This window comes from Massilia sp. BHUDP2, from assembly GCF_046236355.1.
Taxonomy (GTDB): domain Bacteria; phylum Pseudomonadota; class Gammaproteobacteria; order Burkholderiales; family Burkholderiaceae_D; genus Telluria; species Telluria varians.
Genome location: NZ_JBJUVW010000002.1, coordinates 114302 through 228043, shown reverse-complemented (window position 1 = coordinate 228043; position 113742 = coordinate 114302). Strand labels below are relative to the sequence as shown.

Sequence of the window (113742 nt, the reverse complement as noted above, 5' to 3'; positions counted from 1 at the left end):
GGGCAGTTTTCTTTCCGTCGAGAGCGCTAACAAGGGGCCGGTGCGGGTGGCCAAGGTCCACCACTTCGCCCATGCCGACGGCACGCCTTTCTACCCCTTCGGCACCACCGTCTATGAATGGGCCTTCCAGCCGGAAGCGAAGAAGCTGCAAACCCTGGCCACCCTGCAGAAACACGCTTTCAACAAGGCGCGCATGCTGGCGGTGCCGCCCTACAAGCCGAACTACCTCAGCGGCCCGGGCAAGCTCACCGAGTTCCCGTTCGTGGGCAGTTCGCGCGCCGACTTCGACTTCTCGCGCTTCAACCCCGTGTACTTCCAGAATCTGGAGCGGGACGTGAAGCGGCTCTCGGATCTCGGCATCCAGGTCGACCTGATCCTGTTCCGGCCCTACGACAAGGGCCAGTGGGGCTTCGACACCACCAGCGACGCCGTCAACCAGCGCTTCGTGCGCTACATGGTGGCGCGCTTCGCGGCCTTCCAGAACATCTGGTGGAGCCTGGCCAACGAGAACAGCTACATCAAGCACCTGAGCGACGAGGACTTCGACCGCTACTTCCAGATCGTCCAGAAATACGACCCCTACGGCCACCTGCGTTCGATCCACAATGCCGACCGCATCTACGACTACAACAAGCCTTGGGTCACGCACGTGAGCCTGCAGTACTACAACGCGGTCAAGGTCTTCGGCGTCTCGCCGCTGCTGCGCGACATCTACCGCAAGCCCATCGTGCACGACGAGATCAACTACGAAGGCAATTCGGCCAGCCGCTGGGGTCAGCTCAGCGGCGAAGAACTGACGCGCCGCTTCTGGATTGCGCTGACCGGGGGCGCCTACGCCACGCACGGCGAGATCCTCGACAACGGCTGGATCGGCGGCGGCGGCTTCCTGGCCGGCACCAGCCCCGAGCGGATCGGCTTCCTGCGCAAGATCGTGGAAAGCGGTCCGCCGGAAGGACTCAAACCGATCGACCAGCTGTTCGTGATGAACGCGGCCGGCAAGGCGGGTGAATACTATTTATATTATTTTGGGGACGAGCGTCCGCGCGAATGGCCCTTCGTGCTGCCGGTCGGCGAACTCAAGAAAGGGATGCGCTTCAAGGTGGACCTGATCGACACCTGGAACATGACGGTCGATCCGGTGCCCGGCACCTTCGAAATCGGCGAGCTGACGCGCTACCGCGTCGCCGACAAGGACAAGCGCGTGCTCGCGCTGCCGGGCAAGCGCTACATGGCCTTGCGCATCCAGCGCGTCGGCGCCATGCCCACCGGTCCCGGCGCGCCGCTGCCCGGCGCCGGCGCCGACGATTGACACCCACCAGTAAAGCGAAGCACATGAACTTCAGTATCGATCGCAGCGCCAGGCTGCGCCATGCATTGGCGGGCCTGGCGCTGTGCCTGCCCGCGCTGGCGGCAGCGCAAGCGCCTGCGCACCCGTTGCACTTTCATTTCGGCAGCCAGCCGGCGCCTGGCGCCATCCAGGTCAAGTGGAGTGCGGATAGCGGCGCGCCCTTGTACGACGCCGCCCTGGGCTACGGTTTCGTCGACCGTACCGGGGCACTGCCCGCCCGCACCGTTCACACGAGCGGGATCCGTAGCGATGGCAAGGGCTTCGCAATCACCGAGCCGGCCTTCGAGATGGGGAAGGGCTTCGAGAAGGACCATTACAACAACTATGGCATGGCGTTTCGCATCAAGGCGCCCCCGGGCGCCTACGCGATCAGGGTCAACACCACCTCGCCGATCGAGGACACCATCGTCTCGGTGACCGGCATGCAGGCCAGCCGCCTGGCGCCCGGCGTGTTCTGGGATGCCGCCAGCCTGCTGCCGAACAGGACGGTGATCAGCGCACAAGGCAGGCAATGGTCCTATCGCTACGTCAACGGGCGCGGCTTCATCGACATCGAGATCGAGCCGAAGCGTACCGGTACGCCGGTCGGCGTCGAGGACATCGTGCTCACGCCGATCGCGCCCCAGGCGCGGGAGGCCGGCAGGCTGCCCACCATCTACACGCTGGGCGATTCGACCGTCAAATCCTATACCTTCGACGAGGCGCCGATGAGCGGCTGGGGGCAGGTCGTCGACAAGCTGTTCGACCCGCGCAAGATCAGGCTGCTGAATTATTCGATGGGCGGGCGGTCCTTTCGCAACGCCTATGCGGAAGGGCGGCTCAATGACCTCTTGATGGACGGCCGTGTCGGCGACATCGTGATGATCCAGTTCGGCCACAACGACGAAAGCCTGGACGAGGCGCGGCGCTTCGGGCGCGGATCGACCGAGGCGATGTACGAGACCTTCATTACCGAATTCTACCTGCCGGCGATCCGTGCGCGCGGCATGGTGCCGGTCTTCGTCACGCCGATGTCGCGCGTGAGCGGCAACGCGCGACCCGGCGACGCGTTCGTCGATTCCTTCAGCAAGCGCCGCTTCCCCGCGCTGATGAAAAGGCTGGGCGCGGCGCATGGGGTCACGGTGGTGGACCTGAACGCGCGCAGCGTCGACTACTACAACGAGGTGGGCGTCACGGGCATCATGCCGATGGTGATGGCGATCGAGGCCGGCGAGACGCCCGGCAAGACCAACGACGGCAGCTACGCCAACGGCCACCCCGCCAACAAGATCGACGGCACCCATTTCCGCGAGTCGCTGTCGAAACAGTATGCGCGCATGGTCGTCGGTGAACTGGCGCGGCTGGCCGGGCAGGGCGACAGTGTCGCTGCCGGCATCGTCGCCGGACTGCGCAGCGAAGTGCGGGCCGCGATCACCGCCGGCGACTGGTCGCCGATCCATCCTGAAACCGCACGCGACATCGTTGCCGGCGAGGGCGCGTATTACCGCGACCAGGTCGAGAAGCTGCTGCAACTGCGCGTCCTGAGCAAGGATGCGCAAGGCAATTTCAATCCGCAGCAGACCATGCAGACCCGCGAGTTCGCCGCGGCGCTCGCCAAGGCGATGCAGCTTCCTGCGGGCAGGCTGGCGCAGTACGCCGACGGCCCGCTCTCGCGCGAACTGATGGGCGTGATCCTGCTCGATGCCTACCGCGCCCGCTTCGCCGCCAGGCCGGCCTACATGACCGACTACAACGGCAAGACCGTGCTGCCGGGCGCGCCCGGCTACGACCCCAACCTCGACAGCGGCGCGCAGGGCGCCATGTACTACCCGCTGGTCGGCTGGGAGCGTTTGCTCGATCGCGGCGAGGTGTCGGCCGCGTATGTCGCCAGCTTGAAAGAGGCCTATGCACTCGGCCTGGTGCGCGCGGAGGCAGGGATCCAGCGCGGCCGCATGCTCAATGGCAGCCAGCTCGAACCGAAGGCGCTCGTCAGCCGCGCCAAGGCGGCGAAGGCGCTGTACTTCATGTGGGTGCTGGCGCAGCCGCCGAAAGCGGAGAACGATAATCCGGTTTGATATTGATGAATCTCAATAGATAGTGCATAATACGCGCACTCGGGAGGTTAGCTCAGGGGTAGAGCACTGCATTCACACTGCAGGGGTCGCAAGTTCGAAACTTGCACTTCCCACCAGGATAAGAAAGGCCCGCAACGTGAAAACGTTGCGGGCCTTTTTGCATTTCAAGGTCCGGGAGAACGGGCATGCTGCGCGCCCGCCCCCGAGTATCAAGTCCTGGGCGTCACTTGTCCTTCGCGCAGCCAGCTGAACAGCACCGCCATCATGAAGGGCCCCACGAACAGCCCGATCACACCCAGCGTCGACACGCCCCCCAGCAGGCCGAACAGCACCGCCAGGAAAGGCAGGTTGACGCGGTGGCCGATCAGTTTCGGGCGGATGAACTTGTCGACCATGAACAGCTCCACCGCGCCCCAGGTGAACAGCCCCAGCGCGGCGCCCGCGTTGCCCTGGCCGAGCAGCAGCAGCGAGACCATGGTGAAGGAGAGTGGCGCGCCGCCCGGGATCAGGGCCAGGTAGCCGGTGATCACGCCCAGCATCGCCGGGGCCGGCGCGCCTGCGACGTAGTAGGCAACCCCCAGCACGATCCCCTCCAGCAGCGCGATCGAGCACAGACCGAGTGCGGTGCCGCGCACGGACAGGGGCAGGATGCGGCGCAGGTTGCCGTAGTGGTCGGGCAGCAGGCGGCTGCCTGCGCCATCGACGTAGCGCACCACGGCGGGGCCGTGCAGGTAGAGGATGAACAGGGTGAGCAGGGTCAGGAACAGGTACAGGGCATTGGCGAGGATCACCGAGCCCCAGAAGCGCGCCGCGCCCGTCAGGTGCGGCATGACGCCGCCCAGGGTGGACTGGATCAGCGCGTTCAGGCCGCCCGGCACCGCAAGGTGCTCGTTCCACCATTCCAGGATACGCTCGGCCACCACCGGGATGCCGGCCAGCCAGGCTGGCGCCGGCACCCCGACTTCGTTGAGCTCGGCCAGCAGGCGCTGCAGGCCGACCAGCTCGTTGCCGAGCGCCTTGAACAGCAGCAGCGAGGGACCGACGAAGCACAGCACCAGCAATCCGAGCAGGATGCTGGCGCTGGCCATGCGCGGCAGCCCGCGCGCCTGCAGGCGTTCGTGCAGCGGCCAGGTAATGACCGCCAGCAGGCCGGCCCAGGCCAGCGAGCCGAGGAAGTGCTGCAGCAGCAGCGCCAGTGCGATTGTGAACAGCACCGGCAGCACGAGTGACGAGTAGCGCATCCTGGCCTGGACCCCTTGTTATGTTGTGTTAAGTGTTCAGGCGCGCTGGAGTGCAGCGATGCGCTCCTCGCACGACGGGTGGCTGCTGAACAGCGACATCACGCCGCCGCCGGCGATGCCCGACGCCGCCATGTTCTTCGGCAGCGCGCCGGCGCTGATGCCGCCCAGCCGTGCCAGCGCATCGATCATCGGACGCGGCGTGCCCATGATCTGCGCGGCGCCGCGGTCGGCACGGAATTCGCGCTGGCGCGAGAACCAGGCCACGATGATGCTGGCCAGGATACCGAACAGGATATCGCAGACGATGGCGGTGATGGTGTACGCGATGCCCGGCCCGCTGCTTTCCTCGTCCTTGCGCAGGAAGCTGTCGACCGCGTAGGCGACCACGCGCGCCAGGAAGATCACGAAGGTGTTCACCACGCCCTGGATCAGGGTCAGCGTCACCATGTCGCCATTGGCGATGTGCGCGACCTCGTGCGCCAGCACGGCCTCGACCTCGTCCTGCGTCATGGACGTCAGCAGGCCGGTCGACACCGCCACCAGCGACGCGTTCTTCGAGGCGCCGGTGGCGAAGGCATTCGGTTCGCCTTCGTACACGGCGACTTCCGGCATGGCGATGCCGGCGCGCTGGGCCTGGGCCGCCACGGTGGCCATCAGCCAGGCTTCGGTCGCGTTCGAGGGGTGGCCGATCACGCGCGCGCCGGTCGACCACTTGGCCATGGGTTTACTGATCAGGAGCGAGATGAAGGCGCCGCCGAAGCCCATCAGGCCGGCGAAGACGAGCAGGGCGCCGAGGTTCAGGCCGTTGGCGGTGAGGAAGCGGTTGACACCCAGCAGGCTGGCGGAAATGCCCAGCACCAGCATGATGGCAAGGTTGGTGGCGATAAGAAGTACGGTGCGTTTCATGGTTCCGGTATGCGTTGATCGATAGCGGCAGGACGGCCTGGGGGCCGGTCCTGCTCAGCCATAAGGATAACGCACCCGGCTGGTCTGGGAAAAGCGAAGAAATTCGAAGTTTTACTTCATAAATACAGAAGTGCTACCTCTGGGGCGCATGCCCGGCGCCCCGCGGGAGGGCTCAACCGTGCAGGTCTTCGTCCTTGAGGGTGCCGTTGACGTACAGGCGCAGCAGGATCGCGACCGGCGGCGGGATCACGACGCCGGTCTCGAAGCGGCTGCCGCTGGACTGGGTGACGCCGAAGCGGCTCCAGAATTTCTCCTGGCTTTCGCGCTTGCGGATGCGCAGCCGGCGCAGTTCGTGCGGCGCGGCGGGCCAGGGCGCGTTCTGGGACGCCGGTTCCGCTACCAGGTCTATTCCGACGGTGTCCACACCGAATTCCTCACCCATCTTGCCAGCCATTGGTAATCCCTTTCGTTCGCCCATGTCGATCTCACCTGCGACCGGATGGGCCGCACCAAAGACTTGATCGTAGCCGGAAAGAGATACCCCAAGGCTCACGAAAAATCACGACCATGCACTTTTTGTAAACTGAACTTTTGGCACAGGGGCCAACGGCGACGCAAACTCGGGTATGATCCGGAAGTTGCTTTTTGTCATCATATTGGAATGTCCACCCGCCCGGCGATGAATACCAAGACCGACCCCGCCAGCGCTGCTGCGAGCAGTTTCGCCACGCGCGCCGTCAACCTCGTCAACTCCGGCCTGATCGTGCTCGACGCCGACCAGGAAATCGTCCTGTGGAACGGCTGGATGGTGCCGCGCTCGGGCTACGCCGCCGCGCGGGTGCGCGAGCGTTCCTTGTTCGAGGTCTTCCCGGAACTGCGCGGCTCGCGGGTCGAGTCGGCGGTGCTGGCCGCCCTCACCGAGGAGACCGCGACCACCATCCCGGCCTCGAGCGGCCGCGCCCCGTTCCCGCTGCGCGAGGCGGACAGCTTCGATGGCGCGCGCATCGAGCAGGCGGTGAGCGTGACGCCCTTCAGCGAAGGCGGCGAGCGCTTCTGCCTGGTCGAGATCCGCGATGTCAGCTCTGCCTTCGACCGCGAGCGGCGCCTGCTCGACCACGCGGAATCGCTGCGCGCCCGTTCCTATGTGGACGGCCTGACCGGCATCGCCAACCGCCGCCATTTCGACGTCGCCCTCGACCGCGAGCTGCGCCGCGCACAGCGCAACGGCGGCGCGCTGGCGCTGCTCCTGATGGACATCGATTCCTTCAAGGCCTACAACGACCACTTCGGCCACCAGGAGGGCGACGCCTGCCTGAGCACCGTGGCGCAGGCGCTGGCCGCGATGTGCAAGCGTCCGGCCGATGTCGCCGCGCGCTACGGCGGCGAGGAGTTCGCGGCGATCCTGCCCGACACCACGATCGAGCAGGCGCGCGCCCATGCGAACGCGATCCGCGAACACGTGGCTTCGCTGGGTTTGCCGCATGCCCCGGCGGCGGTCCGTCCTTATGTGACCCTGAGTATCGGGGTGGCCGGCATCGAGCGCGGCCGCGCGATCGAACCGGCCCAGCTGATCGAGGCGGCCGACAAGGCCTTGTATGCCGCCAAGCGCGGCGGACGCGACCGGGTGGTGGTCGACGGCGACGTCGCGGCCGCGGCCGTCCTGTCCTGTCAGATTCGATAGCGCCAGGTCCGGCTGGCGTCGTGTACACTCGGATCGCCAGGCCTGCGCCGTGCCTGGTGCGGACATGAAGGGATTTGAATGGCTCCTATGCTGATCGGCCATTACCAACCAACGCTGGTGCTGCTCTCGATCCTGGTGGCGATCTTCGCCTCGTACACGGCCCTGAGCCTGTCGATGCGGGTCAAGCAGTCGCACGGCCATGCGCCGCATGCCTGGATGGCGGGCGGCGCCTTCGCCATGGGTAGCGGCATCTGGGCCATGCACTTCATCGGCATGCTGGCCTTCCGCCTGCCGATGCCGCTCGCCTACGATCCCCTGATCACCTTCGTGTCCTGGCTGCTGCCGGTGGTCGTGTCCGGGCTGGCCTTGTGGCAGCTGCGCCACCGCGAACTCTCCGTGCGCCACCTGGCCTGGGGCGCGGTCCTGATGGGCCTGGGCATCAATGCGATGCACTACACCGGCATGGCCGGCATGCGCATGGACCCTGCCATCCGCTACGATCCCTGGCTGTTCGCCGCCTCGGTGGCGATCGCCATCGGCGCCTCCGCCGGCGCGCTGTGGATCGGTTTCCGCCTCAACGAGAACGTCAGGCATCCGCGCCTGCTGCAGCTGGGCGCCGCCGTCGTCATGGGCGGCGCCATCGCGGGCATGCACTACACCGGCATGGCCGCGGCCCACTTCGATGCCGCCAGCGTCTGCCGCGCCGCCGACAACGGCGTCAACCAGGACCACCTGGCCATCCTGGTCGCCGTGGCCAGCTTCGCGGTGCTCGGCATCGCGCTGCTGGCGGCGGTGTTCGATACCCGCCTGGAGGCGCGCAACCGCACCCTGGCGGCCTCGCAGGAGGCGGCTGCCGAGCGCCAGGAACTCTACCTGCGCGAGCAGAAAGCGCGGGTCGAGGCCGAGCACCTGAGCCAGTTGAAGGACGAATTCCTGGCCACCCTGTCGCACGAATTGCGCACGCCGCTCAATGCCATGCTGGGCTGGTCGCAGCTGCTGCTGCAGGGCCATCGCGACGAGGCCATGCTGCGCCGCGGCCTGGAAACCATCGAGCGCAATGCGCGCGCCCAGTCGCAGCTGATCGAGGACATGCTCGACATGAGCCGTCTGATCGCCGGCAAGATACGCGTGGAAGCGAAAGCCGTGACGCCGGCCGAATTCGTCAACGCCGCACTCGAGACCGCGCGTCCGGCGGCGCTCGGCAAGCAGATCCAGCTGGTGGCCGAGGTCGACTACGACGCCGGGCCGGTGCTGGGCGACCTCGGGCGCATGCAGCAGGTCTTGTCGAACCTGGTGTCGAACGCGATCAAGTTCACCGAGCCGGGCGGCCGGGTCGCGGTGAGCGTGCGGCGCGAAGGCGACGCGGTGGCGATCGACGTCGCCGACTCCGGCATCGGCATCGATCCCGCATTCCTGCCCTATGTGTTCGACCGCTTCCGCCAGGCCGATTCCTCGTCCGCGCGGCGCCATGGCGGCCTCGGGCTGGGCCTGGCGATCGCGCGCCAACTGGTCGAGCTGCAGGGCGGCGCCATCACGGTGGCCAGCAGCGGGGTGGGGCGCGGCGCCACCTTCACCGTGCACCTGCCGATCCATCGGGGCATGGCCATGGCCGAACCTGCCGCGGCGGCGTCGCCCGGCCCGGTTGACGAGCCGGCCGGCCAGGCGGGCGGCAGCCTGGCCGGGCTGACGCTGCTGGTGGTGGACGACGAACCCGATTCGCTGGAACTGGTGCAGCAGGTGCTGGCCGAGAGCGGCGCCCGGATCGTGACCGCGACGGGCGCGGCGGATGCCCTGCGCATGCTCGAGCGCCACCGTCCCGACCTCCTGATCAGCGACATCGGCATGCCCCTGATGGACGGCTTCGAGCTGATCCGGCAGGTCCGGGCGGAGCGTGACAGGACCTTGGCCGGCGTGCCGGCGATCGCGCTCACCGCCTTTTCGCGCCGCGAAGACCAGCAGCGCGCCCTGGCGGCGGGCTTCGACGAATACCTGGCCAAGCCGCTGCGGCCGGCGGTGCTGTTGCAGACGATGGTGGGGATGGCGGGGCGCAGCGCCCTGAGCCGCTCGGCCTAAGCGGCCGGGTGTAACTGCAGGTCGGGCAGCACCAGGTGCAGCTGCAGCTGGCGCTCCAGGCCCGGGTTCGCGCCCGCGGCTTCCACGCCCTCGACGATGAAGGCCCGGTTGCGGCCCGCTTCCTTGCCCTTGTAGAGCGCGCGGTCCGCCAGCGCGATCGCCTGTTCCCAGCCAAAAGCTTCGCTCGAGCCGAGCGGTAGCGAGACTGCGCCGGCAGTCGCGCTCACCGAGAGAGCGGTGCCGTCTTCCAGCAGCACCGGCGTGCCGGCGATGGCGTTCAGGATGCGCTGCACCAGCAGCGGACGCCGGGCCTCGCTCACGCCCTGCGAATACACCAGGAATTCCTCGCCGCCCCAGCGCAGCACCATGTCCGTGTCGCGCACCACCCCGTTCAGGCGGCGTCCCACCTCGACCAGCACCGCGTCGCCGGCGGCATGGCCGTGCTGGTCGTTGATGCGCTTGAAGTGGTCGATGTCGAGCAGCGTGAAGCAGTCGTCGCTGGCCGCCTGCTGGGCGCGCATGCGGTCGACGAAGGAGCGGCGATTGTACAGGCCGGTGAGCGGGTCGTGCGCCGAGCGGTGCGCCAGCTCGGCGTTCAGTTCGGCCAGGCGCAAGCTGGTCGCCTGCGACTTCCGGTACAGCATGAACACGAAGGCGGACAGCAGCAGGGCGATGCCGGCGCCGAGCGAGGCCAGGGCCAGGCGCAGGTTGCGGTTGTCGATCTCGGCGTCCTTGACCGCGTTTTCCTGGCGCAGGCGGTCGATCTGGGCGGCGCGCTGTTTCGCATTGAACTGTTCCTGCAATGCGGCGAAGGCCTTGTCGCGGCGCTCCAGTTCCAGCGATTCCTGGATCTTCTCGCGCTCGCGCACCGTCTGCAGCGCCTGCTTGTGCAGGCCGGCCCGTTCCAGGGCTTCGCCCTTCTCGGCCAGGATGTTCGACACCGCCAGCATGGCGCCGGCCTTGCGCAGTTCCTGCGCGGTGCGGTCGATGTGGACCGTGCCTTCGGCCATCCGGCCCTGGCCGAACAGCGCGAAACCGAGGTTGGCATAGACCATCTGGATGATGCTCTGGTCGGTCACCGCCTCGGACAGCGCCACGGCAGCGCGGGCGGCGCGCTCGGCCTCGACCCAGCGCTGGGCCCGCAGGTAAGCGTCGGAGACGTTGCCCAGCACGCTCGCCTCGATCCAGCGCAGGTCGTGCTTGCGCGCCAATGCCAGCGCGTGCTCGAAGGCGGCGTGCGCCTGCGGCAGCTGGCGCAGGGTGACGTAGGCGCGGCCGTCGAGGAAGTACATCAGGGCTTCGACCCGCGGCGGGAGTTCCTCGCCGGCGCGCGCCTCGCGGTAGGCGCGCGTGGTGTCGAGGGCCTTGACCGGGTCGCCGCTGTTCACGTACAGGCGCGCCAGCGCCAGGCGCAGGTCGGCTTCGCGCGGACTCCACAGCTTCGGGCTGCGCTGCACCAGTTCGAGGGCGCGCAGGTAGTGCGCGAGGGCGCGGTCGTGCTGGCCGGTGGTGTTGTAGATCGCGCCATATGCCGTTTCGGCATTCGCAGCGAACTCGGTGCTGTGCAGCTCGCGGTACGCGGTGTTCAGGTTTTCCAGCAGGGCCATCGCGCCGGCCGGGTCGTTGTCGTTGAGCCGCTTGTGGACCCGCCCCAGGCTGGCCAGGGCCAGCTGCAGGGCGTCGCCCTCGCGCGTGGCGAGCCGGATGATGCGTTCGTCGACCGCATAGCTGTCCGCCAGCCGGCCGGCGTCGATATGGATGCGGCGCAGCAGGCGCAGGTAGGCGACGTGGAGGGCATAGGGTGCGCCCTCGGTGAACGCGGGCGCTTCCGCCAGCAGGCGCGCGCGCGCATCGGGATTGCTGCGCTCGGCCAGCTGGCCCAGCTCGCGCAGGCGCAGCTCCGCCGCGACCGGACCTGCAGCCACGGCCTGCGCGCCAGGGACCGCGGCGGCGCAGGCCAGCGCCAGCAGCAGGGCGGGCAGGGGCCGGCGCCAGGTGCGCATCGCCTGGTGCGATGCCTGTCGAGTCGTCATGGTGCGCAGCTGCAGCAAAAGATGGGGTACGTGGAGGCCGGAAGAGCCCGGCGCCGCCGGGCGCGGCGACAGAAAGATTATGTTCTGTTGACTTGTGGAAATCAAGCAGCGCCGCGCGGCCAGGACGAATACGCAACGGTCGTGGTTTTTTGATTGAAACAAAAGAATTATTCGGTTTTCATTACTTTACTTTGATTCCGACTAGCAATCTGGTGATAATGTCACGTCTGCGGCTTCGGGCAGGAGCGGAAGCGGCAAGAGGCGAGAGTCGGTTCACGGGTCGGGCATGCGGTCTAAGCGGCCGGATGGCGAGCACGCAAGGCATACGGTGCAGCGGCAAACACAAGACGCGGAACCATACTATTTTTTGATTGGAGAACCAGTAGTGAGTCTTTTCAGAACCAAAAATCTTGACACGATGGTCGCGGCGGCCCAGAAGCCGGGCGGCCTCAAGAAAGTGCTTGGCCCGCTCGACCTCGTCATGATGGGCATCGGCGCCATCATCGGCACCGGCATCTTCGTCCTGACCGGTACCGGCGCGGTCACCGCCGGCCCGGCCCTGACCCTCTCCTTCATCGTCGCCGCCTTCGCGTGTGGCTTCGCCGCGCTCTGCTATGCCGAATTCGCCTCGAGCGTGCCGGTAGCGGGCTCGATCTACACCTACAGCTACTTCACCCTGGGCGAGATCGTTGCCTGGATGATCGGCTGGGACCTGCTGCTCGAGTACGGCCTCGCCACCTCGACCGTCGCGGTCGGCTGGTCGGGCTACTTCCAGTCGCTGATGGGCGGCTTCGGCTTCGTGCTGCCGGAAGCGCTGCGCGCGGCGCCGGGCGCGCAGCCGGGCGTGGCTACCGTGTTCAACCTGCCGGCCTTCCTGATCATGATCTTCCTGACCTGGATCCTGTCGATGGGCGTACGCGAGTCGGCGCGCATGAACAACGTCATGGTGGTCATCAAGACTGGCGTGGTGATCCTGTTCATCGTGGTCGGTGTCGGCTACGTCAAGCCGGACAACTGGCAGCCCTTCATGCCCTTCGGCTTCGGCAGCGTGATGAGCGCCGCCGCGCTGGTGTTCTTCGCCTTCATCGGCTTCGACGCCGTCACCTCGGCCGCCGAGGAAGTCAAGAACCCGTCCAGGGACCTGCCGATCGGCATTCTCGGTTCGCTGGCGGTCTGCACCGTGCTGTACGTGATCGTCGCCGCCATCATGACCGGCATCGTGCCCTACATGAACTTCAAGGGCGTCGACCACCCGGTCTCGCTGGCCCTGCAGTACGCGGGCCAGAACTGGGTCGCCGGCTTCGTCGACCTCGCCGCGATCCTGGGCATGAGCACCGTGATGCTGGTGATGGCCTACGGCCAGACCCGCATCCTGTTCGCGATGTCCCGCGACGGCCTGCTGCCAGCCAAGCTGTCGGAAGTGCATCCGAAGTATGGCACCCCGTACTTCGCCACCTGGATGGTCGGCATCGTGTTCGGCCTGATCGCCGCCGTGGTGCCGCTGGGCGTCCTGGCGGAACTGGTCAACATCGGCACCCTGGCCGCGTTCTCGCTGGTGTCGGTGGCCGTGATCATCCTGCGCAAGAAGCGTCCGGACCTGCCGCGCGCCTTCCGCTGCCCGGGCGTGCCGGTGATCCCGGCGCTAGCCATCATCTTCTGCCTGACCCTGATGTCCTTCCTGAGCTGGCACACCTGGGTGGCCTTCGTCGTATGGATCGCCATCGGCCTGGCCGTGTACTTCCTGTATGCCCGCCAGCGCTCGCTGCTGAACAAGCAGTAAGCCTGCGCCAGCGACACCCTGAACGCCCGGTCCACGCAAGTGGCCGGGCGTTTTCCGTTCCGGCTCCCGTCCGTCCTCCGTGGTAAGCTTGGCCGCAGTTCCACTAACGGAGAATGCTTCCATGAGCGCCATCGTGCTCGGCAAGGGCGACGCCCTCCTGATCGTCGACCTGCAGAACGACTTCCTTCCCGGCGGCGCGCTGGCCGTGCCGCGCGGCGACCTCGTCATCGCCCCGATCAACGCGCTGATCGACCTGTACCACGAGCGTGGCCTGCCCATCTACGCCTCGCGCGACTGGCATCCCGAGGACCATTGCTCGTTCACGGCCCAGGGCGGACCCTGGCCGCCGCATTGCGTGGCGGCCACCGAGGGCGCCCTGTTCAGCGAAGCCGTGCAGCTGCCCGAGGAGGCGATCGTGATCTCCAAGGCCCTGACGGCGGCCGAGGATGCCTACTCCGCCTTCAACGGCACCGGCCTGGCGCGCAGCATGCTTGCCGACGGCATCACCCGGCTGGCGGTGTGCGGCCTGGCCACTGATTACTGCGTGCTCAATACGGTGCTGGACGGGATCGAGGCCGGCTTCGAGATGCTGCTGGTGCCGGAGGCGACCCGCGCCGTCGAAGTCAAGCCCGGCGACGGCGACCGCGCCATCGCGCGCATGCTGGCCAGGGGCGCGGTGCCGGTGCGGCTCTCCGCCGGCCAGCTGGTGGCCGACGTGGCGCTCGGCGCCCGGCTCTAGGTACGGCCTGGCCCGCTTGCCCTGCTATGCGCGCCAGCGCACGGTGCGGCCCCGCCAAAGGCCGTAGCCTGCCGGTTCCTGCCTGCCACCCGGCGGGCCCACCAGCAAGGGGAATCGAATGGCAACGGTCGGCGACTTCCTGCTCGAACGCCTGCGGCAATGGGGCGTGCGGCGCATCTTTGGCTATCCAGGCGACGGCATCAACGGCATCATGGCCGCCTTCGGGCGCCAGGACGCCCTCGAGTTCATCCAGACCCGGCACGAGGAAATGGCGGCCCTCATGGCCTGCGGCCACGCCAAGTTCACCGGCGAGGTCGGCGTCTGCCTGGCCACCTCGGGACCGGGCGCGATCCACCTGCTGAACGGCCTCTACGACGCCAAGCTCGACCACCAGCCGGTGGTGGCCATCGTCGGCCAGCAGAAGCGCGGCGCGCTCGGCGCCAGCTACCAGCAGGAAGTCGACCTCGTCAGCCTGTTCAAGGACGTCGCCGGCGAGTACGTGCAGATGGCAATCTCGAGCGAGCAGGTGCGCCACCTGGTCGACCGCGCGCTGCGCATCGCCCTCAGCGAGCGCTGCGTTACCTGCATCATCCTGCCCAACGACCTGCAGGAGGAAGACGCGGTACCGAACCCGCCGCGCGAGCACGGCTACACCTTCAGCGGGATCGGCGCCGGCAGCCGCGCCCTGGCGCCGCCTGATGAGGCGCTGCGGGCGGCGGCCGCGATCCTGAATGCCGGCAGCAAGGTGGCGATCCTGGCCGGGGCGGGCGCCCACGGGGCCCACGACGAACTCGCAGAGGTGGCCGAACTGCTGGGCGCCGGCGTGGCCAAGGCCCTGCTGGGCAAGGCCGTGCTGGCGGACGATCTGCCCTTTGTCACCGGATCGGTCGGCATCCTCGGCACCCGGGCCAGCAACGCCATGCTGCAGGATTGCGACACCCTCCTGATGGTGGGCTCGAGTTTTCCCTACGCCGAATTCCTGCCGCCCGAAGGGCAGGCGCGCGGCGTCCAGATCGACATCGACGGCCGCATGCTGGGCCTGCGCTATCCGATGGAGGCCAACCTGATGGGCGACGCCAGGGCCACGCTGCGCGCCATGATTCCCCATCTCGAACGCAAGGGTGAGCGTGCCTGGCGCCGGAAAATCGAAGCCGATATTGTGGACAGCCGGCGCCAGCTGGCGCAGAAGGCCCTGGAGCCGGCCAAGCCGGTCAATCCGCAGCGTGTGTTCACCGAACTGTCGCCGCGCCTGCCTGAGGGCGTGATCCTGGCGGGCGATTCCGGCTCGGTGGCGGCCTGGTATGCGCTGCACCTGCAGCTGCGTCCCGGCATGCTGGCCTCGCTGTCCGGCACGCTCGCGACCATGGGTTCGGCCGTGCCCTACGCGCTCGCGGCCAAGATGGCCCACCCGGACCGCCCGGTGATCGCGCTGGCCGGCGACGGCGCCATGCAGATGAACGGCATCAACGGCCTGGTCTCGGTCGCTTGGCACTGGCAGCATCGCCGCTGGGCGAACGCGGCCTTCGTCGTGCTGGTGCTGAACAACCGCGACCTGAACTTCGTCACCTGGGAGCAGCGCGGGATGCAGGGCGAACCGAAGTTCCAGCCGTCGCAGCTGCTGCCCGATTTCTCCTACGCCGAGTATGCGCGCATGCTCGGCCTGGCCGGCGAGCGCATCGAGGATCCGGAACAGCTGGGTGCGGCCTGGGAGCGGGCCTTGGGGAGCGACAAACCCTTTGTGCTGGAAGCGGTGGTGGACCCGAACATCCCGCCGCTGCCGCCGCAGACGGTCGAGAAGCAGCGCGAGCAGTACGAGGAGGCGATCGGGAAGGGTGACAGCGAGGCGGCGGAGCTGCGGCGCGGCGCCGATGCGCAGTCCGATTATTGACCATTTGGTAAGATTTTGGCTGACCCGTCTTTGTATTTTTGTAATCCCTTTCTTACATACTCACAGCGCCGCTACCGATTCTGTGTACATGGCCCAGGCCGGATAATGTTGCAATCGTCCCAAGAGACCAACAATGCCATCCGAGACCATGAATTCGATGCTGTTAGCAGAGACTACCGATGTCGCAGTAAGCCGCGTTCCCGCCACCCGGGAACGCGCGAAGCCGCTGTACTTTTCGCTGTACCAGAATCCGCAAGCGCATCTGGACGAGGCGCGTGCCTATGTTGCCGAACAGGTTGCCGCCGTGCAGGCGTTGCCGGCCGACCTGCCGTCGAACATCGCCGAGCTGCCGGCCTGGGTCGAGGAGCGCACCGATGCCGTCGGCGCCCAGTACCGCGAGTACCTGGCCGCGCGCAAGAACGGCGCGCCGCGCCGCTACTTTACCTGCCGCGCGCACGCCCTGTACTTCATCAAGGCGGTGGCCCCGACCAAGCTGGTCGACGGCGCCTGGCTCTACGGCCTGCTCAAGCACTGGGACAACCCGGCCTACCACGAGCTGATCAAGACCTACCTCGAAGAGCTGGGCGAGGGTGCGCCAAGCAAGAACCACGTCACCATCTACCGCAAGCTGCTGGCCACCCACGGCTGCGAGGGCTGGGAACACCTGGATGAGGATCACTTCGTGCAGGGCGCGATCCAGCTCGCGCTCGGCCACAACACCGAGCACTTCCTGCCCGAGGTCATCGGCTACAACCTCGGCTACGAGCAGTTGCCGCTGCACCTGCTCATCACCTCGTACGAGCTGAACGAATTCGGCATCGATCCGTATTACTTCACGCTGCACGTCACCGTCGACAATGCCGCCAGCGGCCATGCCCAGAAGGCGGTGCAGGCCCTGACGCAGCTGATGCCGCGCGTGGGCGACCGCGAAGCCTTCTATCGGCGCGTGCTGGACGGCTACCGCCTGAACGACATCGGCGCCAGCACTACTTCGTGCATCGCCGAGTTCGACCTGCAGGCCGAACTGGTGAACATCCTCGCAGCCAAGAGCGGCGTCGGCAAGAACATGCACTCGGACTACTGCCGCGTCGCCGGCCGCTCGGTCAACGACTGGCTGGCCACGTCATCGCAGATCCCCGACTTCCTGGCGGCGCTGGAAAAGGCCGGCTGGATCAAGCGCGGCGAAGAGGTCGAGCACAGCCGCTTCTGGCGCCTGGTGCACGGCGAGAAGGCCGAGATGTTCGGCGTCTTCAACGCCTATGAACAGCAGGTGCTGCGCGACTGGATCCAGTCGGCCCCCGGCGGCGAGCGCGCCGAGGGACCGCGCCTGCTCACCTGGCGCGCACGCCAGCGCACCCTGGACAACCTCGGCGAGCACGCGGACCGCAGCGCGCATTTCCCGGAACGGGGCCTGATCCGCCGCCATCCGCGCCTGGAAGCGCCGGACAATGAACTGCGCCTGCTCGAGGAGAAGGTGGCCGGGGCTGCCGGCAAGCAGGAAGCGATGGAGCTGCTGGGCGCCCTGATGTCGCCCGAGGTGCACCACACGGCGGCCGGCCTGATGGCCACCCGCATGTACACGCGGCTGTTCGACGCTTGAGGCCGCCGCCACCGGAATTCCCGCGCGCCGGCCACATCCGGCGCGCTCAATAATTATTACAAGGATCTATTCGTGCAAATCCTGGAACAGCGCTTCCTGCGTGGACCCAACGTCCACGCCGACTCTCCCTGCCTGCTGAGCGTGATCGACCTGCAGGACCTGTATGGCATCTCCTCGAAAGACATCCCAGGCTTCAACGACGCGCTGCTGGGCGCGCTGCCTTCGCTTGCGGGACAGATCCTGCCGATCGGCCAGCGCGGCGGCTTCGCCCAGCGCCTGCGCGAAGGCACCTACCTCGGCCGCGTGATCGAGCAGGTGACGCTCGAGCTGCAGACGCTGGCCGCAGGTGAGTCGACGTCGCCGGCCAGCTACGGGCGCACGCGCCCGGTTGCGGGCCGTCCCGGCGTCTTCCGCATCGTCTGCGCCTACCAGTCCGAGAAGCTGGTGCAGCCCGCTTTCCAGCTGGCGGTGGACCTGGTCACCGCGTTTGGTAACGAGGAAGACTTCGACCTGGCCCCGCGCCTGGACGAGCTGCGCTCGATCGCCGCGCGCCACGCCATCGGCACCAGCACCGCGGCGGTGCTGGCGGCGGCGCACGAGCGCGGCATACCGACCCAGCGCATCACCGAGGACGCCAACCTGTTCCTGCTGGGCTGGGGCGTCAAGCAGAAGCGCCTGCAGGCCACCACCACCGGCGACACCAGCTTCATCGCGGTGAAGATCGCCAGCGACAAGCAGCTCACCAAGACCCTGCTCAAGGAAGCGGGCGTGCCGGTGCCGGAAGGTTCGGTGGTCACCTCCGCCGAGGATGCCTGCCGGGCCGCCGCGCGCATGCGGGCGCCGGTCACACTCAAGCCGCTCGATGGCAACCAGGGCAAGGGCGTCACGGTCGACTGCCGCGACGACGAGCAGGTGACGCGCGCCTTCGAGTTCGCGCGCCAGTACGGCCGCCGCATCATCGTCGAGCGCTTCGTCGAAGGCCGCGACTACCGCGTGCTGGTCGCCGGCGGCCAGGTGGCGGCGGCCGCGATGCGCCGCCCGGCCCACGTGGTCGGCGACGGCCTCGCCACCGTGCGCGAACTGGTCGAGCGCGAGAACGAGAACCCGGCGCGCGGCTCCGGCCACACCAACATCCTCACCACGATCGCGCTCGACGACCATGCGGCCGACATCCTGCGCAAGCAGGGCTTCGACTTCGACAGCGTGCTGCCGGTCGGCGTCACGGCCGAACTGCGTGGCAACGCCAACCTGTCCACCGGCGGCACCGCCGAAGACGTGACCGACCTGCTGCCGGAATCGACGCGCCTGCTGTGCGTGCGGGCCGCCGCCAAGATCGGGCTGGACGTGGCCGGCATCGACATCGTCTGCCGCGACATCGCGCTGCCGCTCGAGGCCCAGCGCGGCGCCGTCATCGAGGTCAACGCCGCGCCCGGCATCCGCATGCACCAGTACCCGAGCGCGGGCGAGCCGCGCGACGCCGGCGACGCCATCGTGCAGGGGCTGATGGGCGAATCAAGCGGCCGTATTCCGCTGATCGCCGTGACCGGCACCAACGGCAAGACCACCACCACGCTCCTGATCGCCCACACGGTGCGCCTGGCGGGCAAGGTGACCGGCGTGACCACCACCGAAGGTGTCTTCATCGACGGCAAGCAGGTGGCCAAGGGCGACTGCACCGGCTACTGGTCGGCGCGCACCGTGCTCGGCTCGCCCGACGTCGAGGTCGCGGTGCTGGAGACGGCGCGCGGCGGCATCCTCAAGCGCGGCCTCGCGTTTGACCGCTGCGACGTCGGCGTGGTGCTGAACATCGCCGCCGACCACCTCGGCCTGGACGGCGTCGACACCGTGGAAGACCTGGCACAGGTCAAGGCGGTGGTCGCCACCTCGGCCTCGCGCGCCGTGGTGCTAAACGCCGAAGACCCGCTGTGCGTGGCCATGGGACGCCGCGCCAAGCCGGAAGCGGAGATCGTCTACTTCTCGATGGACCCGGAAAGCCCGGTCTTCCTGCAGCACCTGGAAGACGGCGGCCGCGGCGTCTACCTGCAGGACAACGCGGTGGTGGTCGCCGACGGCAACCTGCACCAGGAACTGGTGCGTGTCGAAAGCATGCCGGTGGCCTTCGGCGGGCGCGCCCGCTTCAACATCGCCAACAGCCTGGCGGCGGCGGCCGCCCTGATGGCTTCAGGCTTCAGCAACCTGCAGATCGCCACCGGCCTGTCTACTTTTGTGTCGAACGGCCGCACCAATCCGCTGCGCACCAATATGTTCGACATCCGCGGCGTGACCGTGATCGTCGACTACGCGCACAACCCGGCGGCCTACAAGGCAATGGCCGAGATGGCGCGCGCCCTGCTGCCGGGGCAGCTGGTTGGCATCGTCACCGCCCCGGGCGACCGCCGCGACGAGGACCTGCGCGAGGTCGGCCGCGTGTGCGGCGCACGCTTCGACGAGCTGGTGGTGTACGAGTCGCAAAGCCGCGGGCGCGCGGTGGGCGAGGCGGTCGACCTGATCCTCGACGGCGCCGAAGACGCAGCCGGCATGAGCGACACGCTGCACCGGGTGATCGAGGTGGGGGAGGCGATCCGCCACGGCCTGAGCCTGTGCCGTCCTGGCGACGTGCTGGTGTTCGCCTGCGGCTCCTCGCTGCAGGTGTTCGTGGATGCCTTGCGGGTCGATGATCCGGAAAGCGCGGACCTGGTGGCGGCGCAGGTCTGAGACCCGCGCCAACGAAACAGCGGCCTGCGGGCCGCTTTTTTGTTGGGGTCAGGTCTGACATTGAGACACGGCCTGAGCAATACACCTCGATAACGCTCGAGCTCGTGTCCGAATGTCAGACCTGACCCCGGGTTGTCAGGTCAGAAGAAGAACTGCAGAGCCAGGGTCCAGACGTTGGGTTTGAGGACGTCCGGCTTTTTCATGGGCAGGCGCTCGTACTCGAGCGTGACGGCGGCGTTCGGGGTGATCGAGTACTGCAGGCCGAAGGCGCCATAGGCGCCGGTGTCGGTCTTCTTGCCCAGCGCGCTCGGGGCCGGCGGCGGTAGCGCCGGGCGGCGGGTCTGGGCCACGCCCACCTTGCCGTAGGCGCTCAGTTTCTCGGTCAGCGGGATACTGGGCTTGACGGCGATGTACATGCCGTAGCCGTTCTTCAGGTCGACGGCGCCGCCTTCGACCGCCAGGCGCTTGCCGAACTGGTAGCCGCCGAACACCTTCGGGCTGGCCTTGGTCGCCGCGCCGACATAGTCGACGCCGGACACCGCCACGCCGGCGTAGGCTTGCCCCGCGCCGGCGTGCACCGGCTCGGCAGCCTGGACGGCGCCGGCGAATGCCATGCCTGCGAAGAGAACGGCCAACACTTTCTGCATACCTTTTCCTTCCGAATTCGAGCCGGTCCGCTGTCGTGAGGAGCGGGCCGGGTTACGGATGAGCAAGGTAACAGTTGAATGCACGCATTAAAATAGCAATTTGTAACTAATTGCAAAAGTTTGGCGCATTCATGGCCAAGGATTTATCAGTTTAAGTAATGCTTAAGCAAAACGCCCCGTGCAGGGGCGTTTTGCGTGGACTCGGGTGCGCGGGAATCAGATCGCTTCCGCCTCGATCCTGCGCGCCAGTTCCGGCTTGTCCGGACGCAGGGCATCGGTCAGTTCCGACAACGTGGTGCCGCAGCCGAAGACCAGCACGTCGCCCGGCTGGCACAGCGACAGGCCATGGCGGATCGCCTGGTGCGAGGGCAGCACCACGCTGAGCGAATCGTCGGCCAGCTTGCCCAGCTTGGCGCCGCGCACCAGCAGGGCAGCGGTTTCGCCATCGGCGCGGCCGCGGTTCTCGGTCTCGTACACCACCAGGTCGTCGAAGCCGGCCGCACAGGTGCGTCCGATGTCGACCAGGTCGGCGTCGCGGCGGTCGCCCGGCGCGGCCACCACCCCGACCAGGCGGCCGGCGCTCAGGGCGCGCGCGCTTTCGGCCAGCGCGGCGTAGGCGGCGCAGTTGTGGGCGTAGTCGACGATCACGGTCACGCCATCGACGTCGAACACGTTCGAGCGCATGGGATTGTGCTTGGCGTCCGAGACGAAGCTGCGCAGGCCCTCGGCGATCTCGAGGTTGCCGAAGCCGTGGGCGGTAAGGGCCGCTGCCGCCGCGAGGGCATTCGCGATGTTGTAGCGCGCCGCCCCGCCCAGCGAGACCGGCATCTGGCGCGCATCGACCAGCGCCTCGTGGCGCGCGCCGTTGGCCAGCACCAGGGTCTGGTCCTGCAGGTAGACCGCCCGCCCGCCGTTTTCCAGGTGGCGCAGCAGGACCGGGTTGTCGGCGTCGAGCGAGAAGTAGATCACTTCGACGCCGTCGCGCAGCTCGCCCGCCATCGCCACGCAGTAGTCGTCCTCGGCATTGAGCACCACCGCGCGCGAGGCGCGCTGGGCCACCACCGCCTTCACCTTGGCCAGGTCGTCGAGGGTCTCGACGCCGTCCAGGCCCAGGTGGTCGCTGGAGACGTTCAGCACCACCGAGACGTCGACGCGGTCATAGGCCAGGCCGCGCTTGAGGATGCCGCCGCGCGCCGTCTCCAGCACCGCGAAGTCGACTTCCGGGCTGGACAGGACGCTGCGCGCCGAGCGGTAGCCGGTGCAGTCGCCTTTGATGGTGAGCACGCCGTCGACGTACACGCCCTCGGTGGTGGTCACGCCGGTGCGCAGGCCGGTCTGGCGCACCGCATGGGCGATCAGCAGCGAGGTGGTGGTCTTGCCGTTGGTGCCGGTAATGGCCACGGTCGGAATGCGGCCGTCGCACTCGCCGAACAGGGCGTCGACGATGGCCGCGCCGGCGTCGCGCGGGGTGCCGCGGCTCGGGTACTGGTGCATGCGGATGCCGGGCGCCGCGTTGACCTCGATGATGCCGCCTTTCTGCTCGCGCAGGGGACGGGCGATATCCTGGCACACGATGTCGATGCCGGCGATGTCCAGGCCGATGGTGCGCGCGGCGCGGATGCAGATGTCGCGCGTCTCTTCCGGCAGCAGGTCGGTCACGTCCTCGGCGGTGCCGCCGGTCGACAGGTTGGCGTTGCCGCGCAGGTCGGCCGTCACGCCGCTGGCCAGCACGGTGTCGAAAGCATAGCCCTGCTTGGCCAGGGTTTCCTCGGCCAGCGCATCCATCGGGATCCTGGTCAGGATGTTGGTGTGGCCTTCGCCGCGCGCCGGGTTGCGGTTCTCGATCTCGACCAGTTCGCGGATCGTCGAGTGGCCGTCGCCCACCACGCAGGGCGGACGGCGCCAGGATGCGGCAGCCACCTTGCGCCCGGTGACCAGGACGCGGTAATCGCGTCCCACCAGATGCTCTTCGACGATGATCTTGCGGCCGTACTTGCGCGCGTGCGCAAAGGCGCGTGCAACTTCCTCAGGCGTGGCGCAGTTGGTGGTCACGCCCTTGCCCTGGTTGCCGTCGAGCGGCTTGACCGTCGCCGGCCCGGACAGGCGGCGCGCGGCGCGCAGCGCTTCCTCCTCGGTCGAGACGGTGCTGCCCGCCGGGACCGGGACCCCGGCCACGTCCAGCAGGGCCTTGGTCAGCTGCTTGTCGCTGGCGATGCCGACCGCGATCGAATTGGTGGCGCCGGTGATGGTGGCCTGCAGGCGCTTCTGGCGGCTGCCCCAGCCGAGCTGGAACAGGTTGGCTTCATCGGTCAGGCGCAGGGCCGGAATGCCGCGCCGCAGCGCCGCCTGCACCACCGCATTGGTGCTGGTGCCGATCGCGTAGTCTTGCGCAATCTCGCGCAGCGCGTCCAGCGCCTTGGGCAGGTCATAGTAGCGGTCTTCGGCGGCCGCATGGACCAGGTCCAGCGCCACGCGCAGGGCCGCCTCGGCCACCTGTTCGGCTTGGTAGCCGCAGACGACGCGGCGGGTGCGCGGGGTGCCGGCCACCGCCAGGGTCGCGCCGAAGCTGCCGGGAGCACCGGCCAGGCGCTGCAGTTCCATCACCACCGGCTCGATCGCCTCGACCAGCAGGGCGTCGTCGGCCAGGCGCACGGCGGCGTCCGGCGGCAGGGCCGGCAGCAGCTCGAACAGGCGCGCCGCGAAGCCCGGGGCCTTGGTGAAACCGTCGTCGATGACTGCCATCAGGCAGGGGCTGGCGGCATACAGGTTGGGGCCGCGCAGCATTCGTTTTTCTCTGATTTTCATGAAAGCGGGTTCCGTTTCGTTACATTTTCCAAAAAATCGAGCAGTGGGGGCGGCAGGCCTCGGCCGGCATCGCTGTCCGCGGACGGCAGGCGGTAGCTGCTGCCCGCCGGCAGCAGGTGCAGGCGCACGTCGATCAGCTCCGGGGTGTCGCGGTCCTTGATGTCGGCCACGTTGGTGATCATGGTGCGGCCGTCGACGATGGTGACGGCGCCCTGGCCCAGCACCTCGATGCCGGCCCCGATATCGACCACCAGCGCGGTGTCCTCGTCGATGCCGATGCCCTGCAGGTAAGGGTTCTGGGCCACCACGCTGAGCAGGCGCGACAGCCGCTGGCGCTCCGAGAAGTGCTGGTCGATCACCACCCGGTGCAGGAAGCCGAGTCCGGCGCCGAGGCTGACCGATCCCTTCTCGGGATGGAGTTCGACGCGGCCGGTGGCCAGCATGTGGCCGGACATGGCCGAGGCGCCGGCGCTGGTGCCGCCGATGGTCACGCCGCGCACCTTGAGCGCGACGTGCATCGCCGCGTCCAGGGCGCTGCCGCCGAGCAGGGCCAGCAGGCGCTTCTGGTCGCCGCCGGTCATGAAGATGCCGGTGGCTTCATCCACCTGGCGCACGAAGTCTTCGCTGTTGGCGTCCTGGCGGCTGGTCACCTCCAGGTGGCGGCGATTCTCCACGCCGAGCGTGCCGAATGCTTCGTCGTACATGCTCCACATTTCGTCGGCGACGGTGCTGGCCGCGGTGATCACGACGATGTTGGCCTCGGCGCCGCCGGACAGTTCGACGAAGCGCTTGAGGATTTCCATCTCGCGCTTGCGGTCTTCGTGGCCGCCGATGATCACGAGGTGGCCATTCTTCTGTTGTTGTTCGCTCATCGCTGGGTCATCTTCGAATAGGGCATGCCCTGGTTGCAGTAAGCGCCGGCCTCGGTGCGGGTGACACCGATCAGGCCGACATCCACGTCCTTGTCGAACAGCTCGACGCCGCGCTTGAGCGCCTCCTCGAGCGACATGCCGTATTCGATCCAGCCGTAGACCGTGCGCGCCAGCAGGTGGCGCACGATGTGTTCGCCGATCCCGCTGGCGGCGATGGCGCCGAGCGAGCCGACATAGAAGCCGCTGCCGATGATCGGGCTGTCGCCCACCCGGCCCAGCAGGGAGGGCGCCGAGCCGCCGGTGGAGCAGGCCACCGCGAAGTGGCCGTCCGGCCCGCGCACCACGGCGCCGACGGTGTCGCAGGCCGAGGACTTCGGCAGCTGCAGCGGGGTCTTGTAGTTCCAGAAGCGATCGAACAGGCGGTTGTCGATGCCGGGCATGAGCGGCACCGAGCCGGCCAGTTCCTGCATCAGCTTGCGGTGCTCAAGGCGCTGGCGCTCCGAGATGCGCGCACCGCCGGGCAGGCCGATGGTGCGTGCGAAGCGCTGCGCGCCTTCGCCGGCCAGCATCACGTGCGGGGTGTCGGCGATGGCGCGCGCCAGCTTGACCGGGTTCGCCACGTCGCGCACGCAGGCCACCGTGCCGAGGCGGCCGCGGGTATCCATGATCGCCGCATCCATCTCGATGGTTTCGCCGTCCAGTCCCAGCGTGGCGCCGCTGCCGGCGTTGAAGCGGCCGTCGTCCTCGAGGGTGGTGACGGCGATGATGGCGGCATCCAGCGCGTCGCCGTTGACTTCCAGCTGCGCCAGTGCGCGGCGCGCGGCCAGGACGCAGCCGTCTTCGTTTTCCGTCGGAGCGCCCGCGCCGCCGTGAACCACGACGGCGCCAGCCTGTTGGAGATTGCTCATGTAATCAGTACGCCTTGTTGTTGTGCGTTGCAAAATGCGTTTTGTTGTCACGCAGTTAAGAGCAGCATTATGGACACCGGCGGGCGTGCACCAAATCGGTACAGTTGCCGTGCTTGTGTAAGAAGTTGCTTACAGGGAGCGGCCGGGCGCGCTATACAGGATGGAAACGCCGCGCAGGGCGCTACGCAGGGCGCGGACCAGCTCGAGGCGTCCCGAGGGCGTCAGATAACGCCCAATCTCGACGTGCACCCCGCGCGCCTCGATCTGCACCAGGGTCCGCATGCCGCTATCGGGCAGGCTGACGCGGGCGTGGCTGGGGTCGAGCTGGACCGTCGACAGCCTGGCGCCGTCGGCACGCTCGACCAGCAGGCAGCCGTGCTCCAGGCGGATGCGCTCGTGGTCGAGGGCGTGGCGGCAGTAGTGCAGGAGGGCGGCGCCCAGCGCCCCGGTCTCGAGCAGGGCGAAAGCCAGTACCATCCAGGCGCCGCGCCAGGTGAACACCAGGGCGATGCCGAGCGTGGCCGTGCACAGCAGCGCATAGACGAGCAGCGCCTGGCGCGGCGTCATCGAGCAGTTGCGCTTCATTAGCCATTCGGCCGGGGCAGGGTCCATGGTCGCTGCTGTCGTCCTGTACATACGGGGTGTGTACGAGTTTGCCACAGACCGGAAAAAGGCATCGCCCGGACGGCGAAAACCGCCGCAGATCTGTTACCATACCGCCCCCTCCATTGATAAGCTTCCTATGGCGCTCGCATGCGGCCTTGATTTCGGCACCTCCAATTCCACCGTCGGCTGGCTCTCCGGCAGCAGCTACCAGGCCGGCGCCAGCGCCTTGCTGGCCCTGGAAGACGGCAAGGCGACCCTGCCTTCGGTCGTGTTCTTCAACGCGGACGACGAGCAGGTGAGTTACGGCCGCGCCGCCCTGGCCGAGTACCTCGAGGGCTACGAGGGGCGCCTGATGCGCTCCCTGAAAAGCCTGCTCGGCACCAGCCTGATCGACGGCCAGACCGAAGTGGGCGGGCGCGCGCTGCCCTTCAAGGCGCTGCTCGGCCAGTTCATCGGTGAAGTCAAGCGCCGCGCCGAACGCCAGGCCGGCCGCGAATTCGGCAGCGCCGTGTTCGGGCGTCCGGTCTTCTTCATCGACGACGACCCGGAGGCCGACCGCCGCGCCCAGGACACGCTGGAGGAAGTGGCCAGGTCGAGCGGCTTCCGCGAGATATCGTTCCAGTACGAGCCGATCGCCGCCGCCTTCGACTACGAATCCCAGATCGACCGCGAGGAACTGGTCCTGATCGCCGACATCGGCGGCGGCACTTCGGACTTCTCGCTGGTGCGGCTCGGCCCGGAGCGCGCCGGTCGCACCGAGCGGCGCGACGACATCCTCGCCAACGGCGGCGTGCACATCGGCGGCACCGACTTCGACAAGTACCTGAGCCTGGCGAGCGTGATGCCGCTGCTCGGTTACGGCAGCAGCATGCTGTCCGGCGCCGCGATCCCGTCGAGCTACTACTTCAACCTGGCCACCTGGCACACCATCAACCAGGCCTACACGCGCAAGAGCGTCGCCCAGCTGGCCGACCTGGTGCGCGACGCGGCCGAGCCGGCCAAGCTGGTGCGCCTGCAGAAGCTGATCGACGAGCGCGCCGGCCACTGGCTGGCGATCCAGGTCGAAGCGGCCAAGATCGGCCTGTCCGGCAGCCCCTCGCTGACGATGGAGCTCGACCGCCTGGCGCCGCCGGAAACCTTGACCGTGACTCGCGAAGGCTTCGAGGCCGCCATCGGCCAGCTGGTCGACAGCGTCGGCGCCACCGTGCTGCGCCTGTTCCTTGATGCCGGCGTGGAACCGGATGCGGTGGACACGGTCTTCTTCACCGGCGGTTCGAGCGGCGTGTCGCTGCTGCGCGAACGGATCGCGGCGCTGGTACCGCGCGCACGCAAGGTCGAGGGCGACCTGTTCGGCAGTATCGGCGCCGGCCTGGCGCTCGACGCGCTGCGCAAGTATGGTTAACAGCGATAACAGGAGGACGGAATATGAGTGTGTTTGAACGCCCGATCGTGATGCTCGACTTCGAGACCACCGGCCTGTCGCCCGAGATGGGCGACCGCATCACCGAAGTGGCCGCGCTGCGCATCGTCGGCGGCGAGATCCGCGAGCGCTACGTCTCGCTGGTGAACTGCGGCGTGCGCATCCCGTCCTTCATCACCCAGCTCACCGGGATCACCCAGGACATGGTCGACACCGCGCCGCCGAGCCAGAAGGTGGTGGCCGAGCTGCTCGACTTCATCGGCGGCGACACCCTGTCGGCCCACAACGCCAGCTTCGACGAGAAGTTCCTGAAGGCCGAGGGCTGGCGCATCGGCCGCCCGACCGGCCACTGCGGCCTGGTGTGCTCGCTGAAGCTGTCGCGCCGCCTGTTCCCGGGCCTGCCCAGCTACAAGCTCGGCAACCTTTCGAACCGCCTCGGCATCCAGTTCAAAGGGGCGGCCCACCGGGCCGAGGCCGACGCGGAGGTGGCGGCCCACGTGCTGCTGCACGCCGCGCGCCACCTCGGCAGCACGCATGGCCTGCAGCGGGTGGCGCCGGACCTGCTGGTCTCGGTGAACAAGCTGGCCGCCGCCAAGGTCCCCGTCTTCCTGGACAAATACGCCAGCCTCGAGCGCGAGCGCGGCGCCGCCTGAGGCCAGTACCGATCGCTTACTACCACGTCCGCGCATGCATGTGGCATTCCCACGATTGTGCGGACGCAAATCACGCGAGGGTCGCTATCCTTAAAATTTTAACAACGGCGGGTGATTCTCCAAACCCGCCTTGTTGAACGGCCCGGAAGGCCGAAGGGGGTAGGGATGAATCGCCAGAACGACGCCCGCGAGGGACACGAAGTCTTCCAGTGGTTCCTGCCCGCCGCCGAGCGCGGCGATCCTTACGCACAGTTCAACCTCGGCCTGCTCTACAAGCACGGCGATGCCGTCGAGCGCGACGACGTGCGCGCGCTCGAATGGATGCAGCGCGCGGCCCGCCAGGGCCTGGCCACCGCGCAGAACCACCTCGGCGCCATGTACTGCAACGGCCGCGGCGGACCGCGCAGCGACGAGCTCGCCGCGCTGTGGTTCGGGCGCGCCGCCGCCCAGGGCGATCCCGCCGCCCAGCAGAACCTGGGCCAGCTCTTCCGCAAGGGACGCGGCGTCCCGCAGTCGCACGAGCTCGCCTTCGGCTGGTTCTACCGGGCTGCGGAGCAGGGCTTGGCCAGCGCCCAGAACCTGCTGGGCGAATGCTATCTCCAGGGACTCGGTGCGCCGGTCAGCCATCCGCTGGCGATGGCCTGGTTCCGCAAGGCCGCGCGCCAGGGGCACGGCCAGGCCCAGCTCAATCTCGCGCTGATGTACCGCCGCGGCGACGGTGTCGAGGCCGACGATGCGCAGGCCGTGTGCTGGTTCCGCGAAGCGGCGGCAGGGGGCATCGCGGTGGCGCAGCGCTTCCTCGGCCTGGCCTATGCCAACGGCCAGGGCGTGCCGAAAGACCCGGCGCGCGCCATCGCCTGGCTCGAGCGTGCAGCCGGGCAGGACGACGCCGAGGCGCACTACGGGCTCGGCACGCTGCTGGCGGCCGGCCACGGCGGCGGCGGCGACGAGCGGGCGCTGGAATGCTTCCTGCGCGCGGCCGCGCGCGGACACGTGCAGGCCCAGTACTGTGCCGGCGTCATGTATGCCACGGGGCGCGGCACCCGGCCCGATCCGTCCCGCGCGCTCGACTATTACCTGCGGGCCGCCGAGCAGGGCGCGGCCAATGCCCAGTTCAGCCTCGGGGTCATGTACGCCAAGGGCGACGGCGTGCCGCGCGACGAGGCGCGCGCCGCCGAATGGTACCGGCGCGCGGCCCAGCAGGGCGACGCCAGCGCCCAGAACAACCTCGGGGTCCTGTATGCCAACGGCCAGGGCGTGCCGCACGACGACACCCTGGCCAGCTACTGGTACCGGCAGGCGGCCGAGCAGGGCCATGCGCTGGCCCAGTACAACCTGGGCGGCATGGTCAACAGTGGCCGCGGCGTCGAGCGCGACCCGCTGCGCGCCTACATGTGGATGCTGTTGGCCGCCGGCGCCGGCCCGGAAGGCCGGCGCTCGCGCGGCAGCGTGGCCGGCCGGTTGGCCGGCACCGGCGGCACCTGGGCGCGCGCCCTGGCCACCCGGGTGCGGGCCGCGCGCCGCCAGCAGAAGGGGCAGGCGTCCGCACGCCAGGCTTCCACCCGCCAGGGCGCTAGCGGGCAGGGTATCGCCCGCTAGCGCCGCGGGAAGGCGCTGCGGCGGTCCGCCGCATATGCGAGCCCGGCAATTCGCGTTATGATGGCCTTCGGCGCAAGCCGACCCCATGAATAACTCGAACATGAGAACGACATGACCCTGAGACACGCAACGCTCGTCGCCCTGCTGGCCGCGGCCTTCGGCGCCAATACGGCGCTGGCACAAAGCTGCCCCGCAAACGGCCCCTCCCTGACCTACCCGGTCTCGAAGAAGGTCGACCATACCGACAACTACCACGGCACCACGGTGGCCGATCCCTACCGCTGGCTCGAGGACGCGAACAGCGCCGAGACCAAAGAGTGGGTAACGGCGCAGAACAAGGTGACCCAGGCTTACCTGGCGCAGATCCCGCAGCGTGCGGCGATCCGCGAGCGCCTGACCAAGCTGTGGAACTACGAGCGCTACAGCGTGCCGGGCAAGGAAGGCGGCCGCTACTTCTATTCGCGCAACGACGGCCTGCAGAACCAGTCGGTCCTGTACACCCAGAAGAGCCTGACCGACACCCCGCGCGTGCTGCTCGACCCGAATACCATGTCGAGCGACGGCACCGTCGCCCTGGCCGGCGCCGCCGTCAGCCCGGACGGCAAGCTGCTGGCCTACAGCACCGCCGCATCGGGCTCGGACTGGAACGAGATCCGCGTGCGCGACGTCGACACCGGCAAGGACCTGGAAGACCACATCAAGTGGGTCAAGTTCTCCAGCACCGCCTGGACCAAGGACGGCAAGGGCTTCTTCTACAGCCGCTACGACGAGCCGAAGGAAGCGACCAAGCTGGCCGACGTGAACTACTTCCAGAAGCTGTACTACCACCGCCTCGGCACCCCGCAGAGTGCCGACACGCTGGTGTACGACCGTCCCGACCAGAAGGAATGGGGCTTCGGCGGCCACACCACCGACGACGGCCGCTACCTGATCATCACGACCACCAAGGGCACGGCGCCCAAGTACCGCATCTCGTACAAGGACCTGTCCAAGCCGGATTCCAAGGTGGTCGACCTGGTCGACAACTTCGACGCCGGCTACGACTTCATCGACAACATCGGCAGCGTGTTCTACTTCAGCACCGACCGCAACGCGCCAAAAAAACGCATCGTCGCGATCGACGTGACCAAGCCGGCGGAAAACAACTGGAAAGAGATCGTCGCCGAAAGCGCCGATACCCTGGCCGGCGCCGACATCATCAACAACCAGCTGGTGCTCGAGTACCTGAAGGATGCGCGCAGCGTCGTGCGCGTGCATGACCTCAAGGGCAAGCTGGTGCGCGAAGTGAAACTGCCGGGCATCGGTACCGTCGGCGGCCTGTCGGGCAAGCGCAATGAGACCGAGACCTTCTACTCGTTCGCCGGCTTCACCACCCCGACCACGATCTACCGCCTGAACCTGAAGACCGGCCAGAGCACCGTGTTCCGCCAGCCGAAGGTCGACTTCAACCCGCTTGATTACGAGACCCGCCAGCAGTTCTTCACCAGCAAGGACGGCACCAAGGTCCCGATGTTCATCGTCTCGAAGAAGGGCATCAAGCTGGACGGCCAGAACCCGACCTACCTGTACGGCTACGGCGGATTCAACATCTCGATGACGCCGGGCTTCTCGCCGGCCAACCTGGCCTGGATGGAGATGGGCGGCGTCTACGTGGTGGCCAACCTGCGCGGCGGCGGCGAATACGGCGAAGCCTGGCACCAGGCCGGTACCAAGCTGCAGAAGCAGAACGTGTTCGACGACTTCATCGGCGCGGCCGAATGGCTGGTTGCCAACAAGGTGACCTCACCAAGCAAGCTGGCGATCGGCGGCGGTTCCAACGGCGGCCTGCTGGTGGGCGCGGCAATGACCCAGCGTCCGGAGCTGTTCGGCGCGGCGATCCCGGCCGTGGGCGTGATGGACATGCTGCGCTTCCACAAGTTCACCATCGGCTGGGCCTGGACCTCGGACTACGGCTCGTCGGAGAACCCGGAGGAGTTCAAGGCCCTGGTCAAGTACTCGCCGCTGCACAACCTGAAGGCCGGCACCTGCTACCCGGCGACCATGGTGACCACCGCCGACCACGATGACCGCGTGGTGCCGGCGCACAGCTTCAAGTACGCCGCGGCGGCCCAGGCTGCCCAGGCGGGCGCGGCGCCGATCCTGATCCGCATCGAGACCAAGGCGGGGCATGGCGCGGGCAAGCCGACCACCAAGCAGATCGAGGAAGTGGCCGATCGCTGGGGCTTCCTGGCGCGTGAACTGAAGATGGGTGAGGCTGCGCCGACGGCGGTTGGCGGCAGCAAGTAAGCTGCGCTTGACCTGTAAAAACAACGGCCGCTCGGAGTGATCCGGCGGCCGTTGTTGTTTTGATACGCCGGTCTAGCGCTGCACCACGACCAGCAAGGCTTTCGCCTCCGTCTTCCCCGCATTCCTGATCACATGGTCATGGTCGGCCGGATAGCGCGCCGTCCCCCCATGCTTGATCTTCTTCTTCTCCGTCCCCACCTCCAGTTCGATCGCCCCGGTAATGACGGTCAGGTGCTCGCTGGTCCCCGGATCGTGGGCCTGCGATTTCAGTTCGCCCCCGGGCGCCAGGGTCAGCTCGTACCATTCGTACTTGCCCGCCAGGTCCATCGGCCCCAGGATGCGCAGCGAATAGCCGGCGTGGGCGCCGGGCAGGGTGGGGGTCTCGTGGGCGTCGACCACGCGGATCAGGTCCACCGAGCGCACTTCGGACGAGAGCAGCTCGCCGATCTCCACGCCCAGGGCATTGGCCAGGCGCCAGGTGATGGCGATGGTGGGATTGGCCTTCTCGCGCTCGATCTGGGACAGCATCGACTTCGACACCCCCGCGATGCGCGACAGGTCTTCCAGGGTCAGGCCGCGGGCCAGACGCAGGCGCTGTAGCGTGGCGCCAACTTCGGGCGGAGCGTTATTTGTTAGAGTTTTGCTCATTGACTTATTACTGCCTGAATATGCTTATGCTTGGCTTGCCAAGTTCATTAGCTGGGGGTAAGATTCAATATATTGAATTTTCGTTCGACATACAGAACTCGGTTCCATGAACCGAACGGGTCCAACGATACGACATTCGCCAACCACCGGTCAAGCCGGATCAAACCAGGGAGTAGGGACACCATGAGCGATCAAGCATTCTATAGCGGCCTGCAATCGAAACTCGAGACGCTGCGCAGCGACGGCCTGTTCAAGCCGGAGCGCGTGATCGCCTCGCGCCAGGGTTCGGAAGTCGTGTCCCAGGACGGCCGCACGCTCATCAATATGTGCGCCAACAACTACCTCGGCCTGTCCGGCGACGAGCAGACCTCCCAGGCCGCCGCGGCCGCCCTGGAAAAGTACGGCTACGGCCTGTCCTCGGTGCGCTTCATCTGCGGCACCCAGACCGTGCACAAGGAGCTGGAGCAGAAGCTGTCCGAGTTCCTCGGCACCGAAGACACCATCCTGTACGCGGCCGCGTTCGACGCCAACGGCGGCGTGTTCGAGCCCCTGTTCGACGAGAACGACGCGATCATCTCGGATGCCCTGAACCACGCCTCGATCATCGACGGCGTGCGCCTGTGCAAGGCAGCGCGCTACCGCTATGCCAACAACGACATGGCCGACCTGGAAAAGCAGCTGGTCGCCGCGACCGAAGCAGGCAAGCGCCACAAGATCATCGTCACCGACGGCGTGTTCTCGATGGACGGCACCATCGCCCAGCTGGACAAGATCGTCGAGCTGGCCGAGAAGTACGGCGCCCTGACCATGATCGACGAATCGCACGCCTCGGGCTTCATGGGCAAGACCGGCCGCGGCACCCACGAACACTGCGGCGTTATCGGCAAGATCGACATCATCACCGGCACCCTGGGCAAGGCCCTGGGCGGCGCGATGGGCGGCTTCACCTCGGGCCGCAAGGAAGTGATCGAGACCCTGCGTCAGAAGTCGCGTCCCTACCTGTTCTCGAACACCCTGGCGCCGATGATCGCCGGCGCTAGTCTGGCGGTGCTGGATCGTATCTCGAAGTCGACCGAGCTGCGCGACCGCCTGCATGAGAACACCGCCTACTTCCGCAAGGAGATCGAGCGTATCGGGTTCACCATCAAGCCGGGCACCCACCCGGTGGTGCCAGTGATGCTGTTCGAAGCGCCGATCGCCCAGAAATTCGCGGCCCGCATGTTCGAACTGGGCGTGCTGCTGTCGGGCTTCTTCTACCCGGTGGTGCCGATGGGCCAGGCGCGTGTGCGCGTCCAGCTGTCGGCCGCCCACACCCGCGAGCAGCTCGACACCGTGCTGAAGGCTTTCGAGCAGGCCGGCAAAGAGCTGGGCATCCTCAAGAATAACTAAGATCTAGATCGGAACAACATGGAACGCATCCTCATCATCGGCGCCAACGGCCAGATCGGCAGCGAACTGGTCACCGCCCTGGCCGAACAGCATGGCCCGGACAAGGTGATCGCTTCGGACATCGGCAGCACCAACATCTACGGCGCCGCGCGCTACACCCAGCTCGACGTGCTGGACCGCGAACGCCTGTCCAGGCTGATCGAGCAGGAAGGCATCACCCAGGTCTACCAACTGGCGGCGCTGCTGTCCGCCACCGGCGAAAAGGCGCCGCTCAAGGCCTGGACGCTGAACATGGACGGCCTGCTCAACATCCTGGAAGTGGCGCGCGAGCGCGGTGAGGCGGGCAAGCCGCTGAAGGTGTTCTGGCCGTCCTCGATCGCCGCCTTCGGTCCGAACACCCCGGCCGAGAACACGGCCCAGTACACGGTCATGGACCCGACCACGATCTACGGCATCAGCAAGCTGGCCGGCGAGCGCCTGTGCGAGTACTACCACAGCAAGTACGCCGTGGACGTGCGCTCGATCCGCTATCCCGGAATCATCAGCTTCAAGTCGCCCCCGGGCGGCGGCACCACCGACTACGCGATCGCCATCTTCCATTCGGCGCTCAAGGGCGAGACCTACGAATGCTTCCTGGGGCCGGAAACCACGCTGCCGATGATCTACATGCCGGACGCGATTCGTGCGACCATCGAGCTGATGGACGCGCCGAGCGAGAAAGTTGCGATCCGTTCCTCGTACAACGTGGCAGGCGTGTCCTTCAACCCGCGCGAACTGGCCGCCGCCATCCAGAAAGCGGTCCCGGGCTTCGAGATCGCCTACAAGCCGGACAGCCGCCAGCAGATCGCCGATACCTGGCCGAGGAGCCTGGACGACAGCCGCGCGACCCTCGATTGGGGCTGGAAGGCGCGCATTGGCGTGGATGAGATGGTCGAGAGCATGCTGAAGAACATCGACGTGGGCATCACGGCCTGAGTCGCTTCACCCGTAACACAATAATAAAAAACTGAAGAGTCGAGACAACGATGGACATGAGTGTTTTTGATCTGTTCAAGATCGGTATCGGGCCGTCGAGCTCCCACACGGTGGGACCGATGGTGGCGGCGCGCCGCTTCCTGCTGGAATGCGGTTCGCTGGAACAGGCAGTGGGCGTCGAGGCGCACCTGTACGGTTCGCTGGCCTTGACCGGCGTCGGCCACGCCACCGACAAGGCCGTGATCCTGGGCCTGATGGGCGAGACCCCGCAAGGCATCGATCCGGATACCGTCGAGGACAAGCTGGCCGAAGCCGAGATGGACGGCGTCTTGACACTGCTGAGCGAGAAGGAAGTGCCGTTCCAGTACGCCACCGGCCTGGTGTGGCACAAGCAGTCAAGCTTGCCGGAACACCCGAACGGCATGAAGTTCGTGCTCAAGCTGCTTGACGGCAGCATCATCGAGCGCATCTACTACTCGGTGGGCGGCGGCTTCATCACCGCGGCGGGCGAAAGCCAGAACCGCGCGGACGGGCCCGCGTCAAGGCAGGTGCCTTTCCCCTTCAGCACCATGAGCGAGCTGCTGGCGCAGGGCAGGGAACACGGCCTGTCGATTCCGCACATGCTGCGCGCGAACGAGCTGGTGCGCATGAGCGAGAGCGATCTGGACGCGGGCCTGGACCGCATCTGGGAAACCATGCGCGACTGTATCGCCCACGGCCTGGTCACCGAAGGCCAGCTGCCGGGCGGCCTGAACGTCAAGCGCCGCGCGGCCAAGCTGTGGAAGCAGGCGCATTGCACGGAAGGTAAACGCGTCAACGAGCTGCCGCATGATGCGACGCACCACGTGACCCTGTACGCGATGGCGGTCAACGAAGAAAACGCGGCCGGCGGCCGTGTCGTCACCGCCCCGACCAACGGCGCGGCCGGCATCATCCCGGCGGTGCTGCGCTACTACGCCGAAGACTGCCGCCCGAGCGACCCGGTCAAGGGCATCCGCGATTTCCTGCTCACGTCCGCCGCGATCGGCATGCTGTGCAAGAAGAACGCCTCGATCTCGGGCGCCGAGATCGGCTGCCAGGGCGAGGTCGGCGTGGCCTGCGCGATGGCGGCGGCCGGCCTGGTGGCGGCCCTGGGCGGCTCCAACGAGCGCATCGAGAACGCGGCGGAGATCGGCATCGAGCACCACCTCGGCATGACCTGCGACCCGATCGGCGGGCTGGTGCAGATTCCCTGCATCGAGCGCAACGGCATGGGGGCGATCAAGGCGATCACCGCAGCCTCGCTGGCCCTGAAGGGCGACGGCACCCACTTCGTCAGCCTGGACAACGCGATCGAAACCATGCGCCAGACCGGCGCGGACATGCAGGTGAAGTACAAGGAGACTTCGCTGGGTGGACTCGCGGTGCACGTGGTGACAGTGAATCACGCGGCCTGCTGAAGCAGGGCGGAACCGGGGCCGCGCTTGGGCGCGGCCCGTTTTTTTTTGCAGCACAGCATACGAAGCGCTGGGGCGCTATAATAAAAGTTCAACTTTGGCCCCAACCGGATCCCGACCCGTATGCATTACGTCTCCACCCGCGCGACCAGCGCGTCCGCAGCACGCAATCCCCAGCGCTTTTCCGACATCCTGCTTGCGGGCCTCGCCCCGGACGGCGGTCTGTACCTTCCCGAAGAATACCCGCAGGTCACAGGCGAGGAACTGAACGCCTGGCGCACGCTCTCCTACGCCGAACTCGCCTATGAAATTTTGCGCAAGTTCGCCACCGACATCCCCGACGCCGACCTGCGCGCCCTGACCGCGAAGACTTACACTCCCGAGGTCTATCGCAACGCACGCGCAGGCGAAGCAGCGGCCGACATCACCCCGCTGCGCGTGCTGGAGGACGGCGCAGGCGGCAAGCTGGTGCTGCAGGCCCTGTCGAACGGCCCGACCCTGGCCTTCAAGGACATGGCCATGCAACTGCTCGGCAACCTGTTCGAGTATGCGCTGGCGAAGAACAACGACGAACTGAACATTTTTGGTGCCACCTCCGGCGACACCGGCAGCGCGGCCGAGTATGCGATGCGCGGCAAGCGCGGCGTGCGCGTGTTCATGCTGTCCCCGCACAAGAAGATGAGCGCCTTCCAGACCGCGCAGATGTTCAGCCTGCAGGACCCGAACATCTTCAACATCGCCGTCGAAGGCGTCTTCGACGACTGCCAGGACATGGTCAAGGCGGTGTCCAACGACCTGTCCTTCAAGGCGCGCCACAAGATCGGCACCGTCAACTCGATCAACTGGGCGCGCGTGGTGGCCCAGGTGGTGTACTACTTCCGGGGCTACCTGGCGGCCACCACCAGCAACGACCAGAAGGTCTCGTTCACCGTCCCGTCGGGGAACTTCGGCAATATCTGCGCCGGCCACATCGCCCGCATGATGGGCCTGCCGATCGACAAGCTGGTGGCCGCCACCAACGAGAACGACGTGCTCGACGAATTCTTCCGTACCGGCGTGTACCGCGTGCGCAAGCCCGCCGAGACCTTCCACACCAGCAGCCCCTCGATGGACATCTCGAAGGCGTCCAACTTCGAGCGCTTCGTGTACGAACTGGTGGGCCGCGACGCCGAGCGCACCCATGCCTTGTTCCGCAAGGTCGACACCCATGGCGGCTTCGACCTGTCGGGCGGTCCCGGCAGCGACGGCGACGAATGGAAGCTGGTCGGCCAGTACGGTTTCGCCTCCGGCAAATCGACCCACGCCGACCGTCTCGCGACCATCCGCGACGTGGCGGACGACTACGACATCACCATCGATACCCACACCGCCGACGGCATCAAGGTCGCGCGCGAACACATGCAGCCCGGCGTGCCGATGATCGTGCTCGAAACCGCGCTGGCCGCGAAATTCAACGAGACCATCCTGGAAGCGCTGGGCCAGGATGCCGAGCGCCCGGCCGGCTTCGAGGACATCGAGTCGCTGCCGCAGCGCTTCGTCGTCATGCAGCCGAGCGTGGAGGCGATGAAAGCCTACATCGCCCAGCACACGGGCTTGTGACATGAAGCCGCCCATGCTGTCCGTGCGCGAGGCCCTGGGCCAGCTGCTCGACGCGGTGCGTCCGGTGGTCGACAGCGAGACGGTGCCGACCCTCGAGGCGAATGGCCGCGTGCTCGCCGAAGACCAGCTCGCGACCATCGACGTTCCCTCCGCCGACAACACCCAGATGGACGGCTACGCGGTGCGCGCGCTTGACTGCGAGAGCGGCAGCGCGACCCTGCGCGTGACCCAGCGTATTCCCGCCGGCAGCGTCGGCGAGCCGTTGGAGGCCGGCAGCGCCGCCCGTATCTTCACCGGCGCCCTGATTCCGCCCGGCGCCGACGCCGTCGTCATGCAGGAGCAGTGCGAGGCGGTGGGGGACAGCGTCACGGTGCGCCACGCGCCGCGTCCGGGGGAGTGGATCCGCCGGACCGGCGAGGATGTCGCCGCTGGCGCCGTGATCCTGCCGGCCGGCACCCGCCTGCGCAGCCAGGAACTCGGCCTGGCCGCCTCGGTCGGCCTGGCCCGGCTGCCGGTTCTGCGCCGCGTGCGGGTCGCGGTGTTCTTCACCGGCGACGAGCTGGCCATGCCGGGCGAGCCCTTGCAGCCGGGCGCCATCTATAACTCCAACCGCTTTACCCTGCGCGGCCTGCTGGAGAACTTCGGCTGCGCCTTCACCGACTACGGCATCGTGCCGGATTCGCTGGACGCCACCCGCGCCACCCTGCGCGAGGCGGCCCGCGAGCATGACCTGATCATCACCTCGGGCGGCGTGTCGGTGGGCGAGGAAGACCACATCAAGCCCGCCGTCGAAGCGGAAGGACGGCTGAACATGTGGCAGATCGCGGTCAAGCCGGGCAAGCCGCTGGCCTTCGGCGAAGTCCGCCGAGAAGGCGGGCTCGCAAGCAGCTCCACCGGAGCTGCTTGCTTCTTCATCGGCCTGCCCGGCAATCCGGTCTCGAGCTTCATCACCTTCCTGCTGTTCGTGCGGCCCTTCCTGCTGCGCCTGCAGGGCGTGAGCGGCCCGGTGGAGCCGCGCGGATACACCATGCGCGCCGACTTCACCCTGCCGAAGGGCGACCGCCGCAACGAGTTCCTGCGCGTGCGCGTGAACGCGGCCGGCGGCCTCGACCTGTTCCCCAACCAGGGCTCGGGCGTGCTGACCTCGACCGTCTGGGGCGATGGGCTGGTGGACAATCCGCCGGGCCAGGCGATTCTTGAAGGCGACCTGGTACGTTTCATCCCCTTCGCCGAACTGCAGCATTAGGATGCACATGAAGATCACATTGCGGTATTTTGCGTCGGTGCGCGAGCAGCTCGGCACCGCTCAGGAAAGCCTGGAGCTGCCGGAGGGCGTGGCGACCGTAGGCGCGGTGCGCGCGCACCTGACTGCGCGCGGCGGCGTGTGGGCCGAGGCATTGGGACCGGACCGGGCGGTGCGCACGGCCCACCAGCAGGTGATGTGCGGACCGGACACGGTGGTAGCGGATGGCGCCGAAGTGGCATTCTTCCCGCCCGTGACGGGCGGGTAGGCCGGGCGGTGTAGCCGCCCAGCCGTTTGAAACATCAGATCATCGCGATCGACTGTTCCGCCAGCGCCAGCAGCTTGGCGCAGCTCGCACTGCGCTCGGCATACTCGCGCCATGCATTGGTGCGCGCCACCGCCTGCCACTTGCGCAGTGCTTCCGCATTCAGGTCGACGATCTGGGCGCCGCTCTTGGCGTACACCGATGCCACCGCGGCGTCATCCGCACGCGCGGCCTTGAGGGCGAAGGCTTCCAGTTCGGCGCCCACGGCCATGACCGCCGCCTGCTGCTGCTTGGTGAGGCGGTCGAACACGGTGCGCGACATCATCAAGGGCTCGAACATGAACCAGTAGGCGCCGCCGCGCGCCGTGGTCAGGGCGCGCGCCGATTCCTGCAGGCGGAACGAGATCAGCGAAGTCGAGGACGTCAGCGCCGCATCCAGCCGGCCGTCGCGCATGGCGGCCGGGATCTCGTTGGACGGCATGTTGGCCACGGTAGCGCCGGCGTCGAGCAGCAGGCGGTCCATTTCCGGCGAACCGCCGCGGACCTTGAGGCCGGCGACGTCTTCCGGATGCACGATCGGCTTGCCGGTTGATGCGACGCCGCCGGCCTGCCAGATCCAGCTGACCACGACCAGGCCCTGGTCGTTCAGGATGCGGGTCAGTTCGCGGCCGACCGGCGCATTCTTCCAGGCATAGCCCTGCTCGTACGAGGTGACCAGGCCCGGCATCAGGCCGATGTTGGCCTCCGGCGCCTCGGCGCCGGCATAGGACAGCGGCACCAGCGCCATGTCCAGGCCACCGCTGCGCAGCGCGCCGATCTGGGCGCCGGGGGCCATCAGGCTGGCGCTTGGGTGGATCGAGAACTTCAGGCCGCCGCGGGTGCGCCGTTCGACGTTGGCCGCGAACATGCGGCACAAGCGGTCGCGGAAATCACCTTCGGCCAAGCTGGCGCGCGGGAACTGGTGGGAGATCTTCAGGTTTGGCTGCGCCCATGCGGACTGCATCCAGAGTGGGCTGGACGCGATTGCGCCCAGCATCGTCCTACGGGACATTGCTGCCCTTGTCATTACCGACATACACATCCTCCAAGATGTTGAAACGGACTGCCTTGGCGAATCGTGGCCGACCTCGTCGAGCGGGCGCCATCGTTCGTTGTAGCGGGTACAAGAATATTCCTGTTACATGTATTGTCAAGCAGAATCTTATGGATATGACAAATGCATGCATACGCCAGGGCGGCAGTATGGCTTTACCGTCCCGGCGCCGCCTTGATGCAGCCTGGAGGATGTCGCATCAGCGCTTCGTGTCCGGATGGCGGCACATCGCGCAGCTCGCCCCGCGGTCTGCCCGGTAGTAGCGCGAACCGATGAAGATGGCGGAGGCCATTAGCGACCACGCCAGCGATTCACGCCAGCCGGTCTCGAACGCCTCGCCGCGCAGGAACACGTCGATCGCGACCAGCAGGGCGAACATCGAGCCGGCCGCCAGCAGGTATTGTCCGCTCCAGTAGATCAGCTTTTGCATCAGGTTCTCCTTCGTGTTCACAGGTGTTTGAGGAAACGGCGGACTGCATCGGCCACGGCTTCGGGCTGGTCGACCATCGCGAAGTGGCGCGCCTTGTCGATGGCTTCGACCTCCAGGCGTGGGGTGCCGCTCATCAGCTCCCGATAATACGCCAGCTTGTCGGCGATGGTGATGTTATTCAGGACCACGGCGTCCGGCGCGTAATAGGGCACCAGCACCAGCACCGGGGCCTTCACATTCGTGAGGCCAGGCCGCAGGTCGCGCGCCAGCACCGCGCCGACCCAGGCGGCGACGGCCGCGGGATCGCTGCGCGCGGTGAGCCTGGCCGCATCGTCGGCCTTGCCGATGTCGACCATGCCGATGGCGCGCATGTACTGGTGCTGCTGCGCGACGAAGGCGGGGCCGGTGACCGCCAGCATCTGCTTGCGCGTGCCCTCCGCCATCGCGGCGCGCTGCTCCGGCGGCATGTCTTCGGTGCGCGGGAACACCGGCAGGCCGTCGATGGCGACCACGCCGCCCACCTGCTGGGGCAAGTCCTGGGCCAGCGCGAGCGCCAGCGTCGCTCCCAGGCTGTGGCCGACCAGCACCGGCTTGGACAGCTTGCGTGACGCGATCAGCTCGGCGAGTGCGCCCTTGGCCGCGTCGAAGGGGTCGCCGTCCACCGCGGGGCGGCCGTCGAAGCCGGGCAGGGTCACGACGTAGACGCTGTGGCCGGGGGCGAAATCGCGCACCATCTGCCCCCACACCCAGCCGCCGCTGGACAGGCCCGGCACCAGCACCAGCGGCCGCGGGCCGCTACCGTGGCGCTCGACCAGCATGCCCTTGATCTCGAAGCGCTCGGCGGGCGTGGGCTGGGCGGCGAAGCGGTTCGGCGCCTCGGCGGCCGCCGGCCCGTGGGCCGCCGGCCCCTGCGCCGCGGCGCTGGGAACAAGGCTGGCGCCGGCCAGGCCGACGAGTAGTGCGAACAACAGGGATGCTTTCATGCTGACTCCTGGTCTGGGATGAAGATCGATTCGATCGGTAGTTGAAACAGCCTGGCAATCGCGAAGGCCAGCGGCAGGCTGGGGTCGTAGCGGCCGGTCTCGATCGCGTTCACGCTCTGGCGCGAGACGTCGAGCATGTCGGCCAGCTCGGCCTGGCTCCAGCCGCGTTCGGCGCGCAGGGTTCGGATATGGTTGTTCATCGGTCGAGCAGTTTACGCAGCAGCTGGACCAGGACGGTGGCGCCGCACAGCACGCACCACACGGTAAACATGGACAGCTTCGGGTAGCCGGCCGTCTCCAGGAAGCCATAGCTGAAGGTCAGTCCGGCGGTGATGGCTGCGGCCAGGGCGACGTTTTCCAGCAGCCGCATACGCAGGTATTCGTCGATCCGGCCGAAGTGGCGCGCGATCACCCACAGGGCGGCGCAGAAGCCGATCATCGGCGACAGCAGCACCAGCGTGCGCGCCAGGCCGTCTTCCATCGGCCGGCCCCAGCGGATCGCGGCGAGCAGCAGGACCATGTACAGCCCCAGTGCGCCCATCAGTTCGCGGACGTAGACTTTTCCAACCCGCTTCTCATGCATGACATCCTCCACAAAGTAAAGTATGCTTTACATCATAGTCAAGCGAACTTGACATGTCAAGCTCCCTTTACATCGACTCGCGCATTTTATGCAAGGCGCAAACTCGACTACAATGCCGCTCCTTCGCTTCTCCCCGATATCGCCGATGAACCAGCCGCCCAACCCAAGCAAACGCGTCGCCGTGATCGGCGCCGGTCCCGCCGGCCTGATGGCCGCCGAAACCCTGGCCGCGGGCGGGGTGCAGGTCGACGTCTACGATGCGATGCCCTCGAGCGGCCGCAAGTTCCTGCTGGCCGGGAAGGGCGGCATGAACATCACCCATTCGGAGCCGCTGCCGGCCTTCCGCAGCCGCTACCGCGAACGGGAGCGCGAAGTCGGGCGCTGGCTGGAAGGCTTCGACCCGCAGGCGGTGCGCGACTGGATCCATGGACTCGGCATCGACACCTTCGTCGGCAGCTCCGGACGCGTGTTCCCGCTCGAGATGAAGGCCGCGCCGCTGCTGCGCGCCTGGCTGCACCGGCTGCGCGAGGCGGGGGTGCGCTTCCACATGCGGCACCGCTGGCTCGGCTGGCAGGACGGCCGCCTGCGCATGGCCACCCCGGACGGCGAGATCCTGTTAGAGGCCGACGCCACCGTGCTGGCCCTGGGCGGCGCCAGCTGGGCGCGGCTCGGCTCCGACGGCGCCTGGGCGCCGCTGCTGGCCGAACGCGGTGTCGGCGTGGCGCCCCTGGTCCCGTCCAACTGCGGCTTCGACGTCGACTGGAGCGCGCACTTCAGGGAGAAACATGCGGGCGCGCCGCTGACCACCGTGGCGATCGCCTGGCGCGGCGCAGGGGGCGCCCTGGAAAAGCGCCAGGGCCAGTTCGTCGTGACCGAGACAGGTATCGAGGGCAGCCTGGTGTACGCCGTCTCGGCCCCCTTGCGCGACCAGATCGCGGCCGAAGGCAGCACTACCATCTGGCTCGACCTGCTGCCCGATCTCGACGAGGCGCGCGTGCTGGCGGAAGTCGAGCGTCCGCGCGGCTCGCGCTCGATGTCGAGCCACCTGCAGGGGCGCCTCGGGATCAAGGGCGTGAAAGCCGGCCTGCTGCACGAATGCCTGTCGAAGCAAGCGTATGCCGACCCAGGCAGGGTGGCGCGGGCGCTCAAGGCCTTGCCGCTCGTACTGGTGCGTCCGCGCCCGATCGATGAGGCGATCAGCAGCGCGGGCGGGGTGCGTTTCGAGGCGCTGGACGGGAACAGCGCGATGCTGCGCGCGCTGCCGGGTGTGTTCGTGGCGGGAGAAATGCTCGACTGGGAAGCGCCGACCGGCGGCTACCTGCTCACCGCCTGCTTCGGCAGCGGACGCGCCGCCGGGGGCGACGCGCTCGCCTGGCTCGGCTTTACTCGCTGAAGGTCACCGAGCCGCTGCCGCTGCGGCTGACGTTGCGCTCGGCCGGATTGCCGGTCACTTCGATGTCGCCGCTGCCCGAGATCGAGGCCGCGACGCTCTGGCGCGCATGCACCGTGCTGCGGCCCGAGCCGGTCTGGCTCACCTCGACCTTCTCGGCGCGCAGGTGGCGCGCATCGAGTTCGCCGGAACCGCTGGCATTGGCATGCAGTTCGCGGGTGCCGCCGACGATGGTCAGGTGGCCGGAACCGGTCAGCACGGCATCGAAGCGCTCGATGCTTGGGCCCGCATTCAGGTCCAGTTCGCCGCTGCCGCTGAGGGCCGCGTCGACCTGGCGGAAGCGCCCGTTGAAGCGCAGGCTGCCGGAACCCTGCATGCGTGCTTCGATGCGCTCGCCCGAGAAGCCGTTGACGCTGCTGTCGCCGCTGCCGTCGATCTTGACGCTGTCCAGGCGCGGCAGCACCAGTTCCACCTGCAGCGGGCGGCGGTGGCCCAGCACCATGCCGCGCAGGCCGATGTGCAGTACCTCGCCGTCGGCATTCACGTCGACGTTGTTGAGCAGGCGCGCCTCGCCGCGCACCTCGAGCGAGGGCGTCGCACCGTAGCGCACGTTCAGGTCGATCGGTCCATCCAGGTCGATCGCCGTGATTGCGGCCGGCACCTCGCGCTTCTCGCTGCTCACCTGGCGGCCCTCGCTGGCCGCGGCCACGCCGTTGGCGCGCAGCGCCGCATAGCTCAGGCCGATCAGGACGAAGGCCAGCATCAGGAGGCTGAATCCGACTTTCAGCAATGCGCGCATGTTCAGGCTCCCCGTAGAAGCGACAGGTTCATCCTGACGTAGCGCTTCAGGCCGATGAAGGTGTACTTGGTGATCACCAGCGACAGCAGGAACAGCAGGATCCCGCCGAGTACCATGGCGAAGCCGACCAGGGTCTGGGTGGTGCGCGATTCGCCGTCCATGTCGGTGCTGATCCGGATGCCGGCGTCGGCCACCTTCTCGGCGCGGCGGATGACGATCGAGGACTTGGCCACCTCGGCCGGGTCGTCGGCGGCAGCGCTGTCTTCCTCCGGCTCGTCCTCGTAGACATGGATGCCCTGCTTTCCGATCGAGACCCGGGTGCGGCTGTTCTCGACCGTTTCGCGGCGCTCGCCGTCGGCCATGACTTCGATCCGGTGCAGCGGATTGTTCAGCACCAGCTCGCTGGCGCCGGCCAGGCCGCTGGCGGTGATCGCGATGCCCGAGACGTAGAAGCCGAGCGCGGTGCCGTAGACCGCGACCAGCAGCGAAGCGTACACGGCCGCCGGGATCGCCATGAAGAGGTTAAAGACCAGCAAGCCAACGCCGGCGACCAGCATGCGCACGGCGTTGGCAGGGGACTTCTTTTCCTTGAACGCGTCCATGTGGGCGTTGGCGCGCAGCGTCACCGCGACTTTGCGCGGGTCGTCGAGTTCTTCGGCGATGCTGGCCTCGCTGCGGCCCGCAGCGACGCCGTCCACGAAGCGCTGCTCATACCAGGCCAGGGTCTTGGCCTGGATCTGCGGCGGCAGGCCGCCCAGGGCCCGCTTGAGCGCGTCGAGATATTCCAGTTTGCCCATGTTGAGCCGTTCCGATCAGAGTAGTGGATATCAGTGGTGACTGAGCGCCGGGATCGCGCCGATCGCCAGCGCGGTGTCGCCCTTGCTGCCGCCGATGAGTTCGGGCTCGACCAGCACGGCGGTGCTGAAGGCCACGACGGCCACCAAGGCCAGGGCGCGCACACCGAGTTCGAAGTTGCTCATCTTGTTCATGATCTTGTTCAATCCGTAAGGCCTGTTTCGATGCTGCTACTTTACGGAAGTCGGCTCCTGGCCGCCATCGGTGTGCGACAGTCTGCGTTTTTCTGGGGGCAGCTTGCCGTAGGCACGGATAAGCGTGGCGGCCGCTACGCCGCTCTGCACGGCGGTCTCGAGCGTCGCCGGGTAGTCGCCGGCCGTGTAGTCGCCCGCCAGCACCAGGCCGGGCAGGGGTGTTTCATTGCCTGGGCGAAGCAGGCCCGGGGTGCAGGAAAAGGTCGCGCGCTTCTCGGTGATCACCCGGGTCCACTCCGGCGTGGCCAGCTCCGGGCGGCGCAGGTCGTGGGCCAGCTGGGCCGCGATCATCTTGCCGAGCGCCCCCTGGTCGAGCGCTGCCGCCTCGGCGGCGGCGCTGACCACCACCGCCAGCAGGCCCGGCTGGGTGGCATCGAGCTGGCCCCGGTCGAAGGCGAACTGGCCCCAGCGCCCCTGCGCCGGATCGTCGAGCAGGGCGTAGAAGGGCAGGTCGAGGCGCACCGACGCGTCATACTGCAGGTAGCAGGTCGCGATCGGCTCGTAGGCCAGCGCAGCCAGCTGCGCGGCCACGTCCTGCGCGTGCGGCGCCAGGATGGCGGCGGACTGGGTGGCGGGTGTGGCCAGCACCAGGGCGTCGAATTCGGCATCGCCGCCGCTCAGGCTGAGCCGCCAGCCGCTGTCGGTGGGCGCGGCGGCCGTGAGCTTGCACCCCAGGTGCACCTCGCCGCCATGCTGCGCGACGAAGCGCGCCGCCGCCTGCGGGAACAGGGCGCCCATGTCCATGCGCGGCAGCAGCATGTCCGAGGCCGCGCGCCGCTTCGCGCCCAGGCTGTCGCGCAGCACCGCCAGGAACACCTTGGCCGAGGCCCGTTCCGGCGGCGTGTTGAGCGCGGCGATGCACAGCGGATGCCACAGCAGGCGGTTCAGGCGCGGGGTCTGGTCGAAGCGCTCGAGCAGTTCGTCGACGGTGCAATCGTTGTACAGCACCCACCCCATCGTGCGCGCCGCGGTGGTGAAGCGGGCCAGGGCCAGCTTGTCCGCGCGCGCCAGCCCCTTGGCGCGTACCAGGGCGGCAAGCAGGTGCAGCGGCGCCGGCCAGCGCGGAGCGACGAAGTCCATGCCGCCGCTGCCCTCGGGATAGCGCATCTGCACCGGCAGGCGCAGCAGGGCCTGGTCCGGATCGATGCCGACCCGGGCCAGCTGGCGCAGGGTTTCGCCATAGGCGCCCAGCAGGATGTGCTGGCCGTTGTCGAGCATCCTTCCCCCCACCTCGACGCCGCGCGCGCGGCCGCCGAGGCTGCGCGCGCTTTCCACCAGGGTGACCCGGGCGCCGCCGGCCGCCAGTTCGACCGCGGCGGCGCAGCCGGCCCAGCCGCCGCCGGCCACGGCGACCCGCAGGCCGCTCGTGTCAAGTGCGGACATAGGTCTTCCAGGCCAGCCACAGCTTGCGCAGCGGCGTGAGCGAGATGCGCTGGTTCAGCACCTGGAAGTTGTCGCGCGCGATCTCGTCGAGCAGGGTACGGTAGATGGCGGCCATCATCAGGCCGGGGCGCTGGGCGCGCCGGTCTTCTTTCGGCAGCAGGGCCAGGGCCTCGTCGTAGGTGCGCTGGGCGCGTTCATTCTGGAAGCGCATCAGGGCCTCGAACTTCTCGCTGTGGCGGAAGTTGAGGATGTCGGCGGCGGTCACGTTGAACTGCTGCAGCTCGTTGACCGGGATGTAGATGCGGCCCTTGCGCGCATCGTCGCCGACGTCGCGGATTATGTTGGTCAGCTGGAAGGCCAGGCCGAGCTTCTCGGCATAGGCCAGGGTCTCCGGCCTGGTGTAGCCGAAGATGCTGGCCGACAGGATGCCGACCACGCCGGCCACCCGCCAGCAGTACTTCTGCAGGCCGGCGAAGTCGAGGTAGCGGCTCTGGTCGAGGTCCATCTCCATGCCGTCGATGATGGCCTGCAGGTGCTGTTCTTCCAGCTTGTAGGTCGCGACGTGCGGCTGCAGCGCCTGGGTCACCGGGTGCGTCGGCGAGCCCTTGTACATGGCCGAGACTTCGGTGCGCCACCAGGCCAGCTTGATGCGCGCGACCGACGCGTCGGAAGTTTCGTCGACGGTGTCGTCGACCTCGCGGCAGAAGGCGTACAGCGCGGTGATCGCGCGGCGGCGCTCCGGCGGCAGGAACAGGAAGCTGTAGTAGAAGCTGGAGCCGCTTTGGACCGTCTTATGCTGGCAGTATTCGTCGGGGGACATGTATTTATTGTTTTGTTGCTGATTGCTGAGGCGAATCCGCTATCTTAGCCGATACGGATAGCTCTGCGAACATCGATCACATCTTCAAAGCGCGCCAGGCCACCACGATCCAGTCCGCCGCCGCCAGGGTCGGACGGCGCCGGAACACGTCGTACTCGGCCTTTTCGATCGCTTCCAGAATGCGCAGCCCGCCCTGCACCATGAGGCGCAGTTCCCAGCCGATGCGGCCCGGCAGGCGGTGCACCAGCGGGGTGCCGCTGAGCATCAGGGCGCGGGCGCGCTCCACCTCGAAGCGCATCAGGGCGCGCCAGGCCGGAGTGGCCGGCGCGGAGGCCAGCTCCGCCTCCGACACGCCGTGCCGCTCCAGGTCTTCCAGCGGCAGGTAGATGCGGCCCTTGGGCAGGTCGATCGCGACGTCTTGCCAGAAATTAATGAGCTGTAGCGACGTGCAGATCGCGTCCGAATCGCGCAGGTTGCGCTCGTCGACGGCGTCGTAGAGTTCCAGCATCAGCCGCCCGACCGGGTTGGCGGAGCGCCGGCAATAGTCGAGCAGCGCGGTGTAATCGGCATAGCGGGTGGTGCTCACGTCCTGGCGGAAGGCCGACAGCAGGTCGTGCATGGGCGCGACCGGCAGCCGGAACTCGCGCACCACGCCGGCCAGGCGCCCGAACAGCGGGTCGGCGGGCGTGTGGCCGCGTTCGATGGCCGCGAGCTCCCGCCCATAGCGCTCCAGCTCGGCCAGGCGCTCGGGCGGGGCGGCGTCGCCCTCGTCGGCGATGTCGTCGGCGCTGCGGGCGAAGGCATAGATGGCCTCGACCGCGGGCGCCAGGCGGCGCGGCAGCAGGAAGGAGGCAACCGGGAAGTTCTCGTAATGCTCAACTGGCATATTTGACTGTTGACTCTAATGTCGGGTTTCTGGCTCTGTCACTGATTATAATTGCTTGATTACAAATGCCCTAACTTGGCACATGATCGACAGGGGACCCCACGTGTCTGCATCTCCGAAGTTTCGTCCGACCTTTTCCCTCATGCGCGCCGCATACGCCGCGCCCTTGCTGCTCTTCCTCCTGGCCGGATGCGGCAAGGAGGAACCCAGGGTGGAGGAGGTGCGCCCGGTGCGCGCCATCGTGCTGGCCGCCGGCGCCGGCGGCGAGCGGGTCGAGTTCTCGGGCGACGTGCGCCCGCGCTACGAATCGCGGCTGGGCTTCCGGGTGGGCGGCAAGATCGTCGAGCGCCGGGTCGACGTCGGCGCCAATGTCAAGGACGGCCAGGTGCTGATGCGCCTCGATCCGCAGGACCTGCGCCTGGCCGAGGCGCAGGCGCGCGCCACCCTGCGCGCCGCCGAGACCGAGCGCGATCTGGCCCAGGCCGACTACAAGCGCCACCAGAACCTGCGCGCCCAGAATTTCGTCAGCCAGGCCGTCCTCGATGCCAAGCAGGCGGCGCTGCGCGCGGCCCAGGCCAACGTCGATGCGGCGCGCGCGGGCTTCCGCGGCCAGTCGAACCAGGCCGGCTATGCCAACCTCGAATCGGACGCCGACGGCGTGGTGACGGCGGTCGACGCCGAAGTCGGCCAGGTGGTGGCCGCCGGCGCGCCGGTGGTGCGGGTGGCCCGCACCGACGAGAAGGAAGTCGTGATCGGCATCCCCGAAGACCGGGTCGAGGCGCTGCGCCAGGCCAGCAACGTCAACGTGCGCCTGTGGGCCAACCGCGACGAAGACATTCCCGGCAAGATCCGCGAAGTCTCGCCGGTGGCCGATCCGGCGACCCGTACCTATACCGTCAAGGTGTCGATCCCGGCGCGCGCCGACATCCGGCTCGGCATGACGGCCACGGTGGAAATGAGCACCGGCGGCGGGGCGAACGCCGCGGCGCTGCGGGTGCCGCTCAGCGCCCTGGTCCAGGACAAGGGCGTGACGGGCGTCTGGGTCGTTGACAAGGGCGTGGTGCAGATGCGCAAGGTTAAGGTGGCGGGCCAGTCGGGGAACGACATCCTGCTCTCGGGCGGCGTGCAGCCCGGCCAGACCGTGGTGACGGCCGGCGTGCACCTGCTCAAGCCGGGCCAGAAGGTGCGCATCCTGACGGCCGACGTGGCGCGCCGCGGCGATACGGAGGCCGCCGCAGTCGGCGGCGCCGATGGAGCTGGCAAATGAGGGGTTTCAACCTGTCGCGCTGGGCGCTGGAGCACATCCCGCTCACGCGCTACCTGATCGCCGCGCTCCTGATCGGCGGCATCCTGAGCTACCAGCAGCTGGGCCAGGACGAAGACCCGCCCTTCACCTTCCGCGCGATGGTGGTGAGCGCCGTGTGGCCTGGGGCCACCGCGGTGCAGATGGCCGAGCAGGTGACCGATCCGCTCGAGAGGAAGCTGCAGGAGACGCCCTACATCGAGCGCATCCGCAGCTTCTCCAAGCCGGGCGAGACCACCATCCTGGTCTTCCTGCGCGAGTCCACGCCGCCCCTTGAAACGGCGCCGACCTGGTACCAGGTGCGCAAAAAGGTCGGCGACATGGCGGCCACCCTGCCGCAGGGCGTGGTCGGGCCCTTCTTCAACGACGAATTCGGCGACACCTACGGCTCGATTTTCGCGCTTTCGGGCGACGGTTTCACGCCGGCCGAGATGCGCGACTACGCCGACTTTGTGCGCCAGCAGCTGCTCAAGGTGCCGCTGGTCGCGAAAGTGGAGCAGTTCGGCGTGCAGGCCGAGAAGATCTACATCGAATTCTCCAGCAAGAAGTTCGCCCAGCTGGGCGTGCCCTTCGAGCAGATCGTCAACCAGATCGCTACCCAGAACCAGGTCGAGGCGAGCGGCGTCCTGGTGACGCCGAGCGACAACCTGCAGGTGCGCGTCACCGGCGCCCTGAAGAGTCTCGAGTTGCTGGAAAACCTGCAGCTGCGCGCCGGGAATACCACTTTCCGGCTGGGCGACTTCGCTACCGTGAAGCGCGGCTACCAGGACCCGCCGCGCGACAAGATGCGCTTCAACGGCAAGGAAGTGATCGGCCTGGGCGTATCGATGGAAAAGGGCGGCAACATCATCCGTCTCGGCGAGGGCCTGGACGAGACCGTCGCCCGCGTCAAGGCCCAGCTGCCGGTCGGCATCGAGCTCGAGCGCGTGTCGAACCAGCCGCAGGCCGTCACCGCCTCGGTCAACGAATTCATTAAGGTGCTGATCGAGGCGGTGGTCATCGTGCTGGCCGTGTCCTTCATCGCGCTCGGCCTGCACACCAAGCCGAAGCTGCGCATCGACGTGCGCCCCGGCCTGGTGGTGGCGCTGACGATTCCGCTGGTGCTGGCAATTACTTTTCTCTTCATGCGGGTGCTCGACATCTCGCTGCACAAGATCTCGCTGGGCGCCCTGATCATCGCGCTCGGCCTGCTGGTGGACGACGCCATCATCGCGGTCGAGATGATGGTGCGCAAGATGGAAGAGGGCCTGTCGCGCTTCGAGGCCGCCACCTTCGCCTACACCTCCACCGCGATGCCGATGCTGACCGGCACCCTGATCACGGCGGCGGGCTTCCTGCCGATCGGCCTGGCCAAGTCGGCCGCCGGCGAATACACCTTCACGATGTTCTCGGTGAACGCGCTCGCCCTCTTGATCTCGTGGGTGGTGGCGGTGGTGTTCACGCCCTACATCGGCTACATCCTGCTGAAGGTCAAGCCGCACGGCCAGGGCGAATCTTCGCACGACGTGTTCGATAGCCCGGCCTACGAGCGTTTCCGGCGCCTCGTGAACCGCTGCGTCGAGTGGCGCAAGACCACGATCGCCCTGAGCCTGGGCGTGTTCGCGCTGGGCGTGTTCGGCTTTAATTTCATCGAGAAGCAGTTCTTCCCGGATTCCAGCCGTCCCGAACTGATGGTCGAGATGTGGTCGCCGGAAGGCACGAGCTTCGCGGCGAACGAGGCGGTCGTCAAGCGCTTCGAGGGTTTCCTCAAGCAGCAGCAGGGCGTGCAGAGCGTGACCAGCTATGTCGGCACCGGCAGCCCGCGCTTTTACCTGCCGCTGGACCAGATCTTCCCGCAGTCGAACGTGTCCCAGCTGGTCGTCCTGCCGGTGGATGCGGCCGCGCGCGAGGCGCTGCGCTTGAGAATCGAGGAAGCCTTCCGCAATGACTTCCCCGAGGTGCGCGGGCGCGTGAAGCTGCTGCCGAACGGGCCGCCGGTGGCTTATCCGGTGCAGTTCCAGGTGCTGGGTCCGGACATCGGCGTGGTGCGCAAGGTCGCCGACGAGGTGAGGGAAGTCATGCGCGCCAATCCGAACACGGTGGGCGTCAACGACAACTGGAACGAGGCGGTCAAGGTGCTGCGCCTCGACCTCGACCAGGACAAGCTGCGCGCGCTCGGCGTCACCTCGCAGGCGGTGCGGCGCGTGATCAACACCACGCTCACCGGCACGCCGGTGGGCCAGTTCCGCGAGACCAACCGCCTGATCGACATCGTGGTGCGCCAGCCGCTCGAAGAGCGTTCGACCATCACCCGCCTGTCGGAGGCCCTGGTGCCGACCGCCGCCGGCGGCGCCGTGCCGGTCGGGCAGGTGGCGCGCGTGGCCTTCGTCTGGGAGCCGGGCGTGGTCTGGCGCGAGGGGCGCGAGTGGGCCATCATGGTCCAGTCCGACGTGGTGGAAGGCATCCAGGGCCCCACCGTCACCGCCCAGGTGGACGAGAAGCTGGCCGCGATCCGCGCCAGGCTGCCGGCGGGCTACCGCCTCAAGGTGGAGGGCGCGGCGGCCGACAGCTCGGATGCGGAAGCCTCGATCATGGCCAACGTACCGCTGGTGCTGTTCATCGTGTTCACGCTCCTGATGCTGCAGCTGCACAGCTTTTCGCGTTCGTTGCTGGTCTTCCTCACCGGGCCGCTCGGGATCGCGGGTGCGGCGATGGCGCTCTTGGTGTTCGGCCGGCCCTTCGGTTTCGTCGCCAACCTGGGCGTGATCGCGCTGTTCGGCATGATCATCCGCAATTCGGTGATCCTGGTGGACCAGATCGAGCAGGACATCGCGGGCGGGGCAGAAGCCTGGGACGCGATCGTCGAGGCGGCGGTGCGGCGCTGCCGGCCGATCCTGCTGACGGCCGCCGCGGCGGCGCTGGCAATGATTCCGCTGTCGCGCTCCGTGTTCTGGGGACCGATGGCGGTGGCGATCATGGGCGGCCTGCTGGTGGCGACGGCGCTCACCCTGCTGTTCCTGCCGGCCCTGTATGCGGCGTGGTTCCGGGTCAAGAAGCCGAGCGGGCCGAAAATCACCTAGGCTGGAGGACGGGCTCCTCTATATAGATGAGCTCCCATCCCCACACGCACAGCAAAAAACGCCCCAATAGTGACAGAAAATCCAGTAAAATAATCGATTGAAGTTGTAGCCCCTAAACAGAGGAGTGCAGGGCGGCCGGTTTCACTGTCGGGCGCCCTTTGTTTTTGTGGCAAAAATGCAATCCTTCCGCGAGGATGGCGAAATTGGTAGACGCACCAGGTTTAGGTCCTGACGCCAGCAATGGTGTGGGGGTTCGAGTCCCCCTCCTCGCACCACGAATAATTATTTTTTTGGACGATTTTTATAATGGCAACTGCAGTCGAAACCCTGGGTAAACTCGAGCGTCGCTTGACGATCACTTTTCCGGTAGCTGACGTCCGTACGGAGGTCGAAAAGCGCCTCAAGAAGCAGGCCAAGACGGCAAAGGCCCCGGGCTTCCGCCCAGGCAAGGTGCCGCTCAAGATGGTCGCTGCGCAGTACGGTTACCAGATCGAATCGGACGTGCTGAACGACAAGGTCGGCCGCGCGTTCAACGAAGCCGCCAACGAGAACCAGCTGCGCGTTGCCGGTTTCCCGAAAATCGAACCGAAAGAGGAAGCACCGGAAGGCATGCTGGCCTTCGACGCGACCTTCGAAGTCTATCCTGAAGTCGTGCTGGGCGACCTGGCCGCCACCGAGATCGAAACCGTTGCCGCCGAGGTGAGCGACGCCGAGATCGACAAGACCATCGACATCCTGCGCAAGCAGCGCGTGCACTACCACACCAAGGGTGAAGAGGGCGAGCACGGCACCGGCGGCGAAGCCGTGGCTGCCAACGGCGACCGCGTCACCGTGGACTTCGTCGGCAAGATCGACGGCGAAGAGTTCGCCGGCGGCAAGGCCGAGAACTACGCATTCGTGCTGGGCGAAGGCCGCATGCTGCCGGAATTCGAAGCCGCGACCGTGGGCCTGAAGGTCGGCGAAAGCAAGACCTTCCCGCTGCCTTTCCCTGAGGATTACCATGGCAAGGACGTGGCCGGCAAGACCGCCGAGTTCACCATCACCCTGAACAAGCTCGAATGGGCCCACATGCCGGAAGTCGACGCGGAATTCGCCAAGTCGCTGGGCATCGAAGACGGCTCGATCGAGAAAATGCGCGAAGACATCAAGACCAACCTGGAGCGTGAAGTCAACGCCCGCATCAAGGCCCGCAACAAGGAAGCCGTGATGGACGCGCTGGTCAAGTCGACCGAACTGGACGTGCCGAAGGCCATGATTCAGCAGGATTCGGAGCGCCTGGCCGAGATGACCCGCCAGGACATGGCGCAGCGTGGCATGGACGTCAAGGCAATGCCGTTCCCGCCGGAAATGTTCGCCGACAAGGCCGAGCGCCGCGTGCGCCTGGGCCTGATCCTGTCGCAGCTGGTGCAAGATAACAACCTGCAGGCGACCCAGGAGCAGGTCAAGGCCCAGATCGAAGACTTCTCGCAGAGCTACGAAGATCCGAAGGAAGTCCTGAAGTACTACTACAGCGACCGCCGCCGCCTGGCCGAAGTGGAAGCTCTTGTATTGGAAGAAAACGTCGTTAACTACGTCCTCGGCAAGGCGAAGGTCAGCAGCAAGACCATCGCTTTCGATGAACTGATGGGCGGCAACGTCCAGGGTTAATAGATTCCGATCTGCAAAGCTGTTGTGGTTTAATCGTAGGGTGGGCGGGTCTCCCGCCCACGCGGTGATAGTTAAAGGCGAGATCGCCGAGCCCGGTATCGGAGCCGATGACTATCACCGCGTGGGCAGCGGAGCTGCCCACCCTACGTGTCTGTGGAATTCGCACGCAACTGCTAGAATTGGCTTTCTGAACCCTATTTACAAGGAACGAGACAGGTATGATTCGTAATCCGGCATTGGATACCCAAGCACTCGGCCTCGTGCCGATGGTGGTCGAACAAAGCGGCCGCGGCGAGCGCGCCTATGACATCTACTCGCGCCTCCTCAAAGAGCGCGTGATCTTCCTGGTCGGCCCTGTCAACGACCAGATGGCCAACCTGATCGTGGCCCAGCTGCTGTTCCTGGAAAGCGAGAATCCGGACAAGGACATCTCGCTGTACATCAACTCGCCGGGCGGTTCGGTCTCGGCGGGCCTGGCGATTTTCGACACGATGAACTTCATCAAGCCGGACGTCTCCACCCTGTGTACCGGCCTGGCCGCCTCGATGGGCGCCTTCCTGCTGGCCGCCGGCGCCAAGGGCAAGCGTTTCTCGCTGCCGAACTCGCGCGTCATGATCCACCAGCCGTCCGGCGGTTCGCAGGGCATGGCTTCGGACATCGAGATCCAGGCCAAGGAAATCCTGTACCTGCGCGAGCGCCTGGCGCGCATCATGTCCGAGAACACCGGCCAGAGCATCGAGCAGATCCACCGCGACACCGACCGCGACCGCTTCATGTCGGCGGAAGAGGCCGTTGAATACGGCATGATCGACCGCGTGCTGACGAACCGCGCGTAAGGAAAGCGCGTTGCGACGCCGCCAAGGTGTTGCCAAAAAACGCCCGGGCGCAAAACGTGTTCGGGCGTTTCGTTTTTATTTCGGGTAGCATGTTCGTGTGCGCACTTGTTGCGTACCCGTATTAGCGTTATATTCAAGCAACTTATTAGATAACCTGCCCCATGTCTGACAAAAAATCCTCCAGCGGCGAAAAACTTCTGTACTGCTCGTTCTGCGGAAAGAGCCAGCACGAAGTCAAGAAGCTGATCGCGGGACCGTCGGTGTTCATCTGCGATGAATGCATCGACCTGTGCAACGACATCATCCGCGACGAGACTTCCAATGTCGAATCGGTGGCGGGCGCCAAGTCCGATCTGCCGACGCCTCACGAAATCACCGAACTGCTCGACCAGTACGTGATCGGCCAGCAGACGGCCAAGCGCATCCTGTCGGTGGCGGTGTACAACCACTACAAGCGCCTCAAGCACCTGGGCAAGAAGGACGACATCGAACTGGCCAAGAGCAACATCCTGCTCGTCGGCCCGACCGGTTCCGGCAAGACCCTGCTGGCCCAGACCCTGGCGCGCATGCTCAACGTCCCCTTCGTGATCGCCGACGCGACCACGCTGACCGAAGCTGGCTATGTCGGTGAAGACGTCGAGAACATCATCCAGAAGCTGCTGCAGAGCTGCAACTACGAAGTCGAGAAGGCCCAGCGCGGTATCGTCTACATCGACGAGATCGACAAGATCTCGCGCAAGTCCGACAACCCGTCGATCACCCGTGACGTGTCGGGCGAGGGCGTGCAGCAGGCCCTGCTCAAGCTCATCGAGGGCACCATGGCCTCGGTGCCCCCGCAGGGCGGCCGCAAGCATCCGAACCAGGACTTCGTCCAGATCGACACGACCAACATCATGTTCATCTGCGGCGGCGCCTTCGACGGCCTGGCCAAGATCATCCAGAACCGTTCGGAAAAGAGCGGCATCGGTTTCGCGGCCACGGTCAAGAGCCAGACCGAGCGCGCCAACAGCGAAATCCTGATGGAAGCCGAGCCGGAAGACCTGATCAAGTTCGGCCTGATCCCGGAACTGGTCGGCCGTCTGCCTGTCGTTGCGACCCTGAGCGAGCTGACGGAAGAGGCGCTGATCCAGATCCTGATCGAGCCCAAGAATGCCTTGATCAAACAGTACTCGAAGCTGCTTGAAATGGAAGGCGCCGAACTCGAAATACGTCCTGCGGCACTGCACGCGATCGCGCGCAAGGCCCTGGCACGCAAGACCGGCGCCCGCGGCCTGCGCTCGATTCTCGAGCATGCACTGCTGGACGTTATGTACGAACTGCCAAGCCAGCAGAACGTGGTGAAAGTCGTGATCGATGAAAATACGATCACGAATGCTGCGAAACCTTTGCTGATTTATAGCGAAACGCCAAAAGCTTCTGGCGAGAACTAAAAAAAGGCGCGTTCTTTTGCCACAAAAGTCTTGCCGTACGGATTCTTGAAGGTACAATTTACTTCAATAAAAGACGCCGGCTTCAATCGAAAAGCCACTCGCGAGCTCGCTCGCGCAGTGGCTTTTTCATTTGAAAACGCGTTTTTTATCGGAACGGCTATATTTTCTAAACATTGATATTCTTTTACTCGTAGAAAATATATTCGCGGTGGTCTTGAGATTTGCGCTGCGAGTGCCCAAGTTCAGCAACACGTTTCTATAAGGTATGCCATGACAACTTCGAAATTAACCGAGCAAACGACGCTGCCTCTCCTGCCGCTGCGCGACGTGGTCGTGTTCCCGCATATGGTGATACCTCTGTTCGTCGGCCGTCCGAAATCGATCAAGGCCCTGGAGGCCGCGATGGAGCAGGGCAAGAGCATCATGCTGGCTGCCCAGAAAGCCGCCGCCAAGGACGAACCTTCCGCCGCAGACATCTACGAGATCGGCTGCGTGGCCAATATTCTGCAAATGCTGAAACTCCCCGACGGCACCGTGAAGGTCCTGGTCGAGGGCGCCCAGCGCGCGCGCATCGATCACATCACCGATGGCGCCACCCACTTTACCGCCGAGCTGACCCCGGTCGCCTCGGAAATCGGCGACGACTCCGAAGTCGAGGCGATGCGTCGCGCCATCGTCCAGCAGTTCGACCAGTACGTCAAACTCAACAAGAAGATCCCTCCCGAGATCCTGGCCTCGCTGGCAGGCATCGACGACGCCGGCCGCCTGGCCGACACCGTGGCCGCGCACCTGCCGCTCAAGCTCGAGCAGAAGCAGGTCATCCTGGAAATCTTCAACGTCGCCAAGCGCCTCGAGCACCTGCTCGGCCAGCTGGAAGGCGAACTGGACATCCTGCAGGTCGAGAAGCGCATTCGCGGCCGCGTCAAGCGCCAGATGGAAAAGTCGCAGCGCGAGTACTACCTGAACGAACAGGTCAAAGCGATCCAGAAGGAACTGGGTGAAGGCGAAGAGGGCGCCGACATCGAAGAGCTGGAGAAGAAGGTCATCGCTGCCAAGATGCCGAAAGAGGCATTGGAAAAGGCGCAGGCCGAGATCAAGAAGCTCAAGCTGATGTCGCCGATGTCCGCCGAAGCCACCGTCGTGCGCAACTACATCGACACGCTGGTCGGCCTGCCGTGGAAGAAGAAGTCGAAGGTCACGATCGACCTCGAGAAGGCCCAGCAGGTGCTGGAAGCCGATCACTACGGCCTCGACAAGATCAAGGAACGCATCCTCGAGTACCTCGCGGTGCAGCAGCGCGTCGACAAGCTGAAGGCGCCGATCCTGTGCTTCGTCGGTCCTCCGGGCGTGGGTAAAACCTCGCTGGGCGAATCGATCGCCCGCGCCACCAACCGCAAGTACGTGCGCATGGCACTGGGCGGCGTGCGCGACGAGGCCGAGATCCGCGGCCACCGCCGTACCTACATCGGCTCGATGCCGGGCAAGGTGCTGCAGTCGCTGTCCAAGGTTGGCGTGCGCAACCCCTTGTTCCTGCTCGACGAAATCGACAAGATGGGCGCGGACTTCCGCGGCGATCCGTCCTCGGCCCTGCTCGAGGTGCTGGACCCGGCGCAGAACCACACCTTCAGCGACCACTATGTGGAAGTCGATTTCGACCTGTCGGACGTGATGTTCGTGGCCACCTCGAACTCCTTCAACATCCCGCCGGCGCTGCTGGACCGGATGGAAGTGATCCGCCTGTCGGGTTACACCGAGGACGAGAAGACCAGCATCGCGCAGCGCTACCTGCTGCCGAAGCAGATCAAGAACAACGGCCTGAAGGAAGGCGAGATCAAGGTCGAGGAATCGGCGATCCGCGACATCATCCGCTACTACACCCGTGAAGCGGGCGTGCGTTCGCTCGAGCGCGAGATCTCGAAGATCTGCCGCAAGGTCGTCAAGATGCTGCTCCTCACCAAGGCCGAGAAGAAGATCACGGTGGGCGCCAAGAACCTGGACAAGTTCCTGGGCGTGCGCCGCTACGACTTCGGCGTGGCCGAGAAGGAAAACCAGATCGGCCAGGTGGTCGGCCTGGCCTGGACCGAGGTGGGCGGTGACCTCCTGACCATCGAAGCCGTGAACGTGCCGGGCAAGGGCGCCATCATCCGCACCGGTACCCTGGGCGACGTGATGAAGGAGTCGATCGAGGCGGCGCGCACGGTGGTCCGTTCGCGTGCCCAGCGCTTCGGCATCAAGGCCGAAGCGTTCGAGAAGACCGACATCCACATCCACGTGCCGGAAGGCGCGACGCCGAAGGATGGTCCGTCGGCCGGTATCGGCATGACGACGGCGCTGGTCTCGGCCTTCACCGGTATCCCGGTGCGCGCCGACGTGGCGATGACCGGCGAGATCACGCTGCGCGGCGAAGTCCTGCCGATCGGCGGCCTGAAGGAAAAGCTGCTGGCGGCGCATCGCGGCGGCATCAAGACGGTCCTGATCCCCGAGCAGAACGTGAAGGACCTGGCCGAGATTCCGGACAACGTCAAGAACAAGCTCGAGATCGTGCCGGTGCGCTGGATCGAGAAGGTCCTGGAAGTTGCGCTGGAGCGCCAGCCGGAGCCGCTGGCGGAGGTGGCGGCGGCACCGGTGGCCGTCACGCCGAGCGCGGCTGCGGAGGGCTCGACCGAAGTGGTCAAGCACTGATCGCTCGATTGAACGAGGAGACAGGCGCCTGCGGGCGCCTGTTTTTTTGTGCGGAACGTACGATATGGGAACAAGCGGTGCTATTCACCACGGATGTTGCTTGACAGACCAATGTTGCCCTTGTTTAATACCGGCTTGCACTTTTGCAGGAAGGCGCCCCGGCGTCCAACGTATACACGAGGGTTAGAGTGAACAAGACAGAACTGATCGAAGAAATCGCGAAGTCCGCGGACATTACCAAGGCCTCGGCGACGCGTGCTCTCGACGCCATGATCGGAGCCGTGACCGAGTCCCTGAAGAAGAACGACAGCGTCACGCTGGTCGGCTTCGGCACCTTCACCGTGGGCGAACGCGCTGCCCGCACCGGCCGCGATCCGCGCACCAAGGAACCGATCAAGATTGCAGCTGCAAAGGTTCCGAAATTTAAGGCTGGTAAAGCTCTGAAAGATGCTGTAAACTAATGCCTTCTCTGCGGTGACACGCAGAGGCACTACCTGCAAGGGTAATGCGATGTCGTGTTTTTGTTGGAGCGGTAGTTCAGTTGGTTAGAATACCGGCCTGTCACGCCGGGGGTCGCGGGTTCGAGCCCCGTCCGCTCCGCCAACATTCACCACATTAGTCTGGAGCGGTAGTTCAGTTGGTTAGAATACCGGCCTGTCACGCCGGGGGTCGCGGGTTCGAGCCCCGTCCGCTCCGCCAGAATACTAGGAGAGAAGTGTTCCCCCTGCGGGGAACACGGATTGGGCAAGAAGGGATTCCCTTGCAAGGGAATCCGCGGCCCGCGGTACGTGGGCGAGCCCCGTCCGCTCCGCCAGAATTCAGTATTGCCCGAGGTGTCCGACGATGCCGAGGGAGACAAGAAGGGGCGAACGCGAGTTCGCCTTTTTTTTTAACTTGTGCTGTGAAGAACCTATCCCAGTGGGTGGGGGGAAGCAGATGCCGATGCATGGCAAGCGCGGGCAAGGCGCGAGGAGGCCGCATGGCTCGCCATGCAACGACGAGCAACGCCGCCCCCGCTTGCCAGGCGCGGCAGCAGCGACTCCCGCCTACTGGGATAGGTTCTAGAGCATTATCAACCTTGAATGGCTGACCATGTTTGATTTTGTCCGTAACAACAAGCGCGTGATGCAGGGCCTGCTGCTCGTCCTGATCGTGCCTTCGTTCGTGTTAGTCGGTGTCGAGAGCTACCAGGACCGTGGCGACGCCGCTGCCGGCGTGGCGACCGTGGCCGGCCAGAAGGTCACCCAGCAGGAGTGGGAAGAAGCCCAGCGCCGCCAGATCGACCAGGCGCGCCAGATGATGGGCCCGCAGTTCGACCAGAAGATGTTCGAGACGCCGGAAGCCAAGCAGGCGATCCTGAACAACCTGGTGGCCGAACGCGCCATCAACGCCGAGCTCGCGCGCAGCCACATGACCGTGGGCGACGCCGCGCTGGCCAGGAAGATCGGCGAGTACCAGCAGTTCCGCAAGCCGGACGGCAGCTTCGACATGGAGCAGTACAAGCAAGCGCTGGCAGCCCAGGGCATGACCCCGGCGATGTTCGACCAGCGCCTGCGCCGCGACCTGACCCTGGAGCAGCTGACCGGCTCGATCCAGGGCACCGCGTTCGCGCCGCGTTCGGTGAGCGAGCGCCTGTCGAGCATCAGCGACCAGGAACGCGAAGTCCAGGAAATGCTGTTCCCGGTCGCGCAGTACCTGCCGCAGGTGAAGGTCACCGACGCGATGGTCAAGGCCTACTACGACAAGAACGCCCAGCTGTTCACCATCCCCGAGCAGGTGAAGGCCGAGTACGTCGTGTTCGACGCCGTCGCGGTGGAGAGCCAGGTGCAGGTCAGCGACGCCGAAGTCAGCGACTACTACAACAAGAACCTCAAGAGCTACACCACGCCAGAGCAGCGTACCGCGAGCCACATCCTGATCAACGCCAGCCGCGACGCCAAACCGGCCGAGCAGGCTGCAGCGAAGGCCAAGGCCGAGGCGGTGCTGCTTGAAGTGCGCAAGAACCCGGCGAACTTCGCCGAGATCGCCAAGGCGCAGTCGCAGGACCAGGGCTCGGCCCAGGCCGGCGGCGACCTCGGCGTGGTTGAGAAGGGCACGTTCGTGAAGCCGGTGGAAGACGCGATCTATGCGCTCAAGGAAGGCGAAGTGAGCGGCGTGGTGCAGTCGGAGTTCGGCTACCACATCATCAAGCTCACCTCGCTCAAGCCGGCCGCACAGAAGCCGCTCGAAGCCGCGAAGGATGACATCGCCGCCGACCTGAAGAAGCAGAAGATGTCGAAGCGTTATTCGGAAATGGCCGAGACCTTCACCAACATGGTTTACGAGCAGTCGGAGAGCCTGAAGCCGGTGGCCGACAAGCTGGGTCTGAAGATCCAGACTGTCGACGGCCTGACCCGCAAGCCGAATCCGCAGCTGGGCGAGGCCCCGTTCAACAACGAGAAGTTCCTGGCCGCACTGTTCGGTACTGACTCCGTCAAGAACAAGCGCAACACCGAAGCCGTGGAAGTGTCGCCGAGCGTGCTGATCTCGGGCCGCGTGGTCGAGTTCAAGCCGGCCACCAAGCGCCCGCTGGCTGAAGTCGACGCCATGATCCGCCAGCGCGTCACGCTGGAAGAAGCATCGCGCCTGGCCAAAGCCGCTGGCGAGCAGAAGCTGGCCGCCGCCAAGGCGTCGGGCGATGCGACCGGCTTCGGCGCGCCGCAAGTCGTGACCCGCACCAAGGAACCGACCATCAACACCACGGCTGCGATCGCGGTGCTGAAGGCGGATGCGACCAAGCTGCCAGCCTACGTCGGCGTGGAGATTCCGGGCCAGGGCTACGGCGTGTATCGCATCAACAAGGTGTCGCAGCCGGCCAACCCGGACGTGAACCGCCGCAAGCAGGAAGCGCAGCAAATCTCGGGCCTGGTGGGACAGGCAGAGCTGTTCAACTATGTCGAGGCGCTCAAGACCAAGGCCAAGGCCAAGATCAACGTGAACGCGTCGCAGCTGGGCGCCAAGCCGGAAGGCGAGTGATCGCGGTTGACAGGTAGGATGCAAAAAAGCCCGGCTGTGTGAGCAGCCGGGCTTTTTGTTTTCTTGGAAATTTGCTTCTTGCCGCAGCTCGCATTAGCCGCTAGCTTTAGCACGTCATTCCGGCGAAGGCCGGAATCCAATTCCCACGAATAGTGAGAACGCCAGCGCTCGTGGACGTGCAGGCAAAATTGGATCCCGGCCTGCGCCGGGATGACGGATCAACCGCTAACGAAATAAAGAAAAAAACGGGAACTCAAGCCGCGTGCAAGCGCTGCGCGGCCGCCACGAAATCTTGCTCGGCAATGTCGTTCAACTCCAGCACCTCCGCTTTCGGAAACTGCACGAAATTCCGGTCGATCGAGCGCAGGTAGGCTGGATCGTAGTGCTCCACCAGCAGCTGGTCGACCAGCTCGGCCATGGCGCCGCTGTTGGCCATGTCGCGCCAGGCCTTGATCTTGTCGTTGCCGTGCAGCTGCACCAGGTGGGCCAGCTGCCCAGTGAGCGCGTCCGGGTTCTTGCAGAAGTGCTCGTAGTCTTCCATCAGGAGCCGCACCCGGTTCTCGCGCGACAGCGAGAGCGAGATGCAGGGCGAGGCGCGCATGCCTGCCATGACCGCGTCCGGCACGCGCAGGTTGCCGACCTTCTTGCTCTCGGATTCCACGAACACGGGACGGGACGGATCGAAGTGCCGCAGTTTGTCCCAGACCTGGCTCTCGAACATCTTCTGGCTCGGCTGCGGCTCGTCCGGCAGGTGGCCCAGCACCGAGCCGCGGTGCGCCGCCAGCTTCTCCAGGTCGAGCACCTGCGCGCCGATGCGGTCGAGGGTCTCCAGCAGGCGGCTCTTGCCGCTGCCCGTGGTGCCGCACACGACACGGAAATCCAGTTGCGGCGGGTTCTCCAGCGCGCTTGCCACATGCGCGCGGTAGGCCTTGTAGCCGCCGTCGAGCTGCACTACCGGCCAGCCGATCTTGGCCAGGATGTGCGCCATCGAGCCGCTGCGGTTGCCGCCGCGCCAGCAGTACACCAGCGGCTTCCAGTCGCGCGGCTTGTCCGCCCACAGGGCCTCGATATGGCGCGCGATGTTGGCGGCCACCAGCGGCGCGCCCACCTTCTTCGCCTCGAAGGCGCCGACCTGCTTGTACAGGGTGCCGACGCGCACGCGCTGCTCGTCGTCGAGAACGGGCGCATTGATCGCGCCGGGGATGCGGTCGAGCGCATATTCCGACTCGCTGCGCGCGTCGATGATGGCGTCGAAGGTATCGAGTTCGGGAAGGATGTCGGCGAAGTTCAGGACGGCTGGGTATTTCATTATTTTTTCACGAGTGGCGCGAACTGCGGCCAGATGTTGTTCAGGATGATGGGGTGGGCGGCAGCGGTCGGGTGCATGCGGTCCTGCTGGAACAGGGACGGCTTGTCGGCCACGCCGTCCAGCATGAAGGGCACCAGCGGCGATTTGGTGTCGCTTGAAATCTTCTTGAACATGTTAAAAAAGCTTTCGGTGTAGGCGCGCCCATAGTTCGGCGGCATGCGCATCCCCACCAGCATCACCTTCGCATTCTTCTTTTGCGCCATGTCGACCATGGCGCGCAGGTTGCCTTCGGCCGAGGCCACGGGCAGGCCGCGCAGGCCGTCGTTGGCGCCCAGTTCGATCACGACGATGTTCGGCTTGTGCTGGTCGAGCAGCGCCGGCAGGCGGGTACGTCCGCCGATCGTGGTCTCGCCGCTGATGCTGGCGTTGACGACCTTGGCCGGGATGTTTTCGGCCTTGAGCTTTTGTTCAAGCAGGGCGACCCAGCCGGCGCCGCGCGCGATGCCGTACTCGGCCGAGAGGCTGTCGCCCAACACGAGGATGGTTTTTGGTGCAGAATAGGCGCTGCCCGACGCGGCCAGCGTCACGATGAAGACGAGAGACAACTTTTTAAGAATGGCTAGCATGCGTGATAACCCCGAGGTGTTCAAGAATGGTATGACGGCCGACGCTGCAGCGCCAGGCCGGCCGGCGGCAATCGCGGTCAGCGGCCTGTCGAAGCGGGTGGCGGATGCCAGCGGCGAACTCTCCATCCTGCAAAACATCGATTTTACCGTGCAACCGGCCGAGACGCTCGCGCTCGTCGGTGCCTCCGGCTCGGGCAAGTCGACCTTGCTGGGCCTGCTTGCCGGCCTGGATACGCCATCGAGCGGCAAGGTCCTGCTCGACGGTACCGACATTTTCGCGCTCGACGAGGATGGGCGCGCCGCCTTCCGCAAGGCCAAGCTGGGCTTCGTGTTCCAGTCTTTCCAGTTGCTGGCCCACCTGAATGCCGTGGAAAACGTGATGTTGCCGCTGGAACTGCGTGGCGACAATGATGCCCGCGCCAAAGCCGAGGCCATGCTGGGACGCGTGGGCCTGTCCAGCCGCTTGCGCCACTATCCCAAGTACCTGTCGGGCGGCGAGCAGCAGCGCGTGGCCCTGGCCCGTGCCTTTGTCACCGAACCGCCGCTGCTGTTCGCCGACGAGCCGACCGGCAGCCTGGACGCCGCCACCGGCGAAGCGATCATTCAGTTGATGTTCGAACTGAACCGCGAGCGCGGCTCGACCCTGGTGCTGGTGACGCACGACCCGGCCATGGCCGCGCGCTGCGGCCGTACCATCACCATCGCCGCCGGGCGCCTGGCCTGAATCCGTAGGGTGGGCGGGTCTCCCGCCCACGCGGCGATACGGAGTGGCTCCGCTCTCGCGCTCGATGATCTTGCTACTGTCTATCACCGCGTGGGCGCAATGGCGAGCATTGCCCACCATTTCCCTGTCCACCCTACGTCACACCAGCTTCTCGGCCACCAGCAGGTTCAGCACGGCCCGCGCCGCGGCCGGCAGCTCGCCGGCCGTCATGCCGATCGGACCGACCCCGTGCGCGACCAGCAGGTCCGCCGCGGTGCCATGAATCCAGGCGCTGCCTGCCGCCGCCTCCCATGCCGGCCAGCCCTGCGCCAGCAGCGCACCGCAGATCCCCGCCAGCACGTCGCCGCTGCCGGCCGTCGCCAGGCCGGCATTGCCGGTAGGGTTGATGAGTATCGCCCCATCCGGGCGCGTGATCACCGAGCCCGAACCCTTGAGGATCACCGCCGCATTGCTGCGCACAGCGATCTCGCGTGCGGCCGCCAGGCGGTCGGCCTGGATGCCGGGCGCCGTCATGCCGAGCAGGCGCGCGGCCTCCAAAGGGTGGGGCGTGAGCACGGCCGGGCTGCTTCTTTGTGCCAGGCGTTTCAACAGGTCGGGACTGGCGCCGATCAGGGTGATCGCATCGGCATCGATCACCAGCGGGCAGTCGCTGTCCAGGGCCCTGGCCAGCAGGCGCATCGCGCTGGCCGAGCCGCCCATGCCGGGGCCGATCACCAGCGTGCGCTTGTCGAACTCGAACTCGTCGGCCAGCCGGAACATGATCTCGGGCTGCACGCTGTCGTAGCCCGGCCCGGGATCGATCATCGCGACAAAGGTCCGGCCGGCGCCGGCAAACAGGGCGCCGCGTGCGGCCAGCACCGGGGCGCCGGCCATGCCGTGGGCGCCGCCGATGACGGCGACGTCGCCGAAGCTGCCCTTGTGGGTGTTGTGGCGGCGCGCCGCCAGGTGCTGCGCAAAGCTGTCGGCCGACCCGAGGCGGGCGGCGGGCGCCGGGAGCAGACTTGGTGCGACGCCGAGCGGCTCGACCCGCACCTGGCCCGCATGGTCGCGCCCATCGGCCGTGTGCAGGCCCGGCTTGTCGCCCAGGAAGGTGATGGTGTGGGTCGCCCGCACCGCGATGCCGTCGGGGCCGATCACGGCGCCGGTGTCGGCGTCGAGTCCGCTCGGCACGTCCAGCGCCAGGATCGGGCAGCGCACTTCGTCGAGCGAAGCCACCAGCGCGCGGTACTCGCCCTCGATCGGGCGCGTCAGGCCGATGCCGAACAGGCCGTCGACCACCAGGCCCCACTGCGCACCAGGGGGCAGCATGTCGATGAAGCCGACCGTGCCGTCGCGTGCGCGTTCGTGCGCGCTCGCGGCCTCGTCCGAGGTCTCGCGCTGGCCGGGCGGGTAGAGCACGGTCGCATCGACGCCTGCGTCGGCAAGGACGGCCGCCATCTCCAGCGCATCGCCGCCGTTGTTGCCGGGGCCGGCCAGCAGCAAGACGGGCAGGTCGCGCTTGTCGCCCAGCAGTTCGAGCGCATACTTCGCGGCCGCTTCGCCGGCCCGGCGCATCAAGGTTCCAGGTTCGAGCTCCGCATAGGCAGCCCGTTCGATCTCGCGCAGCTGCGCGACGGTATAGAGGGGATTGTCCATGATCCTATTGTCATGCATTTTGGCCAAAACAGTCGCGCGCCCGGACTACAATAGGCGTTTTGGATCGCGTGGCAAGGGAGGTTGTACATGGACTGGCAGTTCTGGATCGATCGCGGCGGCACCTTCACCGACATCGTGGCGCGCAGGCCCGACGGCCAGCTGCTCACCCACAAGCTGCTGTCCGAGAACCCCGAACAGTACCGCGACGCAGCCGTGGCCGGCATCCGCCACCTGCTGGGCGTAGCGAAGGACGAGGCGGTGCCGGTCGCGCAGGTGGAGGCGGTCAAGATGGGCACGACCGTCGCCACCAATGCGCTGCTCGAGCGCAAGGGCGAACCGACCGTGCTGGCAATCACCCGGGGCTTTCGCGACGCCTTGCGCATCGCCTACCAGAACCGGCCGCGCCTGTTCGACCGCCACATCGTGCTGCCCGAGCTGCTGTACGCGGAGGTTATTGAAATCGACGAGCGCATGGGCGCGCACGGCGAGACCGTGCAGCCGCTGGACGAAGCCGCCACCCGGGCCGCGCTTCAGCAGGCCTTTGACCGCGGCCTGCGCTCGATCGCCATCGTGTTCATGCACGGCTACCGCTACACGGAGCATGAAGCAGCGACAGCGCGCATCGCGCGCGAGATCGGCTACACGCAAATCTCGGCATCGCACGAGGTCAGCCCCCTGATGAAGCTGGTGGCGCGCGGCGACACTACCGTGGTCGACGCCTACCTGTCGCCCATCCTGCGCCGCTACGTCGACCAGGTCGCCGGCGAGCTGCCGGGCGTGAACCTGCAGTTCATGCAGTCCAGCGGCGGTTTGACCGATGCGCGCGCCTTCCAGGGCAAGGACAGCATCCTGTCGGGCCCCGCCGGCGGCATCGTCGGTATGGTGCGCGCGAGCCAAGCAGCCGGTTTCGAGCGCGTCATCGGCTTCGACATGGGCGGCACCTCGACAGACGTTTCGCATTTCTCGGGCGAGTTCGAGCGCGTGTTCGAGACCCAGGTCGCCGGCGTGCGCATGCGCGCGCCGATGATGAGCATCCACACGGTGGCCGCGGGCGGCGGTTCGATCCTGCATTTCGACGGCACCCGCTACCGCGTGGGTCCCGACAGCGCCGGCGCCAATCCGGGCCCGGCCAGCTACCGCCGCGGCGGGCCCTTGGCGGTCACCGACTGCAACCTCATGCTCGGCAAGATCCAGCCGCGCCACTTCCCGCGCCTGTTCGGCAAAGGCGGGGACGAAGCGCTCGACCTGGACGCCGTGCGCGCAGGCTTCGCCGCGCTGGCGGAGCACATCGGGCAGGCAACGGGCAGCACGCCCGCGCCGGAAGCGGTAGCCGAGGGCTTCATCCAGATCGCGGTTGGCAACATGGCCAACGCCATCAAGCAAATCTCGGTGCAGCGCGGCCACGACGTGACGGAATATGCGCTGACCAGCTTCGGCGGCGCCGGCGGCCAGCATGCCTGCCTGGTGGCCGACGCGCTGGGCATGAAGACGGTGTTCATCCATGCGCTCGCCGGCGTGTTGTCGGCCTACGGCATGGGCCTGGCCGACCAGACCGTGATGCGCGAGCAGGCGGTCGAGCTGCGCCTGCGCGATGCCGGCGTTGATGCGCTCGCGGCGCGCCTCGAGCCGCTTGGCGCCAGCGCTCGCGACCAGCTGCTGGGGCAGGGCGTGGCGCCCGGCCGCATCGAACTGGTGCAGCGGGTGCACCTGCGCTACGAAGGCACCGATTCGGCCATCGTCGTGCCTTTCGGCCAGATCGACACCATGCAGGCCGCGTTTGAGGCGGCGTACAAGCGCCGCTATTCCTTCCTGATGCCCTCGCGCGGTCTGGTAGTCGAGGCGGTGTCGGTGGAGGCGATCGGGCATTCCGACGCGCCGGCCGAGGCGGCCGCGCAGGCGGTGTCGGGCGGCGCGCAGCCGGCGCCGGGCGAGACGGTCCGGATGTTCAGCGGCGGCGCCTGGCGCGACACCGGCGTGTTCCTGCGCGGCGCCATCGGGCCCGGTGACATCGTGCGGGGACCGGCGATCATCGCCGAGGCGAATGCGACGACCGTGGTCGAACCGGGCTGGCAGGCGCAGGTCACGCCGCACAATCACCTTGTCTTGCGCCGCGTCGAAGCGCTGCCGGAACGCCGCGCGATCGGCACCACGGCCGATCCAGTGATGCTCGAAATCTTCAACAACCTGTTCATGTCGATCGCCGAGCAGATGGGCCTGCGCCTGCAGAACACGGCCTATTCGGTGAACATCAAGGAGCGCCTCGACTTCAGCTGCGCGATCTTCGATGCGGACGGCAACCTGGTGGCCAATGCCCCGCACATGCCGGTGCACCTGGGCTCGATGGGCGAGAGCATCAAGGCCGTAATGCGCAAGAACGCCGGCCGCATGAAGGCGGGCGACGTCTATGTGCTGAACGACCCCTACAACGGCGGGACCCACCTGCCGGACGTGACCGTGATCTCGCCGGTCTTCGATGAAGCGGGCATGGAGATCCTGTTCTACGTCGGCTCGCGCGGCCACCACGCGGACATCGGCGGCACCACGCCGGGTTCGATGCCGCCGGACTCGGATCACATCGAGCAGGAAGGCGTTTTGATCGACAACTTCAAGCTGGTCGACGGTGCGGACGGGGTGCTGCGCGAGCAGGAGGCGCGGGCGCTGTTGACGGGGGCGCGCTACCCGGCGCGCAATCCGGACCAGAACATGGCCGACCTGCGCGCCCAGGTGGCGGCAAACCAGAAGGGCGTCGAGGAACTGCACAAGATGGTGGCGCACTTCGGGCTCGATGTGGTGCGTGCCTACATGGGCCACGTTCAGGACAACGCCGAGGAAGCCGTGCGCCGCGTGATCTCGGCGCTGAAGGACGGCCAGTACAGCTATGAGCTCGACAACGGCGCGCGCATCGAGGTGGCGATCCGTGTCGATCGCGCCAGCCGCAGCGCCGAGATCGATTTTACGGGCACCTCCGGCCAGCTACCCAACAACTTCAATGCGCCATCAAGCGTGTGCATGGCGGCGGTGCTGTACGTATTCCGCACCCTGGTCGACGACGAGATTCCGCTCAATGCCGGCTGTCTGAAACCGCTGAAGGTGATCATCCCGCCGGGCTCGATGCTCAATCCCCACTATCCGGCCTCGGTGGTCTCGGGGAACGTCGAGACCTCCACCTGCATCACCAACGCGTTGTACGGCGCCCTGGGCGTGATGGCCGCCAGTCAGGGCACGATGAACAACTTCACCTTCGGGAACGCGCGCTACCAGTACTACGAGACCATCTCGGGCGGCTCCGGGGCGGGCGAAGGTTTCATTGGCACCGACGTGGTGCAGACCAACATGACCAACTCGCGGCTGACCGATCCGGAAATCCTGGAGTTCCGCTTCCCGGTGCGGCTGGAGAGCTACGAGATCCGGCACGGCTCCGGTGGGGCAGGGCGCTGGCATGGCGGCAATGGCGGCACCCGCAAAGTGCGCTTCCTGGAGCCGATGACGGCGGCAATCCTGTCGAACAACCGCATCCATGCGCCCTTCGGCATGGCCGGCGGCGCAACGGGCGAGCGCGGGCGCAATACCGTGCTGCGCGCCGACGGGACGGTCGAGACCCTGGGACACATCGGCAAGGTCGGGATGGAGCCAGGCGACCTGTTCGTGATCGAGACGCCCGGCGGCGGAGGCTATGGCGCCACATAGCGCCCGAGCGTCCGGGGCATGCGGACTGCATGCCCCGGACCGCCTCAGCCGATGAGCCTGCGCAACAGCTTAGGCCTGAGCAACTGGGCGGACGAGTCATACGCCAGGGCCACACCCAGCACCTTGGTCCCATTCCTGGTTTCCGCGTCGAGCCCGTAGCCCACGGCGATATCCTTCACGTCCAGGCGCTTTGCGCCCTGGTTGTCGTCCGAGAGGCCGATCCAGGGGCCGTTTTCGACTTTTTGATATTCGAATGCGAGCCGCCGCTTCGCCGATGGCGACACATGGATGCGCAGGCGGATCGAATAGATCGGATCCTCCGGCAACAGCAGGAAGCGCCCGTCGACATCGACGTCGCAGGCGCCGTCTTCGTCGCAAAGAAAATCGCGGTCGACCGCGTCCTTGTCCGACTCATCCTTCCGTTCCACCGTGTCTGCACCGTTCTCTCGCATGACAGAAATGCGCATCCTCATGCGGGAATACTCATTCAGACTGATCCTGCCCTTGCCCCGCTCCTCGAGAATGAATTCGATTCCGGTCAAGTAGCCATCGACCTTCAGTTCCCGCTTGTCGACGGTCTTCATGCGCTCGCACTGGGCCGAGGTCTGCGTGGTGAGACCGACGGAATAGGTGATGGGGCGGGTGCCGGCTGGCAGCAGCTCGAATGTCAAGGCCCCGCGCTCATCAAGGACCGGCTCCACGCGCTGACCCGAGATGTCGGCGTCGACGGCGGCACTCAGATACATGGGCTGGTTCGCGTCATCGGCCGTACAAGCCAGGCCCTTGCCGTCGGTCTTGAAGGTCTTCGCGTTAGCGTCCTGCGCCAGGGCGGCGATCGATTTATCCGCCAACTGGGCGAGATAGACATCTCCCGGCGTCGACGCGCTATTGCTCGAGATTGACAATGCCGAGACGATCACGCCGTCGTCGGACCTCAGGTGCCACAACTGGTGCTTGCCGCCATTTTCCGGTTGCAGCAACACGCGGCGCCGGTCTGAAAGCACGAAGGATCTCGTGTTGTCCTCGTAGCCGTCGATTGCAAGCACCAGCCCGCTCGGATGCCTCAGTTTACCGAAGACTTGACGCGCCTCGATCTTTTCCATATCCGCAGGCATTGCCCGCTGCGTGCTCCAGAACGTCGGTTTGTCGTTGTCGCCCTGAACCCGTTTCAGCACCGGCTTGTCGTCCAGCGGCATGGCAAGTGCGTACGCGGATCCGAACGCAGGGTTCCGGAGTTCGCCGCGGCCTGTGAACTCCCAGGTTTGATACTTCGCGCTTCCCAGTTCGCGCAAGCCGACCTCCAGGGTTTCTGGTGGTTTTCCGTCCTTGTCAGTTAGGCCGCCCAGGACGGTGAGTGCAAAGTCGACCGTCTTTTCATGGCCGGGGAAGCCGGTATTGACGGGGATGGCGCTGACGATGTTTCCATTCGGTGTAACACGCCAGAGGAACTGGTAGGCCCAATCGAATGGCTTTCCGGTGACGCCTCCGTTTTGCGGCGTTTCCCCCACCATGGCCAAGTAGTGCTGGCTATTATTGTTCTTGAAAATGACGATGTCGCTTCTGGTCAGCCGGCCAACCTTGACGTCGTAGTCTCCGTAGAACAGGAAGTACACCTTGTATTCTTCAATCAGCTGCATTGCCGAGTTTTTCGCGGCGAAAGCCTTCAAGGTATTCCAGGCGCGCAAACTCAGATCCTTGCTCAGCACGTCGATACTCGGGATCAGCTTTTCCCGTTGCACCGCCGACCATCGCCGATAATCGTACAGGGACTCCGCCCACTGGCCCGCATTCTCGACGACAGCGCCTTCGCCGCCAACTGCCTGAATCGTGTGGCTCTGTTTCTCGTCCTTGTCGTTCCCGCGACTGTTCGTTTCCTTGCTGCGCTCGACGCTGGTGTCGGAATCGAACGAGGCCGTGACCGATTCAGCGCTGACCTTGAGGCGACCCGCGTACCTGCTTGCCACGTCCGATTCGGATTCGTTGCCGGTGAATTCCTTGACGTCGGTAGCGAACAATCGGCCACCCACGAGGGTTTGGGTCGCCACAAACTGGCCAAATTTACCGAGGATCGACACCAGGGCGGTAAAACGGCCTTTTTCCGTGTCGGCAGATAGCGCTTGCTCACACGCCGCTTCGAATTCTGCACTTGCACAAGGGCGCGAATCGTCGAAGGACAACTCGACCTTGGGCAGCAGGAAGTTGGCGGTGATGTACAGTTTCTTCTTGATTGCCGCGTCAGTGGAACCCTGCGCATCGTAATACGCTCCGGAGATACCGACGCCGACCGATACGGCCTTTCCGCCGACCACGTTCAGCGAGGACTTGATGTCCACGACACCGTTCTTCTGGACCTGATGCAAGGATTCCGAGGAGCTGTAGTAATTTTCGTAGTAGCCCGAGAAGTTCGGTTTCCGATAGAGGGGATTGGCGACCGCATTCTGTTGCGCACCGGCGCCGGTTCCCGGTGCTTGCCGCTGGAGCACTTCCCTAAACCCAGTTTCCACCGGATTGGAAAGGCTGTGGTCGATCACGATCCCCTTGTAGAATCCGATCCTGCCGAGAAGGTCCTCGCGCTGTACGGGATTGAGATCGAAGAAGTCCGGCGAACTCTGAAGTTTCGCGTTGTTCTCGAATATATTGACCTGCGACCCCTGGGCGAAATCGTGCTTCGCCACGCCGGGTTGCGTGGAGGCCTTGGGGGGAGGTTTATTGATTTCAGGTGCGGGAATCTGGACCGCTTTGCGCACTTGCGAACGCCGATCCTTGGCTTCTTTCTCCTGCTTTTCACGCGCCGCTTTCGCGTCGTCCTGCGCCTTCTTGTCCTTCGGCGCGCTCTCCGGGGCCTTGTCCTTCGCGGATTTTCCTTCACCTGCAGGCGGCGATTCAGTCGCAGGTGCAAGCTCGGGTTCAGGGGCGGCCTCGACGTCGGTCTTTGGCTCGGGTTTGAGCTCAGGTTCGACCGCGGGATCGGCCTGGGGCTTTTCATTCGCCTTGTCGACCACTCCTTGTGCTTCGTTCGGGGATTCGGACTCCTGCTGAGCTGCCTGCACCGGATCTGCCTCGGGTTGACCGTTCTGTGGAGCTGGACTGGATGGTTTCGTCATGTGTACGCTTGTTCGAATATTGGTGTTGTACTGCTGGCAGAAAACACATTATGTGAATCGGCGGCGTCCGCTTTTCGACGCGCAGCCTTGCAAGGACGGGCGGCGCGATCGACGCCGGGTGGCTAGGTCGACATCCCGTACTTGCGCTTGGCCTGCTGCAGTTCCTCGGTCAGCGCGGCGAGGCGCGGATGCCCCGCATCCATCGCCCTCAAGCGCTCGATCTGCTCGCTCGCCACCTCGCCGAGCGCATGGTCCCACCCCAGCTCGTTGACCTGGCGCAGGATGCCGCCAGCCACCGCCACCATCACCTGCAGGTTGCCAGGCGCCATGTGCAGCGCCTCCAGCAAGGTCTGCACCGCGCCGCGCACGTCGCCCATGTTGCGCTTCTCGTCCGCCACGCCGAGCAGGATCTGCGCCTGGGCGCGCAGCTGCTGGCCCATGCCGTCGGCCAGGTCCGGGCGGCCGGCGCGCACGAATACGTTCATCGCCTGGTCCACCGTCACCTGGCTGGAGGCGTCGCCCATCACGCTCATCATGACGTTCGAGGCCTGCTCGTCCATCTGGTGTTCCAGGCAGGCCTGCGCCAGGCCGATCTTCAGGTTCGGCGACAGTCCGCTGCTGGTGCGCGCCGCGCTGACGGCGTTCGAGAGTTCGGCCACGGCGGCGCTGACCTTGCCCATCTTTTCCAGGAGCAGGGCGCTGGAATAGGCCTTGCAGGCATCGACGTTGGCGTTGCCGCGCATCGAGCGCTCCAGGTCGCGGATCACGCCGCCGGCGCCTGCGACGTCGCCGCGCGTGACCATTGCCTTGACCAGGTTGACGTGGTCTTCGGGATTGCGAAATTCCGAGTAGCGCGCCTTGCTCACTACCTGCTTGAAGGATTTCTCCGCGGCCTCGGCATCGCCGTTCTCCAGCGCGACTTCGCCCAGTTTACGCAGGCGGCGCACCATGTGCGGGGAGATCGACACGGCTTCTTCCAGCACTTTCTGCGCATCGAGGCTGCTGCCCAGCTGCTCGTGGCAGCGCGCCAGCAGGTCGTAGGCCGCCATCAGGCGCGGATTGGCCTGCACCAGCGCCGCCAGCGTATCGCGCGCATCTTCCACCTGGCCTTGCGCGAGCATGGTGCGCGCCAGGCCAAGGCCGGCCCAGCCCAGCGGACGCTCGGCCAGCACCTCGCGGTAGATCGCCCCGGCCTGGGCGTGTTCGCCGCTGGCGACGTGCAGCTCGGCCTTCAGGCGCAGGAAGTCGAGCGCATAGCGCGGGCTGGCAATCGCCGCGGTGGCGCAGGCGCGGATGGCCTCCACTGGTTTTCCCTGCGCGGCCAGCTGCCAGACCGGGAGCAGGGCGCTGCGGCGCTCCAGCGCGCGCTTGATGCGGCTGCTCAGCATGTCCACCGTGAAGGGCTTGAGCACGTAGTCGGTCGGCGTCAGTTCGGCGGCGCTGACGACCTTGTCGTACACGCCTTCCGACGTGAGCATGATGAAGATGGTCGATGCCGTGATCAGGCGGTGGTGGCGCAGGTCTTCCAGCAGCTGCTGGCCGTCCTGGCCGTCCCCCTGGGGGCCGCCCAGGTCGTACTCGCACAGGATGATGTCGTAGCCGCGCTTGGCGAGCTGCTTGATCGCGGTGCCGGCATTGACCGCCGACTCGATTCTGGTGATCCCGGCCTGGTTCAGCATGTTCTGCAGGCTGCCGCGCATGCCCTGGTTGGGGTCGACGATCAGTACCGTGAGGTTGGCGTTCTCTTGCATCTCGCTTCCGTTCCTGTGCGGTGCCCGCGCACCTCGTTTTAATGATGTTCTGCTTACAATACCGATAAGTTCCTGCAGGATCAAGAAATGTCCGTTCTACAAGGTTTGGACTGGTAGGAATGCAACGCTGCTTGGTGAGCCTGTATAATAGCGGGCTATCTTCCACCCAAGCAGCGACGCTGCATCAACCAACTTCTCAGCCATGTTGATTCTGCCGGGTTCCAACGCCCTGTCCGCCTTCCGTAGCCAACGCCTCCTGTCGCAACTCCAAGCCGTCGCACCATCGATTGCCGCAGTCCAGGCCCGCTTCTATCACTTCATCGACGCCAGCGCGCAGCTAGGCGTCGAAGACACCGAGCGCCTGTCGGCCATGCTCACCTATGGCGAGCCTGCGGCGCAGACGCTGTACGAGGGCGTGACCGAGGAGTTCTTCGTCATTCCGCGCCTGGGCACGATCTCGCCGTGGGCCTCGAAGGCCACCGACATCGCCCACAACTGCGGCATGCAGCACGTGCACCGCATCGAGCGCGGCGTCGGCTATACCGTCGTGCTCAAGGGCGGCATCCTCGGCACCGGCATTGGCGCGCCGAAAAAGCTGGGCGAGCAGGAGCTTGCCGCCGTCGCCGCGCTGCTGCACGACCGCATGACCGAGACCGTGCTGCGCAGCGCCGACGAGGCGCAGCGCCTGTTCGACGAACTCGAAGGCCGTCCGCTCGAGACCGTCGATGTGATCGGGCAGGGCCGCGAGGCGCTGGTGCGCGCCAACCTTGAATTGGGCCTGGCGATGTCGGTCGACGAGATCGACTACCTGCACGACGCCTTCACCAAGGCGCAGCGCAACCCGACCGACGTCGAGCTGATGATGTTCGCCCAGGCGAACAGCGAACACTGCCGCCACAAGATCTTCAACGCCGATTGGATCATCGACGGCGTCAAGCAGGACAAGTCGCTGTTCGGCATGATCAAGAACACCCACCAGCTGAACCCGCGCGGCACCGTGGTCGCCTACAGCGACAACTCCTCGATCATCGAGGGCGCCAGCGTGACCCGCTTCTTCCCGCGCCTCGGGCAGGAATACGGCGCGTCGACGGAGCTGACCCACATCCTGATGAAGGTCGAAACCCACAATCACCCGACCGCGATCTCGCCGTTCCCGGGCGCCTCCACCGGCGCCGGCGGCGAGATCCGCGACGAGGGCGCGACAGGGCGCGGCGCCAAGCCGAAGGCCGGCCTGACCGGCTTCACGGTGTCGAACCTGCTGCTGCCGGACGCCCAGCGTCCGTGGGAGAACGCGAGCGACGTCACCGCCGGCGAAAACGGCCGCGTGGACACGGTCTACGGCAAGCCGGAGCGCATCGCCTCGCCGCTGCAGATCATGATCGACGGCCCGATCGGCGGCGCCGCCTTCAGCAACGAGTTCGGCCGGCCGGTGCTGGGCGGTTACTTCCGTTCCTACGAGCAGAACGTGGGCGCGGCCGGCAACGTGTACGGCTACCACAAGCCGATCATGATCGCCGGCGGCATCGGCAACATCGCAGCAGAGCACACCCACAAGGACGAGATCCCGGTCGGCAGCCTCCTGATCCAGCTGGGCGGCCCGGGCATGCGCATCGGCATGGGCGGCTCGGCCGCGTCCTCGATGGCCACCGGCACCAATACCGCCGACCTGGACTTCGACTCGGTCCAGCGCGGCAACCCGGAGATGGAACGCCGGGCCCAGGAAGTCATCAACGGCTGCTGGCAGATGGGCGCGGACAACCCGATCATCTCGATCCACGACGTTGGCGCCGGCGGCCTGTCGAACGCCTTCCCGGAAATCGTCAACGACGCCAAGCGCGGCGCGCTGTTCGACCTGCGCAAGGTGCCCCTCGAGGAGAGTGGCATGGCGCCGAAGGAAATTTGGTCAAACGAGTCGCAAGAGCGATATGTGTTGGCGATTTCGCCGATGGACCTTGATAAATTTGCATCGCTATGCGAGCGCGAGCGTTGCCCCTACGCAGTCGTCGGCACCGCCACCGAAGAGCGCCAGCTGCGCGTGATCGACCCGCAGGCAGGTAATAGCCCGGTCGACATGCCGATGGACGTCCTGCTCGGCAAGCCGCCCAAGATGCTGCGCGACGTCGCGCACGTCAAGTATGACTTCCCGGCCATCATTCTCACCGGCATCGCGCTCGAGGAAGCGGCGCGCCGCGTCCTCTTGAACCCGACCGTGGCCGACAAGTCCTTCCTGATCACCATCGGCGACCGTAGCGTGGGCGGCATGACCGTGCGCGACCAGATGGTCGGCCCGTGGCAGGTGCCGGTGGCCGACTGCGCCGTCACCGCCATGTCCTATGAAGGCTTCGTGGGCGAAGCGATGGCGATGGGCGAGCGTACCCCGCTGGCCGTGATCGACGCCGCCGCCTCGGGCCGCATGGCCGTGGGCGAGGCGATCACCAACATCGCCGCCGCCGCGATCGACCAGATCGGCGACATCAAGCTGTCGGCCAACTGGATGGCCGCCTGCGGCCAGCCGGGCCAGGACGCCGCGCTTTTCGACACCGTCAAGGCGGTCGGCATGGAGCTGTGCCCGGCGCTGGGCGTGTCGATCCCGGTCGGCAAGGATTCGCTGTCCATGCGCACCACCTGGAACGACGAGGGCGCCGACAAGTCGGTAATCTCGCCGGTGTCCCTGATCGTGTCGTCCTTCGCATCGGTGCCGGACGTGCGCCGTTCGCTGACCCCGCAGCTGCGCACGGATCTGGGCGACACCGCCCTGGTGCTGGTCGACCTCGGCCGCGGCAAGAACCGCCTGGGTGCATCAAGCCTGGCGCAGGTGTTCCAGCAGATCGGCGACAGCGTCCCGGACGTGGATTCGGCCGACGACCTGAAGGCCTTCTTCAATGCCGTGCAGCGCCTCAACAAGGAAGGCAAGCTGCTGGCCTACCACGACCGTTCGGACGGCGGCCTGTTCGCGACGCTCTGTGAGATGGCCTTCGCCGGCCGCGCCGGCGTGTCGGTCAACCTCGACATCCTGACCATGGAAGGCGAGCACGCTTCCGACTGGGGCGATGCCAAGAACTGGACCACCCAGGTGGGCGAGCGCCGCAACGAGATGACCCTGCGCGCGCTGTTCAGCGAAGAGCTGGGCGCGGTGCTGCAGGTGCGCGCGGAGGACAAGCAGGCCGTGATGGCCGTGCTGCGCGAACTCGGCCTGGGCGCTTGCAGCCACATCATCGGCAAGCTGAACGACCGCGGCGTGATCGAATTCACCCGCGACGCCAAGCTCATCTACAGCGAGAAGCGCAGCAGCCTGCACCGCCTGTGGAGCGAGACCAGCTGGCGCATCGCGCGCCTGCGCGACAACCCGGACTGCGCCGACCAGGAATACGAGCGCCTGCTGGACGAAAGCGACCCGGGCCTGTCGCCGAAGCTGACCTTCGACCTGAGCGACAACGTGGCCGCGCCCTTCATTGCGACGGGTGTGCGTCCGCGCGTGGCGATCCTGCGCGAGCAGGGCGTGAACTCGCACATCGAGACCGCCTGGGTCATGCACCAGGCCGGCTTTGCCGCCGTCGACGTGCACATGAGCGACCTGATCGCGGGCCGCGCCAAGCTGGCGGACTTCCACGGCGTGATCGCCGTCGGCGGCTTCTCGTATGGCGACGTGCTGGGCGCGGGTGAGGGCTGGGCCAAGACCATCCTGTTCAACCCGCAGCTGTCGGATCAATTTGCCGCCTTCTTTGCGCGCCAGGACACCTTCGGCCTGGGCGTGTGCAACGGCTGCCAGATGCTGAGCAACCTGAAGTCGATCATCCCGGGCGCGCAGGCGTGGCCGAAGTTCACCCGCAACAAGTCGGAGCAGTTCGAAGCGCGCTTCGGCATGGTCGAGGTGCTGGACTCGCCGTCGATCTTCTTCGACGGCATGGCCGGCACCCATGCGCCGCTGGCAATTGCCCACGGCGAAGGCTTTGCCGACTTTTCGCTGACCGGCGACGTCAATGCAGTGGTGAAGTCGCTGCGCTACGTCGACAACCGCGGCCAGGCGACCGAAACCTATCCGTTCAACCCGAACGGTTCGCCGGGCGGCCTGACCGCGGTCACTACCGAAGACGGCCGCTTCACCGCGATGATGCCGCACGCCGAGCGCGTGTTCCGCACCGCCGTGCACTCGTGGGCCCCTAGCGGCTGGCCGGACGAGTCGCCGTGGATGCGCATGTTCCGCAACGCGCGCAAGTGGGTCGGCTGATCGGCTGAGCCAACGACAAAGAGCGCCTCCGCGGAGGCGCTTTTTTCATGGTGGAACGGGTCAGGTCGCCCAGACAGGCTGGTCCGGCGTACCGTTGCCGACCGGGGCAGGTTGGCCGCCGCCGGCGCCGCCAGTGCCGCCGGCGTCGTCCGCGGCCCCGCCGCCGCCCGCACCGGCGCCCCCAGGTTCAGGGACGAGGCCGGCACCACCGCTACCGCCGCCGGCGCCCGGCATCGGCTGGGTCTGCGGATCCGCGCCGCCTTGCCCGGCGCTGCCGCGGCTGGTCTGCGGTGCGCCCGGGGGCATCGCATTCGCCTCCGGCGGCGACTTCAGGAAGTCGCCCTGCTGGCTGTCGCCGCCATGGGCGCCGCCCGTGTAATGGCCCGCGTTCGATTGCACGCTGCCTGCGCCCGGGTCCTGGGGCGGCACCTCGTACTGCCACAGTCCGCCCTGGGAGGCGTTCTTGCCGTCCTGGCTGGCGGGTGCTGCTTTCGCTTGTTCCTTGTCCATGTCGTCCTCCTGTGGATCAAACGGCCCGATAGTAGCCGTCAAGGGAAAAAACGGGCGCTATGGAGGAAGCGCCCGGAGCAGATGGCGGAGTTAGCTGCGGTCGGTGCCGGCGGAGCCGCTCATGTTGCCGTCCGCATTGCTGGCCCCATCGTCAGGAGGGCCGCCAGCCGCGCCGCCCGTGGCCTGGGCTTTCCTGCTGGCCTCGATGCCGCCGATGGTGCCTGGCTCTGGATCGGTGGCGCTGCCGGCGCCGCTGAGCGGACGCCCCGCTGCGTTGACGTTGCTCTCGGCCGGCGCCTCGACGATACCGCCACCGTGGCCAGCCGCATTCGGCGTGTAGTGACCTGCGTTCGATTGGTCGGCGCCCGTACCGCTGCCCGGCGGTGGCACCTGGTAGCGCCACACCGCCTCGGTGGACTGATCGGCGCCGGCGCCGCCTGGCAAGCCCATGGTGTCGGCCGGGCCTTCACGGCCACCGTCGAGTGCTGGTCCATGCTGGGTGCGTTGTTCGCTGCTCATGCTGGTCTCCTGTTCGGTTGTCCTTGCTGATGATCTTAGTTGCTCTGGCAAATGCCTGAATAGGCGCACGCTCCGCGCGGCCGTAGGAGGCGTCCGAAGTGGATGCCTTGGAGTTCCGATAGGAAAAATATGTCCTGAAATCAAGCGCTTGCGTCGCTGAGTTGACGCAAATGCTGAGCTCGTATGCACGCGCATCATGGGGGCCTGACGGTCGGGACCGCCAACCATTTCCAGGAGTAAACCATGACTACACAGATCGGCTTCAAGCAGCTTGCGCACCGCCTCATCCTCGCCGCGGGTCTCCTGCTCGGGGTGGGGGCGGCCCCGACAGCGGCCTTGGCCAGCGAACCGGTGCGCGTTCAGCTTGGCGCCGGCACCTGCGACAGCGCGCTGCTGGCAGAAGGCGGCACCGCGGACGCGCTGCTGGCGGATTGCACCTGCCCACCCAAGGGCTGCGTCCGCACGCAGGGGTATTGGGGCAACAAGCCGGATGTCGTCTGGCCCAAGGGCTACTACCGCGACGCGCCGTTCTTCCGCAGCGGCCTGAGCTGGCAGCAGGTGCTGGACAGCCCGACCCGCGGCGACGCCTACTTCATCCTCGCGCACCAGTACATCGCGGCCGTGCTGAACATCGCCTCCGGCGCATCGGCGCCGAACAGCCTGCGTTCGATCGTGCTGGCCGCCGGCACCTGGTTCGGCAGCGCCACGCCGGGCACGTGTGTACGCGGCGCGTGCCAGCTGCAGCGCTCCTGGGCAAGCGTGCTGGACGAGTACAACAATGGCGACTACCCGGGCGCGCCCAAGCACTGCGACGAGGACTGAGCAGGGCAGCGGGCAATAAAAAAGCGCTCCCTCGGGAGCGCTTTTTCGTTCGGTAAGACCGTGCTTACTGGATCTTGGCCTTCTTGACCAGGCTTTCGCGGTACTGCGCCAGCTGGCGCTGCTGTAGCGATTCCGCGACCTGCTGCTTGACTTCGTCCAGGGCCGGGATCTTGGCCTGGCGCACGTCTTCCAGCTTGATCACGTGGAAGCCGTACTGGCTCTTGACCGGGGTGTCGGTGATGGCGCCTTTTTGCAGGGCAACCATGGCCTTCGAGAACTCAGGCACGTAGTTGGCCGGGCTTGCCCAGTCCAGGTCGCCGCCGTTGGCAGCCGAGCCGTCCTTCGAATGCTGCTTGGCCAGGTCTTCGAACTTGGAGCCGCTCTTGAGCTTGGTGATGATCGACTTCGCTTCGTCTTCGGTCGGGACCAGGATGTGGCGCGCGTGATATTCCTTGTCGCCCACCTGCGCCTTGTACTTGTCGTACTCGGCCTTGATGTCGGCATCCTTGATCGGGTTCTTCTTGACGTAGTCGGCCAGCATGGCGTTGATGATGATGCTCTGGCGGGCATTGTCGATCGCTGCCTTGACGTCGGCGCGGCCGCCGATGCCTTGCTTGTCGGCTTCCTGGATCAGGACTTCGCGGCCGATCAGGTCTTTCTTGATGGCGTCGCGCAGCTGTTGCGAATCGGTGGCGCGGCCTTGCGCGACCACTTGCTTGACCAGCTGGTCAACCTTTGCCGCCGGGATGGGCTTGCCATTGACGGTGGCGACGTTCTGCGCAATAGCAGGCGCGGCGATCATCGCGGCCGTGGCCAAGCTGATTGCCAAAGTCAGGCGGGCTGGCTTCAAAATCATTGTTAAGGTCCTATCTAAACACGAAAAAGTTCGCCGCAGGCGGCAAGAACCGGTGCCAACAGGCACCGGCGGTAGTACATCTTACTGCACCTTTGCCTTTTTGACCATTTGGTCACGGTAGTCAGCCAGCTTTTTCTGCGCCAGGGCATCCTGGATCTGCGGCTTGACTTCTTCCAGCGACGGCAGCTTGGCCGCACGGGTGTCGTCCAGCTTGATGACGTGGAAACCGTTGGCGGTCTTCACCGGCTTGTCGGTGACGCCGCCTTTTTGCAGGCCGGTGAAGCCGGCAGCGAATTCAGGCGGGAACGAGGACGGGGTGGCCCAGTCCAGGTCGCCGCCGTTGTTGGCGGTGCCGGTGTCCTTCGACTGCTTGGCCAGTTCCTCGAACTTGCTGCCGGCCTTGATCTTGGCGATCACGGCGTTGGCATCGGCTTCGGTATCGAGCAGGATGTGGCGTACGTGGTATTCCTTGTCGCCGGTCTGGGCCTTGAAGCGGTCGTACTCGGCCTTGATCTCGGCGTCGGTCACCGGGTTCTTCTGGATGTAGTCGCGGGCCAGCTGGTTCACGACGATGGCCTGGCGCGCGTTGTCGAGGGCGGCGCGCACTTCCGGCTTCTTGTCGTAGCCCTGCTTGATGGCTTCCTGCATCAGCACTTCGCGGGCGATCATCTCTTCCTTGATGGCCAGGCGCGTTTGCGGATTGTCCTGGGCCTGGCCGGCGGCGACCAGCTGCTTGACCGCTTCCTCGACACGCGAGGTCGGGATGGCTTTGCCGTTGACGACGGCGAGATTCTGCGCAAAGGCGGGTGCTGCGGACACGGCGATCAGCGCTAACAGCAGGCGTGCTGGCTTAAAAGTCATTTCTGGAATTCCTGTGGGAGGGGTGCTTGGACGAGATTTGATTAGTTCTTGTACTTCAAGTTCTGGTACTTAGCGTTACAGATTGTCGGCCACTATTCTTAAAGTAGACTGAAGATGAGTTCAAGGCGATTCCGACGGTGCGAGGGCCGTGATGGCCAGCGCATGGATTTCCGCCTTGTTGATCATTTCGTGAACGGCATCATACACAAGACGATGGCGCATGACTAGCGTGAGGCCCTGGAACTTCTCCGATACGATTTTCACGCTGTAATGGCTGCCGCCCGAGGCGGCGCCGGCGTGGCCGGCGTGCAGGTGCGAGTCGTCGGTGATGTCCAGCACGGACGGGTTGAGTTCGGCCTGCAGGCGCTCGCGCAGGCGTTCGGTACGGTTAGCTTCCATTTTGAGCATCCTCCTGAATATGTTTGGAGAGGAACAGCGATTGGATGATAATAAAGGCGAACAGGATGCCGCTGATGCCGAACAGCTTGAAACTGACCCAGGCGCCGGTATCGCTACGGAAGACCACGAACGCCATCAGGAGGTTCAGCAGGCCCAGCCCGATGAAGAAGGCGATCCATGCATACAGGACGCGGGTCCAGACCGCGTCCGGCAGGTTCATCGCGCCCCCGAGCGCCGAGCGCATCAGGTTCTTACGGTAGATCAGTTGCGCCAGCAGCAGGGCGACGCCGAAGGCCCAGTACAGGATGGTCGGCTTCCACTTGATGAAGGTGTCGTCGTGGAAGTAGATGGTGGCGCCGCCGGCCACCACCACCACGCCCAGCGACAGCCACAGCATGCCGTCGACCTTGCGGCGGCGCGCCAGCAGGTAGACGATCTGCAGCACCGTGGCGACGATCGTGACCGCGGTCGCCAGCAGGATCGGCGACTGCGCGGCCGGCACCGCGCCGCCCGAGATCAGGAAACCAAGGTGATCGGTGACAAGCCCGTGGGCCCATTCCTGGTTGTTTTCCCCATATTTGTAGATGCCGAAGAACAGGATCACCGGCAGCATGTCGAACAGGAACTTGATCATTGAGTTCTCCGCCTTCCTCAGAGGGGCTCGAAGCGCATGGCCGCCGAGTTGATGCAGTAGCGCAGGCCGGTGGGCGGCGGACCGTCCGGGAACACGTGCCCGAGGTGGGCGTCGCAGACGGCGCAGATGATCTCGGTACGCAGCATGCCGTGGCTGCGGTCGACCTTCTCGATGACATTATCCGGGTCGAGTGCACGGAAGTAGCTCGGCCAGCCGCAGCCGGAGTCGAACTTGGCGTCGGATTCGAACAGCGGGGTATCGCAGCAGACGCAGTGGTAGATGCCGTGCTCGTGGTGGTCCCAGTACTTGCCGGTGAAAGCGCGCTCGGTGGCGGCGTGGCGGGTCACCTGGTACTCCATCGGGTCCAGCCGGGCGCGCCACTCGGCGTCGCTCTTGGTCACTTTGTCGTTCATGACGGTTCCTTCTTGTGTCTCATGTTTCAGGTGGTTCAGGACGAGCAGCTCACTTCGAGGTGGGCTGCCCAATCGGGCGGCAGGGCCGCATACGATTCGTTCTCCGGCTGCTCGTCGAAGGGGCGCTCCAGGACGGCGAGCAGCTTGTGCACGCCGCTGAAATCGCCGTTCTGGGCTTGTTCGATCGCGGTCTGGGCCAGGTAGTTGCGCAGCACGTACTTCGGGTTGCTGCGGTGCATCGCGGCGCGGCGCAATGCGTCGCTGCTGTCCTCGAGCCGCAGGCGCGCGCGGTACTGGCCGGCCCAGGCGTCGAAGGCTTCGCGGTCGATGAACAGGTCGCGCACCGGCGCATCCTGTTCCACGCCGCCCTCGCGCGGCAAGTCGCCCAGGCGGCGGAAGAACAGGGTGAAATCGGCGTGGTTGGCCTGCAGCAGCTTGAACATGTCGTCGAACAGGGCGCTGTCTTCGTCGCGCGCGTCGAACAGGCCGAGCTTGGCATGCAGCAGCTCGTCCAGCCTGGCCCCGAAAGCAGGGCGGTAGACGTCCAGCGCTTCCTCGGTGTCCTCCGGGGTGCCGATCAAGGGCAGCAGGGCATTGCCGAGCGCGTAGCAGTTCCAGTGCCCCACCGGCACTTGGTTGGCGTAGGAATAGCGGCCGCCCTGGTCGGTATGGTTGCAGATGTGGTTGGCGTCGAACGCTTCCATGAAGCCGAAGGGGCCGTAGTCGAGCGTCAGGCCCAGGATCGACATATTGTCGGTGTTCATGACGCCATGCATGAAGCCGACCGCCTGCCAGCCGGCGATCATGTGGGCCGTGCGGCGCGTGACTTCGGCCAGCAGTTCCTTGTAGGGATTGGCGGCGCCAAGGAATTCCGGATACCAGTTCTTGATGACGTAGTCGGCCAGGATCCTCAATTCGTCCTGCTTGTTGCGGTAATGCCAGTGCTCGAAGGAACCGAAGCGCACGAAGGTCGGCGCCATCCGCGTCACCACGGCCGCGGTCTCGACGGTTTCGCGCATGACGCGCTGGTGCGAGCCAGTCAGCATCAGGGCGCGCGTGGTCGGAATGCCGAGCGCTGCCATGGCTTCCGAGCACAGGAATTCGCGGATCGAGGAGCGCAGCACCGCGCGGCCGTCGCCCATGCGCGAATAAGGCGTCAGGCCGGCGCCCTTGAGCTGCACTTCCATCGGGCCGTTCGGGCCCGGCAGGTCGCCGAGCGTGATCGCGCGTCCGTCGCCGAGCTGGCCGGCCCAGACGCCGAACTGGTGGCCCGAATAGACGGCTGACAGGGGCTGGGACCGCACCGCCACCTTGTTGCCGGTAAAAACCTCGACGAAATCGTCCCCGGCAAGCGCCTGCGGGTCGAGCGCTACCTGCGCCGCTGCGGATGCACTCGCAGCGATGAAATAGGGCGACGGCAAGGGCGTCGGCATCAGCCGGGTATAGAAGGCCGGCGGCAACTCGGCAAACGAGTTGTTGAAGGGGAGTTCGTCGGCTGTGATGGCAGCTCCTTCGGTAGTCGGTCGGCACGCTTATGCGTGTGGTATTGGCAGGATTCTACCGTACCGGGCCGATTCCATCGGCGCACGGCTGCATCCGGCCATGCTGCGGCGCGCAATCGAATTGCGTTGACGACAGCTCGAGCGGGAGTTGAAACTCGGAATTTGTTGTACTGAATATATGGAGACCTGATGAACGCTGCTGTGAACGCTTACCCGGCCAGTCCCCTGATGGGGCAGATGATGGACCAGCCGCTGCTGGTCTCGAACATCATCGAGTTCGCCGCCCGCCATTACGGCGCCAGCGAGATCGTCTCGCGCCGGGTCGAGGGCGACATCCACCGCACCACCTACCGCGAGCTGGAGGCGCGGGCGCGCCGCATGGCCCAGGCGCTGCAGGCGCTGGGCGTGGGCATGGGCGACCGGGTCGCCACGCTGGCCTGGAACGGCTACCGCCACATGGAGCTGTACTACGCGGTCTCGGGCTCGGGCGCGGTCCTGCATACGATCAACCCGCGCCTGCATCCGGAGCAGATCGCCTACATCATCAACCATGCCGAGGGCCAGTACCTGTTCTTCGACCTGACTTTCCTGCCTGCGATCGAGGCGATGGCGCGCCACTGCAAGACCATCAAGGGCTATGTGGCCATGTGCGGACGCGAGCACATGCCGCAGGAGACCGACATCCCGACCCTGCTGTGCTACGAGGACCTGATTGCCTCCGCCTCCGGCGAGTATGCCTGGCCGCAGTTCGACGAGCGTTCGGCGGCCAGCCTGTGCTACACCTCGGGCACCACGGGCAACCCGAAGGGTGCGCTGTACTCGCACCGCTCGACCGTGCTGCACGCGTATGCGTCCGCCATGCCGAACGCGCTCAACGTATCCGCCCGCGACACCGTGCTGCCGGTGGTGCCGATGTTCCATGTGAACGCCTGGGGCCTGCCGTATTCGGTGCCGCTGTCGGGGGCGAAGATGGTGTTCCCGGGGCCGGCACTGGACGGCAAGTCCCTGTACGAGCTGTTCGAGGCCGAAGGCGTCAGCTTCTCGGCCGGCGTGCCGACCGTCTGGCTCGGCCTGGTCAACCACGTGCTGCAGAACGATCTGCGCTTTTCCACCTTCCGGCGCACTGTGATCGGCGGCTCGGCCTGCCCGCCGGCCATGATGGACCTCCTGATCGACAAGCTGGGCGTCGAGGTGGTGCACGCCTGGGGCATGACCGAGATGTCGCCGCTCGGCACCGCCTGCACCCTGCTGGGCAAGCACCTGGCGCTGCCGCTTGAGACCCAGCGCGCCGTGCTGCGCAAGCAGGGACACGCCATCTACGGCGTCGACATGAAGATCGTGGACGACGACGGCAGCGAGCTGCCCTGGGACGGCGCCACCTACGGCCACCTCTTGGTGAAGGGCCCCTGGGTGGTGTCCGGCTACTTCCGCGGCGAGGGCGGGGATGTCCTGCAGGATGGCTGGTTCCCGACCGGCGACGTGGCCACCATCGACCCGGACGGATACCTGGCGATCACCGACCGCAGCAAGGACGTGATCAAGTCGGGCGGCGAGTGGATCGGCTCGATCGACCTGGAAAACATCGCCATGGCGCACCCGGCGGTGCTGCAGGCGGCCTGCATCGGCGTCGCGCACCCGAAGTGGGCCGAGCGCCCCTTGCTGGTGGTCGTCAAGCGTCCCGGCGCTTCGGTGTCGCGCGAGGAGTTGCTGGGCTTCTTCGAGGGCAAGGTGGCCAAGTGGTGGATCCCGGACGACGTGGTCTTTACCGAGGCGCTGCCGGTCGGCGGCACCGGCAAGATCCAGAAGAACAAGCTGCGCGACATCTACCAAGAGCACCGGCTGCCGACCGTTTGACGCCTTCAGGCCGGCGGCACGCGGTTGACCAGAGGTTCGCCGCGCTCGAAGGCGCTGATGCTGGCTATCGTGGTCTGCATGATCTGGCCGATCGCTTCCACCGTGAAGAAGGCCTGGTGGCCGGTGACGATCACGTTCGGGAAGGAGACCAGGCGCTGGATCACGTCGTCGCAGATGATGGTCGAGGACAGGTCCTGGAAGAACAGGTTGGCTTCCTGCTCGTAGACGTCGATCGCCAGGCCGCCGAGCTGACCGCTCTTGAGCGCCGCGATGGCGGCGTCGGTGTCGACCAGGCCGCCCCGGCTGGTGTTGACCAGGATGCTGCCGCGCTTGAGCCGTGCCAGGTTGTGTGCATTGATGATGTAGCGCGTCGCTTCCGTCAGTGGGCAGTGCAGCGACACCGCGTCGCTGCGCGCGAGCAGCTCGTCGACCGCGACATAGCTGCCGCCGGCCTCTTCGAAGCCCCGGCTCGGGTAAGGATCGTGGCCGAGGATGGTGCAGCCGAAACCGGTCATGATGCGGGCGAAGATCATGCCGATCTTGCCGGTGCCGATCACGCCGATGGTCTTGCCGTGCAGGTCGAAGCCCATCAGGCCCTCGAGGTCGAAATTGCCGTCGCGGGTGCGGGCGCTGGCGCGCGCGATCTTCCGGTTCACGCCCAGCAGCAGGCCTACCGCGAACTCGGCGACCGAATGGGGCGAATAGTCGGTGACGCGCACCACCTCGATGCCCAGCTGCGCGGCCGCCGCCACGTCGATCTGGTTGTAGCCGGTGGAGCGGGTCGCCACCAGCCGCGTGCCTTGCCGGGCCAGCGCGGCCAGCACCTGCGCGTCGACGCTGTCGTTGACGAACACGCAGACGGCTTCGCAGCCTTCGGCCAGGCTGGCGCTCGCCAGGGTCAGGCGGTCTTCAAAGAAGCGCAGCTCGTGCCCGGCATCCTGGTTGGCACGCGCCAGCAGGGTCTTGTCGTAGCGGCGCGCGCTGAATACGGCGGTCTTCATCGGATGCTTCCTCCCTTGGTTCAGGCCTGGCGGGTATCCCAGCCCGGTGGATCGCCCTTGCGGTACAGGGCTTCCAGTTCCTCGGCCGGCAGGGGGCGCGACAACAGATAGCCCTGGATCTCGTCGCAGCCGTGCTGCCGCAGGAAGCCGGCCTGTCCGGGCGTCTCCACGCCTTCGGCATTGACCTTCATGCCGAGCGTGCGGGCGAAGGAGATCACGGCCAGGGTCACCGCCGCGGCGCTCTGGTCGCCCTCGACTTCCTTCACGAAGGAGCGGTCGATCTTCAGCTTGTCGACCCGGAAGTAGCGCAGCGCGCTCAGGCTCGAGTAGCCGGTGCCGAAATCGTCGATCGAGATGCGCACGCCCAGGGCCTTCAGTTCGTGCATCAGCGTCGATGCGTACTCGAGGTCGTGCATGATCGAGCTTTCGGTGATCTCCAGCTCCAGGCAGCTGGGATCCAGCTTGGTGTCCTTCAGCACGGCCTCCACCACCTCGACGATGCGGCGGTCGCGCAGCTGCCGGGCGGCGACGTTGACCGCCACCGACTTGCCCGGCAGGCCGGCCCGGTGCCACCCGGCAGCCTGGCGGCAGGCCTGCTCCAGCACGTGCTCGCCGAGCGCCACGATCAGGGACGACTCTTCGGCCAGCGGAATGAACTCGCCGGGCGGCAGCAGGCCGCGCTTCGGGTGCTGCCAGCGCACAAGGGCTTCGACACCGCGCCAGGCGCCGGTGTGCAGGTCGAGCTTGGGCTGGTAGTGCAGCACCAGCTGCCCGCCGGGAATCGCTTCGCGCAGCTCGGCTTCGCGCTCCATGCGCTCGGCGACCGCGGCGTCGCGGGTGCTGGCGTAGAACTGCATGCCGTCCTTGCCGGAGCGCTTGGCCCGGTGCATGGCCGAGTTCGCGCGGCGCAGCAGCAGCTCGGGTTCTTCGCCGTCGAACGGGTAGACGCTGGCCCCGATGCTTCCCGTGATCACCAGCTCCTTGTCGTCCAGCCGAAGCGGCGCGCGCACGGCGGCCAGCATCTCGTGCAGCCAGTGGCTGCTGCGCTCGACGTGCTCGAGTCCGGCCAGCAGGATCACGAATTCGTCCGAGCCGATCCGGGCCACGGCGTCGCAGTCGGGCACCACCCGGCACAGCCGCTCGGCGGTCTCGCGCAGGAAGGCGTCGCCGCAAGCATTGCCCAGGCCGGTATTCATGAAGCTGAAGCTGTCGAGGTCGAGGTAGACCACCACGACCACGTGCCCGTCGCGGCGAGCGTGGGAAATGGCGGTGTGCAGGCGGTCGAGCAGGAGCGGCCGGTTGGCGAGCCCGGTGAGCAGGTCGTGGGTGGCGCGGTATTCGAGTTCGCGGGTACGCTCGGCGACCCGCAGTTCGAGGCTGTCGCGCGCCTGGCGCAATTCCTCGTTGAGCCGGACCAGCTGGGCCTCGTACAGGCGCGAGGCCAGCACCCTGCTGATCGTGCTGGAGATATTGCTGAGAAAGTCGCGATAGGGGCGCAGGGCCGCTTGGTCCGCGATCTGCACCACCAGGCAGCCGAAGTGCTGCTCGGGGGTGCGGATGGGAAAGCAATGCCCCTCGTGGCCGATGTTGCGCTGCAGGTTCCCGGCGGGAGCCGGGCCGGCGCCGCCCTTGCAGCATGCCAGCAGGGCCGCGATCGCCGCGGTCGGCGCCGTCGTGCGCCCCTCGAGGTGGACGTGGGCGTCGGCGATGCCCGGCACGCCCGAGAGTGCGCGCCGCACGAAGCCGTCCAGGCGCTCGTCGTCGGGGAGGGCATCGATGGCCTGCTGGATCACCAGCAGGCGACCTAGGACGGCCGCGCTGGGCGCGCCCTTGTCATGCCCCGGGGTGGTGTCCATGCCTGGCGGGTGGATGCTGGTAAAAAGGGTTGCGCAGGATGTGGCCGGCGACAATCAGGATCGGATGGACGCTCATGACGTCGAACATGGTGGCGCCGTCGAACTGGCGCAGGTCGTACTGGCACATCACCGTCACGGGAGCATCCTGGACCAGGTCATTGATGCGCGACTCGCACTCGATGATCCGGTCGGATCCGGGAATGCCGCGCAAGGCCCAGGTCATCTCGCCGGCGAAGCGGGCGCCGGCCTGGCCTGCGGCGATGCATTGATCGTACGCGGCACGCAGGCGCGCCAGCATCGCGTCCGGATCGAAGCGGCCGTCCGGATAATAGCCTTCGCTGGCGGTTGCGATGTCGATGCGGCCAGGCAGGCCGCGCCCGGCGTTCGCCAGGTCGAGCTCGTCCATGACGCGCGGCAACGCGGCAGCGTCGGGCACGTCGGCTACATAGTGGAAGCATTCATGGTCGAGCAGCGCATGACGCGCGAACAGCGGCAGGATGCGGCGCCGCTCCTCGTCGTCGTTGTAGAGGTAACAGATGTGGGTCCCTTCCGGGTAGCGCTCATCCGTGAAGCCAAGGCAGATGTGCCGTCGTTCTTCGCTCATGCGCAGCTCCAGTGTCCTGTGCGTACAGGATACACCGGCGCCGAAGATGAAGCTGCCCGTTAGGCGCGGCCCGGCAGGACGTGGCGGAAGCTCGGCTCGATCCCCATCGCATGCAGGTGGCGCACGATGTCTTCCAGCGTCGCGTCCTTCAGCAGCAGACCGTCGGGCGGCGCCGCCAGCGGGGCCTGTGGGGGCGCGGTCTCGCGCGGCCGGTGCATGGCGGCCAGCGCTTCTTCGAACTGCGCCGGTGCGATGCTTTCCAGTCCTTCCAGGAAAGCCAGCTGGGCCGCAGCGGGCGGCGCGATGTCCAGCCCTTCCTCGCCGGCGAACGAGGCCCCCATGCCGGGATGGATGAAGGCCGCCCATTTGCCGGTCGCGCCGTGGAGGCAGGGCGGCAGTTCGACCGTGCTGCTGGCGTGCAGGGGCAGTTCCGGGAACCAGGCACTACGCAGCAGGGAGAGGAAGCGGCGCACGTCGGCCACCGGCACCGGCTCGCGCAGCGACAGCCACAGGCGGAAGGCGTCGGCGCCGGTGACGCTCACCGCCGGGGCCGGGAAGCCCAGCTTCTCCTGCAGGGTATTGGCGACTTCGCACAGTTGGGCCCAGTGGCCGCTTTCGTCCCCGGCCGCACGCGGGAAGTCGATGACGATGGCGCGCGTCAGGGCGTCTTCCGAGACCAGCGGCGTGGCGGCCGGATGCTGGGCGGGTGCTTGGCCGGGCATGAGGTAGAGCCGGATCAGTTGTGCGAGCAGTTTTTCCATGTGCCTGGTGTGACGGGAACGTGAGGCGCGTATTCTGGCACATCCCGCGCCGGCCGAAAATAATACGAACGTTCTTTTAGTTGAGGTATAGTTAAAAAATTGCGCCAGGCTGGTGCCTGGGTACTGACAAGGAGAAGAAGAGACATGAGCGCCGACTACACCGTCCAGGGCAGCGTTGCCGTAGTGACCCTGAACAATCCGCCGGTTAACGGCCTGGGCCTGGAGACCCGGACCGCCGCCGTCGCCGCCATTGGGCGCGCCGAAGCCGACGACGCCGTCAAGGCCATCGTCCTCACCGGCGCCGGCAAGGCCTTCTCGGGCGGCGCCGACATCCGCGAATTCAATTCGCCCAAGGCCCTGACCGAGCCGACCCTGCACAGCCTGATCCGCGTGGTGGAGAACTGCAGCAAGCCGGTGGTGGCCGCGATCCACAGCGTCTGCATGGGCGGCGGCCTGGAGCTGGCCCTGGGCTGCAACTACCGCGTCGCCTTGCCGGGCGCCCAGATCGCGCTGCCGGAAGTGAAGCTGGGCCTGCTGCCGGGCGCCGGCGGCACCCAGCGCCTGCCGCGCGTGCTGGGCCTGGAAATGGCCCTGAACATGGTGGTGTCGGGTACTCCGGTGGCGTCCGAAAAGCTGGCCGGCACGGCCTTGTTCGACGAGGTCTTCCCGGCCGGGACCGACCTGATCGGCGCAGCCGTGGCTTTCGCCGGCAAGGTCGCGGACATCCGTCCACTCCCAAAAGTGCGCGACCGCGCCGTCGATTACCCGAACCCCGACGCCTTCGTGCAGGCCGCGCGCGCGAAGGTCAAGGCGATGGCCGGGCCGTTCCCGGCGCCCCTGGAGTGCGTCGAGACCGTCGCCGCGTCCGTGAGCAAGCCGTTCGAGGAAGGCTTGGCCTTCGAGCGCGAGCGCTTCCTGCACCTGATGCAGACGCCGGAATCGAAGGCCCTGCGCCACGCCTTCATGGCCGAACGCGCGGCCAGCAAGGTACCGGACGTGCCGGCGGATACGCCGCTGCGGAAAATCGAGCGCGCGGCCGTGGTCGGCGCCGGCACCATGGGCGGCGGCATCGCGATGAACTTCGCGAACGCCGGCATCCCGGTGACCATCCTGGAAACAAAGCAGGAAGCGCTGGACAAGGGCCTGGCGACCATCCGCAAGAACTACGAGAACACGGTCCGGAAGGGCAAGCTGACGCAGGAGAAGTGCGAGCAGAGGATAAGCCTGATCACCGGGACCTTGTCCTATGCCGACATCGCCCAGGCCGACATCGTGATCGAAGCCGTGTTCGAAGACATGGGCGTGAAGGAATCGGTGTTCCGCCAGCTCGACGAGGCCATGAAGCCGGGCGCGATCCTGGCCTCGAATACCTCGACCCTGGACCTGGACCGCATCGCCGCGTCTACTTCCCGCCCGCAGGACGTGATCGGCCTGCACTTCTTCAGCCCGGCCAACGTCATGAAGCTGCTGGAGATCGTGCGCGGCAGGGAAACCGGCAAGGACGTGCTGGCCACCTGCCTGGCGCTGTCCAAGAAGATCAAGAAGACGGGCGTGGTCTCGGGCGTGTGCGACGGCTTCATCGGCAACCGCATGCTGGAGCAGTACCTGCGCCAGGCTTACTTCCTGCTGGAGGAAGGCGCGCTGCCGGAACAGGTGGATGGCGCGATCGAACGCTTCGGTTTCGCGATGGGGCCATTCCGCATGAGCGACCTGGCCGGCAACGACGTCGGCTGGTATATCCGCAAGCGCCGCGCCGTCGAATCGCCGCACATCGCTTATTCGAAGACCGCCGACCTGCTGTGCGAGCAGGGCCGCTTCGGCCAGAAGACCGGCGCCGGCTGGTACGACTACGGGGCGGGCGAGCGCAAGGCCACCCCGTCTCAGCTGGTGAACGACATGATCGTGCAGCATTCGCGCGACCTGGGGCTGGAGCGGCGCCGGATCGATGATTCCGAAATCGTCGAGCGCCTGGTGTACGCCCTGGTCAACGAGGGCGCGAAGATCCTGGAAGAGGGCATCGCGCTGCGTGCCTCGGACATCGACATGGTCTACCTGAGCGGCTACGGTTTCCCGCTGCACCGGGGCGGCCCGATGTTCCATGCCGAGTCGGTCGGTCTGCCGAAGGTGCTGGAAGCGATCCGCCGGTATGCCCAGGGCCGCCATGGCGACGCTTGGCAACCGGCGCCGCTGCTGGAGCGCCTGGCCGCCGACGGCAAGGGTTTCGGCGCTTGAGCGGCATGCAGAAGAAAGCACTGCCGATCGTGGCGGCAGCCGTCGCCGCCGCGCTTGCCCTGGGCACCTGGGCCAGTCCGCACTGGCAGCTGTACCAGGTGCGCGCCGCCGTCGAGGCACGCGACGCCCAGGCCCTGTCGCACTACGTCGACTTCCCGAAGCTGCGCGAGAGCGTCAAGGTCCAGGTCATGCGCCGGCTGGGCTCGCAAGGAGCATTGGCAGAGTCGCGTTCCAATCCATTCGCGGACTTCGGGAGGCGGATGGCGCTGGCGGTGATCGACCCGGTCGTCGATGCCGCGGTCTCGCCGGAGGGCGTAGCGGCCATGCTGGAGGCCGGCGACATCCGCGTCCAGCCCAGGCCGGAGGCGCCGCCCCAGCCGGCCGGCGAAGCACCACGCGAAAAGCTCAACTACGACGTCTCCTACCGCAGCTGGAACCAGGTGCTGGTCGAGCGGGCCGACGGCGGCGGCGTGGCCTTCGTGCTGGACCGGCACGGGCTGTGGAGCTGGAAGCTGGCGGGCGTCGAGCTGCGCGAGGATTGATGGTGAGGATTGGTGAGTTTATCCGCCGGCCAGGGTGTTAACATCGTTGCCGTTTCGAGCGGATGGAGATGAGGATGACCGATGTGATGACGACGATCCTGGGGCGCAGCTGGTGGTTCGCGGCGGTCCTGGCTTTCCTGAGCGCGCTGCTGACTTTGCCCCTGCTGCATGCGGCGGGAATCGGCTCGCCGGAAAACTGGGCGCAGTGGCTGGTGCATTTCCTGTGCTTCGGTACGATCTGGCGCGTCCTGGGCTTTCTCGGCTGGCTGGCGATCGTGCTGATCGCGCCAAAGAGCAAGCTGCTCGATCCGGCCAAGCGCTAGGCGGCCCGCACCGGTCAAATAAAATGCCGCTGTCTCCAGCGGCATTTGTCGTTCGACGCTTACTTTCTCAGTCGTGCGCGTAGATGTCGTTATCCTTGGTCTCGCGGATGAACAGGCCGCCGATCACGACGGTCGCCAGCGCGATGATGATCGGATACCACAGGCCGTAGTAGATGTCGCCCTTGAAGGCCACCAGGGCGAAGGTCACGGTCGGCAGCATGCCGCCGAACCAGCCGTTGCCGATGTGGTAGGGCAGGGACATCGAGGTGTAGCGGATGCGGGTCGGGAACATCTCCACCAGCATCGCCGCGATCGGGCCGTACACCATGGTCACGTACAGCACCAGGATGAACAGCAGCAGCACCAGCATCGGCTTGTTCATGGCTGCCGGGTCGGCCTTGTCCGGATAGCCGGCGCTCTTCAGCGCGCCGGTCACCTGCTTCTTGAGCGCGTCTTCCTGGGCTTTCGAGGCGGCGTCGAAGTTCAGGTTATCCGGCGTCATGACGGCATTGAAGGACTGGAAGGTGGTGTCGCCGACCTTGACCGAGGCCACGGTGCCGGCTGGCGCTTCCTGGATGTTGTAGCTCACCGAGGCGGCGGTCAGCATGCGGGTCGCGATGTCGCACGAGGACGGGAATTTCTTGGTGCCGGTCGGGTCGACCTGGAAGTGGCAGGTGGCCGGGTCGGCGACGACCACGACCGGTGCGGTCTGGATCGCGCGTTCCAGGGCCGGGTTGCCGTAGTGGGTGATCGCCTTGAAGATCGGGAAGTAGGTGGCGGCGGCGATGACGCAGCCACCCAGGATGATCCACTTGCGGCCGATCTTGTCCGACAGCGCGCCGAAGAAGATGAAGAAGGGCGTGGCCAGGGCCAGGGCGATCATGATCAGGATGTTCGCGGTCGGCTCGTCGATCTTCAGGGTCTTGGTCAGGAAGAACAGGGCGTAGAACTGGCCGGTGTACCAGACCACGGCCTGGCCCATGGTCAGGCCGGCCAGGGCCAGGAAGGCGACCTTGGCGTTCTTCGGCTTCAGGAAGGCTTCCGACAGCGGGGCCTTCGAGGTCTTGCCTTCGGCTTTCATCTTGGCGAAGGCCGGCGACTCGTTCATCGACAGGCGGATCCACACCGAGATGCCGAGCAGGACGACCGAGATCAGGAAGGGGATGCGCCAGCCCCAGGCCTGGAACTCTTCCTCGCCCATGGCGGTACGGGTAGTCAAAATGACGATCAGCGACAGGAACAGGCCGATCGTCGCGGTGGTCTGGATATAGGCCGTGAACAGCCCGCGCTTGCCGTGCGGTGCATGTTCGGCCACGTAGGTGGCGGCGCCGCCGTACTCGCCGCCGAGCGCCAGGCCCTGCAGGATGCGCAGCGTGACCAGGATGATCGGCGCCGCGATGCCGATGCTGGCATGGCTCGGCAGGAGGCCGACCAGGAAGGTCGAGGCGCCCATGATCAGGATCGTCACCAGGAAGGTGTACTTGCGGCCGATCATGTCGCCCAGCCGGCCGAACACCAGCGCGCCGAAGGGGCGCACGATGAAGCCGGCCGCGAAGGCCATCAGGGCGAAGATGAAGGTGGTGGTGGGGTCGCCGATGAAGAACTGCTTGGCGATGATGGTAGCGAGCGAACCGTACAGGTAGAAGTCGTACCATTCGAATACTGTGCCGAGGGAAGAAGCGAAAATGACTTTCCGTTCTTCCTTGGTGATCCCGGCGGAGGAAGGTGCAGCTTTCCCTCCGGCGGTCATGCCGGGTGTGATTGCCATGTGTGTCTCCGTATAGGTTTTAGTGTCACCGGAAATGCTGATTGTTTGTCAGCTGTCGCGGAGTTTGTGCCGGTTTCCTTACACGATAATTACTCCAAACTTACACGGAGCTTACAGCCGAGCTGTGCAATTGCAGCAACTCGACAGTGATTCTTGTGTTTACACTCTGGGGAATGGGCTTGATGCGGCGCGCAATGTGACTTGCCAAAATATTTACGAACGACCGTACTTATCATGCTATCCTCGATCACCCCCAAACAAGGAATGACAGAATGCTCAAACATATCGTGATGTGGAAGTTGAAGGATGAAGCCGAAGGCGCGGACAAGCTGAGCAACGCGCGCGAGATGAAGCGCCGGTTGGACGAGTGCGCCAACATCGTGCCGGGCCAGCTGAAGTTCGAGGTGGTGCTGGCGCAGCCGGGCCTGGAAGCGACCTACGACGTGGTGCTGTACTCCGAATTCGCGGACAAGGCGGCGCTGGAGGCCTACATCGAGCACCCGACGCACAAGGCGGTGGTGCCCTTCATCGGGGCGGTGCGCGAAGGCAGGCAGTGCATGGATTACGAGATCTGATCGGAGGCAGCATATGCGCACCACCCAGGAACTCTTCTCCCTCCAGAACAAGACCGCCATCGTCACCGGCGGCTCGCGTGGCCTCGGCCTGCAGATGGCCGAAGCCCTCGGCGAGCAGGGCGCCCGCGTCCTCATCTCCGCGCGCAAGCAGGAGGAGCTCGACGAGGCCGTCGCCCACCTGACGAGCCGCGGCATCGACGCCAGCGCGATCGCCGCCGACCTGTCAAGCGAGGCCGAGGCCCAGCGCTTCGTGCAGGCCGCCATCGCGCGCCTCGGCCATGTCGACATCCTGGTCAACAATGCCGGCGCCAGCTGGGGCGCCCCGGCCGAGGACTATCCGCTCGAGGCCTGGGACAAGGTGATGGACCTGAACGTGCGCAGCATCTTCCTGGTGACCCAGGCGGTCGGCAAGCTGTCCATGATCCCGCGCCGCTACGGACGTATCATCAGTATCTCGTCGATCGCCGGCCTGGCCGGCAATCCGCCGGGCACCATGCAGACCATCGCCTACAACACCTCCAAGGGCGCGGTCGTGAATTTCACCCGTGCGCTGGCCGGCGAATGGGGCCGCTATGGTATTACCGTGAACTCGATCGCGCCGGGCTTCTTCCCGTCGAAGATGACCAAGGGCGTGCTGGCCGCGTTCGGCGCCGAGAACCTGGCCAAGGATGCGCCCTTGATGCGCCTCGGCGACGACGAGGACCTGAAGGGCGCGGTGGTGCTGTTTGCGTCCGATGCCGGCAAGCACATCACGGGACAGACGCTGGCCGTCGACGGAGGCGTGTCCGCGGTCTGATCAACAACGGGGAGGGAACATGAAGGACTTTCGCGGCAAGGTTGCCGTCATCACCGGCGCCGCCAGCGGCCTGGGGCGCGAGTTCGCCAGCACCGCGGCTGGCCTGGGCATGAAGCTGGTGCTGGCCGACGTCCAGCCCAAGGCGCTCGAGCACGCGACCGAGGAGCTGCTGGCTGCGGGCGCCGAGGTGCTGTCGATGGTGTGCGACGTCAGCAAGGCCTCGCACGTGCAGGAACTGGCCGACGCGGCGATCGCGCGCTTTCACCACGTGCACCTGGTCTTCAACAACGCCGGCGTCGGCTGCGGCGGCCTGGTCTGGGAAAACTCGGAGCAGGACTGGGAGTGGGTGCTCGGCGTGAACCTGATGGGCGTGGTCCACGGCGTGCGCGTGTTCACCCGGGTGATGCTCGAATGCGCCCGGCGCGACCCCGGTTTCGAAGGCCATATCGTGAACACGGCCTCGATGGCGGGGCTGCTCACGCCGCCCGCGATGGGCATCTACAACGTCTCCAAGCACGCCGTGGTGGCCCTCACCGAAACCCTGCACCACGACCTGAAGCTGGTCGATGCGCCGGTCAAGGCCTCGGTGCTGTGCCCCTACTTCGTGCCGACCGGGATCGCGCATTCCGAGCGCAACCGGCCGATCGAGATGGCCAGCCATGAACGCAGCACGGCCAGCCAGATGGCGGCGCAGATGCTGACCGAGAAGGCGGTCGAGTCGGGCAAGCTGACGGCGGCGGACGTGGCGCGCCTCACCTTCGAAGGCATCCGCGAGGAGCGCTTCTACATCTATTCGCACCCGCAGACGCTGGGGGCGGCGGTGGAGCGCTTCGAGGCGATGGTACAGGGGAAGGAGCCGGCGGATCCGTATGCGGCGACGCCGCAGATCACCGAGATGCTGAAGGCCGGCATCGCCGGGCGGCGCTAGCTAGGCGCGCGATTCATTCACGCGCGCCGCCCGTGCCGGGCGCGGGCGGCGCGTTCGACACGCTCAAGCCGGCGCGCTGTCCGGCTGCACCACGCGTTCGTGCAGTTCCGGCTCGCCCTCGCGGTACAGCTTGACCACGGTGGAGGTGCGGGTGCCGTAGCCTTCCATCTCGATGCACACCGGCGAGAGCATGCGCTCGACCTCGATCGGCATGCCGGTTTCCGGCAGGCGCAGGTCGGGCGCGCGGGTGGTATCGGCCAGCATCTCGAAATAGGCGTCTTCCGGCGCCGCCTGGCACAGCAGGCTGGCGAACTGCGCCTTGGTGCGCAGCACCTTGGGCCAGGGCGCGTCCAGCAGGCCGTTCGAGATGCCGTAGATGCGGCCCGGCTCGAGCGGCTGGCCGTTGCGCGGGTCTTCTCCCCCGCGGTTCGAGTACCAGTACAAGGTGTCGCGGTCGCCCAGCACCAGGTTGTAGCCGTTGTAGACGTCGCCGCGCGCAATGATGCTGTCCAGGTAGTCGGCCGCCGATTGCGAACCGGTCAGGAAACCGGCCACCAGCTCGCCGCGCGAAGGGGCATCGGCGCGCCGTTCGGCGGGGCCGCGGATGTTGGTCAGGGCGGCGAACTTCGGGCCGTTCGGGCCATCCGTTGTCACACCCATCCAGCTGCCGCCGCCCTGCAGGTCGCGGCCCGCGATCACGTGCGGATGCTCGGGCCAGGGCGCGGCCTTCGTTGCCGGGCGGTCGTAGAACTCGTCGCGGTTGGCGCAAGCGATGATGGGCACGCCCGGCAGCACCTGCCAGGCAAAGACGATCAGGCACATGTGTCAGGTCCCCGGTAGGAGGTCAATGAATACTTCGGAGCGGCGCGGTCCCTGGATCAGGCCGGCGAGGCCGGCATCCAGGACGGCCTGTTCGACGCGCGTGCCGAAGGCCGCGTCGACGCCCGGATAGACTTCCATCCAGGTCTCTAGTGCGTCGTCGCGCACTTCCGGGCGGCGCTGCAGCAGCGCGCCGCTGCCGGCACCCGCGAGCGCGAGCTGCATGGCACGCACGCGCGGCGCCAGTTCGGCTGCGTCCTCGCTGCGTACCTTGTAGTAGACGTACAGGTCGATCATGCCTTAGAGCTCGAGCGCGTCGAGATGGTAGGGCATGTGCTGGAAGGCGAGGGCCGCGCCGCCTGCGGCGCCGTGGCGCACGTCTTCGCCGAGCGCATCGAGTTTCATCTCGACCAGCAGGTCGGCGCCGCCGAGGCCGTTCGCGGCCGCGTTCACCACCATGCCGCAGGGCTGGCCCGGGTCCGCCATCGAAAACACTTCGTCGCCGGCGCGCGCCGCCGGGTTGGCCACCGTGGCCAGCGCCGTGCGTCGCTTGAGCTTGCCAAGATACTGGCTGCGCGCGACGATTTCCTGACCCGGGTAGCAGCCTTTCTTGAAGTTCACGCCGCCCAGCAGCTCGAGGTTGACCATCTGCGGCACGAACTGCTCCTGGGTAGCCAGGGTGATTTGCGGCACGCCGGCGTGGATCGCGGCCAGCTGCCAGGCCTGGTTGCCGCCCAGGGCCAGCTCGCCGGCCAGGCCGGGCAGCGCGGAACTCGCGCTTTCGGCCGTGGTCAGCCACAGGTAGCGCGGAGCGCCGAACACGTCCGCCAGGCGGATCACGGTGCCGAACGGGCCGTCGACCTTGCCGTAGGGCGCGGCCGGCAGCTCCGCGACGTGGCGACGCAGGGCGCTCTCGGCCTTGGCGCCGCCCAGGCCCAGCACGGCGGCAAACGGGGCTTCGCCGGTGGCGTCGCGCAGCTTGGCCTTGGCGCGCAGCACGAACATGCTCAGGCGCTTCTGCAGGGGCGGCTGGATGGCGCGCGGCAGCTGCAGGTAGACGGTGTCGGGTTCGGCGCCGGGGCTGCGCCAGTACAGCAAGGTCGCCTGCAGGCGGCCCTTGGGGGTGCAGTAGCCGGCCAGGCGGGCTTCGTTGCGGCCGAGGTGCTCGACGTCGTTGGTCAGCTGGTTGTGCAGGAAACTGGGGGCATCAGGGCCTTCGGCGGCGATGATGCCGAGGTCGGTGACCGGGGCCACGAATCCGTCGGCCAGCTCGCCGGCGGCCAGCGGGCGGCCGAAATCTTCCACCTGCGAAGCTTCGTCGATATGGAAGCGGGCGCCGAGCGAGGATAGGGTATCTGTCCAGTTATGCATAAATCCAGTTAGTATTAGCAATTCTGTTTGCAAATAAGCTTTATCATTACGGGCTCATTATAAAGATGTCGGCAAAATCGCGCCGGGGACGGCCAAACTCAGGGTCCAAGCCGCGGCGAAAACCACAACAACAACATATGGCATTCATCAAAAAACTCCTGGTCACCGGCGTCATCGTGTCGGTGGCCGCGGTCGCCGGTTTCTCGTACTGGGCCAAGAGCCCGCTCGACACCGGCGGCAAAGCGGTCGAATTCAGCATCGCCCCGGGCAGCGGCGTGGGTGCGGCCGCCCAGCAGATGGCCAAGGCCGGCGTGCCGGTCAATCCGCAGCTGTTCAACATCCTGGCGCGCGTCACCGGCGAGGCCGGCCGGATCAAGGCCGGCAGCTACGAGCTCAAGCCGGATACCTCGCCGCGCCGCCTCTTGACCCAGCTGGTGCGCGGCGAGTTCGCGCAGGAAGCCATCACCATCGTCGAAGGCTGGACCTTCCGCCAGATGCGCGCGGCCATCGCCGCCCACGGGCGCCTGCGCCACGACACCGTCAAGCTGTCGGACGAAGAGCTGATGCAGAAGGTCTCGAGCGAGTACAAGACACCCGAGGGCCTGTTCTTCCCGGACACCTACCTGTTCGCCAAGGGCTCGTCGGAACTCGAGATCTACAAGAAGGCCCACCAGGCCATGATGAAGCACCTGCAGGCCGCCTGGGAAGGACGCGACCCGAGCCTGCCGTACAAGACGCCTTACGAGGCCCTGACCATGGCCTCGATCATCGAGAAGGAAACCGGACAAAAGAGCGAGCGCAACATGATCGCCGGCGTGTTCGTGAATCGCCTGCGCACCGGCATGATGCTGCAGACCGATCCGACCGTGATCTACGGCATGGGCGAGCGCTACGTCGGCGACATCCGCAAGAAGGACCTGCAGACCGACACCCCCTACAATACCTACATGCGCGCCGGCCTGCCGCCGACCCCGATCGCCTTGCCGGGCATCCAGTCGCTGCACGCGGCGCTGGCGCCGGCCAAGACCGAGGCCCTGTATTTCGTGGCGCGCGGCGACGGCACCAGCCAGTTCTCGGACAACCTGAACGACCATAACCGGGCGGTCAACCAGTACCAGCGGCGGATCAACCAATGACGGAGCAGGACAAGGCAGGAAAATTCATTACCTTCGAAGGCATCGACGGGGCCGGCAAGTCGACCCACATCGGCTTCGTGACCGACTTCCTGGCGGCGCGCGGCAAGACCGTGGTCTCCTCGCGCGAGCCGGGCGGCACGCCGCTGGGCGAGAAGCTGCGCGACCTGTTGCTGCACGAGAAAATGCACCTGGAAACCGAGGCATTGCTGATGTTCGCCAGCCGTCGCGAGCACATGGCCCGGGTGATCGAACCGGCGCTGGGACGCGGCGACTGGGTGCTGTCGGACCGCTTCACCGACGCCAGCTTCGCCTACCAGAGCGGCGGACGCGGCCTGGACCGCGCCAAGCTGGAAGCGCTGGAACACTGGGTGCACCCGGATCTGCAGCCGGATCTCACCCTGCTGTTCGACGTACCCCTCGAGGTGGCGCGCCAGCGCCTGGACGCCACCCGCACGCTCGACAAGTTCGAACGCGAGCAGGCGGATTTTTTTGAGAAGTGCCGCAAGGAATACCTGCGCCGCGCGGCGCAATTCCCGGAGCGCATCGTGGTGGTCGATTCGACGCAGACGATCGCGGCCATCCAGGCGCAGCTGGGTCGGATTCTGGCAGAAGTATTGGAGAAGTAGTCGTGACGATGTACCCCTGGCAGCAAGCGGCGTGGACGCGCCTCCAGCAGATGCGCGAGCGCCTGCCGCATGCCATCCTGTTCCACGGTCCGGCGGGCGTCGGCAAGGCCGGCTTCATGGAAAGTTTCGCGCAGGCCCTCCTGTGCGAGAACGTGCGACCGGACGGCCACGCCTGCGGCAGCTGCGCCTCCTGCGGCTGGTTCCTGCAGAACAACCACCCGGATTACCGCCGGGTGCGCCCGGAAGCGCTGGAAGATGAGCCGGTTGCCGAAGGCGATGAAGCGGCCGAGCCGGCCGGCAAGTCCAAGTCGAGCAAGACGCCCTCGAAAGAGATCAAGATCGAGCAGATCCGGGCCCTGGCCGACTTCATGAACATCTCCACCCACCGGCAAGGCCTGCGCGTGGTAGTGCTGTACCCGGCGGAAACCCTGAACATGCCGGCCTCGAACGCGCTCCTGAAAACCCTGGAAGAGCCGCCCCCGGGCACGGTGTTCCTGCTGTCCTCGAACAGCCTGGACCGCCTGTTGCCGACCATCCTGTCGCGCTGCCGCAAGTTCGCGCTGCCGATGCCCTCGCACGAGGAGGCACTGGCCTGGCTCAAGGAACAGGGCGTGCAGGATGCCGACAGCTGGCTGCGCGAGCAGGGCGGCGCACCGCTGGCCGCGCTGCTTGAAGCCGAATCCGGCAGCCGCGAAGAGATGGAAGCGCTGCTGCATTTCCTGGCCAACCCGGCCGTCGATGGCGCCTTGCGCACCGCCGAGAAGCTGGCGAAGGCGTCCTTGCCGGCGCTGGTGGCATGGCAGCAGCGCTGGCTCTATGATGTGTTCTCGGTAAAATTGTCGGGCAAGAGTCGCTACTACCCGCGCTACCAGCGCGAACTTGCGGCCCTGGCCGGCAGGGTCTCTACTGGCAGCCTGAACCGGGCAATCAAGGCAGCCAACGAGCGCCGCGCCGTCGCCGACCACCCGCTGTCGGCAAAATTGTTTGTCGAAGATATGTTGCTTGAGTACACTTCGTGCTGCGCATGAAAGGAAGCCGATGAACGCCAACCCCGCAGAGCAGCAGGCAAACTCGGCCCCGCAGCCGCCGCGACCGTCCGTGCTGTCGCTGGCGATCAAGGAAAAGGCCGCGCTGTATGCGGCCTACATGCCCTTCCTGAAGAATGGCGGCATGTTCGTGCCGACCACCAAGCCCTATAGAATCGGCGACGAGATCTACCTGATCCTGTCGCTGATGGACGACCCCAACAAGTACCCGATCGCCGGCAAGGTGGCCTGGATCACCCCGGCGGGCGCGAACAACAACAAGGCGCAGGGCATCGGCGTGCACTTCCCGGCGGACGAAGCCGGGCAGCGCGCCAAGCTGCGCATCGAAGAAATCCTCGGCGCGGCGCTGCGCTCGGCGCGCGCCACCCATACGCTCTAATTCAGTTTCTCTAATCCTTGCTGGTTTTTGATCAGCTGCGCTTAATTGTCTTCCTCCATGCCGTCCTACGTCCACCGCCTCGCCACCCGCGACGACCTGCCCGTCATCGTCGACATCTACAATTCGACCATCGCTTCGCGCGAAGTCACTGCCGACACCCAACCCATCACCGTGCAGTCGCGCGAACAATGGTTTGCCGATCATACGCCCGAGCGCCGGCCGCTGTGGGTGATCCACGCCGCCGACGATACGGCCGAGAACCCGGAAGTGCTGGGCTGGCTGTCCTACTCGAATTTCTATGGCCGCCCGGCCTATTCGGGCACGGCCGAGGTGTCGATCTACATCGCGGAAAGCGCGCGCGGCAAGGGGATCGGGCGCTACTGCCTGGAGCTGGCGATGGCGCACGCGCCGAACGTGGACGTGCACACGCTGCTGGGCTTCATCTTCGGCCACAATGCGCCGAGCCTGGCCCTGTTCGGCAAGTACGGCTTCGAGAAGTGGGCGCATTTCCCGCGCGTGGCCAATCTGGACGGGATCGAGCGCGACCTGATCATCCTGGGCAAGCGGGTGGCCTGAGACCGCATTTCACCTCCCTCCGGGTACAATATCGGGATGTTTATCGATTCCCACTGCCATATCAATTTCCCGGAGCTGGCTGCCCGGATGCCCGAGATCCTGGCCAAGATGGCCGAGAACAAGGTGACGCACGCCCTGTGCGTCTCCGTCGACCTGCCGGACTTTCCCCAGGTGCTGGCCCTGGCCGAACAGCACCCGCACATCTTTGCCTCGGTCGGTGTCCATCCCGACTACGAAGACACGCCCGAACCGACGGTGCAGCAGCTGGTCGAGCTGGCCAATCACCCGAAGATCGTCGCCATCGGCGAAACGGGCCTGGACTACTACCGCCTCGAGGGCGACCTCGAATGGCAGCGCGAGCGCTTCCGCACCCATATCCGCGCCTCGCGCGAGACCGGTAAACCGCTGATCATCCATACCCGGGCGGCATCAAGCGACACCATCCGCATCATGAAGGAAGAGGGCGCCGGCACCGACGCTGGCGGCGTGGCCGGCGTCATGCACTGCTTTACCGAGTCCTTGGCGGTCGCCCAGGCGGCGATGGAGCAGGGTTTCTACATTTCGTTTTCCGGCATCGTCACGTTTAAAAGCGCCAAGGAACTGCAGGAAGTGGCCAGGGCCGTGCCCCTCGAGCGCATGCTGATCGAGACCGATTCGCCCTACCTGGCGCCGGTGCCCTACCGCGGCAAGATGAACGAGCCGGGCTTTGTTGCCCACGTGGGCGAGTTCATCGCCAACCTCAAGGGGGTCTCCCTGCGCGATGTCGCGGCGCAGACCAGCGAGAACTTCTTCAACCTGTTCAAGACTGCAAAGGCCTGACATGACCCGGACCCGCCGCGCCATCCTCTCGAGCTGCCTGCTGGCAGCAGCACTGCATGGCGGCACGGCCGCAGGATCGGCACAAGCCGCGACGCCCCAGCAGCTCGCCAGCTTTTTCCGCGCGGTGCAGGTCGATAACGTGTCCGCCGTCAAGGAGATGGCCGGCAAGCTGGTCAATCCCAACGAGATCAACCCGGTCGGCGGCGAGCCGGCCCTGGTGCTGGCGGTACGCGAGGGATCGATGCGCGTGTTCGACGCCTTGCTGCTCCAGCCCGGCATCGACCTGGAAGCCCAGGCGATGAACGGCAACACGGCCCTGATGATGGCCGCCTTCAAGAACAACCGGCGCGCTGCCGAAGCCCTGCTGGCCAAGGGCGCCAAAGTGAACCGCGCCGGCTGGACGCCGCTGCACTACGCCGCCGCCGGCGGCGCCGAGGACATCGCGCGCCTGCTCATCGATCGCAAGGCGAAGCTGGACGCGCTGTCGCCAAAGGAGAGCGGCGCCTACACGCCCCTGATGATGGCGGCGCGCGAAGCCCAGCCGGTCATGGTGCGCCTGCTGCTGGAGGCGGGCGCCAATCCCGCGTTGAAGAACACCGAGGGACTGACGGCAGCCCAGATTGGCGAACGCGCCGGCCAGACCGACATCGCGGCCGCGATTTCCGGCTTCAAGCGCTAGCAATTTACATTTCCATTGGGAACTAAGCGGTAAACACCCCGCAGCTCCGCGCATGGAGCGCGTGCATCCTTGGCCATAATGCCTTCACGGACAATGACCATGAAGGAAGACGGGCCAACCATGCTGAACGAACGCGAAATCGAAAGCTGCTACCTGGGGCAGTTCATTCCAGTGCACTACCATCACAACATGCTGATGGACCAGAACCGGATGCACAGCTTCAAGTCCGCGATCCATTATGCGGTCAAGCCGGGCGCTAAGGTGCTGGAGCTGGGCGGCGGCACCGGTGTGCTGTCCTTCTTCGCGGCGCAGAAGGCCTCCAAAGTCTATTGCGTCGAGTTCAACCCCGACATGGTGCGCGAGGCGCGCAAGTTCCTGGCGCTCAACCCGAACGGCCACAAGGTCGAGGTGATCCATGCGGACGCGTTCGACTACCTGCCGCCCGAGCCGGTCGACGTCGTCATCTGCGAAATGATCCACGTCGCCATGCTGCGCGAAAAGCAGGTCGAGGTGATCGAATCCTTCAAGCGTCGCTACCTGGCCCGGTTCGGCGGCCCGCTGCCGGTGTTCCTGCCCGAGGCGGTGATCATGGCGGCCCAGCCGATCGAGCAGGAATACGACTTCGAAGGCTTTCATGCCCCGATCGTGCAGTTCCAGGAAACCGGCGTGGTCTATCCGGGCACCATCGAACTGGGCCAGCCGGCCGTGTACAGCCTGATCGACTTCAACCAGCCGGTCGACAATGTGTTCGCCTGGGAAGGTGGCATCGTCATAGAGCGAAGCGGCCTGCTGAACGCCATGCGCTTCATCACCAAGAACGTGCTGGCCATCGTGCAGGAAAAATCGACCACCATCGACTGGCTGAACCACTACATGAGCTTGCCGCTGGCCCAGCCGGTGAAGGTGGAGGCGGGCGACCTGGTGCATGTGGCCTTCCAGTACCGGGCGGGCGGGTCGATTCCCTCGCTGCAGGCTTCGCTCAGGGCCCAGGTGGTAAACCAGCGCGTGACGGAGCAGGTGGCGGCCTTCGCCTGATCCTTCCCTGGCGTCGGCCGGCGAGCAGCCGGCCGGCACAGCCCGCCACCTGCCCGCCATTTTCCTCCATTCACCCCGCTTTTTGCCCCGTCTGTCGCAGACCGATTGTCCATCCCGGCGCAGCAACTTATCCTTCTCCCGTCTTGTCAGAACTGCTAGGTGCAGCGATGACTCACCAAAGGAGCGAGAACAATGTTAGGTTTCCTGCTATGGTTGCTGCTGCTGTTCCTGTGCTGGCCCATTGCCCTGCTGGCCTTGGTGCTGTACCCGCTGGTATGGGTCGTCTTGCTGCCGTTCCGGCTGCTCGGCATCGGGGTCGAAGCCGTGTTCGAATTGCTGCGCGCCATCGTGATGCTGCCGGCGCGCATTCTCGGGGCATCGCCGGGCCGTTGAGCCTGGCGGCTGCTTCCAGCGGCTGAGTGTGGGTCAATTAACAGACGACAGCGTTTCGATCTTCTACTGTGGAAGTGCCCGCTTTCATCGGGAAAGCGGGCTTTGACTTTGAGGAAACGACTATGCGCCTGGATATTTACCGCCGACCAGAAACCGACGGCAAACTGTCTTACCTGGCAGTGCCGGAAGCACGCAATATCCCTGAAGAAGCGACCAACACCGACTGGGAAATCGAGGCTCGCGCCATCGAGGTCGCGGACGACGCCGACCAGCTGGAAGACTACGACATCGAGAACGTGGCCGGCCAGATCAGCGAAAAAGGGTATGCGATCACCTCGGTCCAGCACTGAGTAGCGTTTCTCCCGGGTCCGGCTCCTGCCGGACCGCCATGACGCCGGCGCTCCGGGATGGAGTTGCCGGCGTGCCATAGTTTCCCAGAATTACGACCCGGCCGACGACGGCTGCCTGGCCGTTGTGATATCCTGCGTCCCTCATCAAGGTAAGCCAGCAAGGACGGAGGTCGCAATGAAATGGGTCGTGGTCGGTTTTTATGTTCTGTCGATCCTGCACATCCACTTCCGTGGCCGTGTGCGCCTGCCTTTCCGCCGCCAGATCTTCGACCATTCGTCGTTCATGGCGCCGATTAACATCTTCATGCACAAGTTCTCGCGGGTCCCGAGCACGCCCTTCATCCCGGTGAGCGAGTTCCCGGAACTGGCGCGCCTGCAGGAAAACTGGCCCGTCATCCGCGCCGAGGCCGAGAACCTGCTGGCACTCAAGAAGATCAAGGCCGCCGAGCAGAATGACGACGCCGGCTTCAATTCCTTCTTCAAGAACGGCTGGAAGCGCTTCTACCTGAAGTGGTACGACGCCAGCCACCCGTCGGCCGAGCGCCTGTGCCCGCAGACCTATGCGCTGCTGCAGTCGATCCCCTCGGTCAAGGCGGCGATGTTCGCCGAGCTGCCGCCGGGCGGCAAGCTCAATCCGCACCGCGACCCCTTCGCCGGCTCGATGCGCTACCACCTGGGCCTGGCCACGCCCAACGACGACCGCTGCTTCATCGAAGTCGACGGCGAGCGCCACAGCTGGCGCGACGGCCAGGGCGTGGTCTTCGACGAAACCTACATCCACTGGGCCATCAACGGCAGCGAGAGCGACCGCATCATCCTGTTCTGCGACGTCGAGCGCCCGATGCGCTACCGCTGGATGGGCGCCTTCAACCGCTGGTTCGGCCGCACCGTGATGACCGCCGCCGCCTCGCCCAACGAGACCGGCGACCAGGTCGGCCTGGTGAGCAAGCTGTTCCGCATCTCCTTCTACATGGGCCAGTACCGCCGCCGCCTCAAGGCCTGGAACAAGACGGTCTACAACATCACCCGCGTGGCCCTGGTGGTCGCGCTGGCCGCCTTCATCTACTGGATCTGACCGGGGCTGCCGTCCAACTTCTGGCGGGTGCCGCAAAAATCCTGTTCGCAGCAGAATAGGGCTTTTGACGATCACTACAGGGAGGAAGGCATGTCGAAAGTCCTGGTGTTGTATTACTCGACCTATGGCCACATCGAGCAGATGGCCAATGCGGTGGCCGAAGGTGCGCGCGCGGCCGGCGCGACCGTGACGGTCAAGCGGGTCCCCGAGACGGTGCCGGAAGAAATCGCGAAGAATGCCCACTTCAAGCTGGAGCAGGACGCCCCGATCGCGACCGTGAACGAGTTGCCCGACTACGACGCCATCATCATCGGCGCGCCGACCCGCTACGGCCGCATGCCCTCGCAGATGGCGGCCTTCCTCGACCAGACCGGCGGCCTGTGGGCGCGCGGCGCCCTGAACGGCAAGGTCGGCGGCGCCTTCACCTCGACCGCCACCCAGCACGGCGGCCAGGAAACGACCCAGTTCTCGATCATCACCAACCTGCTGCACTTCGGCATGATCGTGGTCGGCCTGCCGTACAGCTACGCGGCCCAGATGACGCTCGACGAAATCGTCGGCGGCAGTCCTTATGGCGCCTCGACCATCGCCGGCGGCCAGGGCCAGCGCCAGCCGAGCGAGCTCGAACTGGGCGGCGCGCGCCACCAGGGCGAGCTGATCGCCCGCACCGCCAACAAGCTGTTCGGGTAAAAAAGGAAAAACGGGCCGGCTTCGGCGGGTCAGCCGGAAGTTTGCTATCGTTGGCAGTCCTGCAACCCATAGGACTTCCGCCATGCCAGACCTTAGCGCTTTCGGCATCACCGCCAAGTGGCCCGCGCAGCACCCCGACCGCATCCAGCTGTACTCGCTGCCCACGCCGAACGGCGTGAAGGCATCGATCATGCTCGAGGAGACCGGGCTGCCCTACGAGCCGCACAAAGTCAGCTTCGAGACCAATGACCAGCTGTCGCCGGCCTTTCTCTCGCTGAACCCCAACAACAAGATCCCGGCCATCATCGACCCGAACGGGCCGGGCGGCAAGCCGCTGCCCCTGTTCGAGTCCGGCGCCATCCTGCTCTACCTGGCCGAGAAGAGCGGCCGCTTCCTGCCGAGCGATCCGGCAGGGCGCTACGCCACCATCCAGTGGCTGATGTTCCAGATGGGCGGAATCGGCCCGATGTTCGGCCAGCTCGGCTTCTTCCACAAGTTTGCCGGCCGGGACTACGAGGACAAGCGCCCGCGCGACCGCTATGTGAACGAATCGAAGCGCCTGCTGGGCGTGCTCGAGGGCCAGTTGGCCAAGCACCGCTGGGTGGCCGGGGAGGAGTACACGATCGCGGACATCGCGATCTTCCCATGGGTGAACAACCTGGTCGGTTTCTACGATGCCGGCGAACTGGTGGGGATCCAGGACTTCCCGCGCGTGACGGCCGCGGTCGAGGCCTTCCGCGCCCGTCCGGCCGTAGCCGCGGGCCTGAAGATTCCCGGCTGAGAAGGACCCAGGCGCTGCTTAGGTGCTGCGCCGGCGGCGCAGCACGCCCATCGCGACCAGCGTCAGGCCGAACAGCCAGAGGCTGCCCGGTTCCGGCACTTCCACCGGCTCCGGCGGCACGATCGCCTGCGGGGGAAGCGGCTCCGGCACCGGCTTGGGCAGCACGGGTTCCGGCGCCGGAGCGGGTGGCGCGGGCGGCAGCGGCGTCGGCACAGGGAGGATCGGTTGCGGTTGCGGCTGCGTCACGGGACCGGGCGCGGGATTCGTGCCGGGATTCGTGCCGGGATTCGTGCCGGGCAGGGGCGCTTCGAACCCGGGAGTCGGCGCAGGCGTGCCTGGGGTCGTGCTCGTATCGGGCAGCGGGCTCGTCACCGGCTCGCCGCCAACCGGGGCGCCGCCCGGCGTGCCGCCATCAGGCGACGGCGCCGGCGCGCCGGAAGAACCGCCAATGCTTCCGGTGCCGCCCTCGGGGACCACTTCAGGCGCGCCAGGGGCCTCGGGCTCGGGGGCGGTGACCGGCTGGCTGGTGGGACGTGGGCGGCTGCCCATGCTGCTCGAGGTGCCCGACAAGCCCAGGGTCGTGACCGGCCCCATGCCGCTCGCGCTCGACGCCAGGGTCGCGGCGAGCGCGCTGTTGGCGGGCGTGGCGGCGCTGCCGCTGCTGCCGGCAGCGCCGGCGCCACGGGCCGCGAAGCGCATCCCGGTGTGGCGCGGGATGCTGCCGTCGGCGGCCATCGCCACCGGCATGCCGTCCGGTCCCAGCGCGTATTCTTCCCCCTCGGCGAGTTCGATCGCCTGGTCGAGTTCCTCCATGGCGGGCCGATGGGCTTCCACCGGGTACTGGGGCAGGTCGGAAATGCGGTTGGCGCAGCGCGCCCGCATCTCGTTGCGGCCGTCGCTGAGCAAGGTTTCGCCCGGGGCCAGCATGACCTTGTGGGCGGTCCAGTACACCTTGTCGCCCTTGCGGTAGGACACGTGCACCGCGCGCGGCTTGTCGACCACCACGGCGCGCGCTTTGCCGGTGTCAAAGCTCGCATAGTGGGCGGCGACTACGCTGTCGGCGCGAATGATGCGCTGCAGTTCCGACTGGCCCGAGACACCGCCCGGGACCACCGAATACGGGTAGATGCGGCGCAGGCCGCGCTGGAGCGGCTCAGCGGCGCCGGACGGGCCGTTCAGGGCCAGCGCCGGCAGGAAGGGCGCGGGCACGGCGGCGGCGACCGGATCTGGTTTCCATGTCAACATGAACACGGCAGTTGCGGCCACCAGGCCGGCGCCGGCCACGGCGGCGATGCGCTTGCCCAGACGGGCACGTGAGAGCAGGCGGCGGCTGTAGGGATAGCTGCGGTCCATATTGAACAGAAGTAGGAGTGATCCTACAGATTAGTTCATTTCTTATAATAAAGCTAGGTTTCCTTTGCGAAAATTGATGACGTTGTTGTAATTAGTGCGGGTGCATAGCTTGGCTACGTATTTCCACGTAGCGTACAGGCCGTGTTGCCGGCCGACGGATAGGATAAACTGTCCGCTCAATACCAAATCATCAACAAAGGATGGAGACTATGCGACAATTTTTCGGCAGCGCCGGACGTACCACCTTGAAGCTGGCATGTGTAGCGGCGGCATCGGCGATTTCTTTCAGCGCGCTGGCCCAGAACTGGCCTAGCTCGACCGTGACGGTGGTGGTGCCATGGCCGCCGGGCGGGCCCTCGGACATCGCGGCGCGTCCGCTGGCCAAGGGCCTGACGCAGGGCCTGGGCCAATCCTTCGTGATCGACAACCGCGCCGGCGGCGGCGGCAACATCGGCACGGCGGCCGTCACCCGCGCCAAGCCGGATGGCTCGACGCTCCTGATCACCTCGAGCGCGCCGATCGTGATCAACCCGAGCCTGTACAAGAACATGAGCTTCGACCCGCTGAAGGACCTGGCGCCGGTCACCAACCTGCTGCGCGTGCCGCTGGTGCTGGTCGCCGGCCCGAACGTGCCGGCCAAGAACCTGAAGGAACTGATGGCCTACATCCAGTCCAAGAAGGGCCAGTTCTCGTATGGCTCCTCGGGCAACGGCACGCCGCAGCACCTGACCAGCGAACTGTTCGCCAGCGTGACCAAGCTGCAGATGACCCACGTGCCTTATAAAGGTTCGGCGCCGGCGATCTCCGACCTGCTGGGCGGCCACATCCCGATGATGTTCGACAGCACCATCGCAATCATGCCGCATATCAAGAGCGGCAAGGTCAAGCCGATCGCGATCTCGAGCGCCAAGCGCTCGCCGCTGTTGCCCGACGTGCCGACCTTCGCCGAAGCCGGCCTGCCGCAGATCGAGTCCTATGCCTGGTACGGCATGTTCGC

At 66.3% G+C, this 113742-nt stretch carries 96 protein-coding genes and 4 tRNA genes (2 of these 100 only partly in view); 57 read left to right on the top strand and 43 right to left on the bottom strand.

The window, feature by feature from the left end; translation table 11 throughout:
- From ACK6C6_RS11755 to ACK6C6_RS11745, 3 genes are all read left to right on the top strand, one after another.
- Nucleotides 1–1309 carry the 3' portion of a DUF5605 domain-containing protein gene (locus ACK6C6_RS11755; protein WP_409267476.1) on the top strand. The gene continues 290 nt to the left of window position 1, outside the view, so the window shows 1309 of its 1599 coding nt (coding positions 291–1599); the start codon falls outside the window, past its left edge; the stop codon is at nt 1307–1309.
- 23 nt (nt 1310–1332) lie between these two features.
- Nucleotides 1333–3402, top strand: a complete 2070-nt coding sequence (locus ACK6C6_RS11750) for a GDSL-type esterase/lipase family protein (protein WP_409267475.1) — start codon at nt 1333–1335, stop codon at nt 3400–3402.
- A 41-nt stretch (nt 3403–3443) separates the two neighbouring features.
- A tRNA-Val gene (locus ACK6C6_RS11745) sits at nt 3444–3518 on the top strand.
- A gap of 93 nt (nt 3519–3611) precedes the next feature.
- Here ACK6C6_RS11745 and ACK6C6_RS11740 read toward each other — a convergent pair.
- From ACK6C6_RS11740 to ACK6C6_RS11730, 3 genes are all read right to left on the bottom strand, one after another.
- Nucleotides 3612–4643 carry an AI-2E family transporter gene (locus tag ACK6C6_RS11740; RefSeq protein WP_209586768.1) on the bottom strand — a complete coding sequence of 344 codons (1032 nt, stop codon included), beginning with the start codon at nt 4641–4643 and terminating at the stop codon, nt 3612–3614.
- Between the two features lie 36 nt (nt 4644–4679).
- A complete protein-coding gene (gene htpX, locus ACK6C6_RS11735; protein ID WP_409267474.1) occupies nt 4680–5549 on the bottom strand; it encodes a protease HtpX in 870 nt (289 codons plus the stop codon).
- A 172-nt stretch (nt 5550–5721) separates the two neighbouring features.
- A complete protein-coding gene (locus ACK6C6_RS11730) occupies nt 5722–6003 on the bottom strand; it encodes a helix-turn-helix domain-containing protein (protein WP_409267473.1) in 282 nt (93 codons plus the stop codon).
- Nucleotides 6004–6210: 207 nt separating this feature from the next.
- Here ACK6C6_RS11730 and ACK6C6_RS11725 point away from each other — a divergent pair, with 207 nt between their 5' ends.
- Both ACK6C6_RS11725 and ACK6C6_RS11720 read left to right on the top strand, forming a co-directional pair.
- A complete protein-coding gene (locus ACK6C6_RS11725) occupies nt 6211–7230 on the top strand; it encodes a diguanylate cyclase domain-containing protein (RefSeq protein WP_409267472.1) in 1020 nt (339 codons plus the stop codon).
- Between the two features lie 78 nt (nt 7231–7308).
- On the top strand, nt 7309–9303 hold the full coding sequence (locus ACK6C6_RS11720; protein WP_409267471.1) for an MHYT domain-containing protein: 1995 nt from the start codon (nt 7309–7311) through the stop codon (nt 9301–9303).
- On the opposite strand, the gene ACK6C6_RS11715 is transcribed toward ACK6C6_RS11720, so the two are convergent.
- On the bottom strand, nt 9300–11336 hold the full coding sequence (locus ACK6C6_RS11715; RefSeq protein WP_409267470.1) for a diguanylate cyclase: 2037 nt from the start codon (nt 11334–11336) through the stop codon (nt 9300–9302). The genes ACK6C6_RS11720 and ACK6C6_RS11715 overlap by 4 nt on opposite strands.
- Nucleotides 11337–11721: 385 nt before the next feature.
- Between ACK6C6_RS11715 and ACK6C6_RS11710 the strand changes: the two genes are divergently transcribed.
- The 5 genes from ACK6C6_RS11710 to cphA (ACK6C6_RS11690) all read left to right on the top strand — a co-directional run bounded on the left by ACK6C6_RS11710 (nt 11722) and on the right by cphA (ACK6C6_RS11690) (nt 20058).
- Nucleotides 11722–13116 carry an amino acid permease gene (locus ACK6C6_RS11710; RefSeq protein WP_409267469.1) on the top strand — a complete coding sequence of 465 codons (1395 nt, stop codon included), beginning with the start codon at nt 11722–11724 and terminating at the stop codon, nt 13114–13116.
- A gap of 121 nt (nt 13117–13237) precedes the next feature.
- Nucleotides 13238–13855, top strand: coding sequence for an isochorismatase family protein (locus tag ACK6C6_RS11705; protein WP_409267468.1), 618 nt, complete (start codon nt 13238–13240; stop codon nt 13853–13855).
- Nucleotides 13856–13973: 118 nt separating this feature from the next.
- Nucleotides 13974–15743: a thiamine pyrophosphate-requiring protein gene (locus tag ACK6C6_RS11700; RefSeq protein ID WP_409267467.1), complete on the top strand. Its 1770-nt coding sequence runs from the start codon at nt 13974–13976 to the stop codon at nt 15741–15743.
- 133 nt (nt 15744–15876) lie between these two features.
- Nucleotides 15877–17343 carry an iron-containing redox enzyme family protein gene (locus ACK6C6_RS11695; RefSeq protein ID WP_409267466.1) on the top strand — a complete coding sequence of 489 codons (1467 nt, stop codon included), beginning with the start codon at nt 15877–15879 and terminating at the stop codon, nt 17341–17343.
- A gap of 72 nt (nt 17344–17415) precedes the next feature.
- Nucleotides 17416–20058 (top strand): cyanophycin synthetase, encoded by a 2643-nt coding sequence (cphA, locus tag ACK6C6_RS11690; RefSeq protein ID WP_409267465.1) that lies wholly within the window; start codon nt 17416–17418, stop codon nt 20056–20058.
- A 140-nt stretch (nt 20059–20198) separates the two neighbouring features.
- Here the strand turns inward: cphA (ACK6C6_RS11690) and ACK6C6_RS11685 are convergent, their stop codons facing one another.
- The 5 genes from ACK6C6_RS11685 to ACK6C6_RS11665 form a co-directional block, all read right to left on the bottom strand.
- Nucleotides 20199–20705: an outer membrane beta-barrel protein gene (locus ACK6C6_RS11685; protein ID WP_409267464.1), complete on the bottom strand. Its 507-nt coding sequence runs from the start codon at nt 20703–20705 to the stop codon at nt 20199–20201.
- A 216-nt stretch (nt 20706–20921) separates the two neighbouring features.
- Nucleotides 20922–23510, bottom strand: coding sequence for a cyanophycin synthetase (gene cphA, locus ACK6C6_RS11680; RefSeq protein ID WP_409267463.1), 2589 nt, complete (start codon nt 23508–23510; stop codon nt 20922–20924).
- Nucleotides 23507–24382, bottom strand: coding sequence for a cyanophycinase (locus ACK6C6_RS11675; protein ID WP_409267462.1), 876 nt, complete (start codon nt 24380–24382; stop codon nt 23507–23509). The genes cphA (ACK6C6_RS11680) and ACK6C6_RS11675 overlap by 4 nt, the downstream gene beginning before the upstream one ends.
- Nucleotides 24379–25290 carry an isoaspartyl peptidase/L-asparaginase gene (locus ACK6C6_RS11670; protein WP_409267461.1) on the bottom strand — a complete coding sequence of 304 codons (912 nt, stop codon included), beginning with the start codon at nt 25288–25290 and terminating at the stop codon, nt 24379–24381. Before ACK6C6_RS11670 ends, ACK6C6_RS11675 begins: the two co-directional genes overlap by 4 nt.
- 129 nt (nt 25291–25419) lie before the next feature.
- Nucleotides 25420–25902, bottom strand: a complete 483-nt coding sequence (locus ACK6C6_RS11665; protein ID WP_409267460.1) for a DUF2244 domain-containing protein — start codon at nt 25900–25902, stop codon at nt 25420–25422.
- Between the two features lie 130 nt (nt 25903–26032).
- Between ACK6C6_RS11665 and ACK6C6_RS11660 the strand changes: the two genes are divergently transcribed.
- The 4 genes from ACK6C6_RS11660 to ACK6C6_RS11645 all read left to right on the top strand — a co-directional run bounded on the left by ACK6C6_RS11660 (nt 26033) and on the right by ACK6C6_RS11645 (nt 31854).
- The gene (locus ACK6C6_RS11660) at nt 26033–27298 is read left to right on the top strand and encodes an Hsp70 family protein (RefSeq protein WP_409267459.1); all 1266 of its coding nucleotides are present in this window, start codon (nt 26033–26035) and stop codon (nt 27296–27298) included.
- A 23-nt stretch (nt 27299–27321) separates the two neighbouring features.
- Nucleotides 27322–27969, top strand: coding sequence for a PolC-type DNA polymerase III (locus ACK6C6_RS11655; protein ID WP_200879924.1), 648 nt, complete (start codon nt 27322–27324; stop codon nt 27967–27969).
- Nucleotides 27970–28134: 165 nt separating this feature from the next.
- A complete protein-coding gene (locus tag ACK6C6_RS11650; RefSeq protein WP_409267458.1) occupies nt 28135–29568 on the top strand; it encodes a tetratricopeptide repeat protein in 1434 nt (477 codons plus the stop codon).
- A 111-nt stretch (nt 29569–29679) separates the two neighbouring features.
- Nucleotides 29680–31854 (top strand): prolyl oligopeptidase family serine peptidase, encoded by a 2175-nt coding sequence (locus ACK6C6_RS11645; RefSeq protein ID WP_409267457.1) that lies wholly within the window; start codon nt 29680–29682, stop codon nt 31852–31854.
- A 72-nt stretch (nt 31855–31926) separates the two neighbouring features.
- On the opposite strand, the gene ACK6C6_RS11640 is transcribed toward ACK6C6_RS11645, so the two are convergent.
- Nucleotides 31927–32502, bottom strand: a complete 576-nt coding sequence (locus ACK6C6_RS11640) for an XRE family transcriptional regulator (RefSeq protein ID WP_313032393.1) — start codon at nt 32500–32502, stop codon at nt 31927–31929.
- Nucleotides 32503–32685: 183 nt separating this feature from the next.
- Between ACK6C6_RS11640 and ACK6C6_RS11635 the strand changes: the two genes are divergently transcribed.
- The 6 genes from ACK6C6_RS11635 (at nt 32686) to moaD (ending at nt 39412) form a co-directional block, all read left to right on the top strand.
- Nucleotides 32686–33891 (top strand): glycine C-acetyltransferase, encoded by a 1206-nt coding sequence (locus ACK6C6_RS11635; protein WP_409267456.1) that lies wholly within the window; start codon nt 32686–32688, stop codon nt 33889–33891.
- Between the two features lie 18 nt (nt 33892–33909).
- Nucleotides 33910–34866 carry an NAD-dependent epimerase/dehydratase family protein gene (locus tag ACK6C6_RS11630; protein WP_409267455.1) on the top strand — a complete coding sequence of 319 codons (957 nt, stop codon included), beginning with the start codon at nt 33910–33912 and terminating at the stop codon, nt 34864–34866.
- A 50-nt stretch (nt 34867–34916) separates the two neighbouring features.
- Entirely contained in the window at nt 34917–36305 is a 1389-nt protein-coding gene (locus ACK6C6_RS11625) for an L-serine ammonia-lyase (RefSeq protein ID WP_409267454.1), read from the top strand.
- 120 nt (nt 36306–36425) lie between these two features.
- Nucleotides 36426–37901 carry a threonine synthase gene (gene thrC, locus ACK6C6_RS11620; protein WP_209586750.1) on the top strand — a complete coding sequence of 492 codons (1476 nt, stop codon included), beginning with the start codon at nt 36426–36428 and terminating at the stop codon, nt 37899–37901.
- 1 nt (nt 37902) lies between these two features.
- Complete coding sequence (glp, locus tag ACK6C6_RS11615; protein WP_409267453.1) at nt 37903–39147, top strand: gephyrin-like molybdotransferase Glp; 1245 nt, start codon at nt 37903–37905, stop codon at nt 39145–39147.
- Between the two features lie 7 nt (nt 39148–39154).
- Nucleotides 39155–39412 (top strand): molybdopterin converting factor subunit 1, encoded by a 258-nt coding sequence (gene moaD, locus ACK6C6_RS11610; RefSeq protein ID WP_209586749.1) that lies wholly within the window; start codon nt 39155–39157, stop codon nt 39410–39412.
- Nucleotides 39413–39446: 34 nt separating this feature from the next.
- Here moaD and dctP read toward each other — a convergent pair whose 3' ends face one another.
- The 5 genes from dctP to ACK6C6_RS11585 form a co-directional block, all read right to left on the bottom strand.
- Nucleotides 39447–40460, bottom strand: coding sequence for a TRAP transporter substrate-binding protein DctP (gene dctP / locus ACK6C6_RS11605; RefSeq protein ID WP_409267452.1), 1014 nt, complete (start codon nt 40458–40460; stop codon nt 39447–39449).
- Between the two features lie 241 nt (nt 40461–40701).
- On the bottom strand, nt 40702–40932 hold the full coding sequence (locus ACK6C6_RS11600) for a hypothetical protein (RefSeq protein WP_409267451.1): 231 nt from the start codon (nt 40930–40932) through the stop codon (nt 40702–40704).
- 17 nt (nt 40933–40949) lie between these two features.
- Entirely contained in the window at nt 40950–41915 is a 966-nt protein-coding gene (locus ACK6C6_RS11595; protein ID WP_409267450.1) for an alpha/beta fold hydrolase, read from the bottom strand.
- Nucleotides 41912–42115: a helix-turn-helix transcriptional regulator gene (locus ACK6C6_RS11590; protein ID WP_027864181.1), complete on the bottom strand. Its 204-nt coding sequence runs from the start codon at nt 42113–42115 to the stop codon at nt 41912–41914. The genes ACK6C6_RS11595 and ACK6C6_RS11590 overlap by 4 nt, the downstream gene beginning before the upstream one ends.
- Nucleotides 42112–42498, bottom strand: a complete 387-nt coding sequence (locus tag ACK6C6_RS11585) for a hypothetical protein (protein WP_409267449.1) — start codon at nt 42496–42498, stop codon at nt 42112–42114. The genes ACK6C6_RS11590 and ACK6C6_RS11585 overlap by 4 nt, the downstream gene beginning before the upstream one ends.
- A 145-nt stretch (nt 42499–42643) precedes the next feature.
- On the opposite strand from ACK6C6_RS11585, the gene ACK6C6_RS11580 reads away from it, so the two are divergent.
- On the top strand, nt 42644–43891 hold the full coding sequence (locus ACK6C6_RS11580) for a TIGR03862 family flavoprotein (protein ID WP_409267448.1): 1248 nt from the start codon (nt 42644–42646) through the stop codon (nt 43889–43891).
- Here ACK6C6_RS11580 and ACK6C6_RS11575 read toward each other — a convergent pair.
- The 6 genes from ACK6C6_RS11575 to hpnC all read right to left on the bottom strand — a co-directional run bounded on the left by ACK6C6_RS11575 (nt 43881) and on the right by hpnC (nt 48825).
- On the bottom strand, nt 43881–44687 hold the full coding sequence (locus ACK6C6_RS11575; protein ID WP_409267447.1) for a head GIN domain-containing protein: 807 nt from the start codon (nt 44685–44687) through the stop codon (nt 43881–43883). The genes ACK6C6_RS11580 and ACK6C6_RS11575 overlap by 11 nt on opposite strands.
- Nucleotides 44688–44689: 2 nt before the next feature.
- Entirely contained in the window at nt 44690–45484 is a 795-nt protein-coding gene (locus ACK6C6_RS11570) for a DUF1700 domain-containing protein (RefSeq protein ID WP_409267446.1), read from the bottom strand.
- Nucleotides 45485–45514: 30 nt separating this feature from the next.
- Nucleotides 45515–45676 (bottom strand): hypothetical protein, encoded by a 162-nt coding sequence (locus ACK6C6_RS11565; RefSeq protein WP_409267445.1) that lies wholly within the window; start codon nt 45674–45676, stop codon nt 45515–45517.
- A gap of 36 nt (nt 45677–45712) precedes the next feature.
- Nucleotides 45713–47119 (bottom strand): hydroxysqualene dehydroxylase HpnE, encoded by a 1407-nt coding sequence (hpnE, locus tag ACK6C6_RS11560; RefSeq protein ID WP_409267444.1) that lies wholly within the window; start codon nt 47117–47119, stop codon nt 45713–45715.
- Nucleotides 47106–47939 (bottom strand): presqualene diphosphate synthase HpnD, encoded by an 834-nt coding sequence (gene hpnD, locus ACK6C6_RS11555; RefSeq protein WP_409267443.1) that lies wholly within the window; start codon nt 47937–47939, stop codon nt 47106–47108. Before hpnD ends, hpnE begins: the two co-directional genes overlap by 14 nt.
- Nucleotides 47940–48015: 76 nt before the next feature.
- Nucleotides 48016–48825 (bottom strand): squalene synthase HpnC, encoded by an 810-nt coding sequence (gene hpnC / locus ACK6C6_RS11550; RefSeq protein ID WP_409267442.1) that lies wholly within the window; start codon nt 48823–48825, stop codon nt 48016–48018.
- A 142-nt stretch (nt 48826–48967) separates the two neighbouring features.
- On the opposite strand from hpnC, the gene ACK6C6_RS11545 reads away from it, so the two are divergent.
- The 11 genes from ACK6C6_RS11545 to ACK6C6_RS11495 all read left to right on the top strand — a co-directional run bounded on the left by ACK6C6_RS11545 (nt 48968) and on the right by ACK6C6_RS11495 (nt 62797).
- The gene (locus ACK6C6_RS11545) at nt 48968–50092 is read left to right on the top strand and encodes an efflux RND transporter periplasmic adaptor subunit (RefSeq protein ID WP_409267441.1); all 1125 of its coding nucleotides are present in this window, start codon (nt 48968–48970) and stop codon (nt 50090–50092) included.
- Complete coding sequence (locus tag ACK6C6_RS11540) at nt 50089–53187, top strand: efflux RND transporter permease subunit (protein WP_409267440.1); 3099 nt, start codon at nt 50089–50091, stop codon at nt 53185–53187. Before ACK6C6_RS11545 ends, ACK6C6_RS11540 begins: the two co-directional genes overlap by 4 nt.
- A 188-nt stretch (nt 53188–53375) precedes the next feature.
- Nucleotides 53376–53462 (top strand) — tRNA-Leu (locus ACK6C6_RS11535).
- A gap of 31 nt (nt 53463–53493) precedes the next feature.
- Nucleotides 53494–54834 carry a trigger factor gene (gene tig, locus ACK6C6_RS11530; protein WP_209586738.1) on the top strand — a complete coding sequence of 447 codons (1341 nt, stop codon included), beginning with the start codon at nt 53494–53496 and terminating at the stop codon, nt 54832–54834.
- A gap of 218 nt (nt 54835–55052) precedes the next feature.
- Nucleotides 55053–55670, top strand: a complete 618-nt coding sequence (gene clpP, locus ACK6C6_RS11525) for an ATP-dependent Clp endopeptidase proteolytic subunit ClpP (protein ID WP_027864172.1) — start codon at nt 55053–55055, stop codon at nt 55668–55670.
- 161 nt (nt 55671–55831) lie between these two features.
- Complete coding sequence (gene clpX, locus ACK6C6_RS11520) at nt 55832–57100, top strand: ATP-dependent Clp protease ATP-binding subunit ClpX (RefSeq protein ID WP_027864171.1); 1269 nt, start codon at nt 55832–55834, stop codon at nt 57098–57100.
- 270 nt (nt 57101–57370) lie between these two features.
- Complete coding sequence (gene lon / locus ACK6C6_RS11515) at nt 57371–59782, top strand: endopeptidase La (RefSeq protein WP_409267439.1); 2412 nt, start codon at nt 57371–57373, stop codon at nt 59780–59782.
- Nucleotides 59783–59925: 143 nt separating this feature from the next.
- Nucleotides 59926–60243, top strand: coding sequence for an HU family DNA-binding protein (locus ACK6C6_RS11510; protein ID WP_161783926.1), 318 nt, complete (start codon nt 59926–59928; stop codon nt 60241–60243).
- A 65-nt stretch (nt 60244–60308) separates the two neighbouring features.
- Nucleotides 60309–60385, top strand: a tRNA-Asp gene (locus tag ACK6C6_RS11505).
- A 19-nt stretch (nt 60386–60404) separates the two neighbouring features.
- Nucleotides 60405–60481: transfer RNA gene (locus tag ACK6C6_RS11500), tRNA-Asp, on the top strand.
- 393 nt (nt 60482–60874) lie between these two features.
- The gene (locus ACK6C6_RS11495) at nt 60875–62797 is read left to right on the top strand and encodes a SurA N-terminal domain-containing protein (protein WP_409267438.1); all 1923 of its coding nucleotides are present in this window, start codon (nt 60875–60877) and stop codon (nt 62795–62797) included.
- A gap of 253 nt (nt 62798–63050) precedes the next feature.
- On the opposite strand, the gene mnmH is transcribed toward ACK6C6_RS11495, so the two are convergent.
- Complete coding sequence (gene mnmH, locus ACK6C6_RS11490) at nt 63051–64106, bottom strand: tRNA 2-selenouridine(34) synthase MnmH (protein ID WP_209586735.1); 1056 nt, start codon at nt 64104–64106, stop codon at nt 63051–63053.
- Nucleotides 64106–64732, bottom strand: coding sequence for an arylesterase (locus ACK6C6_RS11485; protein ID WP_409267437.1), 627 nt, complete (start codon nt 64730–64732; stop codon nt 64106–64108). Before ACK6C6_RS11485 ends, mnmH begins: the two co-directional genes overlap by 1 nt.
- A gap of 31 nt (nt 64733–64763) precedes the next feature.
- Here ACK6C6_RS11485 and ACK6C6_RS11480 point away from each other — a divergent pair, with 31 nt between their 5' ends.
- Nucleotides 64764–65456 (top strand): ABC transporter ATP-binding protein, encoded by a 693-nt coding sequence (locus ACK6C6_RS11480; RefSeq protein WP_409268266.1) that lies wholly within the window; start codon nt 64764–64766, stop codon nt 65454–65456.
- Between the two features lie 138 nt (nt 65457–65594).
- On the opposite strand, the gene ACK6C6_RS11475 is transcribed toward ACK6C6_RS11480, so the two are convergent.
- The gene (locus tag ACK6C6_RS11475) at nt 65595–67091 is read right to left on the bottom strand and encodes an NAD(P)H-hydrate dehydratase (RefSeq protein WP_409267436.1); all 1497 of its coding nucleotides are present in this window, start codon (nt 67089–67091) and stop codon (nt 65595–65597) included.
- A gap of 87 nt (nt 67092–67178) precedes the next feature.
- On the opposite strand from ACK6C6_RS11475, the gene ACK6C6_RS11470 reads away from it, so the two are divergent.
- Entirely contained in the window at nt 67179–70778 is a 3600-nt protein-coding gene (locus ACK6C6_RS11470; protein ID WP_409267435.1) for a hydantoinase B/oxoprolinase family protein, read from the top strand.
- A gap of 44 nt (nt 70779–70822) precedes the next feature.
- Here ACK6C6_RS11470 and ACK6C6_RS11465 read toward each other — a convergent pair whose 3' ends face one another.
- On the bottom strand, nt 70823–73882 hold the full coding sequence (locus tag ACK6C6_RS11465) for a hypothetical protein (RefSeq protein WP_409267434.1): 3060 nt from the start codon (nt 73880–73882) through the stop codon (nt 70823–70825).
- A gap of 122 nt (nt 73883–74004) precedes the next feature.
- Complete coding sequence (locus tag ACK6C6_RS11460) at nt 74005–75633, bottom strand: tetratricopeptide repeat protein (protein WP_409267433.1); 1629 nt, start codon at nt 75631–75633, stop codon at nt 74005–74007.
- A 202-nt stretch (nt 75634–75835) separates the two neighbouring features.
- Here ACK6C6_RS11460 and purL point away from each other — a divergent pair, with 202 nt between their 5' ends.
- Entirely contained in the window at nt 75836–79861 is a 4026-nt protein-coding gene (gene purL, locus ACK6C6_RS11455) for a phosphoribosylformylglycinamidine synthase (RefSeq protein WP_409267432.1), read from the top strand.
- 60 nt (nt 79862–79921) lie between these two features.
- Here purL and ACK6C6_RS11450 read toward each other — a convergent pair whose 3' ends face one another.
- Complete coding sequence (locus ACK6C6_RS11450; RefSeq protein WP_409267431.1) at nt 79922–80371, bottom strand: hypothetical protein; 450 nt, start codon at nt 80369–80371, stop codon at nt 79922–79924.
- 90 nt (nt 80372–80461) lie between these two features.
- A complete protein-coding gene (locus ACK6C6_RS11445) occupies nt 80462–80890 on the bottom strand; it encodes a hypothetical protein (protein ID WP_409267430.1) in 429 nt (142 codons plus the stop codon).
- A gap of 243 nt (nt 80891–81133) precedes the next feature.
- On the opposite strand from ACK6C6_RS11445, the gene ACK6C6_RS11440 reads away from it, so the two are divergent.
- Complete coding sequence (locus ACK6C6_RS11440; RefSeq protein WP_409267429.1) at nt 81134–81712, top strand: hypothetical protein; 579 nt, start codon at nt 81134–81136, stop codon at nt 81710–81712.
- A gap of 64 nt (nt 81713–81776) precedes the next feature.
- On the opposite strand, the gene ACK6C6_RS11435 is transcribed toward ACK6C6_RS11440, so the two are convergent.
- The 6 genes from ACK6C6_RS11435 to ACK6C6_RS11410 form a co-directional block, all read right to left on the bottom strand.
- Nucleotides 81777–82568 carry a peptidylprolyl isomerase gene (locus ACK6C6_RS11435; RefSeq protein ID WP_292043401.1) on the bottom strand — a complete coding sequence of 264 codons (792 nt, stop codon included), beginning with the start codon at nt 82566–82568 and terminating at the stop codon, nt 81777–81779.
- An 81-nt stretch (nt 82569–82649) separates the two neighbouring features.
- A complete protein-coding gene (locus ACK6C6_RS11430) occupies nt 82650–83429 on the bottom strand; it encodes a peptidyl-prolyl cis-trans isomerase (protein WP_036206173.1) in 780 nt (259 codons plus the stop codon).
- 120 nt (nt 83430–83549) lie between these two features.
- Nucleotides 83550–83828 (bottom strand): BolA family transcriptional regulator, encoded by a 279-nt coding sequence (locus ACK6C6_RS11425; RefSeq protein ID WP_036206178.1) that lies wholly within the window; start codon nt 83826–83828, stop codon nt 83550–83552.
- Nucleotides 83818–84459, bottom strand: coding sequence for a septation protein A (locus tag ACK6C6_RS11420; protein ID WP_285379918.1), 642 nt, complete (start codon nt 84457–84459; stop codon nt 83818–83820). The genes ACK6C6_RS11425 and ACK6C6_RS11420 overlap by 11 nt, the downstream gene beginning before the upstream one ends.
- Nucleotides 84460–84479: 20 nt before the next feature.
- Nucleotides 84480–84875, bottom strand: coding sequence for a peptide-methionine (R)-S-oxide reductase MsrB (gene msrB, locus ACK6C6_RS11415; RefSeq protein WP_409267428.1), 396 nt, complete (start codon nt 84873–84875; stop codon nt 84480–84482).
- 35 nt (nt 84876–84910) lie between these two features.
- Nucleotides 84911–86377 (bottom strand): protein adenylyltransferase SelO, encoded by a 1467-nt coding sequence (locus ACK6C6_RS11410; protein WP_409268265.1) that lies wholly within the window; start codon nt 86375–86377, stop codon nt 84911–84913.
- Between the two features lie 189 nt (nt 86378–86566).
- Between ACK6C6_RS11410 and ACK6C6_RS11405 the strand changes: the two genes are divergently transcribed.
- The gene (locus ACK6C6_RS11405; protein ID WP_409267427.1) at nt 86567–88231 is read left to right on the top strand and encodes a 3-(methylthio)propionyl-CoA ligase; all 1665 of its coding nucleotides are present in this window, start codon (nt 86567–86569) and stop codon (nt 88229–88231) included.
- Between the two features lie 5 nt (nt 88232–88236).
- On the opposite strand, the gene ACK6C6_RS11400 is transcribed toward ACK6C6_RS11405, so the two are convergent.
- From ACK6C6_RS11400 to ACK6C6_RS11385, 4 genes are read right to left on the bottom strand one after another with little or no spacing between them, the layout of a single operon-like run.
- Complete coding sequence (locus ACK6C6_RS11400) at nt 88237–89232, bottom strand: 2-hydroxyacid dehydrogenase (protein ID WP_409267426.1); 996 nt, start codon at nt 89230–89232, stop codon at nt 88237–88239.
- A gap of 20 nt (nt 89233–89252) precedes the next feature.
- Nucleotides 89253–91088: a putative bifunctional diguanylate cyclase/phosphodiesterase gene (locus tag ACK6C6_RS11395; protein ID WP_409267425.1), complete on the bottom strand. Its 1836-nt coding sequence runs from the start codon at nt 91086–91088 to the stop codon at nt 89253–89255.
- Nucleotides 91066–91692 (bottom strand): MEDS domain-containing protein, encoded by a 627-nt coding sequence (locus ACK6C6_RS11390; protein ID WP_209586719.1) that lies wholly within the window; start codon nt 91690–91692, stop codon nt 91066–91068. The genes ACK6C6_RS11395 and ACK6C6_RS11390 overlap by 23 nt, the downstream gene beginning before the upstream one ends.
- A gap of 59 nt (nt 91693–91751) precedes the next feature.
- Nucleotides 91752–92453, bottom strand: coding sequence for a hypothetical protein (locus ACK6C6_RS11385; RefSeq protein WP_409267424.1), 702 nt, complete (start codon nt 92451–92453; stop codon nt 91752–91754).
- Nucleotides 92454–92597: 144 nt separating this feature from the next.
- On the opposite strand from ACK6C6_RS11385, the gene ACK6C6_RS11380 reads away from it, so the two are divergent.
- The 3 genes from ACK6C6_RS11380 to ACK6C6_RS11370 all read left to right on the top strand — a co-directional run bounded on the left by ACK6C6_RS11380 (nt 92598) and on the right by ACK6C6_RS11370 (nt 95550).
- Nucleotides 92598–94685, top strand: coding sequence for a 3-hydroxyacyl-CoA dehydrogenase NAD-binding domain-containing protein (locus ACK6C6_RS11380; protein WP_409267423.1), 2088 nt, complete (start codon nt 92598–92600; stop codon nt 94683–94685).
- A 5-nt stretch (nt 94686–94690) separates the two neighbouring features.
- Entirely contained in the window at nt 94691–95227 is a 537-nt protein-coding gene (locus tag ACK6C6_RS11375; protein WP_409267422.1) for a DUF2939 domain-containing protein, read from the top strand.
- Between the two features lie 74 nt (nt 95228–95301).
- Entirely contained in the window at nt 95302–95550 is a 249-nt protein-coding gene (locus ACK6C6_RS11370) for a hypothetical protein (protein WP_409267421.1), read from the top strand.
- A 67-nt stretch (nt 95551–95617) separates the two neighbouring features.
- On the opposite strand, the gene ACK6C6_RS11365 is transcribed toward ACK6C6_RS11370, so the two are convergent.
- Complete coding sequence (locus tag ACK6C6_RS11365; protein WP_409267420.1) at nt 95618–97318, bottom strand: MFS transporter; 1701 nt, start codon at nt 97316–97318, stop codon at nt 95618–95620.
- A 272-nt stretch (nt 97319–97590) separates the two neighbouring features.
- On the opposite strand from ACK6C6_RS11365, the gene ACK6C6_RS11360 reads away from it, so the two are divergent.
- The 3 genes from ACK6C6_RS11360 to ACK6C6_RS11350 are packed head-to-tail and all read left to right on the top strand — an operon-like array spanning nt 97591 to nt 99617.
- The gene (locus ACK6C6_RS11360) at nt 97591–97893 is read left to right on the top strand and encodes a Dabb family protein (protein WP_409267419.1); all 303 of its coding nucleotides are present in this window, start codon (nt 97591–97593) and stop codon (nt 97891–97893) included.
- A gap of 13 nt (nt 97894–97906) precedes the next feature.
- The gene (locus tag ACK6C6_RS11355; protein ID WP_409267418.1) at nt 97907–98689 is read left to right on the top strand and encodes an SDR family oxidoreductase; all 783 of its coding nucleotides are present in this window, start codon (nt 97907–97909) and stop codon (nt 98687–98689) included.
- 19 nt (nt 98690–98708) lie between these two features.
- Nucleotides 98709–99617, top strand: coding sequence for an SDR family oxidoreductase (locus tag ACK6C6_RS11350; RefSeq protein WP_409267417.1), 909 nt, complete (start codon nt 98709–98711; stop codon nt 99615–99617).
- 63 nt (nt 99618–99680) lie between these two features.
- Here the strand turns inward: ACK6C6_RS11350 and ACK6C6_RS11345 are convergent, their stop codons facing one another.
- The 3 genes from ACK6C6_RS11345 to ACK6C6_RS11335 are packed head-to-tail and all read right to left on the bottom strand — an operon-like array spanning nt 99681 to nt 101807.
- Nucleotides 99681–100439, bottom strand: a complete 759-nt coding sequence (locus ACK6C6_RS11345; RefSeq protein WP_409267416.1) for an NRDE family protein — start codon at nt 100437–100439, stop codon at nt 99681–99683.
- A 3-nt stretch (nt 100440–100442) separates the two neighbouring features.
- Nucleotides 100443–100733 carry a DUF4936 family protein gene (locus ACK6C6_RS11340; protein WP_409267415.1) on the bottom strand — a complete coding sequence of 97 codons (291 nt, stop codon included), beginning with the start codon at nt 100731–100733 and terminating at the stop codon, nt 100443–100445.
- A 3-nt stretch (nt 100734–100736) separates the two neighbouring features.
- Complete coding sequence (locus tag ACK6C6_RS11335) at nt 100737–101807, bottom strand: YgfZ/GcvT domain-containing protein (RefSeq protein ID WP_409267414.1); 1071 nt, start codon at nt 101805–101807, stop codon at nt 100737–100739.
- Nucleotides 101808–101944: 137 nt separating this feature from the next.
- Here ACK6C6_RS11335 and mltG point away from each other — a divergent pair, with 137 nt between their 5' ends.
- The 13 genes from mltG to ACK6C6_RS11270 all read left to right on the top strand — a co-directional run bounded on the left by mltG (nt 101945) and on the right by ACK6C6_RS11270 (nt 111392).
- Complete coding sequence (gene mltG, locus ACK6C6_RS11330) at nt 101945–102943, top strand: endolytic transglycosylase MltG (RefSeq protein WP_409267413.1); 999 nt, start codon at nt 101945–101947, stop codon at nt 102941–102943.
- Entirely contained in the window at nt 102940–103569 is a 630-nt protein-coding gene (gene tmk / locus ACK6C6_RS11325) for a dTMP kinase (RefSeq protein ID WP_409267412.1), read from the top strand. The genes mltG and tmk overlap by 4 nt, the downstream gene beginning before the upstream one ends.
- A gap of 8 nt (nt 103570–103577) precedes the next feature.
- Nucleotides 103578–104597 carry a DNA polymerase III subunit delta' gene (locus tag ACK6C6_RS11320; RefSeq protein ID WP_409268264.1) on the top strand — a complete coding sequence of 340 codons (1020 nt, stop codon included), beginning with the start codon at nt 103578–103580 and terminating at the stop codon, nt 104595–104597.
- A 10-nt stretch (nt 104598–104607) separates the two neighbouring features.
- Entirely contained in the window at nt 104608–104994 is a 387-nt protein-coding gene (locus ACK6C6_RS11315; protein ID WP_409267411.1) for a PilZ domain-containing protein, read from the top strand.
- Nucleotides 104995–105051: 57 nt separating this feature from the next.
- Nucleotides 105052–105570 (top strand): GNAT family N-acetyltransferase, encoded by a 519-nt coding sequence (locus ACK6C6_RS11310; RefSeq protein ID WP_409268263.1) that lies wholly within the window; start codon nt 105052–105054, stop codon nt 105568–105570.
- Nucleotides 105571–105606: 36 nt separating this feature from the next.
- Entirely contained in the window at nt 105607–106389 is a 783-nt protein-coding gene (locus ACK6C6_RS11305; protein WP_409267410.1) for a TatD family hydrolase, read from the top strand.
- Nucleotide 106390: 1 nt separating this feature from the next.
- Nucleotides 106391–107068: an ankyrin repeat domain-containing protein gene (locus ACK6C6_RS11300; RefSeq protein WP_409267409.1), complete on the top strand. Its 678-nt coding sequence runs from the start codon at nt 106391–106393 to the stop codon at nt 107066–107068.
- A gap of 120 nt (nt 107069–107188) precedes the next feature.
- Entirely contained in the window at nt 107189–108103 is a 915-nt protein-coding gene (locus ACK6C6_RS11295) for a methyltransferase domain-containing protein (RefSeq protein WP_409267408.1), read from the top strand.
- 192 nt (nt 108104–108295) lie between these two features.
- Nucleotides 108296–108496: a hypothetical protein gene (locus tag ACK6C6_RS11290; protein ID WP_409267407.1), complete on the top strand. Its 201-nt coding sequence runs from the start codon at nt 108296–108298 to the stop codon at nt 108494–108496.
- 122 nt (nt 108497–108618) lie between these two features.
- Nucleotides 108619–108846, top strand: coding sequence for a DUF6139 family protein (locus ACK6C6_RS11285; RefSeq protein ID WP_036206234.1), 228 nt, complete (start codon nt 108619–108621; stop codon nt 108844–108846).
- 175 nt (nt 108847–109021) lie between these two features.
- Nucleotides 109022–109921, top strand: coding sequence for a lipid A hydroxylase LpxO (gene lpxO, locus ACK6C6_RS11280; RefSeq protein ID WP_209586702.1), 900 nt, complete (start codon nt 109022–109024; stop codon nt 109919–109921).
- Between the two features lie 90 nt (nt 109922–110011).
- Nucleotides 110012–110611 (top strand): NAD(P)H:quinone oxidoreductase, encoded by a 600-nt coding sequence (wrbA, locus tag ACK6C6_RS11275; protein ID WP_409267406.1) that lies wholly within the window; start codon nt 110012–110014, stop codon nt 110609–110611.
- An 82-nt stretch (nt 110612–110693) separates the two neighbouring features.
- On the top strand, nt 110694–111392 hold the full coding sequence (locus tag ACK6C6_RS11270) for a glutathione S-transferase N-terminal domain-containing protein (RefSeq protein ID WP_409267405.1): 699 nt from the start codon (nt 110694–110696) through the stop codon (nt 111390–111392).
- Between the two features lie 18 nt (nt 111393–111410).
- Here ACK6C6_RS11270 and ACK6C6_RS11265 read toward each other — a convergent pair whose 3' ends face one another.
- Nucleotides 111411–112745 carry a PEP-CTERM sorting domain-containing protein gene (locus ACK6C6_RS11265; RefSeq protein ID WP_409267404.1) on the bottom strand — a complete coding sequence of 445 codons (1335 nt, stop codon included), beginning with the start codon at nt 112743–112745 and terminating at the stop codon, nt 111411–111413.
- A gap of 209 nt (nt 112746–112954) precedes the next feature.
- Here ACK6C6_RS11265 and ACK6C6_RS11260 point away from each other — a divergent pair, with 209 nt between their 5' ends.
- Nucleotides 112955–113742: the 5' portion of a Bug family tripartite tricarboxylate transporter substrate binding protein gene (locus ACK6C6_RS11260; protein WP_409267403.1), read on the top strand. Its footprint extends 205 nt past the window's final position; the window shows 788 of its 993 coding nt (coding positions 1–788); it begins with the start codon at nt 112955–112957; its stop codon lies off the right edge, out of view.

Excerpts from the sequence above, each read along its gene's own strand:
- ACK6C6_RS11750 (WP_409267475.1), top strand. The coding sequence starts at position 1,333 with ATGAACTTCAGTATCGATCGCAGCGCCAGGCTGCGCCATGCATTGGCG.
- ACK6C6_RS11740 (WP_209586768.1), bottom strand. The coding sequence starts at position 4,643 with ATGCGCTACTCGTCACTCGTGCTGCCGGTGCTGTTCACAATCGCACTG.
- htpX (WP_409267474.1), bottom strand. The coding sequence starts at position 5,549 with ATGAAACGCACCGTACTTCTTATCGCCACCAACCTTGCCATCATGCTG.
- ACK6C6_RS11730 (WP_409267473.1), bottom strand. The coding sequence starts at position 6,003 with ATGGCTGGCAAGATGGGTGAGGAATTCGGTGTGGACACCGTCGGAATA.
- ACK6C6_RS11725 (WP_409267472.1), top strand. The coding sequence starts at position 6,211 with ATGTCCACCCGCCCGGCGATGAATACCAAGACCGACCCCGCCAGCGCT.
- ACK6C6_RS11720 (WP_409267471.1), top strand. The coding sequence starts at position 7,309 with ATGGCTCCTATGCTGATCGGCCATTACCAACCAACGCTGGTGCTGCTC.
- ACK6C6_RS11715 (WP_409267470.1), bottom strand. The coding sequence starts at position 11,336 with ATGACGACTCGACAGGCATCGCACCAGGCGATGCGCACCTGGCGCCGG.
- ACK6C6_RS11705 (WP_409267468.1), top strand. The coding sequence starts at position 13,238 with ATGAGCGCCATCGTGCTCGGCAAGGGCGACGCCCTCCTGATCGTCGAC.
- ACK6C6_RS11700 (WP_409267467.1), top strand. The coding sequence starts at position 13,974 with ATGGCAACGGTCGGCGACTTCCTGCTCGAACGCCTGCGGCAATGGGGC.
- ACK6C6_RS11695 (WP_409267466.1), top strand. The coding sequence starts at position 15,877 with ATGCCATCCGAGACCATGAATTCGATGCTGTTAGCAGAGACTACCGAT.
- ACK6C6_RS11685 (WP_409267464.1), bottom strand. The coding sequence starts at position 20,705 with ATGCAGAAAGTGTTGGCCGTTCTCTTCGCAGGCATGGCATTCGCCGGC.
- cphA (WP_409267463.1), bottom strand. The coding sequence starts at position 23,510 with ATGAAAATCAGAGAAAAACGAATGCTGCGCGGCCCCAACCTGTATGCC.
- ACK6C6_RS11675 (WP_409267462.1), bottom strand. The coding sequence starts at position 24,382 with ATGAGCGAACAACAACAGAAGAATGGCCACCTCGTGATCATCGGCGGC.
- ACK6C6_RS11670 (WP_409267461.1), bottom strand. The coding sequence starts at position 25,290 with ATGAGCAATCTCCAACAGGCTGGCGCCGTCGTGGTTCACGGCGGCGCG.
- ACK6C6_RS11665 (WP_409267460.1), bottom strand. The coding sequence starts at position 25,902 with ATGGACCCTGCCCCGGCCGAATGGCTAATGAAGCGCAACTGCTCGATG.
- ACK6C6_RS11660 (WP_409267459.1), top strand. The coding sequence starts at position 26,033 with ATGGCGCTCGCATGCGGCCTTGATTTCGGCACCTCCAATTCCACCGTC.
- ACK6C6_RS11655 (WP_200879924.1), top strand. The coding sequence starts at position 27,322 with ATGAGTGTGTTTGAACGCCCGATCGTGATGCTCGACTTCGAGACCACC.
- ACK6C6_RS11650 (WP_409267458.1), top strand. The coding sequence starts at position 28,135 with ATGAATCGCCAGAACGACGCCCGCGAGGGACACGAAGTCTTCCAGTGG.
- ACK6C6_RS11645 (WP_409267457.1), top strand. The coding sequence starts at position 29,680 with ATGACCCTGAGACACGCAACGCTCGTCGCCCTGCTGGCCGCGGCCTTC.
- ACK6C6_RS11640 (WP_313032393.1), bottom strand. The coding sequence starts at position 32,502 with ATGAGCAAAACTCTAACAAATAACGCTCCGCCCGAAGTTGGCGCCACG.
- ACK6C6_RS11635 (WP_409267456.1), top strand. The coding sequence starts at position 32,686 with ATGAGCGATCAAGCATTCTATAGCGGCCTGCAATCGAAACTCGAGACG.
- ACK6C6_RS11630 (WP_409267455.1), top strand. The coding sequence starts at position 33,910 with ATGGAACGCATCCTCATCATCGGCGCCAACGGCCAGATCGGCAGCGAA.
- ACK6C6_RS11625 (WP_409267454.1), top strand. The coding sequence starts at position 34,917 with ATGGACATGAGTGTTTTTGATCTGTTCAAGATCGGTATCGGGCCGTCG.
- thrC (WP_209586750.1), top strand. The coding sequence starts at position 36,426 with ATGCATTACGTCTCCACCCGCGCGACCAGCGCGTCCGCAGCACGCAAT.
- glp (WP_409267453.1), top strand. The coding sequence starts at position 37,903 with ATGAAGCCGCCCATGCTGTCCGTGCGCGAGGCCCTGGGCCAGCTGCTC.
- moaD (WP_209586749.1), top strand. The coding sequence starts at position 39,155 with ATGAAGATCACATTGCGGTATTTTGCGTCGGTGCGCGAGCAGCTCGGC.
- dctP (WP_409267452.1), bottom strand. The coding sequence starts at position 40,460 with ATGTCCCGTAGGACGATGCTGGGCGCAATCGCGTCCAGCCCACTCTGG.
- ACK6C6_RS11600 (WP_409267451.1), bottom strand. The coding sequence starts at position 40,932 with ATGCAAAAGCTGATCTACTGGAGCGGACAATACCTGCTGGCGGCCGGC.
- ACK6C6_RS11595 (WP_409267450.1), bottom strand. The coding sequence starts at position 41,915 with ATGAAAGCATCCCTGTTGTTCGCACTACTCGTCGGCCTGGCCGGCGCC.
- ACK6C6_RS11590 (WP_027864181.1), bottom strand. The coding sequence starts at position 42,115 with ATGAACAACCATATCCGAACCCTGCGCGCCGAACGCGGCTGGAGCCAG.
- ACK6C6_RS11585 (WP_409267449.1), bottom strand. The coding sequence starts at position 42,498 with ATGCATGAGAAGCGGGTTGGAAAAGTCTACGTCCGCGAACTGATGGGC.
- ACK6C6_RS11580 (WP_409267448.1), top strand. The coding sequence starts at position 42,644 with ATGAACCAGCCGCCCAACCCAAGCAAACGCGTCGCCGTGATCGGCGCC.
- ACK6C6_RS11575 (WP_409267447.1), bottom strand. The coding sequence starts at position 44,687 with ATGCGCGCATTGCTGAAAGTCGGATTCAGCCTCCTGATGCTGGCCTTC.
- ACK6C6_RS11570 (WP_409267446.1), bottom strand. The coding sequence starts at position 45,484 with ATGGGCAAACTGGAATATCTCGACGCGCTCAAGCGGGCCCTGGGCGGC.
- ACK6C6_RS11565 (WP_409267445.1), bottom strand. The coding sequence starts at position 45,676 with ATGAACAAGATGAGCAACTTCGAACTCGGTGTGCGCGCCCTGGCCTTG.
- hpnE (WP_409267444.1), bottom strand. The coding sequence starts at position 47,119 with ATGTCCGCACTTGACACGAGCGGCCTGCGGGTCGCCGTGGCCGGCGGC.
- hpnD (WP_409267443.1), bottom strand. The coding sequence starts at position 47,939 with ATGTCCCCCGACGAATACTGCCAGCATAAGACGGTCCAAAGCGGCTCC.
- hpnC (WP_409267442.1), bottom strand. The coding sequence starts at position 48,825 with ATGCCAGTTGAGCATTACGAGAACTTCCCGGTTGCCTCCTTCCTGCTG.
- ACK6C6_RS11545 (WP_409267441.1), top strand. The coding sequence starts at position 48,968 with ATGCGCGCCGCATACGCCGCGCCCTTGCTGCTCTTCCTCCTGGCCGGA.
- ACK6C6_RS11540 (WP_409267440.1), top strand. The coding sequence starts at position 50,089 with ATGAGGGGTTTCAACCTGTCGCGCTGGGCGCTGGAGCACATCCCGCTC.
- tig (WP_209586738.1), top strand. The coding sequence starts at position 53,494 with ATGGCAACTGCAGTCGAAACCCTGGGTAAACTCGAGCGTCGCTTGACG.
- clpP (WP_027864172.1), top strand. The coding sequence starts at position 55,053 with ATGATTCGTAATCCGGCATTGGATACCCAAGCACTCGGCCTCGTGCCG.
- clpX (WP_027864171.1), top strand. The coding sequence starts at position 55,832 with ATGTCTGACAAAAAATCCTCCAGCGGCGAAAAACTTCTGTACTGCTCG.
- lon (WP_409267439.1), top strand. The coding sequence starts at position 57,371 with ATGACAACTTCGAAATTAACCGAGCAAACGACGCTGCCTCTCCTGCCG.
- ACK6C6_RS11495 (WP_409267438.1), top strand. The coding sequence starts at position 60,875 with ATGTTTGATTTTGTCCGTAACAACAAGCGCGTGATGCAGGGCCTGCTG.
- mnmH (WP_209586735.1), bottom strand. The coding sequence starts at position 64,106 with ATGAAATACCCAGCCGTCCTGAACTTCGCCGACATCCTTCCCGAACTC.
- ACK6C6_RS11485 (WP_409267437.1), bottom strand. The coding sequence starts at position 64,732 with ATGCTAGCCATTCTTAAAAAGTTGTCTCTCGTCTTCATCGTGACGCTG.
- ACK6C6_RS11480 (WP_409268266.1), top strand. The coding sequence starts at position 64,764 with ATGACGGCCGACGCTGCAGCGCCAGGCCGGCCGGCGGCAATCGCGGTC.
- ACK6C6_RS11475 (WP_409267436.1), bottom strand. The coding sequence starts at position 67,091 with ATGGACAATCCCCTCTATACCGTCGCGCAGCTGCGCGAGATCGAACGG.
- ACK6C6_RS11470 (WP_409267435.1), top strand. The coding sequence starts at position 67,179 with ATGGACTGGCAGTTCTGGATCGATCGCGGCGGCACCTTCACCGACATC.
- ACK6C6_RS11465 (WP_409267434.1), bottom strand. The coding sequence starts at position 73,882 with ATGACGAAACCATCCAGTCCAGCTCCACAGAACGGTCAACCCGAGGCA.
- ACK6C6_RS11460 (WP_409267433.1), bottom strand. The coding sequence starts at position 75,633 with ATGCAAGAGAACGCCAACCTCACGGTACTGATCGTCGACCCCAACCAG.
- purL (WP_409267432.1), top strand. The coding sequence starts at position 75,836 with ATGTTGATTCTGCCGGGTTCCAACGCCCTGTCCGCCTTCCGTAGCCAA.
- ACK6C6_RS11450 (WP_409267431.1), bottom strand. The coding sequence starts at position 80,371 with ATGGACAAGGAACAAGCGAAAGCAGCACCCGCCAGCCAGGACGGCAAG.
- ACK6C6_RS11445 (WP_409267430.1), bottom strand. The coding sequence starts at position 80,890 with ATGAGCAGCGAACAACGCACCCAGCATGGACCAGCACTCGACGGTGGC.
- ACK6C6_RS11440 (WP_409267429.1), top strand. The coding sequence starts at position 81,134 with ATGACTACACAGATCGGCTTCAAGCAGCTTGCGCACCGCCTCATCCTC.
- ACK6C6_RS11435 (WP_292043401.1), bottom strand. The coding sequence starts at position 82,568 with ATGATTTTGAAGCCAGCCCGCCTGACTTTGGCAATCAGCTTGGCCACG.
- ACK6C6_RS11430 (WP_036206173.1), bottom strand. The coding sequence starts at position 83,429 with ATGACTTTTAAGCCAGCACGCCTGCTGTTAGCGCTGATCGCCGTGTCC.
- ACK6C6_RS11425 (WP_036206178.1), bottom strand. The coding sequence starts at position 83,828 with ATGGAAGCTAACCGTACCGAACGCCTGCGCGAGCGCCTGCAGGCCGAA.
- msrB (WP_409267428.1), bottom strand. The coding sequence starts at position 84,875 with ATGAACGACAAAGTGACCAAGAGCGACGCCGAGTGGCGCGCCCGGCTG.
- ACK6C6_RS11405 (WP_409267427.1), top strand. The coding sequence starts at position 86,567 with ATGAACGCTGCTGTGAACGCTTACCCGGCCAGTCCCCTGATGGGGCAG.
- ACK6C6_RS11400 (WP_409267426.1), bottom strand. The coding sequence starts at position 89,232 with ATGAAGACCGCCGTATTCAGCGCGCGCCGCTACGACAAGACCCTGCTG.
- ACK6C6_RS11395 (WP_409267425.1), bottom strand. The coding sequence starts at position 91,088 with ATGGACACCACCCCGGGGCATGACAAGGGCGCGCCCAGCGCGGCCGTC.
- ACK6C6_RS11390 (WP_209586719.1), bottom strand. The coding sequence starts at position 91,692 with ATGAGCGAAGAACGACGGCACATCTGCCTTGGCTTCACGGATGAGCGC.
- ACK6C6_RS11385 (WP_409267424.1), bottom strand. The coding sequence starts at position 92,453 with ATGGAAAAACTGCTCGCACAACTGATCCGGCTCTACCTCATGCCCGGC.
- ACK6C6_RS11380 (WP_409267423.1), top strand. The coding sequence starts at position 92,598 with ATGAGCGCCGACTACACCGTCCAGGGCAGCGTTGCCGTAGTGACCCTG.
- ACK6C6_RS11375 (WP_409267422.1), top strand. The coding sequence starts at position 94,691 with ATGCAGAAGAAAGCACTGCCGATCGTGGCGGCAGCCGTCGCCGCCGCG.
- ACK6C6_RS11370 (WP_409267421.1), top strand. The coding sequence starts at position 95,302 with ATGACCGATGTGATGACGACGATCCTGGGGCGCAGCTGGTGGTTCGCG.
- ACK6C6_RS11365 (WP_409267420.1), bottom strand. The coding sequence starts at position 97,318 with ATGGCAATCACACCCGGCATGACCGCCGGAGGGAAAGCTGCACCTTCC.
- ACK6C6_RS11360 (WP_409267419.1), top strand. The coding sequence starts at position 97,591 with ATGCTCAAACATATCGTGATGTGGAAGTTGAAGGATGAAGCCGAAGGC.
- ACK6C6_RS11355 (WP_409267418.1), top strand. The coding sequence starts at position 97,907 with ATGCGCACCACCCAGGAACTCTTCTCCCTCCAGAACAAGACCGCCATC.
- ACK6C6_RS11350 (WP_409267417.1), top strand. The coding sequence starts at position 98,709 with ATGAAGGACTTTCGCGGCAAGGTTGCCGTCATCACCGGCGCCGCCAGC.
- ACK6C6_RS11345 (WP_409267416.1), bottom strand. The coding sequence starts at position 100,439 with ATGTGCCTGATCGTCTTTGCCTGGCAGGTGCTGCCGGGCGTGCCCATC.
- ACK6C6_RS11340 (WP_409267415.1), bottom strand. The coding sequence starts at position 100,733 with ATGATCGACCTGTACGTCTACTACAAGGTACGCAGCGAGGACGCAGCC.
- ACK6C6_RS11335 (WP_409267414.1), bottom strand. The coding sequence starts at position 101,807 with ATGCATAACTGGACAGATACCCTATCCTCGCTCGGCGCCCGCTTCCAT.
- mltG (WP_409267413.1), top strand. The coding sequence starts at position 101,945 with ATGGCATTCATCAAAAAACTCCTGGTCACCGGCGTCATCGTGTCGGTG.
- tmk (WP_409267412.1), top strand. The coding sequence starts at position 102,940 with ATGACGGAGCAGGACAAGGCAGGAAAATTCATTACCTTCGAAGGCATC.
- ACK6C6_RS11320 (WP_409268264.1), top strand. The coding sequence starts at position 103,578 with ATGTACCCCTGGCAGCAAGCGGCGTGGACGCGCCTCCAGCAGATGCGC.
- ACK6C6_RS11315 (WP_409267411.1), top strand. The coding sequence starts at position 104,608 with ATGAACGCCAACCCCGCAGAGCAGCAGGCAAACTCGGCCCCGCAGCCG.
- ACK6C6_RS11310 (WP_409268263.1), top strand. The coding sequence starts at position 105,052 with ATGCCGTCCTACGTCCACCGCCTCGCCACCCGCGACGACCTGCCCGTC.
- ACK6C6_RS11305 (WP_409267410.1), top strand. The coding sequence starts at position 105,607 with ATGTTTATCGATTCCCACTGCCATATCAATTTCCCGGAGCTGGCTGCC.
- ACK6C6_RS11300 (WP_409267409.1), top strand. The coding sequence starts at position 106,391 with ATGACCCGGACCCGCCGCGCCATCCTCTCGAGCTGCCTGCTGGCAGCA.
- ACK6C6_RS11295 (WP_409267408.1), top strand. The coding sequence starts at position 107,189 with ATGCTGAACGAACGCGAAATCGAAAGCTGCTACCTGGGGCAGTTCATT.
- ACK6C6_RS11290 (WP_409267407.1), top strand. The coding sequence starts at position 108,296 with ATGTTAGGTTTCCTGCTATGGTTGCTGCTGCTGTTCCTGTGCTGGCCC.
- ACK6C6_RS11285 (WP_036206234.1), top strand. The coding sequence starts at position 108,619 with ATGCGCCTGGATATTTACCGCCGACCAGAAACCGACGGCAAACTGTCT.
- lpxO (WP_209586702.1), top strand. The coding sequence starts at position 109,022 with ATGAAATGGGTCGTGGTCGGTTTTTATGTTCTGTCGATCCTGCACATC.
- wrbA (WP_409267406.1), top strand. The coding sequence starts at position 110,012 with ATGTCGAAAGTCCTGGTGTTGTATTACTCGACCTATGGCCACATCGAG.
- ACK6C6_RS11270 (WP_409267405.1), top strand. The coding sequence starts at position 110,694 with ATGCCAGACCTTAGCGCTTTCGGCATCACCGCCAAGTGGCCCGCGCAG.
- ACK6C6_RS11265 (WP_409267404.1), bottom strand. The coding sequence starts at position 112,745 with ATGGACCGCAGCTATCCCTACAGCCGCCGCCTGCTCTCACGTGCCCGT.